This window comes from Rhodococcus sp. 008, assembly GCF_001682295.1.
GTDB classification, from domain to species: domain Bacteria; phylum Actinomycetota; class Actinomycetes; order Mycobacteriales; family Mycobacteriaceae; genus Rhodococcus_F; species Rhodococcus_F qingshengii.
This window is the reverse complement of the sequence record NZ_CP012749.1, coordinates 2972843-3088185: the sequence shown is the minus strand read 5'-3', so window position 1 is coordinate 3088185 and position 115343 is coordinate 2972843. Positions and strand designations below refer to the sequence as shown.

At 62.4% G+C, this 115343-nt stretch carries 111 protein-coding genes, 3 pseudogenes and 1 riboswitch (2 of these 115 running past the window's edge); of the genes and pseudogenes, 47 read left to right on the top strand and 67 right to left on the bottom strand.

What is annotated here, in order from left to right; all coding sequences use genetic code 11:
* Window positions 1-619, top strand: the 3' portion of a protein-coding gene (locus AOT96_RS14430) for a sterol desaturase family protein (protein WP_065351912.1). It extends 230 nt beyond the left edge of the window; 619 of the gene's 849 nt are visible here — the last part of the coding sequence; the start codon falls outside the window, past its left edge; the stop codon is at window positions 617-619.
* A gap of 18 nt (window positions 620-637) precedes the next feature.
* Here the strand turns inward: AOT96_RS14430 and AOT96_RS14425 are convergent, their stop codons facing one another.
* A complete protein-coding gene (locus tag AOT96_RS14425; RefSeq protein WP_020906135.1) occupies window positions 638-1945 on the bottom strand; it encodes an FtsX-like permease family protein in 1308 nt (435 codons plus the stop codon).
* The gene (locus AOT96_RS14420) at window positions 1942-2787 is read right to left on the bottom strand and encodes an ABC transporter ATP-binding protein (RefSeq protein ID WP_007734065.1); all 846 of its coding nucleotides are present in this window, start codon (window positions 2785-2787) and stop codon (window positions 1942-1944) included. The genes AOT96_RS14425 and AOT96_RS14420 overlap by 4 nt, the downstream gene beginning before the upstream one ends.
* On the opposite strand from AOT96_RS14420, the gene AOT96_RS14415 reads away from it, so the two are divergent.
* A complete protein-coding gene (locus AOT96_RS14415) occupies window positions 2762-3517 on the top strand; it encodes a helix-turn-helix transcriptional regulator (RefSeq protein WP_065351911.1) in 756 nt (251 codons plus the stop codon). The two genes, AOT96_RS14420 and AOT96_RS14415, sit on opposite strands and share 26 nt — an antisense overlap.
* A 9-nt stretch (window positions 3518-3526) precedes the next feature.
* On the opposite strand, the gene zapE is transcribed toward AOT96_RS14415, so the two are convergent.
* Window positions 3527-4474 (bottom strand): cell division protein ZapE, encoded by a 948-nt coding sequence (gene zapE, locus AOT96_RS14410; protein ID WP_042920508.1) that lies wholly within the window; start codon window positions 4472-4474, stop codon window positions 3527-3529.
* 127 nt (window positions 4475-4601) lie between these two features.
* Between zapE and AOT96_RS14405 the strand changes: the two genes are divergently transcribed.
* Entirely contained in the window at window positions 4602-5168 is a 567-nt protein-coding gene (locus tag AOT96_RS14405; RefSeq protein ID WP_047269626.1) for a TetR/AcrR family transcriptional regulator, read from the top strand.
* Window positions 5169-5178: 10 nt separating this feature from the next.
* Here AOT96_RS14405 and AOT96_RS14400 read toward each other — a convergent pair whose 3' ends face one another.
* On the bottom strand, window positions 5179-6189 hold the full coding sequence (locus tag AOT96_RS14400; RefSeq protein ID WP_065351910.1) for a lipase family protein: 1011 nt from the start codon (window positions 6187-6189) through the stop codon (window positions 5179-5181).
* A gap of 209 nt (window positions 6190-6398) precedes the next feature.
* On the opposite strand from AOT96_RS14400, the gene AOT96_RS14395 reads away from it, so the two are divergent.
* A complete protein-coding gene (locus AOT96_RS14395) occupies window positions 6399-7193 on the top strand; it encodes a putative protein N(5)-glutamine methyltransferase (RefSeq protein WP_065351909.1) in 795 nt (264 codons plus the stop codon).
* Here the strand turns inward: AOT96_RS14395 and AOT96_RS14390 are convergent.
* Genes AOT96_RS14390 through AOT96_RS14380 form a run of 3 tightly spaced genes read right to left on the bottom strand, consistent with a single transcriptional unit; the run spans window position 7184 to window position 9597 of the window.
* Window positions 7184-7813, bottom strand: a complete 630-nt coding sequence (locus AOT96_RS14390; protein WP_007734052.1) for a TetR/AcrR family transcriptional regulator — start codon at window positions 7811-7813, stop codon at window positions 7184-7186. The genes AOT96_RS14395 and AOT96_RS14390 overlap by 10 nt on opposite strands.
* A 30-nt stretch (window positions 7814-7843) precedes the next feature.
* Complete coding sequence (locus AOT96_RS14385; RefSeq protein WP_003945537.1) at window positions 7844-8644, bottom strand: ABC transporter permease; 801 nt, start codon at window positions 8642-8644, stop codon at window positions 7844-7846.
* Window positions 8641-9597: a daunorubicin resistance protein DrrA family ABC transporter ATP-binding protein gene (locus tag AOT96_RS14380; protein ID WP_003945489.1), complete on the bottom strand. Its 957-nt coding sequence runs from the start codon at window positions 9595-9597 to the stop codon at window positions 8641-8643. Before AOT96_RS14380 ends, AOT96_RS14385 begins: the two co-directional genes overlap by 4 nt.
* Before the next feature lie 44 nt (window positions 9598-9641).
* On the opposite strand from AOT96_RS14380, the gene AOT96_RS14375 reads away from it, so the two are divergent.
* Window positions 9642-11600, top strand: coding sequence for a glycoside hydrolase family 71 protein (locus tag AOT96_RS14375; RefSeq protein ID WP_231917445.1), 1959 nt, complete (start codon window positions 9642-9644; stop codon window positions 11598-11600).
* A gap of 30 nt (window positions 11601-11630) precedes the next feature.
* On the opposite strand, the gene AOT96_RS14370 is transcribed toward AOT96_RS14375, so the two are convergent.
* From AOT96_RS14370 to AOT96_RS14345, 6 genes are all read right to left on the bottom strand, one after another.
* Window positions 11631-13091, bottom strand: coding sequence for an MFS transporter (locus AOT96_RS14370; protein ID WP_047269629.1), 1461 nt, complete (start codon window positions 13089-13091; stop codon window positions 11631-11633).
* The gene (locus AOT96_RS14365; protein ID WP_003945658.1) at window positions 13088-13936 is read right to left on the bottom strand and encodes a mycofactocin-coupled SDR family oxidoreductase; all 849 of its coding nucleotides are present in this window, start codon (window positions 13934-13936) and stop codon (window positions 13088-13090) included. The genes AOT96_RS14370 and AOT96_RS14365 overlap by 4 nt, the downstream gene beginning before the upstream one ends.
* A gap of 103 nt (window positions 13937-14039) precedes the next feature.
* Window positions 14040-15233, bottom strand: coding sequence for a serine hydrolase domain-containing protein (locus AOT96_RS14360; RefSeq protein WP_042920519.1), 1194 nt, complete (start codon window positions 15231-15233; stop codon window positions 14040-14042).
* 126 nt (window positions 15234-15359) lie between these two features.
* Window positions 15360-15770 carry a VOC family protein gene (locus tag AOT96_RS14355; protein WP_042920520.1) on the bottom strand — a complete coding sequence of 137 codons (411 nt, stop codon included), beginning with the start codon at window positions 15768-15770 and terminating at the stop codon, window positions 15360-15362.
* Between the two features lie 134 nt (window positions 15771-15904).
* Window positions 15905-16906, bottom strand: a complete 1002-nt coding sequence (locus tag AOT96_RS14350) for an AraC family transcriptional regulator (protein ID WP_007734026.1) — start codon at window positions 16904-16906, stop codon at window positions 15905-15907.
* Window positions 16907-16937: 31 nt separating this feature from the next.
* Window positions 16938-17504 carry a GNAT family N-acetyltransferase gene (locus tag AOT96_RS14345; protein ID WP_047269633.1) on the bottom strand — a complete coding sequence of 189 codons (567 nt, stop codon included), beginning with the start codon at window positions 17502-17504 and terminating at the stop codon, window positions 16938-16940.
* Between the two features lie 85 nt (window positions 17505-17589).
* Between AOT96_RS14345 and AOT96_RS14340 the strand changes: the two are divergent.
* Window positions 17590-18905, top strand: a pseudogene (locus tag AOT96_RS14340) (DUF222 domain-containing protein).
* A gap of 111 nt (window positions 18906-19016) precedes the next feature.
* Here AOT96_RS14340 and AOT96_RS14335 read toward each other — a convergent pair.
* The 6 genes from AOT96_RS14335 to AOT96_RS14310 form a co-directional block, all read right to left on the bottom strand.
* Window positions 19017-20186 carry a lipid-transfer protein gene (locus AOT96_RS14335; protein ID WP_019746856.1) on the bottom strand — a complete coding sequence of 390 codons (1170 nt, stop codon included), beginning with the start codon at window positions 20184-20186 and terminating at the stop codon, window positions 19017-19019.
* The gene (locus AOT96_RS14330) at window positions 20183-20623 is read right to left on the bottom strand and encodes a MaoC family dehydratase (protein ID WP_020968404.1); all 441 of its coding nucleotides are present in this window, start codon (window positions 20621-20623) and stop codon (window positions 20183-20185) included. Before AOT96_RS14330 ends, AOT96_RS14335 begins: the two co-directional genes overlap by 4 nt.
* A 2-nt stretch (window positions 20624-20625) precedes the next feature.
* Window positions 20626-21618: a bifunctional MaoC family dehydratase N-terminal/OB-fold nucleic acid binding domain-containing protein gene (locus AOT96_RS14325; protein ID WP_054187923.1), complete on the bottom strand. Its 993-nt coding sequence runs from the start codon at window positions 21616-21618 to the stop codon at window positions 20626-20628.
* Window positions 21619-21625: 7 nt separating this feature from the next.
* Entirely contained in the window at window positions 21626-22777 is a 1152-nt protein-coding gene (locus tag AOT96_RS14320) for an acyl-CoA dehydrogenase family protein (protein ID WP_042451834.1), read from the bottom strand.
* Complete coding sequence (locus tag AOT96_RS14315; RefSeq protein WP_003945711.1) at window positions 22762-23802, bottom strand: acyl-CoA dehydrogenase family protein; 1041 nt, start codon at window positions 23800-23802, stop codon at window positions 22762-22764. Before AOT96_RS14315 ends, AOT96_RS14320 begins: the two co-directional genes overlap by 16 nt.
* A gap of 83 nt (window positions 23803-23885) precedes the next feature.
* On the bottom strand, window positions 23886-26048 hold the full coding sequence (locus AOT96_RS14310; RefSeq protein WP_065351906.1) for an acyl-CoA dehydrogenase: 2163 nt from the start codon (window positions 26046-26048) through the stop codon (window positions 23886-23888).
* Window positions 26049-26142: 94 nt separating this feature from the next.
* On the opposite strand from AOT96_RS14310, the gene kstR reads away from it, so the two are divergent.
* Complete coding sequence (kstR, locus tag AOT96_RS14305; RefSeq protein ID WP_003945752.1) at window positions 26143-26781, top strand: cholesterol catabolism transcriptional regulator KstR; 639 nt, start codon at window positions 26143-26145, stop codon at window positions 26779-26781.
* An 87-nt stretch (window positions 26782-26868) separates the two neighbouring features.
* On the top strand, window positions 26869-29409 hold the full coding sequence (gene otsB / locus AOT96_RS14300; protein WP_047269638.1) for a trehalose-phosphatase: 2541 nt from the start codon (window positions 26869-26871) through the stop codon (window positions 29407-29409).
* Between the two features lie 3 nt (window positions 29410-29412).
* On the opposite strand, the gene AOT96_RS14295 is transcribed toward otsB, so the two are convergent.
* A complete protein-coding gene (locus tag AOT96_RS14295; protein ID WP_007733995.1) occupies window positions 29413-30501 on the bottom strand; it encodes a LacI family DNA-binding transcriptional regulator in 1089 nt (362 codons plus the stop codon).
* A gap of 139 nt (window positions 30502-30640) precedes the next feature.
* On the opposite strand from AOT96_RS14295, the gene AOT96_RS14290 reads away from it, so the two are divergent.
* The 7 genes from AOT96_RS14290 (at window position 30641) to AOT96_RS14260 (ending at window position 36557) form a co-directional block, all read left to right on the top strand.
* Window positions 30641-31591, top strand: coding sequence for a metal ABC transporter solute-binding protein, Zn/Mn family (locus AOT96_RS14290; protein WP_042920537.1), 951 nt, complete (start codon window positions 30641-30643; stop codon window positions 31589-31591).
* Between the two features lie 120 nt (window positions 31592-31711).
* Window positions 31712-32572, top strand: coding sequence for a metal ABC transporter ATP-binding protein (locus AOT96_RS14285; RefSeq protein ID WP_029254441.1), 861 nt, complete (start codon window positions 31712-31714; stop codon window positions 32570-32572).
* The gene (locus AOT96_RS14280; RefSeq protein ID WP_003945811.1) at window positions 32569-33450 is read left to right on the top strand and encodes a metal ABC transporter permease; all 882 of its coding nucleotides are present in this window, start codon (window positions 32569-32571) and stop codon (window positions 33448-33450) included. The genes AOT96_RS14285 and AOT96_RS14280 overlap by 4 nt, the downstream gene beginning before the upstream one ends.
* Window positions 33451-33484: 34 nt before the next feature.
* A complete protein-coding gene (locus AOT96_RS14275; protein ID WP_054781063.1) occupies window positions 33485-34246 on the top strand; it encodes a LamB/YcsF family protein in 762 nt (253 codons plus the stop codon).
* Window positions 34243-34857, top strand: a complete 615-nt coding sequence (gene pxpB, locus AOT96_RS14270) for a 5-oxoprolinase subunit PxpB (RefSeq protein ID WP_083197630.1) — start codon at window positions 34243-34245, stop codon at window positions 34855-34857. Before AOT96_RS14275 ends, pxpB begins: the two co-directional genes overlap by 4 nt.
* A gap of 57 nt (window positions 34858-34914) precedes the next feature.
* Entirely contained in the window at window positions 34915-35787 is an 873-nt protein-coding gene (locus AOT96_RS14265) for a biotin-dependent carboxyltransferase family protein (protein WP_065351905.1), read from the top strand.
* A 77-nt stretch (window positions 35788-35864) separates the two neighbouring features.
* Window positions 35865-36557, top strand: coding sequence for an LpqN/LpqT family lipoprotein (locus AOT96_RS14260; RefSeq protein WP_065352850.1), 693 nt, complete (start codon window positions 35865-35867; stop codon window positions 36555-36557).
* A gap of 88 nt (window positions 36558-36645) precedes the next feature.
* Here AOT96_RS14260 and AOT96_RS14255 read toward each other — a convergent pair whose 3' ends face one another.
* On the bottom strand, window positions 36646-37287 hold the full coding sequence (locus AOT96_RS14255; protein WP_065351904.1) for a hypothetical protein: 642 nt from the start codon (window positions 37285-37287) through the stop codon (window positions 36646-36648).
* Between the two features lie 365 nt (window positions 37288-37652).
* On the opposite strand from AOT96_RS14255, the gene AOT96_RS14250 reads away from it, so the two are divergent.
* Together AOT96_RS14250 and AOT96_RS14245 are read left to right on the top strand one after the other, a co-directional pair.
* Window positions 37653-38384, top strand: a complete 732-nt coding sequence (locus AOT96_RS14250; RefSeq protein WP_231917444.1) for a hypothetical protein — start codon at window positions 37653-37655, stop codon at window positions 38382-38384.
* A 180-nt stretch (window positions 38385-38564) separates the two neighbouring features.
* Window positions 38565-39362, top strand: a complete 798-nt coding sequence (locus tag AOT96_RS14245; protein ID WP_031332820.1) for a helix-turn-helix domain-containing protein — start codon at window positions 38565-38567, stop codon at window positions 39360-39362.
* A gap of 21 nt (window positions 39363-39383) precedes the next feature.
* Here AOT96_RS14245 and AOT96_RS14240 read toward each other — a convergent pair whose 3' ends face one another.
* Window positions 39384-40373 (bottom strand): iron-siderophore ABC transporter substrate-binding protein, encoded by a 990-nt coding sequence (locus tag AOT96_RS14240; RefSeq protein ID WP_065351902.1) that lies wholly within the window; start codon window positions 40371-40373, stop codon window positions 39384-39386.
* A 233-nt stretch (window positions 40374-40606) separates the two neighbouring features.
* Here AOT96_RS14240 and AOT96_RS36040 point away from each other — a divergent pair.
* Window positions 40607-41404, top strand: a pseudogene (locus AOT96_RS36040) (ABC transporter transmembrane domain-containing protein); the annotation flags it as partial.
* A gap of 19 nt (window positions 41405-41423) precedes the next feature.
* Here AOT96_RS36040 and AOT96_RS36420 read toward each other — a convergent pair.
* A complete protein-coding gene (locus AOT96_RS36420) occupies window positions 41424-41975 on the bottom strand; it encodes an ATP-binding cassette domain-containing protein (protein WP_269465954.1) in 552 nt (183 codons plus the stop codon).
* A gap of 220 nt (window positions 41976-42195) precedes the next feature.
* On the opposite strand from AOT96_RS36420, the gene AOT96_RS14230 reads away from it, so the two are divergent.
* Complete coding sequence (locus tag AOT96_RS14230) at window positions 42196-43977, top strand: ABC transporter ATP-binding protein (RefSeq protein WP_064443087.1); 1782 nt, start codon at window positions 42196-42198, stop codon at window positions 43975-43977.
* A 34-nt stretch (window positions 43978-44011) separates the two neighbouring features.
* Here AOT96_RS14230 and rlmB read toward each other — a convergent pair whose 3' ends face one another.
* The 5 genes from rlmB to carD are packed head-to-tail and all read right to left on the bottom strand — an operon-like array spanning window position 44012 to window position 48078.
* On the bottom strand, window positions 44012-44983 hold the full coding sequence (gene rlmB, locus AOT96_RS14225) for a 23S rRNA (guanosine(2251)-2'-O)-methyltransferase RlmB (protein WP_003945749.1): 972 nt from the start codon (window positions 44981-44983) through the stop codon (window positions 44012-44014).
* 2 nt (window positions 44984-44985) lie between these two features.
* Window positions 44986-46380, bottom strand: a complete 1395-nt coding sequence (gene cysS, locus AOT96_RS14220) for a cysteine--tRNA ligase (protein ID WP_003945830.1) — start codon at window positions 46378-46380, stop codon at window positions 44986-44988.
* An 11-nt stretch (window positions 46381-46391) separates the two neighbouring features.
* On the bottom strand, window positions 46392-46868 hold the full coding sequence (gene ispF / locus AOT96_RS14215; protein ID WP_047269647.1) for a 2-C-methyl-D-erythritol 2,4-cyclodiphosphate synthase: 477 nt from the start codon (window positions 46866-46868) through the stop codon (window positions 46392-46394).
* The gene (ispD, locus tag AOT96_RS14210; RefSeq protein ID WP_003945606.1) at window positions 46869-47567 is read right to left on the bottom strand and encodes a 2-C-methyl-D-erythritol 4-phosphate cytidylyltransferase; all 699 of its coding nucleotides are present in this window, start codon (window positions 47565-47567) and stop codon (window positions 46869-46871) included. It abuts the gene before it with no gap.
* A 22-nt stretch (window positions 47568-47589) separates the two neighbouring features.
* The gene (gene carD / locus AOT96_RS14205) at window positions 47590-48078 is read right to left on the bottom strand and encodes an RNA polymerase-binding transcription factor CarD (protein ID WP_003945666.1); all 489 of its coding nucleotides are present in this window, start codon (window positions 48076-48078) and stop codon (window positions 47590-47592) included.
* A 265-nt stretch (window positions 48079-48343) separates the two neighbouring features.
* Between carD and AOT96_RS14200 the strand changes: the two genes are divergently transcribed.
* Entirely contained in the window at window positions 48344-48979 is a 636-nt protein-coding gene (locus tag AOT96_RS14200; RefSeq protein WP_007726888.1) for a lipoprotein, read from the top strand.
* 98 nt (window positions 48980-49077) lie between these two features.
* Entirely contained in the window at window positions 49078-50511 is a 1434-nt protein-coding gene (radA, locus tag AOT96_RS14195) for a DNA repair protein RadA (protein WP_003945739.1), read from the top strand.
* 23 nt (window positions 50512-50534) lie between these two features.
* Here the strand turns inward: radA and AOT96_RS14190 are convergent, their stop codons facing one another.
* On the bottom strand, window positions 50535-51095 hold the full coding sequence (locus AOT96_RS14190) for a PaaI family thioesterase (RefSeq protein WP_065351901.1): 561 nt from the start codon (window positions 51093-51095) through the stop codon (window positions 50535-50537).
* Between the two features lie 96 nt (window positions 51096-51191).
* On the opposite strand from AOT96_RS14190, the gene disA reads away from it, so the two are divergent.
* Window positions 51192-52277, top strand: a complete 1086-nt coding sequence (disA, locus tag AOT96_RS14185; protein WP_024487741.1) for a DNA integrity scanning diadenylate cyclase DisA — start codon at window positions 51192-51194, stop codon at window positions 52275-52277.
* Between the two features lie 25 nt (window positions 52278-52302).
* Here disA and AOT96_RS14180 read toward each other — a convergent pair whose 3' ends face one another.
* Both AOT96_RS14180 and AOT96_RS14175 read right to left on the bottom strand, forming a co-directional pair.
* Window positions 52303-53046, bottom strand: coding sequence for a DUF4232 domain-containing protein (locus AOT96_RS14180; protein WP_007726893.1), 744 nt, complete (start codon window positions 53044-53046; stop codon window positions 52303-52305).
* Between the two features lie 97 nt (window positions 53047-53143).
* A complete protein-coding gene (locus AOT96_RS14175; protein WP_007726896.1) occupies window positions 53144-53782 on the bottom strand; it encodes a carbonic anhydrase in 639 nt (212 codons plus the stop codon).
* A gap of 228 nt (window positions 53783-54010) precedes the next feature.
* On the opposite strand from AOT96_RS14175, the gene AOT96_RS14165 reads away from it, so the two are divergent.
* The 10 genes from AOT96_RS14165 to AOT96_RS14120 all read left to right on the top strand — a co-directional run bounded on the left by AOT96_RS14165 (window position 54011) and on the right by AOT96_RS14120 (window position 63791).
* Window positions 54011-54865, top strand: coding sequence for an MlaE family ABC transporter permease (locus AOT96_RS14165; RefSeq protein WP_003945667.1), 855 nt, complete (start codon window positions 54011-54013; stop codon window positions 54863-54865).
* Window positions 54865-55710, top strand: a complete 846-nt coding sequence (locus AOT96_RS14160; RefSeq protein WP_003945610.1) for an MlaE family ABC transporter permease — start codon at window positions 54865-54867, stop codon at window positions 55708-55710. The genes AOT96_RS14165 and AOT96_RS14160 overlap by 1 nt, the downstream gene beginning before the upstream one ends.
* Window positions 55707-56891 carry an MCE family protein gene (locus AOT96_RS14155; protein ID WP_065351899.1) on the top strand — a complete coding sequence of 395 codons (1185 nt, stop codon included), beginning with the start codon at window positions 55707-55709 and terminating at the stop codon, window positions 56889-56891. Before AOT96_RS14160 ends, AOT96_RS14155 begins: the two co-directional genes overlap by 4 nt.
* On the top strand, window positions 56888-57898 hold the full coding sequence (locus tag AOT96_RS14150) for an MCE family protein (protein ID WP_042923608.1): 1011 nt from the start codon (window positions 56888-56890) through the stop codon (window positions 57896-57898). The genes AOT96_RS14155 and AOT96_RS14150 overlap by 4 nt, the downstream gene beginning before the upstream one ends.
* Complete coding sequence (locus AOT96_RS14145; RefSeq protein WP_042923760.1) at window positions 57895-58887, top strand: MCE family protein; 993 nt, start codon at window positions 57895-57897, stop codon at window positions 58885-58887. Before AOT96_RS14150 ends, AOT96_RS14145 begins: the two co-directional genes overlap by 4 nt.
* On the top strand, window positions 58884-59963 hold the full coding sequence (locus AOT96_RS14140; protein WP_007726908.1) for an MCE family protein: 1080 nt from the start codon (window positions 58884-58886) through the stop codon (window positions 59961-59963). Before AOT96_RS14145 ends, AOT96_RS14140 begins: the two co-directional genes overlap by 4 nt.
* Window positions 59963-61036 carry an MCE family protein gene (locus AOT96_RS14135; RefSeq protein ID WP_042451872.1) on the top strand — a complete coding sequence of 358 codons (1074 nt, stop codon included), beginning with the start codon at window positions 59963-59965 and terminating at the stop codon, window positions 61034-61036. Before AOT96_RS14140 ends, AOT96_RS14135 begins: the two co-directional genes overlap by 1 nt.
* Window positions 61033-62271, top strand: a complete 1239-nt coding sequence (locus tag AOT96_RS14130) for an MlaD family protein (RefSeq protein ID WP_065351898.1) — start codon at window positions 61033-61035, stop codon at window positions 62269-62271. Before AOT96_RS14135 ends, AOT96_RS14130 begins: the two co-directional genes overlap by 4 nt.
* Window positions 62268-62792, top strand: coding sequence for a hypothetical protein (locus AOT96_RS14125; RefSeq protein WP_042451875.1), 525 nt, complete (start codon window positions 62268-62270; stop codon window positions 62790-62792). The genes AOT96_RS14130 and AOT96_RS14125 overlap by 4 nt, the downstream gene beginning before the upstream one ends.
* Before the next feature lie 117 nt (window positions 62793-62909).
* The gene (locus AOT96_RS14120; RefSeq protein ID WP_007726916.1) at window positions 62910-63791 is read left to right on the top strand and encodes an A/G-specific adenine glycosylase; all 882 of its coding nucleotides are present in this window, start codon (window positions 62910-62912) and stop codon (window positions 63789-63791) included.
* Here the strand turns inward: AOT96_RS14120 and AOT96_RS14115 are convergent.
* Both AOT96_RS14115 and AOT96_RS14110 read right to left on the bottom strand, forming a co-directional pair.
* A complete protein-coding gene (locus AOT96_RS14115) occupies window positions 63788-64813 on the bottom strand; it encodes a hypothetical protein (protein ID WP_231917443.1) in 1026 nt (341 codons plus the stop codon). The genes AOT96_RS14120 and AOT96_RS14115 overlap by 4 nt on opposite strands.
* A gap of 59 nt (window positions 64814-64872) precedes the next feature.
* Entirely contained in the window at window positions 64873-65784 is a 912-nt protein-coding gene (locus AOT96_RS14110; RefSeq protein ID WP_063315057.1) for a hypothetical protein, read from the bottom strand.
* Between the two features lie 224 nt (window positions 65785-66008).
* Between AOT96_RS14110 and AOT96_RS14105 the strand changes: the two genes are divergently transcribed.
* The gene (locus AOT96_RS14105) at window positions 66009-68696 is read left to right on the top strand and encodes a helix-turn-helix transcriptional regulator (protein ID WP_083197628.1); all 2688 of its coding nucleotides are present in this window, start codon (window positions 66009-66011) and stop codon (window positions 68694-68696) included.
* Window positions 68697-68735: 39 nt separating this feature from the next.
* Window positions 68736-69161: an HIT family protein gene (locus tag AOT96_RS14100; protein WP_003945905.1), complete on the top strand. Its 426-nt coding sequence runs from the start codon at window positions 68736-68738 to the stop codon at window positions 69159-69161.
* Here the strand turns inward: AOT96_RS14100 and AOT96_RS14095 are convergent.
* Window positions 69146-69883, bottom strand: a complete 738-nt coding sequence (locus tag AOT96_RS14095) for an alpha/beta fold hydrolase (RefSeq protein ID WP_065352849.1) — start codon at window positions 69881-69883, stop codon at window positions 69146-69148. The genes AOT96_RS14100 and AOT96_RS14095 overlap by 16 nt on opposite strands.
* A gap of 45 nt (window positions 69884-69928) precedes the next feature.
* Here AOT96_RS14095 and mhuD point away from each other — a divergent pair, with 45 nt between their 5' ends.
* From mhuD to AOT96_RS14080, 3 genes are all read left to right on the top strand, one after another.
* On the top strand, window positions 69929-70237 hold the full coding sequence (mhuD, locus tag AOT96_RS14090) for a mycobilin-forming heme oxygenase MhuD (protein WP_007726927.1): 309 nt from the start codon (window positions 69929-69931) through the stop codon (window positions 70235-70237).
* An 88-nt stretch (window positions 70238-70325) separates the two neighbouring features.
* A riboswitch (cobalamin riboswitch) is annotated at window positions 70326-70464 on the top strand.
* 25 nt (window positions 70465-70489) lie between these two features.
* The gene (locus AOT96_RS14085; RefSeq protein WP_003945915.1) at window positions 70490-70684 is read left to right on the top strand and encodes a CbtB domain-containing protein; all 195 of its coding nucleotides are present in this window, start codon (window positions 70490-70492) and stop codon (window positions 70682-70684) included.
* Window positions 70675-71451: a CbtA family protein gene (locus AOT96_RS14080; protein ID WP_054826790.1), complete on the top strand. Its 777-nt coding sequence runs from the start codon at window positions 70675-70677 to the stop codon at window positions 71449-71451. Before AOT96_RS14085 ends, AOT96_RS14080 begins: the two co-directional genes overlap by 10 nt.
* Window positions 71452-71510: 59 nt before the next feature.
* On the opposite strand, the gene AOT96_RS14075 is transcribed toward AOT96_RS14080, so the two are convergent.
* Complete coding sequence (locus AOT96_RS14075; RefSeq protein ID WP_007726929.1) at window positions 71511-73346, bottom strand: flavin-containing monooxygenase; 1836 nt, start codon at window positions 73344-73346, stop codon at window positions 71511-71513.
* Between the two features lie 140 nt (window positions 73347-73486).
* Window positions 73487-74632 carry a hypothetical protein gene (locus tag AOT96_RS14070; protein ID WP_065351896.1) on the bottom strand — a complete coding sequence of 382 codons (1146 nt, stop codon included), beginning with the start codon at window positions 74630-74632 and terminating at the stop codon, window positions 73487-73489.
* Window positions 74633-74852: 220 nt separating this feature from the next.
* Between AOT96_RS14070 and AOT96_RS14065 the strand changes: the two genes are divergently transcribed.
* On the top strand, window positions 74853-75632 hold the full coding sequence (locus AOT96_RS14065; RefSeq protein WP_054826788.1) for an acetoin reductase: 780 nt from the start codon (window positions 74853-74855) through the stop codon (window positions 75630-75632).
* 77 nt (window positions 75633-75709) lie between these two features.
* Window positions 75710-76978, top strand: a complete 1269-nt coding sequence (locus tag AOT96_RS14060) for a GAF domain-containing protein (protein ID WP_065352848.1) — start codon at window positions 75710-75712, stop codon at window positions 76976-76978.
* Here the strand turns inward: AOT96_RS14060 and AOT96_RS14055 are convergent.
* From AOT96_RS14055 to AOT96_RS14045, 3 genes are all read right to left on the bottom strand, one after another.
* Entirely contained in the window at window positions 76957-77586 is a 630-nt protein-coding gene (locus AOT96_RS14055; RefSeq protein ID WP_228232432.1) for a DsbA family oxidoreductase, read from the bottom strand. The genes AOT96_RS14060 and AOT96_RS14055 overlap by 22 nt on opposite strands.
* 91 nt (window positions 77587-77677) lie before the next feature.
* A complete protein-coding gene (locus tag AOT96_RS14050; RefSeq protein WP_042451934.1) occupies window positions 77678-78331 on the bottom strand; it encodes a response regulator in 654 nt (217 codons plus the stop codon).
* 48 nt (window positions 78332-78379) lie between these two features.
* Window positions 78380-79735: a sensor histidine kinase gene (locus tag AOT96_RS14045; RefSeq protein WP_054781748.1), complete on the bottom strand. Its 1356-nt coding sequence runs from the start codon at window positions 79733-79735 to the stop codon at window positions 78380-78382.
* 24 nt (window positions 79736-79759) lie between these two features.
* Here AOT96_RS14045 and AOT96_RS14040 point away from each other — a divergent pair, with 24 nt between their 5' ends.
* Window positions 79760-80275: a DUF4352 domain-containing protein gene (locus tag AOT96_RS14040; protein ID WP_003945701.1), complete on the top strand. Its 516-nt coding sequence runs from the start codon at window positions 79760-79762 to the stop codon at window positions 80273-80275.
* On the top strand, window positions 80272-80754 hold the full coding sequence (locus AOT96_RS14035) for a hypothetical protein (RefSeq protein ID WP_064111334.1): 483 nt from the start codon (window positions 80272-80274) through the stop codon (window positions 80752-80754). The genes AOT96_RS14040 and AOT96_RS14035 overlap by 4 nt, the downstream gene beginning before the upstream one ends.
* Here AOT96_RS14035 and AOT96_RS14030 read toward each other — a convergent pair.
* Window positions 80729-81163 carry an OsmC family protein gene (locus tag AOT96_RS14030; protein ID WP_007726950.1) on the bottom strand — a complete coding sequence of 145 codons (435 nt, stop codon included), beginning with the start codon at window positions 81161-81163 and terminating at the stop codon, window positions 80729-80731. The genes AOT96_RS14035 and AOT96_RS14030 overlap by 26 nt on opposite strands.
* Before the next feature lie 98 nt (window positions 81164-81261).
* On the bottom strand, window positions 81262-82485 hold the full coding sequence (locus tag AOT96_RS14025) for a TetR/AcrR family transcriptional regulator (RefSeq protein ID WP_042923747.1): 1224 nt from the start codon (window positions 82483-82485) through the stop codon (window positions 81262-81264).
* Between the two features lie 339 nt (window positions 82486-82824).
* On the opposite strand from AOT96_RS14025, the gene AOT96_RS14020 reads away from it, so the two are divergent.
* The 3 genes from AOT96_RS14020 to fadD5 all read left to right on the top strand — a co-directional run bounded on the left by AOT96_RS14020 (window position 82825) and on the right by fadD5 (window position 86275).
* A complete protein-coding gene (locus AOT96_RS14020) occupies window positions 82825-83814 on the top strand; it encodes an NAD(P)H-dependent flavin oxidoreductase (protein ID WP_064075123.1) in 990 nt (329 codons plus the stop codon).
* Window positions 83811-84590 carry an enoyl-CoA hydratase gene (locus AOT96_RS14015; RefSeq protein ID WP_065351895.1) on the top strand — a complete coding sequence of 260 codons (780 nt, stop codon included), beginning with the start codon at window positions 83811-83813 and terminating at the stop codon, window positions 84588-84590. The genes AOT96_RS14020 and AOT96_RS14015 overlap by 4 nt, the downstream gene beginning before the upstream one ends.
* A 95-nt stretch (window positions 84591-84685) precedes the next feature.
* The gene (fadD5, locus tag AOT96_RS14010) at window positions 84686-86275 is read left to right on the top strand and encodes a fatty-acid--CoA ligase FadD5 (protein ID WP_054781987.1); all 1590 of its coding nucleotides are present in this window, start codon (window positions 84686-84688) and stop codon (window positions 86273-86275) included.
* A 57-nt stretch (window positions 86276-86332) separates the two neighbouring features.
* Here the strand turns inward: fadD5 and AOT96_RS14005 are convergent, their stop codons facing one another.
* From AOT96_RS14005 to AOT96_RS36570, 9 genes are all read right to left on the bottom strand, one after another.
* Window positions 86333-86812 (bottom strand): nucleoside deaminase, encoded by a 480-nt coding sequence (locus AOT96_RS14005; protein ID WP_042923578.1) that lies wholly within the window; start codon window positions 86810-86812, stop codon window positions 86333-86335.
* 77 nt (window positions 86813-86889) lie between these two features.
* Window positions 86890-89433, bottom strand: coding sequence for an ATP-dependent Clp protease ATP-binding subunit (locus tag AOT96_RS14000; protein ID WP_003945604.1), 2544 nt, complete (start codon window positions 89431-89433; stop codon window positions 86890-86892).
* A gap of 297 nt (window positions 89434-89730) precedes the next feature.
* Window positions 89731-90615 (bottom strand): esterase/lipase family protein, encoded by an 885-nt coding sequence (locus AOT96_RS13995; protein WP_442978612.1) that lies wholly within the window; start codon window positions 90613-90615, stop codon window positions 89731-89733.
* Between the two features lie 5 nt (window positions 90616-90620).
* Window positions 90621-91562: an esterase/lipase family protein gene (locus AOT96_RS13990; protein WP_007726972.1), complete on the bottom strand. Its 942-nt coding sequence runs from the start codon at window positions 91560-91562 to the stop codon at window positions 90621-90623.
* A 105-nt stretch (window positions 91563-91667) separates the two neighbouring features.
* Window positions 91668-92006: a histone-like nucleoid-structuring protein Lsr2 gene (locus tag AOT96_RS13985; RefSeq protein WP_003945673.1), complete on the bottom strand. Its 339-nt coding sequence runs from the start codon at window positions 92004-92006 to the stop codon at window positions 91668-91670.
* Window positions 92007-92648: 642 nt separating this feature from the next.
* Window positions 92649-94160 carry a lysine--tRNA ligase gene (lysS, locus tag AOT96_RS13980; RefSeq protein WP_003945834.1) on the bottom strand — a complete coding sequence of 504 codons (1512 nt, stop codon included), beginning with the start codon at window positions 94158-94160 and terminating at the stop codon, window positions 92649-92651.
* Window positions 94161-94171: 11 nt separating this feature from the next.
* Window positions 94172-94675 carry an anthrone oxygenase family protein gene (locus AOT96_RS13975; RefSeq protein WP_047269656.1) on the bottom strand — a complete coding sequence of 168 codons (504 nt, stop codon included), beginning with the start codon at window positions 94673-94675 and terminating at the stop codon, window positions 94172-94174.
* Window positions 94672-95049: a hypothetical protein gene (locus AOT96_RS36575; protein WP_442978611.1), complete on the bottom strand. Its 378-nt coding sequence runs from the start codon at window positions 95047-95049 to the stop codon at window positions 94672-94674. The genes AOT96_RS13975 and AOT96_RS36575 overlap by 4 nt, the downstream gene beginning before the upstream one ends.
* A complete protein-coding gene (locus AOT96_RS36570; protein WP_442978610.1) occupies window positions 94992-95504 on the bottom strand; it encodes an SDR family oxidoreductase in 513 nt (170 codons plus the stop codon). The genes AOT96_RS36575 and AOT96_RS36570 overlap by 58 nt, the downstream gene beginning before the upstream one ends.
* An 80-nt stretch (window positions 95505-95584) precedes the next feature.
* Here AOT96_RS36570 and AOT96_RS13965 point away from each other — a divergent pair, with 80 nt between their 5' ends.
* Window positions 95585-96544, top strand: a complete 960-nt coding sequence (locus AOT96_RS13965) for an AraC family transcriptional regulator (RefSeq protein WP_050656736.1) — start codon at window positions 95585-95587, stop codon at window positions 96542-96544.
* A gap of 21 nt (window positions 96545-96565) precedes the next feature.
* On the opposite strand, the gene AOT96_RS13960 is transcribed toward AOT96_RS13965, so the two are convergent.
* The 14 genes from AOT96_RS13960 to AOT96_RS13895 all read right to left on the bottom strand — a co-directional run bounded on the left by AOT96_RS13960 (window position 96566) and on the right by AOT96_RS13895 (window position 108617).
* Window positions 96566-96988: a rhodanese-like domain-containing protein gene (locus tag AOT96_RS13960; RefSeq protein WP_003945445.1), complete on the bottom strand. Its 423-nt coding sequence runs from the start codon at window positions 96986-96988 to the stop codon at window positions 96566-96568.
* Window positions 96985-97503, bottom strand: a complete 519-nt coding sequence (locus tag AOT96_RS13955; protein ID WP_058039264.1) for a cysteine dioxygenase — start codon at window positions 97501-97503, stop codon at window positions 96985-96987. The genes AOT96_RS13960 and AOT96_RS13955 overlap by 4 nt, the downstream gene beginning before the upstream one ends.
* A 261-nt stretch (window positions 97504-97764) precedes the next feature.
* Window positions 97765-98580, bottom strand: a complete 816-nt coding sequence (locus tag AOT96_RS13950) for a type III pantothenate kinase (RefSeq protein WP_007726991.1) — start codon at window positions 98578-98580, stop codon at window positions 97765-97767.
* Window positions 98581-98583: 3 nt separating this feature from the next.
* Entirely contained in the window at window positions 98584-99030 is a 447-nt protein-coding gene (panD, locus tag AOT96_RS13945) for an aspartate 1-decarboxylase (RefSeq protein WP_003945761.1), read from the bottom strand.
* Between the two features lie 27 nt (window positions 99031-99057).
* Window positions 99058-99990: a pantoate--beta-alanine ligase gene (gene panC, locus AOT96_RS13940; RefSeq protein ID WP_003945953.1), complete on the bottom strand. Its 933-nt coding sequence runs from the start codon at window positions 99988-99990 to the stop codon at window positions 99058-99060.
* Window positions 99983-100924 (bottom strand): Rossmann-like and DUF2520 domain-containing protein, encoded by a 942-nt coding sequence (locus tag AOT96_RS13935; protein ID WP_003945822.1) that lies wholly within the window; start codon window positions 100922-100924, stop codon window positions 99983-99985. The genes panC and AOT96_RS13935 overlap by 8 nt, the downstream gene beginning before the upstream one ends.
* Before the next feature lie 110 nt (window positions 100925-101034).
* Complete coding sequence (locus tag AOT96_RS13930) at window positions 101035-102156, bottom strand: DUF6779 domain-containing protein (protein WP_197523638.1); 1122 nt, start codon at window positions 102154-102156, stop codon at window positions 101035-101037.
* 68 nt (window positions 102157-102224) lie between these two features.
* Window positions 102225-102692: a DUF3180 domain-containing protein gene (locus AOT96_RS13925; protein ID WP_153213529.1), complete on the bottom strand. Its 468-nt coding sequence runs from the start codon at window positions 102690-102692 to the stop codon at window positions 102225-102227.
* A gap of 17 nt (window positions 102693-102709) precedes the next feature.
* Entirely contained in the window at window positions 102710-103213 is a 504-nt protein-coding gene (gene folK / locus AOT96_RS13920; RefSeq protein ID WP_042923562.1) for a 2-amino-4-hydroxy-6-hydroxymethyldihydropteridine diphosphokinase, read from the bottom strand.
* Complete coding sequence (folB, locus tag AOT96_RS13915) at window positions 103210-103575, bottom strand: dihydroneopterin aldolase (protein ID WP_003945780.1); 366 nt, start codon at window positions 103573-103575, stop codon at window positions 103210-103212. The genes folK and folB overlap by 4 nt, the downstream gene beginning before the upstream one ends.
* Before the next feature lies 1 nt (window position 103576).
* Entirely contained in the window at window positions 103577-104437 is an 861-nt protein-coding gene (gene folP, locus AOT96_RS13910) for a dihydropteroate synthase (protein ID WP_065352847.1), read from the bottom strand.
* Between the two features lie 5 nt (window positions 104438-104442).
* Window positions 104443-105060, bottom strand: coding sequence for a GTP cyclohydrolase I FolE (folE, locus tag AOT96_RS13905; protein ID WP_019746783.1), 618 nt, complete (start codon window positions 105058-105060; stop codon window positions 104443-104445).
* Window positions 105061-105119: 59 nt separating this feature from the next.
* Entirely contained in the window at window positions 105120-107702 is a 2583-nt protein-coding gene (gene ftsH / locus AOT96_RS13900) for an ATP-dependent zinc metalloprotease FtsH (RefSeq protein ID WP_058227239.1), read from the bottom strand.
* A 267-nt stretch (window positions 107703-107969) separates the two neighbouring features.
* Complete coding sequence (locus tag AOT96_RS13895; RefSeq protein ID WP_007727006.1) at window positions 107970-108617, bottom strand: FadR/GntR family transcriptional regulator; 648 nt, start codon at window positions 108615-108617, stop codon at window positions 107970-107972.
* Between the two features lie 99 nt (window positions 108618-108716).
* On the opposite strand from AOT96_RS13895, the gene AOT96_RS13890 reads away from it, so the two are divergent.
* Together AOT96_RS13890 and AOT96_RS13885 are read left to right on the top strand one after the other, a co-directional pair.
* On the top strand, window positions 108717-110057 hold the full coding sequence (locus tag AOT96_RS13890) for an SLC13 family permease (RefSeq protein WP_064111369.1): 1341 nt from the start codon (window positions 108717-108719) through the stop codon (window positions 110055-110057).
* Between the two features lie 28 nt (window positions 110058-110085).
* Complete coding sequence (locus AOT96_RS13885; RefSeq protein ID WP_065351892.1) at window positions 110086-111495, top strand: acyl-CoA synthetase; 1410 nt, start codon at window positions 110086-110088, stop codon at window positions 111493-111495.
* Window positions 111496-111568: 73 nt separating this feature from the next.
* Here AOT96_RS13885 and AOT96_RS13880 read toward each other — a convergent pair.
* The 3 genes and pseudogenes from AOT96_RS13880 to AOT96_RS13870 all read right to left on the bottom strand — a co-directional run.
* Window positions 111569-112870, bottom strand: a pseudogene (locus tag AOT96_RS13880) (hypothetical protein).
* 91 nt (window positions 112871-112961) lie between these two features.
* The gene (locus AOT96_RS13875; RefSeq protein WP_231917442.1) at window positions 112962-113318 is read right to left on the bottom strand and encodes a hypothetical protein; all 357 of its coding nucleotides are present in this window, start codon (window positions 113316-113318) and stop codon (window positions 112962-112964) included.
* Window positions 113315-115343 carry the 3' portion of an AAA family ATPase gene (locus tag AOT96_RS13870; RefSeq protein ID WP_065351891.1) on the bottom strand. 422 nt of this gene lie beyond the right edge of the window, so 2029 of the gene's 2451 nt are visible here — the last part of the coding sequence; its start codon lies off the right edge, out of view — the gene reads right to left on this strand; its stop codon occupies window positions 113315-113317. The genes AOT96_RS13875 and AOT96_RS13870 overlap by 4 nt, the downstream gene beginning before the upstream one ends.

Sequence of the window (115343 nt, the reverse complement as noted above, 5' to 3'; positions counted from 1 at the left end):
ATCCCTCATCTTGGTCAGCGTCGCGGTAATCCCGTTGATGGCCGCGGTGATTCCGTTCGACGGGCTGTGGCCGAGCGGTCTTCCGTTTGTCCTTCAGGTCGTCTTCGCAGTGTTGGTTGCCGATTTCGGCATCACCGTGGTGCATTTGATCAGCCACAAGGTTGGATGGTTGTGGCGTTTCCACGCGGTTCATCACAGCCTCGAACGGTTCTACGGTATGAACGGACTGATGAAGCACCCCGTGCATCAGACTTTCGAAACCGCCGGTGGCGTCCTGCCACTGATCCTCCTCGGGATGCCCGTTCCAGTTGCCTCGGCGCTCGCGGTTTGTGTCGCTGTCCAACTCCTGCTTCAGCATTCGAATGCCGACTACCGCATCGGCCCCCTGCGTCCGATACTCGCCCTCAACGCCGGCCACCGATTCCATCACCTGAAGTGGGCGGGAATCGGTGACGTCAATTTCGGTTTGTTCACTCTGATCTGGGATCACCTGTTCCGCACTTATTCTTTCGATCCGGAAAAGCGCTTCAGCAGTGACGATCTCGGAATGGCGGCCAAGCCCGACTACCCGGACGACTACCTCGGCCAGTTGGCCGAACCGTTCCGGAGACAGAACTGACGGACGAGGGGCGGAGATTCAGCCCGCGAGTACCCGTCGCATGACGGGCTTGGCTGCAAACGCACTGGCCAACACCAACGCGATCCCCACAGCCAGGGTGACGCCCAACTGAACCAGCGCCATCGGAGTGGTCAATACGGCTGCCCCTGCCAGTGGGAAGAGGAACAGCAGTGCAGCGCCGGCACCGGCCAGTGCCATCACCACCACGGGAGTGCGAACGTGCCGCATGCGGGCGCTGTCCATCACCTCGACAGGTGTACCGGCCAGAGTCAGACTCCGATACAGCTCACGGTTGTCGAGGATCCCGGATACCTGGGTGAGCGCAGACGAGATTGCCGCCAACGTGAATGTTGCTCCGAGAGTGAACAACACCCCGGTTCTCATGTCCGCGAACAGGAACTCCTGCCCTGGCTGCAAATCCTGCCCTTCCCCGTTGCCGATCGCGGCGAGGAGAGATGTGCCTGCGGCAACAAAGCTGGCCATCGTCACACCGCTGACCGTGCGCCACACAGCCTTCGGATTATCCAAGACCCGACGCGCCGCAATCAGCGAAGCACCGTCTTTGGCGCATTTGAGCATGATCCGTCCAAGCAGCGAAATGACGAACGGACCGACCAACGCAACAACGCCGAAGCAGAGACCAAGGCCCACCAGGATTGCCGCGATGCTTGCCGCGGAGCCCCCGAATGCACTCCACCCCACAAGAACCCCCACCCCAGCCACCGCGAAGATCATCTTCGGTGCGGCGCTGGGATTGCCCGCCGTGACGCCCAACGGGCTCACGAACACCTGGCGCATCCCGAGCATCGACGTCAAAGCAGCCAGGATGGTCATTCCGAATACGATGCCCACCAGCGGAAGTGCGCCTACCCAAAGCTCACTCCACTCGAATGTCCGACCTTGAAATCTCAAGAGAGCTACGAGCGGCAACGCGAGGAGGTATCCCACCACACCGATCAACGCACCGGCCAAGCCCTGGATACCCGATTCCGCAGCGCACAGCGCAACGATCTGGCGAGGGGTGGATCCGATGAGTCGCAGCGAGGCAAGTCGTTCGTCGCGACGGCGCGCGCCCAAGCGGGCCGCCGCCAGGCCGAGAGTGACGGCTGGAACGATCATCAACACCGAAGCAACCCCTGCGAGCGCTAGGTACGCCTCGGCTTCGGGTTCGCTCGATCTGCCCGCAAATGCACCGTAGCCGCCGAGCACCGTCAGCAACAACGTCGTCGAGGCGGCAAATGCGGACACTGGGAGCGCGAAGGTACTCAAGGCCTTTCGGCCTTCACCTCGCACCGTCATCAATGCAACGCGCGCTGTGGCCTTCATGCCGCCACCTGTGTCCCGACGAGCGAACCGGCCTGCATCATCATCGTGCGATCACACCACCGAGCGACTTCGGCATCGTGAGTGACGACGACCAACGCAGAACCGATCTGTTGAGCCGAATCACGCAACACCCTCATCACTTCCCAACTCGTCTGCGCGTCGAGGGCACCGGTCGGCTCGTCTGCGAAGAGAACGGCGGGTTTGGTCACCAACGCTCGCGCAATCGCCACACGTTGCGACTGCCCACCCGACATCTGACCCGGGCGACGGTCCTGCAGACCGTCCAGTCCCAATGGCGCGAAGAAGCCGTGCGCCGTCCGCTTGGCTTCGGCGATGGACAACCCGTTGAGCACCAAGGGCAAAGCGACGTTCTCGATCGCCGGAAGCTCCGGTAACAGTTGGCCCGATTGAAAAACGAATCCGTACGACTCGCGTCGGAGGCGGCTGCGGTCGTTCTCACCGAGGTTCTCGATATGCCTGCCGCTCAGCAGGATTGCTCCCGAGTCGGGCTTGACGATTCCTGACATGCAATGCAGCAGAGTCGACTTGCCCGACCCTGAAGGACCCATGATGGCCGTAGCAGTACCGGCGCGCACTTCCAGCGATACACCTCGGAGCACTGGAACGTCGCCGTACGACTTGCCCAGCGCGTGGACCGACAGGACTGCGGGTGCTTGTGCGTTGTTCATGATTCCACCTTCTCGTGAACCCCTCGCCAGCACATCGGCCCAGCGCACGATCTTCGAACCGAGTGCGGTCCTACCGGAGGATGACCGGACCCCGAGCTCTGTCAGGGTCGTCACTATGATTTCCGACATGACCTGGTCCGGCGCCGTCCACATGGAGCCCGGAATTCTCATGTTCACCGGCGCAGTGGGATCCGCGCACATGCATTCGCACGCCGCTGTTCAGATCATGATCATCGACGACGGGGACGTCACGGTCACGGACGGGGACGGGGACGGCCACAGTGAAGTCGTGCGGTCCGTGGTCATTCCATCCGGGGCGGTCCACGCGTTGTCCGCCTCCGAGGGTGCGCGGGGACGGGCGATTTACATTGACTCCACCACCGGGATGGGTCTGCGCATCAGGCCAGCGGAGCCGGGCCGCGGTGGTGTGGCCGACTGGTCGGACCGTGGGCAGACCGCAGTAGCGATGACGGACCGCGGCGCTGATTCGGATCTGGAATACGCAGCGAGGCTGATCGATTCACTGTCCGAAAGTAGACAGCCGTCGAGCGTACGCGCTCTTCACCCGGCGCTCGAGCATGCCCTGACGCTACTTCACGAGCGACTTTCAGGGCCGATAACGCTGACGGACACCGCCGCGCTGGTCTCCATCTCACCTGGCCGATTGGGAAGAATCTTCAACGATCAACTGCAGATGAGCTTTTCGACCTACATTCGTTGGTTGCGGCTACGACGTGCCATGGAAGTGATGAGCAGTGGCGCAACCCTGACAACCAGTGCACACGAGGCCGGTTTCACCGACAGCGCCCATCTCAACCGGATCTGCCACAGTATGTTCGGGCTCACGCCCAGCGCCGCGACCGGCGGCCTCACCTGGAATTGACGCTACTCCTCAACTGATGCTGCCCGCCGCCGACCTCGCCAGTAGCGACAGACGACTGTAGAGGCGCGCCAACCCCGGCACGTCCCGGAGGCTGCCTGCCACTTCTTCGACGTAGGCGTCGGCGTAGATCGTCAGCCGCGCATCGACGTCATAGAGAACATCGACGACATTCGCGAAACGGCGAAGGGCAAATTCCGACGCCTGGGCGAGCACCGGCACTCCGAAGATCACCCAGTCGTCGAAGCGTGCGGCGAGCGCGAGATAATCGGCAGCCGCGGTCGAACCAGCGCACAGCACCTCGAAATCGAACCAGACGACACCGTCTCGAATCGCCGAGCACTCCAATGTGCGTGTGCCTATCGTCAATTCGACACTTTCGCCCGAAGGCCGCGTAATTCCCGAGCCGAGGAGGAATTCCCCTGTCGCAAATCGGTAGTCCCCGGCACCTGGCTGTCCTGCCGTCCGATAGTCGACGGAGCCACCCAACTCGATCACCTCGAGAGTCCGCTCCATCAACTCGATCGACGGAACGAACTGCTCGTGAAAAAGCGGATTGGGAAGAAGATCGGTCGGCGGAACATTGGACGTGACGACAACAGTCACGCCTTTCGCGACGATTGTGTCGAGAACCCTTGCCATGAACATGGCGTCGGCGACGTCGTCGAGGTGGAACTCGTCGAAACAGAGCACACGGATTCCATCGACGACGTGATCCAGTGCCACGCCCATCGAGCCGAGTTCATGCGCCCGAGAGTGCAGATCTGCAAAGAACCGATGAAAGTGAATGCGCCGCTTGCCGACCGGGAGCCCGTCGTAGAACTCGTCCATGAGCATCGTCTTCCCGCGGCCGACGCTACCCCAGAGATAGATCCCACCCCCGACCTCACCGCCCGAGATCCGGGCCTGCAGTGCGTCGAGGGCTTCGCGTGCCGCCAACTGCTCTTCGTCCAGTAGCATAAGACTCCTCTACGTCTGTAGAGTCGAGGCTAGTGATCGAAGGCAAATCGAGTCAATGTGACCCTCACGACGCACCATCAGCAACATTCAACTCCGGCAGCATGCAACATCGACAGCAAGGAACGGCATGAAGCCCGATCGCAGAGCCCTCATCGCGGCATCCGCCGTCACGATCATCGCCGAGCAGGGCCCGCGTGCACTCACCCATCGGGCGGTTGATCAGTCCCTGGAACTTCCTGCCGGTTCGACGTCGTACTATTTCCGCACTCGCGAGGCACTACTCGAAGCAACCGCATTGCACATCGTGCACCGGTCACGTTCGATATTCGACGAACTCCGCGAGAGGCCCAGCGATCCTGCTGCCCTGACGGCCGAGTATCTCGATGATCTTCTCTCGCACCGCAGACACGAATTGATCGCGAGATATGCACTGCTCTTGGAAACTCCCCGAGATTCGGCATTGCACCAACTCCTCGAAGACAGCCTGTTTTCACGGGAGAAGGCAAGGCCTGTCTTCGACATCGTTGGCGTTGACGATCCTGACGTCGCCGCCGCAAATTTTCTGAGCCTTCTGGAGGGCTTGATCTTCGACTACTGCCTCGGAGCGCGTAGCCGAGATCCCCGCTCCTCCGAAACCGTTCGGCAACTTCGGATCCCGATCGACATCTATCTGCGCGGAGTTGGTGCCGCCTGAAAGATGTTGGTCAGCAGAGGCTTCCGGTGCAGGGCCGTTGACCAGAGAACAGTGCCGCGACAAACGGGGTACTGTCTGGAACCGAAGCCGGAACGGTTCCCAGATGATCAGTGGGATAGGTATGGAATGCAAAGTCGACACCGTTGGCAGTAAGGTCGGCCGCGAACTTCAGTGTCAGCGGTGCCGGAACATCGATGTCCGACAACCCCTGACCGATGAAGAACGGGCGGTCGTATCCTGCGGTCGGCACAGTGAGCAGGTCACGCGCAGCCTCCATGAATACTGGATTGTCCAGCGACTTCGTCAGCACCTGCCCGAGCGTGACGGTGCCGTACTTCGTGCGCGCCTCGGTGTAGCACATGTTGTTCTCGACGTCGTCGAGGATGGTCTTGCCGAGCGGGGTCAGATACGAGTCGATGTCGATATCCGGCCGCGAAGCACGCAGTCCATCAAGAACGTTCGCGATGTAGACCGTCGAACCCTTGAGCGGAAGCGCCGGGAAAGCCGGACCACCGAGCGGTAGAAGATTCTCGATGTTCGAGGGGACACCAGTGGCGACAGCGCCGCGGTAGTCCAACTCCGGCGCGTAAGCAGTGGCAAGCGAAGCGGTGAACATAGTCGCCTGCCCGCCCTGCGACTGCCCCATCGCAACCCATGCGCTCGACAGGTCGTCGTCGACCGCACGAGCGGCACGCACCATGTCCACAACGCTGTGTGCAGCGGAACGACCGTCGAGATACGGGTGAACACCGGGTGTTCCGAGCCCCACGTAGTCGGTGGTCACGACCGCGTATCCCTGCTCCAGCCAGTGACCCAGATGCGTCGCGGTCCGTTCGAGTGGAACACTGCTGCTCGGCGCACACTGATCCGCGACACCCACCGTCCCGTGCGCGTAGGAGATGACCGGCCAACCACCCTCGGGCGGAGCTCCCTCTGGGCGATACACCATCGCCGCAACTGTCAACGCCACCAACGCACTCGCGCTCAGTCCGACGAGCGTCCTACACAGTCGCTTACTCACGTACTTCTCCTACCGATTGCGGTGACGGTGCATATGTGGTGATCGGCCCCACATCAGCTGATCGAGTTCAGACCATAGAACAGCCTTACCATTTGGTCAACCTAAATTTCCGCTGCGCATCGACCGTCGTGACACGCCTGCTCGGGTAGGGTGGCGGTGTTCGATACGTGCAGGTCCCCCGCGAGATCAGGAGGCCGAAAGGCTCTCTCATGTCAGCACCTGATCTCCCGACCTTCCCTGCTTCGCAGCAGAAGTCGGTGGCCGCGATCCTCCGAGCAGCAGGTTGCGTCTTCGCCGAAGACGAGGCTCGCCTACTTCTTCACACCGCACGCTCTCGCGATGAACTCGACGCGATGGTCGACCGACGAGTTGCCGGCGAACCACTCGAGCCCGTCCTCGGATGGGCCGAGTTCTGCGGCTTGCGCATTCACATCGACTCCGGAGTCTTCGTCCCACGCCGGCGCACCGAGTTCCTCGCCCGGCAGGCCTGCTCACTTGTCACCCCAGGAAGCGTCGTCGTCGACATGTGTTGCGGCTCAGGAGCTGTCGGTGTTGTCCTGCAGTCGACGCTCGACGCCGTCGATTTGTACGCGGTAGACGTGGAACCGGCCGCAGTGCGGTGCGCTCGCCGAAACATCACACCGCCCGAGCGTGTACTCGAGGGCGATTTATTCGGACCACTGCCGACGAAATTACTCGGTCGCGTGGATGTCGTCGTCGCCAATGCACCTTACGTCCCCACCGAATCGATCAGGCTGATGCCGCCCGAAGCCCGTCTTCACGAACCGCTGGTCTCGTTGGACGGCGGTACCGACGGACTGGACCTGCAGCGTCGCATCATCGCGGACGCCGCGCCGTGGCTACGACCGGGTGGCTGTCTTCTCGTCGAGACGAGTACGGAGCAGGTCGAAATGACTGTTGAAACATTCACTCGGGGAGGGTTTCTCACTCGGGTAGCAACCTACAGCGAGACCGCGTCGACCGTGGTGATCGGTCAGCGTTGAAGGCGATCGGATCCTGGCGTGGACCACTCCCGAGCGCGGGCGGCAAAGCCGTCGACAAAAAGCCCGAACGCGCGATCGACGCGGGCCCGGTCCCCGGTGGCCAGAAGATCCATCGACAGACCCCGCATTTGCGAGAGCAACAGAGTAGCGACAGAGGCAACATCGTCCTCGGGGCAACCCGCTTGTCGTAGACCGGCTTCCAGTGCCTCGATCCAATCGCCCACAAAACGGTCCAGGAACCGTCCGTAGCGGTCGCGGTCGCCGAGCGCGAGGGCGTAGATCTCGACCATCACCCGGAACCGCGGCAGGACCTCCGGCGTCGTACGTTCGGTCCACCACGCAGTCAGCACTGTCGCCGGATCGACCCCCGGTTTCATCGGCACCGCAATCGGAATGGACTCACCACGCATGTTCTCGATGACCTCGGAGAGCAGATTCTCCTTGCTCTCGAAATGGTTGAGCAACGACGCATGCGACACACCCACGGCCTTGGCGAGCTGCCTCACCGTCAACTCCCCGACACCGTTGTCGATGACGTAGCGGGTCAGCGCGTCGAGCAACTCCTCACGTCGCCCGGCGTATCTCAGGCTGCGTTTGTCGATGCGTTCGGGCTCCGGCACATATCCACCCTACCGGCCGGAATCACCAGGTCAGCGGCTGACTGCCTTCTGATACCGACGAATAGCGAACGGCACGAAGACGATCAGCAAACCGAAAGTCCACAACAACGACGCGATGACCGGATTCTGCAATGGCCACGCATCCGGAACCGTCATCGCAGGATTGGTATTGCCGAACAATTCACGCACCGCCTGAGTAACCGCCGACACCGGATTCCATTCGGCGATCACTTTGAGCGGGCCGGGAAGATTGGTGGTCTCGACAAAAGTGTTCGCGATGAACGACAGCGGAAAGATGACGATGAAGCTCGCGTTGTTGAATACCTCCGGTGTCCGGATCCAAAGCCCGACAACAGCCATGACCCACGACAACGCGTACGCGAAGAACAGAAGCAGCGCATAACCCGCCACCGCTTCGAGGAAACTGGAGTGAATCCGCCACCCGACCAGAAGACCGGTCAACGACATGACCACCAAACTGATGACGTTGATCAACACGTCACTCGATGTTCGGCCTGTCAGCACGGCAGACGGAGCCATGGGCAGCGATCGAAATCTGTCGATGATTCCTTTCTGAATGTCTTCGACCATCCCCAAACCAGTCCAGGTGGCACCGAATATGACCGTCTGCGTGAAGATTCCGGCGATCAGGAATTCTCGATACGACGTGCCCGGGACGGAGATCGCACTGCCGAACACATACGCGAACAAGAGCACGAACATGATCGGCGACAAAGTGGTGAACACCAGCAGATCCGGAACGCGCTTGATCTTGATCAAGTTTCGCCTGGCGATGGTCAAACCGTCTTCGAGCGCCATCTGCACGGTCATTTCTGATCCTCCAGTTCAGCCTGGTGCCCGGTCAGTGTGAGGAAGACATCGTCGAGAGTGGGTCTGCGCAGGCCGACGTCGAATACGCGGATGCCTCGTGCCGACAGAAGATTCAGCGCCGCGACCAACGCGTCGGTGCCGTCGTCGACAGGAACGGTGACGCGACGGACATTCTCTTGAACCTGAATGTCCCCCACGGCAAGCGAGCGCAATTCCTCGCGGACGATGTCGAGATGCTCGACCTCGTGCACACTCAGTTCAATGCGCTCACCCCCGACCCGCGCCTTCAACTGATCTGCAGTACCGCGCGCAATGACCGAGCCGCGGTCGATGACGGCGATCTGGTCGGCCAACCTCTCGGCTTCCTCCATGTATTGCGTCGTGAGCAACAGCGTGGTCCCCTGAGCCACCAACCCTTCGATGACGTCCCAGAGACCGAGTCGCGCCCGAGGATCGAGGCCGGTGGTCGGCTCGTCGAGAAACAACACCTGCGGCCGAGCAACCAATGCGCCGGCGAGATCGAGACGTCGCCGCATTCCGCCGGAATAGCCCTTGACCGGCCGATCTCCAGCCTCGACGAGATCGAACTGCTCGAGCAATTCACGCGCTCGGGCCTTACTGCTTCGGGCGCCGAGGTGATACAGCCTCCCGACCATGTCCAAGTTCTCATAGCCCGTCAGGTACTCGTCGACCGCGGCGTACTGACCCGAAGCACCGATCTTGGATCGCAACGCCCGCGCATCCTCGACCACGTCCAGCCCGGCAACCTTGGCGCGTCCACCGTCGGGAATGAGCAGCGTCGTGAATATCCTTACCGCAGTGGTTTTTCCGGCGCCGTTGGGGCCCAACAGAGCCATCACCGAACCCTCGCGCACTTCCAGGTCGATGCCGTCCAATGCCGTGACGTCGCCGTACTTCTTGACCAGCCCCTCGGCCACAATCGCTTCGGTCATGAGCCCTCCCGCATCGGTAATCCGTCGGTAGTCCGTTCCCCAGTGTGACCCAGGAGGCCGACACATTCCAGGAAATTTCGTCAGTTGCCCGGCTGCAATCACCTCCCTGGTTTCGCCGGTGCCTTTCGGCCACGAGGTACGGAACAGACCACACGTCCCAGTCCTGTCCAATACAGCCGATAAATTTCACCGACCTTTCGACGGATATATACCGGAAAGAAAAACCCGAAATTCTTGAACAAAGACCGCTTTCAGGTATTCATGATGAACGCGGCAGCGTTACACTCGTACAGCAAGTGACACTCGGGCCGGTGACGGTTGACTTATGGTGTCGAATCTCGAATTACAAATCAGACAGAGGCCGAAAAGAATTGAATCACCGATTCAGTGCACGCGGGGAAGACTCACACTTCGGGGGATCGAGAAAGGCTGACTGTGCCATGAGTATCAGAACTCGATACATCCGAACTCCGTGGATCCGAAAAACGGCGAAATATTCCTTCGAGACCATCTGCTTTACCCTGGCCGTGCTTGTCGCGGCCGCACTGATCGCCGCGTACAACACACAACCGCGCTCCGCGCCGACGTACACGCCGGCCTCGTTCTCGGCGAATCCTGAATCTGCAGCGCTGCCCTTCGACATTCCACCCAAGTCGGCACTGAACGGAAAGTTGGTTTTCGCTCACTACTTCCCGCCCTATCCGGTTTCGATCGACAATGCGAATCCGTCTGGCGATTACTATGCGACACAATATCTTACGGTCAACGGCGAGAACAACAAACACGTTCGCTACGGAGGATTCCTCCGCGATCGGCCGACACCGCGGCAACCCATCGCCGATACGCAGTGGCGCCAACGCGACCTCGAAAACGAAGTTCGTTCGGCAATCGCCGCGGGCATCGACGGATTCTCCGTCGACATCATCGCCAAGGCAACCGACACCAGTTGGTGGGGTTCCACCGTGCCCACCGCCCTGATCAAAGCGGCCGCAGCAGTCGATCCGAATTTCAAGATCATGCTCATGCCTGATATGAACGGCGCGTTCAAAAACATGACCGCAGCTCAAATGGCAGCAGAGATGAAACCGTATTCGACCATGGCATCATCGTTCAAATTGAACGACGGACGGCTCGTGATATCTCCATTCCTTGCCGAAAACAAGACTGCGGGCTGGTGGTCGGAGTTCATCACTCTGATGAAGAATTCTTACGGCATAAATGTGGCATTTGTTCCGGTTTTCCTCGACGCTGCAGCCAACCGGAATTCTTTTGCATCGATCAGCTACGGGATGTCGAATTGGGGTAATCGAAATCCGGCAGGAAATCCGCTCTCGGGATCGAACCCGAACTCTCCGATGGGACTTGCCGCTGCCGCTCACTCCTTGGGAAAGATATGGATGCAACCAGTCGCCTTCCAAGATGTTCGTCCAAGTCAGTCGATCTACGACGAGGCACAGAATTCACAGAATCTGCAGAACATGTGGCAGATTGCGATTGCGTCCAACAGTGAATGGGTACAGCTCGTCACCTGGAACGACTACAGCGAGGGAACGTCGTTCGCACCCAGCGCCGGTCATGGGCGCGCGTTACTCGACATGAGTTCCTACGGGCTGTACAGCTTCCGCTCCGGCGCCTCACCCGCGATTGTTCGCGACACCGCGTATCTCGTCTATCGCAATCAGTCGGTCTCCGCGGTCCCCGTCAATCGCTCTGCTGCCCCTATGACACTGCGCCAATGGTCATCCCCCGCTCGCGATACCGTCGAGGTTCTCACCTTCTTGACCGCTCCCGCAGTCGTCAAAGTGACGGTGGGAACCACGATTACCACCTGCAATGCCCCGGCCGGGATGAGCAGCTGCATCGCCCCGTTGAAAGTAGGTTCCATCAAGGCCTCTGTCGTTCGCGGCACTACCGAGGTGTCTCGGGTGAGTTCGCACGCGGCGGTGACGGCCACACCGTACAACCAGAATCTCGAGTACCTGGTCGATTCCAGTCGGAGATAACGGTGACGAAGATCGGGTGAGTCCGTCGACTCACCCGATCTTCGTTGCGCCATCGGTTTCGGCTGCAATTGGTAACTCGGGCCGCGATACCGCCCCCGTCCGCTCCACCCTCACTGCCAAGGTCACCGCGGCCGCCAGTGCCGATACGCCCGCTCCGATCCAGTACAAAACCGCGAACGAATGCAGGGTCGGCACAGTGCTCGCACCGATCACCACCGTCGAACCGGCCAATACCGCTGCCGCAACGGCGCTTCCGGTGGAGGTACCGACCGAACGGAGCAGGCTGTTGAATCCGTTGGCCGAGGCAGTCTGATGGATCGGCGCAGATTCGGTGATCAGAGTCGGCATGGCTGCCAGGGAAAATGCCACACCGGCCGATACCACGGCAGCGCCGATCACGATATTGACCAGCGTCGGCGTCAACAACACACGCAAGACGTATCCGATTGCGATGACGATCGCTCCTGAGGCCAACGTGGCCTTCGCTCCCCATCGCCTCGTCACCTTCGACGACACCGGCGCCAATCCGATCATCAGGACTCCGCCCGGCATCATCGCCAGTCCGGCTTCGGCAGCCGAGAGTCCGAGACCGTCCGCCGATGCCAGGGGCAACTGAAGTTCCTGCGTTGCCGCCAACGCGCTGATGAACATGGCAAAACCGAGTAATACTGCGCAGACGTTCGAAACCAGAATCGGAGCGCGAAGGGAAGTCCGCAGATCGACCAGCGGTGCCGGCGTGTGCAGTTCCCACGGAATCCATCCACAGAGCAAGACCACGCCGGACGCGATCAGAACCAGAACCTCGGGGCTTGCCCAGCCCCATTCGGTTCCTTTCGAAACGGCCAGCAGCAGTGCAGTCATAGCGAGCGTGAGGACTGTGGCTCCCAGAAAGTCGAAGCGTCCGCGACTCTTCACAGCCGATTCCGGCACCACCAGCGGCAAGACGACTATCAGTACGACCCCGAATCCACCGGTGACCCAGAAAAGCGCGGGTAGTCCCCAGTGCGCCGAGATCACCCCAGCCATCGGCATACCGAACATGCCACCGATCCCCAACGTCGCACTCATGAGAGCTACTGCACCACTGAGCTTTTCCGGAGGAAGGACATCGCGCATGATGCTGATTCCGACGGGCAGAAGTGCCGTCGCGAACCCCTGCAACGAGCGCCCGAGGATCAGTAACCAGAAACTCTGGCTGAGCGCCGCAACCATGCAGCCGACGATCATCACGGCAAGACAGACGAGCATCATCGCGCGCTTACCGAACATGTCGGCGAGTCTGCCGATGAGAGGGGTTGCGACGGCACCGGTCAGCAACGTCGAGGTCACCAGCCAGGAAGCGGTGGAGGACGATACTCCCGATGCCGTCGCGAACGCAGGCAGGACCGGCACCACCAAGGTCTGTTGCAGCGCGACCACCACACCGCTCAGACTCAGGACGCCGACGACCCACCCGGTCCGCGCTTTCGCGCGAACAGTCTTGTCCGTCAAGCGTTCGAGCGAGCGGCTACTCCGGCGTCGACAGGAACCACGATGCCACTCATGTGGGCACTCGCGTCGGCGGCGAGGAACAGGACTACTCGCGTGATCTCGAAGGGATCCAGCCAACCGACCGGCTGCGCATGCAGAGTCGCGTACACGGGTTCGACGTCGTCTGCCGTCGGCGATTCGAGGTCAGGCCGCATCATCGCGTACATCATGTCGTTGTGAATCATCGGCGTCGAGATGTTCCCCGGTGCAATAGCATTCACGGTCACACCCGAGTTTGCCAGTTCGAGCGACACACTCTTCGTCAAACCGATGACGCCCCATTTGGAGGCGCCGTACGCCGCCATCTGGGTGCCACCGGATCGACCCATCATCGAGGAAATCGTGATGATGCGACCGTAACCACGTTCCGCCATTCCACCTGACACGGCCGCAACGGTGTTGAACACACCGGTCAGGTTCGACGAGATGACTTCGTTCCACTGTGCCGACGTCATCGACGTGATCGGAGCGGGCACGGACACACCGGCATTCGCGACGGCGATGTCGACACGGCCGAACTCGGCTTCAGCGCGGGCAACGAGCGCGTCCATTGCGTCGCGATCAGCAGTGTCTGCCTTGACGGCAATGCACCGACGACCGGTGGCTTCCACCAAACGAACGGTTTCCTTCAGATCCTCCTCGTTTGCGAGGGGGTAGGCGACGACATCACTGTTCTCGCACCGGTCGCAGATCACGATGTCCGCGCCACGCTCCGCGAATGCGACAGCGTGGGCGCGCCCCTGACCGCGTGCGGCGCCGGTGATCAGTGCAACTTTTCCTTCGAAGCTGCCTTCGAGGCTGTTCATGCCGTCTCCTAGTTCGTCGTATGCAAGCGTGCGCTGTACTGCATGCGTACTCCGAACCCGCCCGAAAGAAACAGTCGATCCCGGACAGCGGGAATCCAGCCGATCACTGGTAAACGGCGGTCTCGAATTCCAGGTATCCGTTGATGGATCCAGCGTCCGCGAACGGCAGAATCTGCGTTGCCCAGAACCCGCCGACGCCGGTCTGCCGGTCGATCCAGTAATAGAGGTTGGCAAGACCCGCCCAAGCCAGCGATCCGGCCGGCCTACCGGTGGGGGCCACCTCTTCATTTGTCATGAAGGAGTACGCCCATCCCTTGGCGACGCCGGGGAAGAACTCCGCATCGTTGGACAGTGTCGGGAGAACTCCGGGCAACAACCCCACGTGCTGGCCTTCGAGACCGTTCCGTACGGCTGCAGCTACCGTCTCCGGCGACAACACGCGACCCGAAGTGCCCGCGCCGTCGTTCAGCCACATACGAATGAACTTCGTGTAGTCGCCGACAGTGCCGTGCAAACCGTGACCACCCATGTGCACCTCGGGTTCGGCCGGAAGCTCGAATCCGATGAGCGGAGTGAGGCTTCCGTCGCTCTCGCGCTGATGGATCGGTGCAAGTCGATCCTTCATCGACGGGCTCATCGTGAATGCCGTATCCGTCATCTCGAGAGGTTCGAAGATGCGCTCGCGCATGACATCGCCGAGTCGCTGACCTCGAATCGACTCGACGACCTGTCCGGCCCAGTCGATGTTGGTGCCGTACTCCCACTTCTCACCCGGGTCGAAGAGCAGCGGTGTCGTGAGCGCCGCTTTGCTACACGTGATCACGCTGGGCTGCCCATGTTCCTGCGAGAGCCGGTTGTACGACTCGTTGAAGAAGTCGTAGCCGAACCCTGCAGTGTGAAGGAGCAGCATGCGAGTGGTGATGTCACGCTTGGGTTCCCGAAGAACGGGGTTTCCGCCGGCGTCGAAACCGTCCAGGACCTTCAGCTCACCGATGTCGGGAACATAGGTCGCTGCAGGTGCATCGAGATCGAGCAACCCCTCCTCCACACATTGCAGGACAGCGGTACCGGTAATCGCCTTGGTGGTGGAGAAGAGCGCAAAGGTTGTATCGAGGGTCATCGGTTCGCCGTGACCGAGAGCCCGCTCACCGGCTGCACCCTCGTAGATGTTGCCTTCTCGATCCGTGATCATCGCGACGACACCCGGGACTCGGTCAGCCCGCTGAGTTGCTCGCGCCAGCACGTCGTCGAGGTGCTGCTTCGAAAGGGGCTTCCGCGCAATATCTTCGATCGTCACTGCATTTCTCCATCCGACTTGCATCTTGTCTTGTCGAACAGAATGTAACGGCGATCACATACCCGGTTCTGCCTCGAAACGGCAGTAAAACTGTCTCGTTTCGGCAGAACCGGGCAGAGCTTGGAGTCAGCTCTGGGGCGCTCCGATATTCACCAGCCAGGAAATGCCGAATTTGTCTGTACAGGCGCCGAATTCGTCGCCCCACATCTGCTTCTCGAGTGGAACGCTCACCGTTCCCGTTCCCGACAACTGCTCCCAGTACCCGCGCAGCACATCGCCGTCGTCGCCGCTGAGGCTGACCGTGATGTTGTCGCCGGGGTTGTACGGCATGCCGGGCGGAGTGTCGGCACCCATCAGGGTGTATCCCTGATCGGTTTCGAGCATTCCGTGCATGATCTTGTCGCCGCCTTCATCGGGATTGCCGAACTCACCGAACGTGCTCAGCGCCAGCGTGCCACCAAAGATTTCTTTGTAGAACTCCAACGCCTCACGGGCATTGCCGTTGAAGCTGATGTACGGATTGAGTCGAGTTGCCATGACGTACTCCTAGCTCGTGGGATTGCTGTCACGTTCGATTTCAATCCTTGCAGAACGCTCCGACACGAAACAACGGATCACGGCAGTTCATCGAGTGCGTAAAACGATCGTCATGACCGTTCAAACAACTGTCCTCAGAGTCGATTCCGGGTCTCGGAAGGCAACTCTCCGAACCGTTTCCGGTATGTGGCCGCAAACATACCCAGATTGACGTAGCCCCAGGCGTTGGCGATTTCGGAGACGGTTCTCCCGTCGGAACGCAACAGTTCGCCGCGTACACCCTCCAACCGACGCGCGCGCAATCGTTGCCCCGGCGTGGTGTCTCGGTACCGTCGAAATCCCGCAGTGAGCGCCCGGACACTGACACCCACCGCAGCCGCGATCTCCGATGCCGTCGGCACCGAGCGAGCAAACGTATCGATGTACTCCTCTGCCGATCGCACGTAGGCAGGTTCGGCGGAGGCGACGTCGACGCCGAGTTGCAGCCCGGCCTGCGTCGCCCACTCGTCGAGAAGCTGAGCCGCGATGAGTTCTTGAACCCTGGCACCCAGCCTTTCGCTCGACATCGCCTCAGGCGACTCTGCAATTGCGCGAACGACGTAGTCCATCAATGCCAGCCAACTCGAGCCCCGCCCGCCGATGGTGCACTTGTGCCGCCACAGACGGTCGTCGGGAACCGACCCGAACCATTGCATGGCGTGATCGGCGACAAGCTGATGCGGCACAGTGAGATTCAGCTGCAGATGATCTTCGTCGAATTCGACGAAGTAGTCGGTCCGGCTACAGTCGGCGACAAAGGTCTCCCCCACGGCAGTATTCACCGCAGTTCCTCCGCCGAGGGCATGTCGACCGTTGCCTCTGATAGTCGTCAGAACCAGAATGTTTCCGGCCTCAGGCGAACATTCACCGACGGAGACCGGAATCCCGTAACAGAATCTGGTGACGTCGATCTTGCCGACTGCCGCGGAGTACATGTCCGAAGCCGGCTTCAACCGACTTCCGATCGGCGTGACCGTATACGGCATGTAGATGTTGTCGGACCACTCCTTGATGCGGTCCCAGTCCCGAGAAAAGGCCTGGTGATGCTGCATAGTGGGCCGGCCGGCCGCGTCGATGAGCAAGGCATCCTCGAACATGGTTCGAGTATCGCACCAGGGCCCGGGAAGGTCACGCGAAGTGAGCTGACGTGATCTCTGGCTGTACGGCGGCGGGTCGTGTTGCAGCAAAAAGCAGCGAATCCACCGCGGTCCCCCGGATCACCATGTGTGCCCTCATTCGCCCCTCCTCCTCCATTCCGATTTTGGTGAGCACCGACGCCGACGCCGAGTTCTCGGGACGACACGTTGCTTGCACTCGCTGCGCTCCGAAGCGAGCAAAGGCGAATTCCAGAACCGCGCGCCCCGCCTCCGACGCATAGCCTCGCCCTTGGAACTTCGGGTTCACGACAAAACCGAGTTCCGCCCGCCGGTGCGCGGCGGATACTTCCCACACAGCTACCGAACCGATGACCGCTCCATCGGCCTTCGACGTGATGGCCAGGGTGAACGTGCGGCGTTCGACGAGCGCAGCTTCGAGTGCCGCGTCCGCCAGGAATGCCCTGGTCACCGCGGGGGTGTTCGGCCCCCAATCAACATATCTACAGACGGCAGGGTCGGACGCGTACTGATGGACGGCACCTTCATCCGCGGCAGTGAAATCTCGAAGAACAAGGCGTTCCGTAGTCAACGTGAACATCCAGCGATCCTAGAGCGCGCCCAAAAGCACCTCTTGACTCGAACGCATGTTCGAGTATGATTTGGGGAGGGGATCGGGGGATTCAATGAGCGTCTTGTTGTCGGACGTGGTGTCTGGTTCTGCGGTGGGGTTACGCGGACGCCTGTGGCAGTTGTCTGCTTCTGAGTTGCGTACCGCTGCTATCGAGGCGAGTGCGGAGATTCTGCGTCTCGAGGCTGTGCGGGTGGCGGTGGTCGACGAGATGTCGATGCGCCCGGATGATCAGGTGATCGCCAGCCGCGGAGTGGGGTCCTGGTTGGCGGGCAACACGATGCTGCAGGTTCGGGACGGGAAGAAGATCGCCGCGTTAGGTGCAGCTTTGCGGCCGTTTCCGGCGGTGGCTGCTCGGTTCGATGGCGGGGATTGCTCGTTCGAGCATGCTGTGTTGATCGTGGCGTTCTGTGAATCACCACCTAAAGGCATGCCGGAGGAGGCGCTACCGAAGTGCATCGATTTGTTGCTCGCTGCCGCGTCGGGGGTGGAGGCGACAACGACGAAGGTGCGGAACGTGATCGCGACCTTGGAGCGGTTGTTCGAATCGGATGAGATCCCGCCCGCCGAAGATGTCGATCTCAACGAGTTGCGGATCGCGTCGACGCTCAATGGTCGGGTGGTGGTGCGTGGGGATTTCGATGCCCTCACCGGGGAAATGCTGCTCTCCGCGTTGTCGAATCTGACGATGCCGACCCCGGCACCGGACGGAACCCCGGATTCTCGGTCGGCGGCGAAACGGACCGCGGATGGGTTCACCGAACTGATCCGCCGGTACCTCGACTGCGCCAAAACCGGCACCGACGGTGGTCAGCGCCCGCATGTGAACGTGCACATCAATGCTCGGGATCTGGCGGAGCATCGGGATTGCGCCGCGTCGCCTTCTGATGTGGACGACGAAGGCTCACCCGATCTGGACTTGTCGGATCTTGATGTCGGGCACATGCCCTGGCTCGGACCGCTGTCGGTGTCGCAGACCAGGCTTCTCGGGTGTGATTGTTTCCTGTCCACTGTTCTGCTCGACGATCACGGCGCGCCCTTGGATGCGAACCAGGAAAGAGGTTGGTCACCGCCGAACAACGGACTGCGTTGATCGCCCGGGACAGAGGCTGCGCGTTCCCCGGCTGCACATGTGTGCCTGCCTGGACGGATGCGCACCATATCCGGCACTGGGCCAATGGTGGCCCGACGGTGATGAACAACCTGGTCCTGCTGTGCCGTTCACATCATCGGTTGATGCACCGGAAATCAGGGTTCGTCGGGAAATGGGCGATTCGGATCGGTGTCGACAACAAACCGTGGTTCATCCCGCCACCCTCGATCGACCCGCAGCAGCACCCGAGGCCGGCGAACACCACCTTCAAAACCTGAGAGGTCAAACCTCTTTGGCGACAACAGAACACGGACCGAGCACCGCATCGAAGGAGACCTCGATGCGGTGCCAACCGGCCGTGACGCTTGATGAAGCTGTGCCCACGATAATCAGCGAGTCAGCACAAGCCCCGATGTCGGAACGCCCGTTCCCGCAGTCACCAGTACATTCTCGACGGAGTCGACCTGGTTGACCGAAGTACCGCGGATCTGCCGAACACCCTCGGCGATACCGTTCATCCCGTGAATGTATGCCTCGCCGAGCTGTCCACCATGGGTGTTGATCGGAAGCTTGCCGCCGAGTTCGATTGCGCCACCGGCGATGAAGTCCTTTGCCTCTCCCCTGCCACAGAAACCGAGTTCCTCGAGCTGCATCAGAACATAGGGCGTGAAGTGGTCGTAGAAGATCGCCGTCTGCATGTCCGACGGGCGCAGCCCACTTTGTGACCAGAGCTGATCGCCGACAAGGCCCATCTCCGGTAGGCCGGTCAAACCGTCGCGGTAATAGCTGGTCATGATGTATTGATCTGCCCCGCTGCCCTGTGCGGCGGCAGCGATAACGGCGGGGGTGTTCTTCAGATCTTTGGCTCGTTCTGGCGAGGTGACGACGATCGCGATGCCGCCGTCGGATTCCTGGCAGCAATCGAGGAGATGCAAAGGTTCAGCGATGAATCGCGAGTTCTGATGGTCCTCGAGGGTAATCGGTTTTCCGTAGAAGAACGCCTTCGGATTGGTGGCTGCATGCTTACGGTCGGCGACGGCGATTCGACCGAAGTCCTCGCTGGACGCTCCGTATACGTGCATGTATCGCTGCGCGACCATCGCGACAAAGGATGCGGGAGTACCCAATCCGTGAGGATAGGAAAAGGCGTTGTCCGTTCCCGACGAATTGACCTGCGCCACAAGGCCGGAGTTCACCTGCCCGAAACGCGCACCCGATCGCTCGTTGAACGCGCGGTAAGCGACGACGACGTCTGCGACGCCGGTGGCAACAGCCATGGCGGCCTGCTGAATCGTCGCCGCAGCGGCACCACCACCGTAGTGAATACGACTGAAGAACTTGAGGTTCGGGATACCCACCGAACGAGCCACTGCCACTTCGGTGTTGGTGTCCATGGTGAACGAGGTAAGACCGTCGACGTCGGCGGGTGTCAGACCGGCGTCGTCCAACGCGGCTTGAACAGCCTCGGCGGCAAGTCGCAGTTCACTGCGACCGGAGTCCTTCGAGAAATCCGTGGCTCCGATTCCGACGATCGCTGCCTTGCCGGACAATGCGCTCATTCAATGTCTCCGTTTTCAATGTCTCCATTCGAGCCCGACGCCGGAAATGCCAGTGTGACCTGTGCGGTGATGTGATCTCCCAGGCTGTTCTTGCCGACCACCGCGAGCGACACGAGATCCTCGTCGTAGGAGGTCACCGTTCCGGAGAGCGTCAAGGTGTCGTAGGCGTACCAGGGGACTCCGAGGCGGAGTTTGATCGACGTGAGTACAGCTCGCGGTCCGGCCCAATCGGTCACGAATCGCTGCACCAAGCCGGTGTCGGTGAGGATGTTGACGAAGATGTCCTTCGAGCCGCGTTTCTGTGCGAGATCGCGGTCGTGGTGAACATCTTGAAAATCGCGGGTAGCGAGCGCCGCCGAGACCACAAACGTCGGGTCGCCGTAAATCGAGAGCTGCGGAAGAACCTCTCCCACAGTGATATCCGTCGTCAAAGTCATCGTCACTCCTTCACCGCAGAAACCGCAGACACAGAAACCGGCTGCCAGGCGTACAGAGTCCAGGGAGTTCCCCCGGTCTCGTCGTCTCCGGGGAAGTCGAGGTAGATCGCCTCCACCTCCATCCCGATCGACACACTCGACGGATCGATACCGCGCAATTCGCCGAGCATCCGCACACCCTCGGGCAGTTCGACCAGGGCCACGACGAACGGCAACGACCGACCAGGAACCTTGGGGGCGTGGTGAACGACAAAGCTGAAGACCGTTCCCCGACCTGACGCGACCACGTAGTCGGTCTGCTCCGACTTGTCTTTCCAGATCGCGGGCACCGGCGGGTGCTGTACCGAACCATCCGCACGCAGTTGAATACGCAACTCGTGTGCGGCGACACCGTCCCAGAAGAACTGCGTGTCGAGGGATGCTGTCGGGCGCAGCATCCGAGATGCGTCCAGGTCCGCAGGCACGTCAGTGGAGGAACTTTCGCTGACTGGCGGCGCGAACTTCAAGATCCGGAACATCATCTCCGAGACCAGTTCTTCGCCGACCCGCCAGAAGCTGCGAGTAGTGAAGAACCACCCTTCACCAAGACCTGTCTTCTTGGGTCCCACTACGTCTTCCAACACCGAGGAGATGGTGACTTCTTCACCCGGCTTCAAGTAGCGGTGGTAGATCTGATCGCAGTTGGTCGCGACGACGGAGGTGAATCCGGCCTCGTCGAGGATGTCCGTCATCCGGCCCAACGGATCGTCGGCTTCTCGAATTGCCCCCAGACCGCGCATCGTCCATACCTGCGCCATCGCCGGCGGCGCGACTATTCCGTCGTGTCCGGCGGCGCGGGCGGCCGATTCGTCGACGTAGATCGGGTTCTCGTCACCGATCGCCTCGACCCAGTTGCGGATCATCGGCAGGTTCACGGGGTCCCGGCCGGCGCGAGGAGCGCTTGGCCCGTCCTCTCGAACCCGCTCGGCAGCAGTGAGAATGGGATCTGACACGATTTGTTTCCTATCTCGGAACGCGAGGAAGCTTCAGGCCGGCGGTCGCAATCAGTTCGCGCATCACCTCGTTGACTCCACCGCCGAAGGTGATCACCAGGTTGCGCTTGATCTGCATGTCCAACCACTCCATGAGATCAGCAGTTTCGGGATCGATCGGATTTCCGTACCGCCCGACGATCTCTTCCGCGAGTCGACCGACCCGCTGGATACGCTCGGTCGCAAACACTTTGGTTGCCGAAGCGTCGGCGATATCCACCGAATCCGAATCACTCGACGCCACTTGCCAGTTGAGCAGTTCGTTGAGGCGGTACGTCGCATGTATTTCGCCGAGCGCGCGCCGTACGTCAATGTGATCAAGCAGGTTTTCACGCTTGGCCCAATCGAAGACGTGGTCGTAAATCCCTGCGACACGACCTGCCGGACCGAGCATGACGCGCTCGTGGTTGAGCTGCGTCGTGATCAAGCGCCAGCCCTGATTCTCCTCACCCACAAGCATGTTCGCCGGAACGCGAACGTCCTCGTAGTAGGTGGCGTTGACGTGATGCGCACCGTCGCAGGTGATGATCGGGGTCCAGGTGTAGCCGGGATCTTTGGTGTCCATGATCAGGATGGAGATGCCGCGGTGCCTTGAATCGGCAGACCCTGTCCGCACGGCGAGCCACACGTAATCGGCGTCATGCCCGCCGGTGGTGAAAATCTTCTGGCCGTTGACGACGTACTCGTCACCATTTCGTGCCGCCGAAGTGCGCAGTGCTGCAAGGTCGGTGCCGGCTTCCGGTTCGGTGTAGCCGATCGCGAAGTGCACTTCACCGGCGAGGATCGCGGGCAGGAATTTCTGCTTCTGCTCCTCGCTGCCGTACTTCTGCAGGGTCGGACCGACGGTCTGCAAAGTCACCGAAGGCAGTGGGACATCCGCCCGCACAGCCTCGTTGACAAAAATCTGCTGCTCGACTTCACCGAACCCACGTCCGCCGAACTCCACCGGCCAGCCGACGCCGAGCCAGCCGTCCTTGCCCATACGACGGATGACCTCGCGATAGGTAGGGCCATGCCGCTCCACGCGCATGATCTTGGCCTCTTCGGGCGAGATCAGCGTCGAGAAGTAGCGTCGAAGTTCAGCTTGCAATGCGCGCTGACTGTCGGTCAGATCGATGAACACCGGGCCCCCACGAGGTCGAGTCGCTGCGAAGCGCCGCCGAGCAGGCGCGCCAAGTCTTTTGCAGTCGAGTAGTAACGATGAAGCGGATACGTGACGTCGACGCCCAGACCGCCGTGCAGGTGGTGAAGCACCTGCATCGTGGCGGGTACTTCCTGGGCGATCCAGTACGCCATGACGTCGAGGTCCGACTGAGCATCCAGGCCCTCCGACACGCGCCAGGACGCCGACAACGCCGCGACGTGAAGAGTCCGCGAGGTGACATAGGCGTCGGCGATCTGCTGTGAGACCGCCTGGAACGTTGCGAGCGGCTTGCCGAATTGCTCGCGTGAGCCGACATGTGCCGCAGTGAGATCGACGGCACCGGACACCAAACCGTCTGCAACGGCTCCGATACTCGCCGTAGCGATCCGGTACAGCGTCTGGACGGCTTCCTCGCCGGCACCGAGAAGTTCACCGACTGCCTCGTCCATCGTGACTGCGAACTCCGGACTGCCGGACGCACTGGGTGTCGGCGTCAATGCGACGCCGGCGGCGGTCGGATCGACGAGCACGACTCCGGCGTCGGTGGGCACAAGAATTCTGTGTGCGCTCGCCGCGAAGGGAACGGCGAGCACCGTCCCGCTGACGCGATACCAGTCGCCCGACTGCTGCGCGGTGGTCGACGGCTGCGCCGGGAACTGCTGACCCGGCTCACCGAGCGCCGCGGTGAACACCCGTCCGGCGCCGACTCCGGTGAGCAATTCGTCCTGTTGAGCGTCGGTCCCCAGAGCGACTATGGGGAGTACACCGAAGCCGAGGGTTGCGAGAGCCGGAATTGGAGCGGCGGCCCGGCCGACCTCGACGAGGAGGGAACCGACGTCGGCGACGGAGAGTCCCTCGCCGCCCAGACGCTCGGGCAGGGCCAGCGTGAGCAGGTCGGCATCGGCGAATGCCGCCCAGAGCGCGTCCGGCTCCAGTTCGCGGGCAAGGAGCGCGGTAGCCACCTCGGCTACCGCTTCCTGGGTTTCATCGGGAGTGAAGTCCACGCTGGCAATCCTGTCTCTGATGTAGAACGTGTTCTAGTTGTATCACCAACGTGGACATTTCTAAAGGCCTCTACTCACGCCGTCTAATCACGGGGCAGGCCCAGAATTCTCTCCGCGGCGACGGTCAACAGAATCTGCGTGGTTCCGCCGGCAATCGACAGGCATCGCGTGTTGAGGAACTCACGCGAAAGCGGGCCCTCCACCCACCCGGCAGTACCACCCAATTCCATGGCGAACTCCGCGACATTCTGACGCTGGCGCACGCCCACCAGCTTGCGGACGCTCGACGCCGGACCCGGATCCTGACCGTCCAATTGCCGCAGTGTCGTGCGCAATTCCAGCAGTGAGCCCACCATGGCGGTTCCGATCAGCCCACCGAGCTTGTCTGCCACCACAGGATCGGGGTCGCCGGCCAGCTCGAGCAATTCCTCCATCGCACCGCCGAGCGAAGAGCCACCGCTCATTGCGACCCGCTCGTTGGCGAGGGTCGTTCGGGCCAGTTTCCAGCCTCCACCGAGCTGGCCGACGACGCACTCGTCCGGGACGAAGACGTCGTCGAGGAAGACTTCGTTGAACAGGGCATCTCCGGTGATCTCGCGCAGCGGCGAGATTCGAATCCCAGCCGTCTTCATGTCGAGAAGGAAGTACGTGATGCCCTTGTGTTTGGGAACCTCGCGATCGGTCCTGGCGAGGCAGATGGCCCAGTCAGCTTCACGCGCAAGCGAAGTCCAGACTTTCTGGCCGTTCAGCTTCCAACCGCCGTCGACCTTTTCCGCGGTCGTGCGCAGCGCGGCAAGATCGGAACCTGCACCAGGTTCGCTGAAGAGCTGACACCAGGTGATCTCACCCTTGAGCGTCGGAGTCGCAAATCTTTCGATCTGCTCCGCGCTGCCGTGCTCGAGGATGGTCGGCACTGCCCACCAGCCGATCACCAGATCGGGTCGGCCGACACCGACGGCCGCCAACTCTTCTTCGATCAGAATCTGTTGTGCGGCCTTGGCGCCCCGGCCGTACGGCTTGGGCCAGTGCGGTGCAAGGTAGCCCGATTCGGCCAACGCGTTGCGCTGCTCGGATTCGGGCAGCGCCACCAATTGCGCTACCTCTTCGCGAATTTCGGACCGGTCGGATTCGAGCTCACTCAAGTCGATCTGAAGGTGACGCCGTGCGCCGCCGATCGTCAATTCCGCGACGCGTGCGCGCCAATGAGACGATCCGCCCAGAATCTGCCGGAGCGACAGTGCTCGACGAAGGTAGAAGTGCGCCTCGTGCTCCCAGGTGAATCCGATGCCGCCGAGCACTTGAATGCAGTCCTTTGCCGTGTCGACAGCGGCATCCAGCGACACCGCGGCCGCCACTGCTGCGGCGATCGGAAGTTCGTCGCCCGACTCGGCAGCGACCGCACCATCCCAGGCGACGGCTCCGGCATTCTCTACGCGACACAGCATTTCGGCGCAGATGTGTTTGATCGCCTGGAACGAACCGATGGGCTTTCCGAATTGTTCGCGAATCTTCGCGTACTCCACCGCAGTACGCAGGCTCCACGCCGCGATTCCGGCAGCTTCGGCTGCCCCCAGTACCGCCGCGAGATCGGAAACCGATCCTGGCGCAATGTCATCGAGGATTCGGTCGGCGTCGACTGTCACTCGGTCGAACGAGACTCGTGCCAGTGGTCGCGACTTGTCGATGGTGTCGACCGCTTCGTAGGTCACGCCTTCGCTGTCTCCGTCGACGAGAGCCCAGACGACACGCGAGCCTTCGTCTTCGGACACGACGCCCGCCGACACGAGTACCGATACGCCTGAATCGCCGCCCCAGGCGTAACCTCCTTCGCCATGAAGCTCGATGCCGCCGGACGCATTCGCCGTTGCCGCAACTGGACTTTCGTCCAATACGACGGCACACGGCAGCGCACCGTCGGCGAGCGTTTCGGACCATCGCTTGGCAGCGGGCGACGAACTACGCCCCACCACCAGAGCTGCGAGTGCAGTCGTGAGAACAGGACCCGGCACGAGTTCGATTGCCGCCTGCTCGAGCATTGCTGCGAGATCGACGATTTCGGCCCCGGCTCCGCCTACCGCTTCGGGAACGGCGACCGAAAATATCCCGAGAGACGCGAACTCGGACCATTTCTCCCGCCACGAAACTGCTGGTCCACGGCGTACCATGTCCATCGGCGTGGCCGAGCGAGCCCAGGCCTCTATCGATTCCTGGACCGCCCGCTGTTCATCGGTCGTGGCGATTGTCACAACTGGTTCCCGCCTCTCGATAAGTGACACAATTGTTTAGAACGTGTTCTAATATGACACCTGGCCAAGAGTCAAGGCGCGAAGGAATTTGTCGATGACCACAACATCCCGATCCCGCTCCAACGCGGTTGCTTCTGCAACGCTCGGGGACGACGATCTCAGCTCCAACGCGCAACGTGAACGCCGCAAGCGGATTCTCGACGCAACACTCGCCTTGGCGTCCAAGGGGGGCTACGAGGCTGTTCAGATGCGCGCCGTGGCCGAGCGTGCCGACGTCGCAGTCGGAACGCTCTATCGCTACTTCCCGTCCAAGGTTCACCTACTGGTGTCCGCCCTGGCACGCGAATTCGAGAAGATCGATTCCAAGGGCAAGATCCCGCCTGGAACCAGTCCGCTCGAGCGGATGCAGCTGATCCTCAGCCTCATCACCCGCGCGATGCAGCGCGATCCGCTCCTCACCGAAGCGATGACTCGCGCGTTCATGTTCGCCGACGCCTCCGCAGCGGCCGAGGTCGATCAGGTGGGCCAGTTGATGGACCGCCTCTTCGCACGAGCGATGACCGAAGAGGAGCCAACCGAAGAGCAGTTGGCGATCGCGCGCGTGATCTCCGATGTGTGGCTGTCCAATTTGGTGGCATGGCTCACGCGACGCTCTTCGGCTACCGATGTCGCCAATCGACTGGAATTGACGGTTGAACTGCTGCTCGGTGACGGAACTCGGAAACCCGAATAGACATCCTTTGTCGCATCTGTCATTTTTGCACTGATCGGCCGGAAACGTATCGAGCCAGGAGTCGCTGCATCACCTAGATTTGAAGAGGTGAGCGCACAAGATCTGTCCATCGAACTCCGCCGAGCGCTGTCAGGCGTGGCACGCACGCCGCGTCTGCTCGTAGCCTCCGACTACGACGGGACGATGGCACCCATCGTCGCCAACCCGGACAAGGCGTATCCCCGGGCGGAAACGGTGCGTGCGCTTCGCTCTCTCGCCAGCCTCGCGTCGACGACGGCTGCCGTGATCTCGGGCCGCGCCCTCAAGGATCTGGCTGCGCTGTCCCGACTTCCCGCCGAAGTGCAATTGGTCGGCAGCCACGGCTCCGAGTTCGACATCGGATTCGTTCACGCGATCGACGCCGACGCCAGGAAACTGCTCGACGAGATCGTCACCGAGTTGGGCCGAATCGCCGCCGACACCCCTGGGGCAACGGTGGAGAAGAAGCCCGCCAGCGTTGCACTGCACGTACGCAACACCAGTGCCGACGACGCCGAGAAGGCGCTCATCGCCGTCCGCACCGAATCGGCACTCTGGCCAGGCGTTCAGGTCACCGAGGGCAAATCGGTGGTCGAGTTGGCTGTCATCGCCACCGACAAGGGGCACGCACTCGACTTGATTCGCCATCAGGACGGCGCAACCGCTGCCGTCTTCATCGGCGACGACGTGACCGACGAAAAGGCGTTCAGCAGGCTTCAGGGGCCGGACATCGGAATCAAGGTCGGCAGCGGGGACACCGTCGCCGACTATCGCGTCGACAGCACCGAGGACGTCGCTGCCGCTCTGGCGTTCCTGCTCGACGAGCGTCGTACGTGGCTTTCCGGCGCCGACGCTCCGCCCATCGAGCGACTCTCGATGCTCGCCAGTCCGCGCACCGTCGCTTTGGTGACCCCGGATGCGACGCTGACCTGGTTGTGTCACCCGGAACCGGATTCAGCGGCCGTCTTCGCACACCTTCTCGGCGGAACCGGGGCCGGCCACTTCTCGGTCGGGCCTCGACGCACAGCCTTGCCGCTGAGCCAGAAGTACATCGACAGCACGATGACAGTTCAGACCCGCTGGGCGAGCCTGTCCGTCACCGACTACCTCCCCCACGACGTCCCACAGGGACGAACCGACCTGACCCGCATCATTTCCGGTCAGGCCGACGCGATCGTCTCGTTTGCACCCCGTCCCGAGTTCGGCCAGGGTCAGGTCACGCTCGAGGTCGTCGACGAGGGCATTCGGGTCCTCGGCACCAACGAGCCGTACGTACTCCGCTCCCCCGGCGTGCTGTGGAACATCGCCACCGACGGAAACCAGCAGACCGCCCACGCCATCGTCGAGCCGTCCAAGGGTGACGTCGTCCTCGAATTGCGCTGCGGAACAGAAGAAATCGGCCCGTCCGACGTTCCGGAGCTCGAGCGTCGAGCGACCTCGGAGGCCTACTGGTCCGATTGGGCCAAGACGCTCGAACTCCCGAAGCTGAAGCCGGACTTGATGAAACGCTCTGCACTGACCTTGCGCGGGCTGGTCCACGCCGATTCCGGTTCCATCATGGCTGCCGCGACGACGTCCCTGCCGGAAGAGATCGGCGGAGTCCGCAACTGGGACTACCGCTATTGCTGGTTGCGCGACGCCGCCCTCACCGCAACAGCTCTCGTGAGCGTCGGATCCACCGACGAGGCCGAGAACTACCTGGACTGGGTACACCGCGTGCTCGAAACACTGCCGGGACCCGAGCGCCTGCACCCCCTCTACACGCTCTACGGGACTTCGCTACCGCCAGAGGCCGTCATCGATTCACTCCCCGGATACGCCGGCTCCCGGCCGGTCCGCGTCGGAAACGCCGCGAATCAGCAGGTTCAACTGGACGTGTTCGGCCCGATCGTCGAGCTCATCGTCGAACTGGCGAATGCACGCGAAAAGGCCGGTGATCCCGATCCTTTGAGCGACCGCGACTGGGAACTGGTGTGCGCCATGGTCGAAGCAGTGCAGCGGCGCTGGTTCGAACCCGATCACGGCATCTGGGAAATTCGCGACAACCCGCGCCACCACGTCTATTCCAAGGTTATGGGCTGGGTCACCGTCGACCGCGCCGTCGATCTTGCGACCCGCTTTTCTCGCGAGGCCCTGCCCGAGTGGGTGGAACTGCGTGACCAGATCGCCGACGAAGTACGACACAAGGGCTGGAAGGACGACGTCCAGTCGTACACCGCAGCCTACGACGGTACCGATCTCGACGCGGCGACTCTGCACATCGGGCTGTCGGGGCTGATCGATCCGACGGATCCGCGCTTTGCAGCGACCGTCGTAGCCACCGAGGCCGAACTACGCAGCGGCTCAACGGTATACCGCTACCATCACGACGACGGCCTGCCCGGCATCGAAGGTGGATTCCATCTCTGTGCCGCCTGGCTCGTCGAGGCATACCTACTGATCGGGCAACGCCTGCAAGCAGAGGCACTGTTCGACCAGTTGGTCGCGGCAGCGGGTCCCACCGGACTGCTCGCGGAGGAGTACGACCCCATCGCGGAACGCTCACTGGGCAACCACCCCCAGGCGTACAGCCATCTGGGCTTGTTGCGCTGCGCCCAACTCCTGGCGTGAGCGCTACCCCTTGATCCGACCTGATGTTCGCCCGGCCAGTAGTTCGGTGTCGAGCATCTCGACTATCGGAACGCCGGATCCGGACGGCGACATCAGGAGCGCACCGGCACGCCGGCCCTTCTCTTCCTGGGGCTGGCGCACCGTTGTCAGTGATTCGCGCAGCGCCTCGTCGACGCCGTCGAATCCGGTGATCGACAGTTGGCCAGGTACATCTATGCCCTGCCAGCGCGCCCAGTCCAAGGCGCCGAGAGCCAGCACGTCGGTGGTGCAGACCAGTGCGGTGATCTCGGGGTTGGTCGCGAGAGCTTCCGCCGCCGCCGAGTGCCCGGACTGCGATGTGTGGACGTACCGCTCGATCACGGTGAGTGAGAGTGGGTCCATGTCGGACGCCACCATCGCGTCGCGCACTCCTTCGATCCGCTCACGCTGGACGTGGAAGTGTGGGGACTTGAGTCGTTCCTGGCTGACGACGCCGTCCATCCGGTCGCGCCCCAGCCTCATGCAGAGCACGCCGATGTCACGGTGTCCGAGACCGATGAGGTAGTCGGCGACCTTGCGCATGGCAGCGCGGTCGTCGATGCCCACGAGGGATGCACCGGGAATCTCGCGGGGCTGGTCGCAGACGACGATCGGAATGTGACGCTCGAGCACGGCGGCAAGATACGGGTCGTCGTCGGCCACGGAGTAGACGACAAAGCCGTCGACGCCCGCCTGCTGGACCACGGCCGCAGCATCCACCTCGTCGCGCCCGGGCCCGGCCGGGATGAGCAGCAAGCCCTGGCCGGCGTCCTCACATGATTCCGAGAGACCGGCCAGGAAGCTCATGGCAGCCGGGTCACGGAACGAATAACTGAGTGCTTCGGTGAGCAGGAGACCGACGGCGCCGGCTTTGCGAGTTCGCAAGGAGCGGGCGACCGGATCAGGTCCGGGGTATCCGCGTCGCTTGGCCGCTTGGAGCACTCGATCCCGCAGCTCGACGGAGAGCTGATCGGGTCGGTTGTACGCGTTCGAGACTGTAGTTCTCGACACATTGAGCTCGGCGGCAAGCGACGCCAAAGTGGCTTGACGGCGTGGCTGACGGGACCGGGGCATAAACGGACGTTAGCCGTAGTGCCCGCAGACGGCGCGTTGGGGCTGAACCGAAGGTGAACTACCAGCGACTATGCGCTAATGTGTAACGGTAACGGTTTCCAATAGCATTTAGCCCAGCCTTTGTTCAGGAGAAAAGCACGTGCGTTCGTCGTCGAAATTCCGCACCGCCACCGCCCTCGCGGCCGTCTCGGTCGCCGCAGCATTCGCGCTCACCGCGTGCAGCTCAACCTCCTCGAAGGACGACGGCATCACCGTCGTCGCATCGACGAACGTGTGGGGCGACGTCGCGCAGGCCGTCGCCGGCGACAAGCTGACCGTGACGTCGATCATCAACGAGCCGTCCGCGGACCCGCACTCGTTCGAAGCGACTCCCGCCGATGCCGCCAAGATCACCGACGCATCGCTCGTCGTCTACAACGGCGGCGGCTACGACCAGTTCATCACCGACGTCCTCGACGCGGGCAAGGGTGAGCAGAAGACGGTCAACGCCTACAACCTGCTCGACGGCGGCATCCACGCCGGCGAAACCGCGGGCGAATCGCATGACGGTCACACCCACGGCGCAGTCAACGAACACGTCTGGTTCGACATCCCGACCGTCGACGCCGTCGCACATTCGGTGGCCGATCAGCTGAGCGCTCTCGATCCGGACAACGCGGCGACCTACGAGGACAACGCGAAGGCATACAGCCAGAAGCTCGCCGGCGTCACAGCGATCACCGATTCCATCGCCGCTGCCCACGCAGGCGCACCGGTGGCGCAGACCGAGCCGATCGCGCACTACCTCCTGGTCGCAGCTGAACTGAAGGACGCAACTCCCGAAGAGTTCACCAGTGCCATCGAAGACGGCAACGATCCTTCACCGGCCGCAATCGCCGCAACGCGCCAGCTCCTCTCGGAGAAGCAGGCCCGCGCACTGGTCTACAACATCCAGACGCAGGACAAAGTGACCCAGGACATGCGCACCACAGCCGAAACCGCCGGAGTGCCCGTCGTCGAGGTTACGGAGACTCTCCCCGAGGGCCTGGACTACATTCAGTGGCAGACGCAGACCGCGGAGTCGCTCGCAAACGCCCTCTCTGCCCAGTAATTATTTGCCCCACCATTTCCGAGAAGAACCGATCGGCTTGTGACAGAAACTTCCGCGAATACTCCTGTGCCCCCTGGTAACACCGTGCCTTCTGGTAACACCGTGCCTTCTGGTAACACCGTGCCTTCAAAGGCCTCCGTGCCCGCTGTCACGCTGAAGGACGCTCGATTGTCCTTCGGCGCCCGCACATTGTGGGACGGGCTCGATCTCGAGGTACAGCCAGGTGAGTTCATCGCCGTACTCGGGCCGAACGGGTCGGGCAAGACCTCGCTCCTGAAGATTCTGCTGGGCCAACTACAACTCAGCGGCGGTAGTGCACAGATCGTCGGCACGCCGGCACGGGCCGGGAACTCACACGTCGGGTACATCCCGCAGCAGAAATCCATCGACGACGGCCTCCCGCTCCGAGGCCGCGACCTGGTCGGCCTCGGCGTCGACGGTCACCAGTGGGGTACTGGCCTACTGCGTCGGGGTCGTCGCCGCAAGATCGTCGACGACGCCATCGCACAGGTCAGCGCCCAGTCGTTCGCCGACGCTCCCATCGGTTCCATGTCCGGCGGTGAGCAGCAGCGACTGCGAATCGCACAGGCTTTGGTCGGCGACCCGCGGATCCTGCTGTGCGATGAGCCGCTGCTCAGCCTCGACCTCGCCAACCAGCACCTGGTCTCGACGCTGATCGACAAGCGTCGGCGCAGCCATGACACCGCGGTGCTGTTCGTGACGCACGAGATCAATCCGATCCTGCCGTTGGTGGATCGAGTGCTCTATCTGGTGGACGGCAAATTCCGGATCGGGACGCCGGCCGAAGTGATGACGTCCGAAGTTCTCTCGGATCTGTACAACACCGACGTCGAAGTGTTGCAGGTTCGTGGCCGCCTCGTCGTGATCGGCACCGGCGACGCCATCGACGCGCTCGGCAGCGCAGGCGGACTACGCCCGGGAGAAGGCGTTCACCATTCTGATGAGGATCACCACCAGTGAGTAACAAGTTCACCGACGCGATGTCGCGGATGTTCGACGTGTCCGCCACCGTCGACCTACTGCAGTACGACTTCGTCCAACAGGCGTTGATTGCCGGTGCCATCCTCGGATTGTTGGCAGGCATCATCGGGCCGCTGATCGTGAGCCGTCAGATGTCGTTCTCGGTGCACGGAACGAGTGAGCTGTCACTGACGGGCGCATCCGCCGCACTTCTCGTCGGTGTGGGCGTCGGCTTCGGTGCCATCGTCGGATCCGTGGTCGCGGCAGTGCTGTTCGGACTGCTCGGAGCCAAAGCGCGCGACCGAGATTCGGTGATCGGCGTGATCATGGCTTTCGGCCTCGGCCTGTCGGTGTTGTTCCTCTGGGCGTACGACGGTCGCACGGGAACCAGCTTCTCGTTGTTGGTCGGACAGATCGTGGCGCCGGGAAACAGCGGTCTCGAACTTCTGCTGCTGTGCGCGGTCATCGTGATCGGCACACTCGGATTCATCTACCGCCCTTTGCTGTTCGCAAGCACCGACCCCGAAGTTGCTGCAGCTCGCGGTGTTCCGGTCCGGGCACTGTCGATCGTGTTCGCAGTGTTGGTCGGCATCACCGCAGCACTCGGCGTACAGATCGTCGGTGCTCTGCTGGTGATGTCGCTGCTGATCACCCCCGCAGCGGCCGCCGCGTACGTCACGGCAAGCCCACTCAAGGCCACGATCCTCTCCGTCGTGTTCGCCGAACTGGCAGCCGTCGGCGGCATCCTTCTCTCGCTGGCCCCCGGCGTTCCCGTCTCGAGTTTCGTCACCTCGGTCTCGTTCGTGATCTACCTGATATGCCGACTCTTCGGATCCGCACGTCGCAAGAATGCCGGACGGATTCCGGCGCACGCCTGAACACCGAGAGCCCATACCTACCTAGAATCGAGGTATGGGTTACAGCGTTGATCTGAACAGCGACCTCGGCGAGGGCTTCGGAGCCTGGACCCTGGGCGACGACGACGCCATGCTCGAACTTGTCACCAGCGCGAACATCGCCTGCGGATTCCATGCCGGCGACCCGACGACGCTGTTGGCGACTTGCGAATCCGCCGCCACCCGCGGCGTCCGGATCGGCGCGCAGGTGGGGTACCGAGACCTCGCCGGTTTCGGCAGACGCTTCATCGACGTCTCCCCGAAGGACCTCACCGCCGACGTCATTTATCAAATAGGGGCACTCGACGGTTTGGCTCGTGTCGCCGGATCGCGGGTCACGTACGTCAAACCCCACGGCGCGCTCTACAACGCAATAGTCCATCACCGACGGCAGGCGCGGGCCGTGGTCGCCGCCGTCGTTGCCTACGACAGTTCGCTACCTGTTCTCGGACTACCGGGTTCGGTGTTTCTGGAAGAGGCGCGCGAGGCCGGCCTCGAGATCGTCGCCGAGGCTTTTGCCGATCGTGCGTACACGGCGGAAGGCACCCTGGTCCCCCGCACCGAGTCGGGCGCCGTTCTGCACGACCCGACGCTTGTTGCAGAACGGGTTCGGCGAATGGTCGTCGACGGCGAGTTGGACGCCGTCGACGGGAGCACGTTGAAAGTCGCTGCCGCATCGGTGTGCGTGCACGGTGACAGTCCGGCAGCCGTCGACATGGCCGTGGCAATCCGTGCTCTCCTCGAATCTTCCGACGTCGAGATCACGCCGTTCACATGATCACGATCCTGCCCGCCGGTGAATCCGCAGTCCTCGTCGAGTACGACGAACTGCCGAGCGTGCTGGGCAACTTCAGGGCTCTCGACGCCAGTCGGATCCCCGGCGTGATCGACCTGATTCCCGCGGCGCGAACCATCTTGATCGAGTACGACAACACGATCACCGCGCACCAACTGGTGGAGAAATGGGTACGTGGGGCCGTACCGATCGAACTCACAGCAGACGAGAGCGGGTCTGCTGTCGAGATTCCGGTCCGCTACGACGGCCCCGATCTCGTAGAGGTGGGCAAGCTGACCGGACTCGGGGTCGACGGTGTGATCGATGCTCACACGTCTGCGTCGTGGACCGTCGCGTTCATCGGTTTCGCCCCCGGCTTCGCGTATCTGACCAGCAACGAGAGAAAGCTCGAAGTTCCACGTCGATCGGACCCGCGCAGGCAGGTCCCCGCCGGTGCAGTCGGGTTGGCCGGACCGTTCTCGGGCGTCTACCCGCGTAGTTCCCCAGGCGGGTGGCAGTTGATCGGAACGACTGAACTGTCGGTGTGGGATGCCGAGCGCCGCCCGCCGGCGCTGCTTCTACCCGGCACCACAGTCACCTTTGTCCGTGCATGATTTTGGTGCAAGCATGATTTTGGTGTCTTCACCGCGCTGTTGCGGGACAATGGATTCATGGCCTGGCTCGAGGTTGCGCGTACCGGCCCGCTCGCCACAGTTCAGGACCGCGGGCGGAGAGGCTACGGCGCCCTCGGGGTCGGAAGATCCGGCGCCGTCGACATGATCTCGCACGACAGCGCCAACAGACTCGTAGGCAACACTTTTCGAGCAGCAACCATCGAAGTCACCGCTGGCGGTTTCGCTATGCGGGCCGTCGGTTCGATGACGGTGGCAGCGACAGGCGCGCGGGTGCCGCTGGCCGTCGACGGACGGCCGGCACCTGACTACGCGAGCATCCATCTGGGTGGTGGCAGCATTCTCGAATTGGGTTACAGCACAACCGGGTTGAGAACGTATATCTCTGCACGCGGTGGCGTCGACGTCCCGCAGGTACTCGGAAGCAGATCCACCGACACGCTCTCCGGACTCGGACCGCCGCCGCTCGCCGCCGGCGATCTAGTCCTCCTCGGGGCCGAGGAAGGGACGTGGCCCACCGAAGAGTTGATTCCACCGCCGGCATCTGCACTCGGCGCAGTTCCGATCGAGATCACGCTCGGCCCCCGAAATTCCTGGTTCACCGCCGCATCCGTTCACGCGCTCCTTCACACCACGTGGAAAGTCACCGAACACACCAACCGAGTCGGGGTCCGGTTACAGGGCCAAGGGCCTTTGCATCGCTCACGCACCGAGGAATTGCCGAGCGAAGGCGTCGTGACGGGATCCATCCAGGTGCCACCAGGCGGCCAGCCCGTCGTGTTCCTCGCCGACCATCCCGTGACCGGCGGATACCCGGTCATCGCCGTCGTTTCCGACGCCGGGATTGCGTCGCTGGCACAGCTGCGGCCCGGCAGCACCATTACCTTCAAGGCCACTACTCGGCCGTCGTAGCGCTGATAGTCTCAGCCGCGCCAGCAATGCTGCCGGCGGCGCTCGGCCGTCGCCAGAACCTGAAGGACTGTCACACTATGAGCCCTAAGAGCAGCACACTTGCTCTCGGAATAGCGTCACTGATCACTGCTGCACTCGTCTTGTCCGGATGCAGCAGTTCGGAAAGCGGCGACGCCGTCTCCAGTGATACCAACACCAGTGAGACCACCGCTTCCGAAAGCTCTGCATCCTCACCGTCTGCCGCTGCCGCGAAGCCGACTTTACGGGACGGAACACCGTTCATCGGTGAGCGGACGACGATCGAAACCGGCGACGACCCCGAAGCGCCGAGCATCAGCGTCAGCCTCCCGCCGAGCTGGACTCACGGCGAGAACATCCCTGCCGGCGTTACGGACGCGTTGTCCAGCAACAGCCAGGAACCCAGCGGTTTCATGCCGAACACCACGGTGACGGTCGAAAACCAGGGCACCGCAACAAAAGACGAGGTTCTTGCCGCTGCGCGTGAAACGATCGCCACTCTCGACGGGTGGACCGAGGTGAAGTACACCGAGATCGACGTCGACGGACAGCAGGGTTTCCGCCTCTCCGGAACCTGGACCGCCCCAAACCTGGACGTTCCGCTCTACGCCGTCATGACGGTCGTCGCTTACCAAGCCGACGACAACTCGCCGGTCTACCTGGTCAGCTTTGCAAACCAGTTCACCGACACGACGAACATGCAGACCTCCAACCAGGTGGAAGAAATCAACACCTCGATCGAATTCGGCTGAGCACCTGATGGTTTGAATACCCGATCACCGAACAACCGCGGCGGGCCGAGACCACGACAGTCTCGGCCCGCCGTTTCACAACTCTCGCCTAGCTCGAACCGAACAGGCCGCCGAGGGAACCGAGGCCACCACTCAACGAGCCGAGCGATCCGATTCCGCCACCGGTTCCGGGGCCAGTGGGATCAACCGGATCAACGGGATCAACCGGGTCAACCGGATCGACCACATCCGCGGCGCGGACAGTGATGGACGGGCCCAAGTTGGCGAAATTCGCACTCGACTGGAATCCGTTGCCCATCACCGTGGCACCTACCGCCAATCCACTTCCGTACACGGTTCCCGGCGCACACGAAGCAGTAACCGTGTAGCTGGTCTTCATGGTCACCGGTTTGCTGCCGTTGTTGATCCAGCCGGCACTGGTCACCTCGAGCGTCGTGGCTGTCAGTTCCGGCGTTTCAGTGGTTTCGGTCATCGTCCCGCCAACGTGAAACTTCGTGACCTTCGCCGAGCCCGGGACAAAGGTCAAGCATGCGGCATGCGTCTCGGTGAACCTGCTGATATACCCGTCGATTCCACTCTTCTTCGACACTGTCGTGTAGGTGATCGTGTCACCGATCTTCGGCGACGCATTGTCCACGGTGCGAGTAAATGTGTAGGCACCGGAAGTTGCTGTCTCGGCAGTCGCGACTCCCGCACCCAGCGCGCTTGCGCCCACAGCAAGAGCAATCACCCCCAAACCAGCTCCAACGGTGGACAGACTACGATTCCTGGATCCAAACTTTGCCACGAACAATCTCCACTCTGTGTGGTTCCAGGACAACCGAATTCATTGATTACTGGAACTTGTTGCAACCCGACTCTCGAAGTACGATACAGTCGACCTGGACATTCGCCCAGCTTTTCGTCGAAATAGTCGACAATCAGTTAACGGCAGGCAATCGACACCGAAAAAGTCCTCTCAATTCGGACTTTTCCGTAAATTCTGCCGAACTGATACATAGGCAAGCGTCCGATAGGTTTCAATGGTTACCGCGGCGCAACCTTTGAAGAGTCATCCCATCGCCGTCAGCGTGAACCCCTCGAACGGAGAATTTCATGTCACGTTTTTCAATGCGCAAAACACTCACCGGAATCGCAATCGCTGCACTTGCCACCAGCGGACTCGTGATGACCGCAGGCACCGCGAGCGCCGATGCCACCCACCCGTCCGCGGCAACGGTCAACTCCTCCAACGTCCGAATCACCAAGAGCATCGTGGGCGACGGCGAAGTTGCACCCGGCGGCAAAGTCACCGTGCGCACGGTCATCTCCACAACAGGCCACCCCGAGCGTTACGTCGACCAGTTCGTCGACCAGTTCGTCGACCGCTACCCCGCCACGTTCAAGTACATCCAGGGCACGGCAACGGTCAACGCGTGGCACTTGATCGGCGGTCAGAAGACCGAATCCGTCACGCCTTCGGTTGACACTGCCGCCCGAACCGTGAATGTGCCCAGCACCGGCTGGCTGATCTCACCCACCGGAAGCAAGACCGTGACGATCGAGGCGCAGTACCTCGTCGCCGACGATGCACCGATCGGCTCGTACCAGGAAATGTCGAGCTCGATCGGTATCTCGACGTTCAATACCGAACAGAACATCAGCGGCGTCTACGCCAAGATCCGCGCCAAGAACCCCGGCGAGGCGGCCGCATCGGGCTCGACAGATCTGGGCTTCGGCTCTTCTGACGGCGAGGGCGGAACCGGTTCGGCCGGATCCTCCATCCTCGACAACCCGGCCGGCTTCATCTCCGACATCATCAGCGGTGTCCTGGCCAACGGCAGCTGATTCACTCGCTCCGCCTGCTCCACCTGTAAACACTCCGTCGGGGAATGTGTTCGAGGGTGGCATCGAGTCTTCGGACTCGGTGCCACCCTCGATCTTTTGTGGCGATCACACTCCGTCGCGCCTGCATCAAAGAACCAAATAGGAAAGCATTACCTAAGTCATTCGCGGTATGATCCACCGATGAGTTCCACAGGATTTCCGTACTGGGCTGTGCCGGCAGGCCGGTACGTTCCGCTCCCCTTCTCGATGACGACGTCCACCATCGGGCGTGATCAGAAGCGCGCGTGGCGTGAGATCCGCCATCCCGAACACGAACTCCTCTGGGGCGCTTCCGGCGAGATGAGCGCGTACATCGACGACGTTCGTTGGCAGATCCCACCGACGGTCGGCATGTGGATTCCGGCTGGAACTCCACGGCGCATCACGCTCGGCGCATCCACCGAGGCTCGCTTCACCTATTTCCGGCCCGAGTCGTTCCCCCACCCGTGGACAAAGCCCGCGATCATCGGCATCGACGACGTCGTCAAGACGATGCTCATCCATCTGCACCAGCGAAACATGCCTACCGAGGCTCGCTTGCGGGCGGAATCCGTAGTCTTCGACACGCTCGCGCCCATCGAGGCGGCTGATGTCGCAGTGCCGATGCCCGCCGATCCCCGGGCCCTCGCCGTTGCACGCCGCTTGATCGCCGACCCCGCCGATCAACGCGGGCTTGCCGATTGGGCCTATGTGGTCGGCGGAAGCCCCCGCACCCTGAGCCGTGTGTTCTCTCAAGGCACGGGGATGTCCTTCACCGAGTGGCGAATTCAAGTTCGCGTCCGCGCTGCGATGTCCTATCTCGCTGCGGGCGTTCCTGTTTCGACGGTAAGCCGTCGCGTCGGATACGAAACCCCCAGCGCCTTCACCAGCGTGTTCCGCAAGGTCACCGGACGCACACCGAAGAACTACTACTCGGACGCGTGCGAGTTGTCGGCCTAGCTGGTCAGTTTCATCAGCGGGTCAGAACCCGTTCATCTTCGAGACCAGTTCCGCGAAAGCATATTTGACGCTCAGCGACGTGGGTGAAGCCAAGGCCATCACTCGTGCCAGACCGAGCTGCTGAATCAGCCTGCCGTCCTTGACTGCCGGCAGGTCGGCAAACAACTTGTCCCCCATCAATCCGGGGAGCCCCTGCCCACTCGCGTCGTTGAGCACGATCACGTCCGCGTCCAGTTCGTTGTACTGTTCGCGCGATGCAGTCACCGACCCCTGGGTGTCGCCGCACAGCTCTGCGCTTCCGGCCGACTGCTTCAGTCCGAGCTGGGACATCAGGATGACTCGGCCGTCGTCAGCGCAGTAATTGGTGAGGCCGTCGATGTTTCCCGAGAGGAAGGTCAAGGTTTTCCCGTTCAGATTCGGGGATCCGGCAGCCAGGTCGGCTATGGAATCGTCAGTTTCCTCGATCGGCTCGGCAGCCCGCTTCGGTTGGCCGAGTACTGATCCGATGGTCGACAACTGTTCCTGCCACGTGGTCGCCCATGCGGTCTCCTTGAACGGAATGGTGGGTGCGATCTGGGAAAGACGTGCATAGTCGTCTTCGGTGATTCCCGAGACCACTGCGATGATCACGTCCGGCTCCAACGCCAGGATCTGCTCGAACGGCACACCGGACGTGCTGTCGAGCAACGTGGGTTCGACATCGCCCAACAATTCTTCGTCCCACGGCAGGATGCCGTTCTCCAAGCCTGCCCCACTGAACGACTCCATGGCGACGGGTGTCTTGCCCAGTGCGAGGACCGAATCCTGGCTGTTCCAGCCGATCGTCACGATCCGCTGAGGTTCGGTCTCGATGGTGGTCGACCCGTACGCGTGATCAACGGTGACCGGCAGCGCGCCGGCCTCGGCCAACTGCGTCGTGCCCTCCGACGCTGTTGACTCGGTGCTGCTCTGGCAGCCTGCGAGCAGGGCAATCGCGGCCAACGCAGCCACTATTCGGGTAGTGCTCTTCATCTTCTGTCAGCTCTCTTCGCAAACGTACTTTGTTTCGACCAGCCAGGTATATCGAGACCCGATCCCGGTAATGGGGTGTCGATACTCCATCTGTCCGCTGCCGCGTAGCCCTTGGCATCTGCGAGCACTTTCCGCACTCGCACCGGCTTTACCGTAGAACTGCACAACGAGTGTTCAGATCTGGGCGAGGAGTTTCACGAGTGTCAGCGCTGCCCGAAACTCGTTCCGGTCCGATGGAGATGATCCGAGTCGGATCATTCTCCGCCGGACGCGGCCCGCGACTGGTTGCAGCCGTCACCGGGCAGGCGTCGTATCAGGTAGCTCAAGCCCTCATCCCGGTGCTGATCGGCACCGTCGTCGACCGGGCAATCGGAAAGTCCGACAGCACAGCACTTCTCGTGTGGCTTGCGGTGCTGTGTGCTCTGTTCGTGGGACTCGCTCTGTCGTGGCGCATCGCAGTTCGCCTGAACACGCAGGTCTTCGTCTACGGCGAACACGACCTACGACTGAATGCTGCCAGACGAATACTCGATGCCAGGGGGATGAAAGCTCAGCGTTCGACCGGTGAGGTTCTCACCATCTCTACCTCGGATGCCTCACACGTCTCGGGCTTCTCCTGGGTTGTCGCCGAACAGGGCTCGGCATTTGCGGGGCTCGCCGCGGCAGTGATTTCGCTTGCCTTCGTCTCGTGGCCGCTCGCACTGATCGTCGTACTCATCACCGCTGCGCAGCTCATATTCATCCACAAGATCAGCGGTCCGTTGGACGAGCGCGTGTATGCAGAGCAGAAGAAGGCAGCCGAGGCAGGCATGCTTGCAACGGATTTCACGCTGGGACTGCGGGTACTGAAGGGTTTCGGGGCTGAACCCACCGCCCTGTCGCGATACGTCAACGCGAGCCGGGAGTCGATGAAGGCAGCGATCCGGACGGTCAGAGCAATGTCCAGCCTGACCGCGCTCAATTCCGGGGTCTCCGCGTTGGTGCTGGCTTCGGTTGCGCTTGGAGCCGCGTGGATGGCGCATCAAGGCACGATCACCGTGGGCAACTTCGTCACCGTTGTCGGCTTGAGCAGAGTGATTGCCGGTCCGATGGAAACGCTGGGGTTCTTCGGTGCCGAACTCGCTGCCAAGCGAGGTTCCGCGCGCAGACTTTCCGAACTGTTGGCCGAGCCACACCTGATCGAATCGCTGGCCGCCACGGCCACGACCGAACCTGCCAGAAGTGGAGACGCCCTATTGATTTCGGCGGACAACGGAACTGTCGTCTCAGCTCGACGCGGAGAAGTGGTGGGCGTGCGCGCTGACGATTCCGCCGACCGACTGGCACGACAACTCGCCTATCAGACCCCGCTCGCCCCCGACTCTTACTTCGTATTCGGCACCGATGCAACCGACCTCGGCCCGGACGGAGTTCGTGATCAGGTGTTCGTCTCCGCCCATGAAGGACGTGGAGGACCAGGATCGGCTGGGGTTGATGGAGAGCGCGGGCGAGGAGAAGGCGTTGGCGTTGACCTCCGGAGAGTTTCTTTCCTTGCTCGCCTACCTCGGAGAGGTGGCCGTCGGGCAGATGCGTCAACACGTCGTCGAGCGCAGATGACGTCATTGCCGACGAGTCGACGTTCGGTGCAGCCAGATTGTCGAAGACGGTGCCGGTGAACACGGTCCACCACTTCCGTGGACTCTGTCACCGAGCATCGAATTGCACACTCGCTGAGAAACTTCCCCGACAAGGCCATTCTGGTGATCACCTCGAGCCCGACCCTGCTCCATTCGTGTGACCGTGTCGTCACGATCGACCACGGCGTTCGGGAGGGAGAGTCGCTGTGACCGATACCCTTCCGGATGCATCTGCTGTTCCGGTTGTATCTGCCCTGCCGATCGCGTCGACCAAGCAGACCGTCCGCGCATTGATCGCACTGCTTCGGCCACGCAAGCGAGCGCTCGCACTCACGACCGTCGTGCTTCTCTCTGCTACGGCCTGCGGCCTGTCCACCCCGGCACTGCTCGGACTCATGGTCGATGCGGTCACGGAGGGCAAACCGTTTGCCTCACTCCTGCGTATCACCGCGTTCATGCTCGGCGCAGCGGCAGCAGGGGTTGCGCTGACCTGGTGGAGCACACAGCTTCTGGCGAACGTCGCGCAGAACGTGCTGGCCGACCTTCGTGAGGACGTGTTCGCCGCCACCCTCGCGCAGCCGTCGTCACTGGTCGAGGATGCCGGAACCGGTGATCTGATTTCCCGGGTCTCGGGCGACGTCGAAGCGGTAAACACCGTCATCGCGCGAGTACTACCCGCCACCGTGTCTGCCCTGTTCATGATTTCACTGACGCTTGTCGGTGTGGGAGTGATCGATTGGCGCTTCACCGTGGCAATCGTTGCCGTTGCGCCGATTCACTATTTCGCTCTTCGTCATTTCCTCCGACGCTCCGGACCCGTCTACCGACGCTCTCGCGCTGCGCAGGCCAGGCGGGGACAACAGCTCATCGAAACTCTCGGAGGCGCAGGCACTGTCACTGCCCTGCGGCGAACAGACGAGCACATCGACCGAATCGCCGAGACCTCCGAGCATGCCATCAGCTTCGACATGCAGGCAGTTCGCCTGCGCACCAACTTCTTCGCCCAACTCAACGGCGCCGAACTGCTCGGACTGGCCGCCGTCCTGAGCGTCGGCTACTGGCTCGTGACCACAGACTCGGTGTCCATCGGGGCCGCTACCGCCGCCGCCCTCTACTTCCACAGTCTGTTCAGCCCCATCGCGGTATTTCTCTCGAACATCGACGAATTGCAGGATGCGGGTGCCAGCCTGGCTCGCCTGATCGGAGTCACCGCGATGCCCAGGCGGCCCACGAGCATTCCTGCCTCGGCTCGGTCCGAACCCATCGGCGTCGAGGTGGACCGGGTTTCCTACTCGTACGACAACTCCACCCCGGTGATCGATTCGATCTCGATCTCGATCGCACCGGGGGAACGAATCGCCGTCGTCGGAAGCAGCGGCGCCGGAAAGACCACGCTCGCCAAACTGATTGCCGGCATCATTCCCGTCGGGGACGGGCGAATCACCGTCGACGGCACACTGATTGACGACCTGAGTGATGCCGAACTTCGGCACGAAGTCGTCCTCGTCAGCCAGGAAGTTCACGTGTTCGTCGGGACGATCGCCGACGATCTCCGGTTGTGTGCACCAGATTCGGACGATGCGAAGATCGCCGAAGCCGTCGACACGATGAAAGCTCAATGGATTCATGAACTTCCGGACGGACTCGAGACCAGGGTCGGGGCCGGTGGGTACCAGTTGACGGCAGCGCAGGCACAGCACATAGCCCTCGTCCGACTGGCTCTGCTCGATCCTCCCGTCGTCATCCTCGACGAGGCGACTGCCGAAGCCGGAACCACCGCAGCCGGTCTACTCGATCAGGCAGCCGAACTAGCAGTCACCGGCCGGACCGCCGTGGTGATCGCACACCGGCTGAGCCAAGCAGTCCGCGCCGATCGCATACTCGTCATGAGCGGTGGCCGCGTAGTCGAGAGCGGGACACATGACGAACTGATCGGCGCGGACGGTTCCTACGCTGCACTGTGGGAAGCCTGGTCGGTACGGAGCTAGAACCCCGCCAGACTCACCCGAAAGCCGTTAGAACTCAGCTGCTACGACGCCTGCGGGCGATGTCCGCCAGGACGACTCCGGCGGCAACCGAGGCGTTGAGCGACTCGACCGGACCGGCCATCGGAATCGACAAGATCGCGTCGCAGTTCTCGCGGACGAGGCGCGAAAGGCCCTTGCCCTCGGAACCGACCACGATCACAACGGGACCGCTGCCGTCGAAATCGTCGAGAGTGGTGTCGCCCTCGGCGTCGAGACCGACGACCTGAACACCCTTCGATGCCCAGTCCTTGAGCGTGCGGGTGAGGTTGGTTGCCCGAGCAATCGGCAAACGAGCGGCAGCGCCGGCGCTGGTACGCCAAGCGACAGCACTCACGCTCGCGCTACGACGCTCCGGAATCACGACGCCGTGTCCACCGAAAGCTGCGACCGAGCGCACGACGGCACCCAGGTTGCGGGGATCGGTGATGTTGTCCAGCGCGACGAGCAGCGGCGGCTCGGCATGCTTGCGTGCCTCCGAGAGAAGATCGTCCGGGTGCGCGTAGCGGTACGGCGGAACCTGCAGGGCGATGCCCTGGTGAAGACCGTTGGCGCTGAGGCGATCCAGATCGGTGCGGGGGACCTCGAGGATCGAGATGCCGGCATCCGCAGCGAGCTGAACGGATTCCTTCAGTCGATCGTCGCTCTCGGTGCCGACGGCGACCCACAGTGCAGTCGCGGGAACGCCGGCGCGTAGGCACTCGACCACCGGGTTGCGTCCGAGCACTGTCTCGGGACCGTCGAGAACCTTGCGGCCCGGACCCGGACGGCCACCGCGGCCCTGCTTCTCGTCGGCACGTGCGGCGCGCGCTGCACGCTTTGCCGCGGGATGCTTGGTGCGTGCCTCGGCGGGCGGCGTAGCGCCACGCCCTTCGAGACCGCGACGGTGCTTACCGCCGGAACCGGCAACCTGGCCCTTCTTGGTGCCGCCCTTACGGACTGCGCCGCGCCTGCTCGAGTTTCCAGCCATTGTTACTGCCCTGCCTTAAGGGACCATTCGGGTCCGTCGGGAGTATCGGTTACTTCGATACCCGCCTTGATGAGGCGATCGCGGACCTCGTCCGCCACCGCCCAGTTCTTTTCCGTACGTGCCTGCTGCCGACGATCGAGATCGGCCCGCACCAACACGTCCAAAGCTTCCATTGCCGTCTCGGTGTCGCCACCGGACTGCGTCCAATGCTCGTCGAGTGGGTCGACGCCCAGGATCGCGAGCATGGCCCGCACCTGGCCGGCAGCCACCCGAGCCGCGTCGAGATCACCGGCAGCGAGCGCGGAATTACCCTCGCTCGCCTTGCCGTGAATCTCGGCCAACGCGATCGGCACCGACAAGTCGTTGTCGAGAGCCGCCGCGAAACCTTCGGTCCACGTACCGAGTTCGACGCCACCCGCACGCTTGTGTGTGCGCAGGACGAACGACTCGAGCCCCTGGTAGGACTTCGCACTTTCGTCCAACGCCTCGTCCGAGTACTCGAGATTGGAACGGTAGTGCGCACTACCGAGGTAGTACCGAAGTTCTTGCGGACGAACCTTCTTGAGCACGTTCGGCACCGAGAGAACGTTGCCCAACGACTTGGACATCTTCTCGCCACTCATCGTGACCCAGCCGTTGTGCAACCAGTACTGAGCGAAATCGTCGCCGGCGCACTTGGCCTGCGCAATTTCGTTCTCGTGGTGCGGGAAGACGAGATCGCGTCCACCACAATGGATGTCGAATGCCGCCCCGAGGTAGAACTCCGCCATGGCCGAGCACTCGAGGTGCCAGCCCGGACGGCCGGGTCCCCACGGCGTCGGCCACGAGGGCTCACCGGGCTTGACGGCCTTCCAGAGGGTGAAGTCGCGAGGATCACGCTTGCCCTCGGCCGCACTCTCGCCCTGATGAACGTCGTCGAGTTTGTGGCCGGACAGTGCGCCGTACTCGGGGTAGCTCTGCACGTCGAAGTAGACGTCACCGCCCGCCGCGTACGCGTGGCCGTTCTCGATCAGACGTTCCATCATCTCGACCATCTGCGTCACGTGACCGGTGGCCCGCGGCTCGATGGACGGCGGCAGCACACCCAGTTGGTCGTAGGCCCACGTGAACGACCGCTCGAACGTCGCCGCCCACTCCCACCAAGGTCGACCGGCGCCGGCGGCCTTGTTGAGAATCTTGTCGTCGATGTCCGTCACGTTGCGCACGAAGGCAACGTCGTTGCCGTGCGCCAACAGCCAGCGTCGCAGCACGTCGAAAGCGACGCCGCTACGAACGTGTCCGATGTGAGGATCACCCTGAACTGTCGCCCCACACAGGTACACCGATGCATGTCCGGGGGCCAACGGAACAAAATCCCGAAGGGCCCGCGTACCGGTGTCGTATAGGCGCAGGGTCACGACCAGCGATCTTACCTGTCGTGTTCGGTTGTCATGACCAACGCGGTGGCCATGGCGGCGATCCCCTCGCCGCGACCGGTCAAGCCGAGGCCGTCCGTGGTGGTCGCGGACACCGAAACAGGCGCGCCGAGAATGTCCGAGAGCACCTTCTGTGCCTCGTCGCGACGTGGCCCGATCTTCGGACGGTTGCCGATGACCTGCACCGCGGCGTTGCCGACGGCGAACTGGTTCTCTTCGAGCAGTCGGCGAACCTCGGCAAGCATTCGAGCGCCGCTCACGCCGTCCCATTCGGGCCTGCCGGTGCCGAAAACCGAACCGAGGTCACCGAGGCCCGCCGCAGAGAGCAACGCGTCACACAGCGCGTGGACGGCGACGTCGCCGTCCGAATGGCCCGAGCACCCGTCTGCTTCCTCGAACAGCAACCCGGCCATCCAGCAAGGACGACCGACCTCGATGGGATGAACATCCGTGCCGAGACCGACGCGCATCTAATTTCCGTCCTGTGAATCCGCACTCAACGCTGTCTCCGAGCTCAGGAGCGCCCGTGCAAGGACCAGGTCGAGCGGAGTGGTGATCTTGAAGGCGAGGGCGTCGCCGGGAATCGTCTGCACCGAAACACCGAGACGCTCGACCAGAGCGGCGTCGTCGGTCGCGGCGACGTCACCGGCGTCGTACGCACTGCGCAGGACGTCGGTGGAGAATCCTTGGGGAGTTTGAACCGCACGCAACTCCGAACGCAGAGGCGTACCGGTGACTGCGCCGAGTACGTCGACCGACTTGATCGTGTCGGTAACCGGAAGTACCGGGATGACAGCGGAGCTGCCGGCTCGGAGAGTGTCGACGACGCGCGCGATCAACGCCGGCGGTGTCAATGCCCGTGCGGCATCGTGCACGAGTACAAAATCTGCGTCGCCGGCAGCACTGAGGCCGGCTCGAACCGAATCGGTTCTTTCGGCACCACCGCCGACGACGTCGACGTCCGCTGCACGACCGAGGTCGGCTACGACGGATTCGACCAGTTCAGGCGGCACAATGACAACAACGCGGTCGATCGCTCCGGATTTCCGGAGTCCATCGACCGCGCGTGCAAGCATGGTGCACCCACCGAGTTCGACAAATGCCTTGGGCAATTTCTCGCCCAATCGCACTCCCCGACCTGCGGCAGGTACCAGGGCTACTACTGCCACTGTCAGCTTTGTTGTGTTGCAGTCAGGACGCGGCCGCGAGGACCTCGTCGAGAATGGTCTCTGCCTTCTCGGTGTCAGTGCCCTCGGCGAGCGCGAGCTCTCCGACGAGAATCTGACGAGCCTTGGCGAGCATGCGCTTCTCACCAGCGGAAAGTCCGCGGTCCTGCTCACGACGCCACAGGTCACGAACAACTTCTGCAACCTTGTTCACGTCACCTGAGGCAAGCTTCTCGAGATTTGCCTTGTATCGACGAGACCAGTTGGTGGGCTCTTCGGTGTGCGGTGCTCGCAGAACCTGGAAAACCTTGTCGAGGCCTTCTTGGCCGACCACGTCACGAACTCCGACGTACTCTGCGTTGTCTGCAGGAACCCGTACTGTGAGATCGCCTTGAGCGACCTTCAGAACCAGGTACTCCTTCTGCTCACCCTTGATGGTGCGGGTTTCGATAGCTTCGATCAGCGCCGCACCGTGATGGGGGTATACGACGGTGTCTCCGACCTTGAAAATCATGTGTCCCGTGCCCCTTTCGATTCCACTAGTTTAACACGTGAAAGAACCGACCACTCATCAACTGTGCAGGTCAGGGGCATCCTTGCTCGAGCGTAGGGGTTGACAGGGCTTGTTGTACGTGCATTCAACTGGTCTGGAGCACCCCTGCGTAACGGACTGAAAGCCCACGCAGACAACCGTTGTGGCGACCCGACGGCCAGCCCGCGGGACCTTATCTACTACTCTGCCTAGTGGAGTGCGAACCTGACGCCGTGGAGGACAAATCGTGACTGCTATCCGTAAGCCGACTCGTCGAGTCGCTACCGCCATTGCACTGGCTGCAGGCGCAGCCATCGCGCTGTCCGCTTGCGGTTCCGGACAGGTGAGCCAGACCGCCGTCCAGCAGGCCGCCGTGAACGGCAACAGCGCCGACCTCGGTGAGATCGCACTGCGCAACGTGCACATCGCTTACCCCTCGTCCGAGGAGTACAGCATCGAGCCGGGCGGCAACGCCGTGCTCGCGTTCACCGTCGTGAACGACAGCGCCGAGACCACGGACAAGCTCGTCAGCATCACCACCGATTACGCAGCACGCGTCATCGCAGGTGAAGAGGTAGGTGGCTTGACGATCAAGCCGCAGACGTCGCTGCAGGCCGGTCAGTTGCCCGCAGGCGAAGGCGCCGCGACCGAGGCCGAGACCCAGATCAAGAACAACGAAGAGAACGACGACGCACCCGCTGCGCTCTCTCTCGTCGTTCTGCAGGACATCAAGGCAGGCGTTCGCCCCGGCTTGACCGTCCCGATCACCTTCAAGTTCGAGAAGGCCGGATCGGTCACCGTCGACGTACCTGTCGACGCAGGCCCGCAGCTCGAGCGCAACGAGTCGGACAAGTCGCCCGACGTTGCAGAAGCTGGGCACTGAGCCTCGAATTATCAAGGCGCACAATGCGCCTCGCAGAACAACTTCAAAATCACACTAGAGGCGGGGTCCATGTCGGACCCCGCCTCTAGTCTGTCCCGGTGGCCAAAGTGAAATCGAACTACCGCTGCTCCGAATGCCAGTCGGTAGTGCCCAAGTGGGTCGGTAGATGTCCGGACTGCGATTCGTGGGGCTCGATGACCGAGGTCGCCGTAGTGGCACCCGTCGCCAGTCGCGCCGGCGCCTCACTCGCCAAAGCAGGATCAAGCGCCGTGCTGCCTACGACGCCGGCCACGCCGCTGACACAGATCGACAGCACCTCGACGCAGGCCAAACCCACGGGGATCGGTGAGTTGGACCGCGTCCTCGGCGGTGGCGTCGTACCGGGTTCGGTGGTGCTGCTCGCGGGCGAGCCCGGCGTCGGAAAATCGACGCTACTTCTCGAGGTCGTCTACCGCTGGGCGATGCGCAGCGCGGATGATCGAGCGTTGTACGTCACGGGCGAGGAGTCCGCCGGTCAGGTTCGACTTCGGGCAGATCGCACCAACTCTGTCCACGAACGGATGTATCTGGCGGCCGAATCCGATCTCGCGACCATCCTCGGCCACATCGAGCAGGTCAAACCGACACTGGTCATCGTCGACTCGGTGCAGACCATGCTTGCTGCCGACGTCGACGGGGTCGTTGGCGGCGTGACTCAGGTCAAGGCCGTCACCAGCGCCCTGACCTCCCTGGCCAAGGCCAGTGGAATTCCGGTGCTTCTGATCGGCCACGTCACCAAGGACGGCGCCGTCGCCGGTCCGCGCTCGCTCGAGCATCTCGTGGACGTGGTTCTGCACTTCGAAGGTGACAAGCACTCCACCCTGCGCATGGTCCGCGGCGTGAAGAACAGATTCGGTGCGGCCGACGAGGTCGGATGCTTCGAGCTGAGCGAGCAGGGCATCAACGAGATCAGCGATCCGTCCGGCCTGTTCTTGCATCACCGTGAAGAAGCTGTGGAAGGCACTGCCGTCACCGTGATGATGGACGGTAAGCGACCTCTACTCGGTGAAGTTCAGGCGCTCGTCGCCGCCACGCCGCTACCGACACCCCGCCGAGCCGTCAGCGGGCTCGACACCGCCCGTGTGGCCATGGTTCTCGCCGTGTTGGAACGCCGCGTCGGAGTGTCGATCTCGAAGGCCGACGTCTACGCCGCGACCGTCGGCGGTATGCGGATGACCGAGCCGGGTGCCGATCTGGCTCTCGCCATTGCGGTCGCTTCCGCCGTGAAAGCCAAACCCGTCCCCAAGGGGCTCGTCATCCTCGGCGAGGTCGGACTCGCCGGGGAGGTTCGACGGGTTGCCGGGGTGAACCGACGGCTGATCGAAGCTGCCCGACTGGGATTCACCAGCGCCATCGTGCCGGTCGATTCCGGCCCGAACATTCCCGGCATGCGCGTCAACGAAGTGGCGAATCTGGCCGAGGCACTGGCCTACGCCGGATTGATGGGCGGCAAACAAGCCCCGTCTCGCCCCAAGCTCACGCCGGTGAAGTGATCGTCGTTCGGCCGACTACCTCGTCAGACCGACGAGGTGCCGAACGGGGACGTCGGTTCGCCGTCCACGAACTCCTTGGTCTTGGCGAAGTGTTCCGAGGTGATGGTCAGAAACAGTCCGCGGGAGGTTCCCACCACCGTGTCCGGATCCGCTGTCGGACCTTCGACGATCACCGCTTCTGCACTGGTGTAGACCTTGCGGCGTACAACGCCGTCGATGCGAGCCCGGAATTCGAGCACCGATCCCAACGGGATCGGCCGGGCGAAGTCGATCTCGAGGTGCCCGGTCACCACCGGCGAGCCGAGAGCCATACATGCCATACCTTGAGCCTCGTCGAATGCCGTCGACAGAATGCCGCCGTGAATGACACCTGGACCGCCCTGATACTTCTTGGCGACCTCCAGACGACCGGTCACTTCCAGTCCTTTACCAGCCCTGAAACTCATCGCCATTCCCGCAGGCTGGTCGTCGCCGCAGCCGAAGCATTTCGACCAGTGCTGAGGCAGCTTCTCGCCGGCGGCCGGAAAGAATTCGACCGGCTCCGGGACAGTCAGGTCATCAGGCAGGGTCCAGGTACTACTCATGGATAGGTAATCTAAACGGGGATCCGTCCGGCGCAGGCATCGGACCCGACCGAAGTGACATCGACCTCAGCAGGGAGTTTCTCAATGATCAGTGCGATGGCGGACACACAGTCGTCGTCGGCATTGCGAGAGACCATCGCCAGGTTGGCGCCGGGTACCGCTTTGCGAGACGGGCTCGAACGAATTCTGCGCGGCCGTACCGGCGCGCTGATCGTCCTCGGATACGACGAGGAAATGGAAGCGCTGTGTGACGGCGGATTCAACCTCGACGTGGAGTTCGCACCGACCCGATTGCGTGAGCTGTCGAAGATGGACGGCGCGGTTGTCCTCTCGACGGACGGCACACGCATCGTGCGTGCCAACGTCCAGCTGGTTCCCGATCACAAGATTCCCACCGTCGAATCCGGCACGAGGCACCGTGCCGCCGAGCGCACGGCAATTCAAACCGGCTATCCCGTGGTCTCGGTCAGTCAGTCGATGTCGATCGTCAGTGTGTACGTCGGCGGCATCCGGCACGTCATCGACGGCTCGGCCACCATACTTTCGCGCGCCAACCAGGCCGTCGCGACGCTCGAACGATACAAAGCGCGACTCGACGAAGTGACACGGCAACTGTCGGTCGTCGAGATCGAGGATTTCGTGACTCTGCGCGACGCGTTGACCGTCGTACAGCGCCTCGAAATGGTTCGCCGCGTGTCGATCGAAATCGAACAGGATGTCCTCGAGCTCGGCACCGACGGTCGCCAGTTGGCACTGCAGCTCGAAGAACTGGTCGGCGACAACGACATTGCACGTCAACTCATCGTTCGGGACTATCTTGCCGGTCCCGAACCCATCGGCACCGCGGCGATGGACAACGTCCTCGTCGCACTCGATCGGGTCACCGACGCCGATCTACTCGATCTCACGACTCTTGCGCGTGTTCTCGGTTATCCGGGCACGATCGAAGCCCTCGACACTCCGATGACTCCTCGCGGATATCGCGTGCTGATGCGTGTACCTCGATTGCAGTTCCATCAGATCCACCGGTTGGTCGGATCCTTCGGCACTCTCCAGTCGCTGCTGGCCGCTACGGCTGCCGATCTGCAGTCGGTCGAGGGCATCGGCGGGCTGTGGGCTCGTCACATCCGTGAGGGACTTTCCCGGCTCGCGGAAACGTCGATCACCGGATCCTTCAACTAGCGGGCCTGTTCAGGCTTGCCCGCGCTCATGCGATGTTGAACGGCTCCGGGGAGCTTCGCAGTGCACCGAGCTGCCCGACAACCGTGTAAGCGCCTGCGCCCACCGGATTGCGCTCGGGGTTCTGCGCGGTCGCGCACTCGGGGGTCGACGTCGTGGCCGACCAGGCGACCTTGAACGCAGCTTGCTCGCCGGGCGCGAGATTGCGTACGTCGGCTGCGGGCTGTGGGTAGCAGTCGACGTTGGACCACAACCGGGTCTTGCCGTCGATGCTGTAGACGAGCACCTGCTGAAGGCCGCCGGCCAGATCTCGATCACAGGGTGCCGAACCGATGTTGGTGATGACGATCGTGAACGACGGCTCTTCGCCGGGAGCGAAGGTCGCCTTGTCTGCGGTGGCCTTGACTGCCAGCGACGAGTCGGCGCACTGACCGGCCGGGACCGGAGCCCCGGTGGTCGACGAAGAGGAAGAAGACGAAGACGATCCCGAAGCCTGCGTGCCCGAGCCACCTGATCCACCGGCAGCGCCGCCACCCGAGCCACCGCCACCGTCCGGCGCGTTGGAGCCGGAAGGGTTGGGGGTGAAGGAGACGTCCGTCGTCAGCGAGGAACTCGCAGCGGCCGAATCGGCCTCCGGGGTATCACTTCCACCGCCGAAGAGGGCGGACGCCGCCCAGATGATCAACGCCAGTGCAATGACGGCGGCACCAATGGCCAGCGCCCGGCGACGCCAGTAGATCTCGGGGGGCAGTGGTCCATTAGGTTCCAACACGGACTCAACGGTAGTTGGCGCAGGGTCCACTAACCGTCAGCTGAGGCGGCGTGTCGGTACCCATTGTCTGCTGCCAGGTACCACTGCCCCGGAAGATCTAACCCTCGACGGTCTCGACGCTCTCGCCGATGTCGCCGACCGCGCCCTGAACTCGCATGTGACCGTCGGACAATGTGTACGTGACGCCGACGATCGCGCACGCACCCTTGTCCACCTTGTCGGCGATGATCCGGGACCTCTGCATGATCAGCGAGCCGGTCTCCACGACGTGACGGCCTTCGAGTTCGTCCACGGTGGACAAGCCCTCGTTGCGGCCCATCAGGATGGACGGAGCAACACGCTCGACCACACTGCGGATGAATCCGTCGGGAACTGCGCCCTTGTCCAGGGCGTCGAGCGTTGCCTTCACGGCACCGCAACCGTCGTGCCCGAGGACGACGATGAGCGGCACGTTGAGCACGTGAACCGCGTACTCGATGGAACCGAGCACCGAATCGTCGAGCACGTGACCTGCAGTGCGCACGACGAACATGTCGCCGAGACCCTGGTCGAAGATGATCTCGGCGGCTACGCGCGAATCACCGCAACCGAACAGCACCGCTGTGGGGTGCTGCCCATCGACGAGTTTCGCGCGGTCCGCGATTCCCTGGCTGGGGTGAATGGACGCGTCGTTGACAAATCGCTCGTTGCCTTCGCGAAGGGACTTCCAAGCGGAAATGGGGCTTGATCGTGGCATTCACTCATTGTGCACCCGCCGCATTTCGGGCTCTCGCCGGGAAGGTTGCGTGGACGCAAACGAAAGTTCCGCGTCGACATTCGCGCCCGGTGATGAAGTGGCCGAAATGGAACTTACTTCAGAGTCAGTTTCCTGATACCGTCTCCGAACGTGACCTGGAGCACTTCGAGCTCCCGAGTGTGATCGAAGAAACCCGACCAGAACGATTGGGCCGGAGAGGGGGATGGCGTGAGCACCGAAGCTACGACGACCGGGAATGGAACAACCGGGGAAACAACTGCTGTCTCCCCCGCCAAGACGAACATGTTCTCGAACCTGCTCTCCGAGATCGGACTGCTCTTCACCTTCACCGTTCGCGTGTGCGTTGCGGCGTTCACATCTCTTCGACACAAGCGCCTCGCCTGGCGTGAGGCGCTCGACCAGATGTGGTTTCTCGCCCACGTCACCTCGGTCGCGTCCGCTCTGGTGATGATTCCCCTCGGTGTCGGGGTAGCACTGCAGATCGGTGCGCTCGCAGATCAAATCGGCGCGGGTGCGTACAGCGGTGCCGTCGTCGCGTTCCTCATCATCGGACAGGCCGGCCCCCTGGTGTGCGCCCTGATCATCGCCGGTGTCGGCGGTTCCGCAATCTGCGCAGATTTGGGAGCGCGAACGATACGCGAGGAAATCGATGCACTCGAAGTGCTCGGTCTACCCGTGCTCGAACGCCTGGTCGTACCCCGGATGATCGCCATTGCCGTCGTCTGCCTCCTACTGAACTCGATAGTTCTCGTAATCGGTTTGGGCGCAAGCCTCTTCGTTCACGTCCTGATACTCGACGGCAACGCACAGAGTTTCCTGCGCAATCTCGTTCAATTCAGTCAACCCAGCGACTTCGTCGTCTCCGGCATCAAAGCCGTTGCCTTTGCTCTCATCTCGGGAATCGTGGCCTGCTACAAGGGCCTGACCGTCAAGCGCGGAGCTCAAGGCGTCGGCGACGCAGTCAACGAGACCGTCGTGCTCTCGTTTGTCCTCGTGTTTGTCGCCAACCTCGCAATTACTCAGTTCTACCCACTGTTCGTCTCGGTGAAAGGTGCCTATTGATGCACCTGCCCATCGCAATTCGTGCCAAGCGGGTCAGTTCGCGGACCGTCGACGGCCTGAGTCGACTCGGCGATCAGTTCACGTTCCACGCGCGTGTCATCACCTCGATTCCCGCAACCCTCAAGCGCTATTGGCGTGAAGTCGCCCGTCTCGTCGCCCAGGTGGCATTCGGTTCGGGCACCCTGCTCGCCGGAGGCGGCAGCGTCGTCGTGATCTTCGCGATCTCGTTCTTCGCCGGTTCCCAGATCGGACTCGAGGGCTACCGCGGACTCAACCTCGTCGGCCTCGCACCGCTGTCCGGCGTGATGTCCGCCATCGCGAATACTCGCGAGGTGGCACCACTCGTTGCCGCAATCACCCTGGCAGCCAAGGTCGGAACCGGATTCACCGCGCAGCTCGGAGCGATGCGGATCTCCGAGGAAATCGACGCGCTCGAAGTCATGGCGATTCCCTCGCTGCGGTACTTGGTCACCACCCGAATGATCGCGGCGCTCATCGCGGTGGTCCCGCTGTACCTGGTCGGCCTGTTTGCTTCGTACATGGCAACGGCGCTTGCGGTGATCCGGGTCAAAGGCCAGTCGGAGGGAACGTACGGCTACTACTTCAGTCTTTTCCTCTCTCCCAACGACATCTGGTTGTCCTTGATAAAAGTCATGGTGTTCGCGGTCGTCGTGACCCTCGTGCACTGCTACTACGGTTACACCGCGACGGGTGGACCCGAAGGCGTCGGACGAGCCGCCGGACGAGCGTTGCGCACCAGCATCGTCTTCCTTGCATTCACCGACGTCGCGATGACCATTGCGCTGTGGGGACTCAAACCTCACGTACCCGGGCTGACCGGATGATCGTCACGAATTCCAGCCGAATCACCCTGGCACTGCGGGGTTTACTCGCCGTGGTCATCCTGATCCTCGCCTACGTCTTCTTGTTCAGCAGAGGTACGGACTCCACCGGTTCCACACCGCAGGTCAGTGCTGTCGTCCCCGCCAGTGCCGGTGCGCTGCGAGTCGGATCCTCGGTACAGTACCGCGGCGTCGTCGTCGGCGCTGTGGCCGAGATCGAGCCGGGCACCACCGCTTCGACTGTCTCACTCGCGATCGACGAGGGAGCGTTCGAGGACATACCGTCGACAAGTCAGGTGCGACTGATGCCCCGCAACATCTTCGGTGACTTCTTCGTAGACTTGATTCAACCTGACGGACTCTCGCGTGGTCCTGCTCTCGTGCCGGGTACCGAATTGGTATCCGATCAGTCCGAAGTCGCGGTCCAGCTCTACCAATCGATCTCACGGATCTACTCGCTCGTTTCTTCCCTCGACCCAGCCGACATCAACGTCGCACTCACGGCAGTCTCGGACGCGTTGAGCGGCAAGGGAAACCAGATCGGCGAATCGCTCGATTCAGTCCACCAAGCGTTGGTCGGTGCGCAGCCCGTCATCGACGGACTCGGTGACGACCTCGACGACATAGCCACCCTCGCCGACAGTCTCTCGACGAGTGCGCCGGACATGCTCGCCGCATTCGAGAACTCCATCACCACATCCAAGACCGTCGTCGAGAAATCCGACGGGTTGGCGGGGCTTCTGCGTGCCGGCACCAGCACGGGAGCTGCTGCCACGAGTCTGATCGGTGACAATCGCGACCGCATGATCACCTTGGTCGACGACGCCGATTCCCTGACCGGCGCAATCACTTCGCGGCCGGACCACATCACCACCTTCTACAACGGCCTGCGCAAGCTCACGATCAAGCTCCCGCCCGCGTTGGCGCATGGTCCGTGGCTCAGCACCGATCTACGGCTGTCCGTCACAGATCTGTATCCGTACGGAAAGACCGACTGCCCACAGTACGACGGAACCCGCGGACCCAACTGTCCTGCCGCCGCGACCGCGTTCGGCGGAACCGTCGGCCCGGTCGGCAGCCCTGCCGAACAGTCCCTGATCTCGGCTCTCATCCAGGGCGGTACAGCTTTGGACACTCTCGTGGCGGGGCCGGTATTTCGCGGCACGACGGTGGTGGGCGGATGAGCGTGAAGAAATCTCTGATCAGGTTCGGACTGTTTGCTGCACTGTCGATTCTCGCCACCGTGGTTGTGGTGAGCACCCTGATCAACCCAGTCTCCGGGTCGAGTTCGCAGTACCGGGCCGTCTTCGTCAATGCCTCCGGCCTGGTCACCGGCAGCGATGTTCAGATCGCCGGGGTGCGAGTAGGGCGCGTCGACAGCGTCGAGTTGGTGAACAACCAAGCCGTCGTCGGCTTCGAACTCGAATCTGCACAACGTATTCCGTCCGACGGTCGCGCTGTGGTGAGGTACGCAGACCTGTTGGGAGCGCGAACAATTTCGATCGAACCCGGACAGACCGAACGCGCAACAGGCAACTATCTCTCCCCCGGGGCCACAATTCCCGTGGAACAGACTCAGCCGGCGATCGACCTCACCGACATCCTCGGCGGATTCCGTCCCCTGTTCGACGCACTTGACCCCGCAGAAGTCAACGAGCTTGCCGCACAGGTCGTCCAGGTATTCCAAGGACAAGGTTCCACCATCGAAAGCCTGCTGGAGCGCACTGTTGCCGTCACCGAGAACTTGACGTCCCGGGACGCGATCTTGGACCAACTACTGAACAACCTCGACCGGGTCCTTACCGTGACCACGACGAATCGACCCAACTTCGTCGAGATGATCAACACGCTCGACGCACTGGTCGGCGGTTTGGCACAGGACCGCCAACAGATCTCGGCCGCAGTGGATTCCGCAGGCGCCCTGACTTCTTCACTTCAGGACTTGGTGACGGGCGTGGAACCGGACTTGGCTGGCGCGCTGACTTCGATCGATCAGTCGGCTCGCGTCGTCGTCGACAATCGTGAGTCGCTGGCGACCGGTATCACCGCTTTCGATCAACTGTTCACCCAGTTGGGGATCGCGATGAGCTACGGAAGCTGGGCGAACATCTACATCTGCAACTTCCGGCTCAGCGCGCTGGACCAATCGGTGACCCTCGGCGGCCCCGAGCGTTCGGCGGTGTGCCGATGAACTGGCTCACCGTCAAGAACCCGGTCCGCAACGGAATCATCTGCATCCTCGTCGGAGTCGGTGTGGTTCTGGCCGCACTCGTTGTCCCTCAACTGATCTTGAAGGTCAAGACCAACGAGTACCACGCCGTCTTTACCAACGCCACCGGGTTGACGCAGGACGATCCGGTCAACGTCGCGGGAGTCCCGAGCGGGGTGGTCACCTCGTTGGCGGTCAGCGGCAACTCGGTTGAAGTCACCTTCCGACTCGACGACGGCGTCACTCTCGGCGAAGACTCCCGTGCGGACATCAAGATCTCGACTCTGCTCGGCCGACGTTCGCTCGACGTCACTCCGAACGGATCGCGCTCGTTACCCGCAGGTTCGACCATCCCCATCGAGAACACGAGCGTTCCGTTCACTCTCGACGATCTCGGTCGAGGAGCACAATCCACGTCGGAAAATCTTGATCTGCAACAACTGCGAAACATGCTGACCGTGGTGTCCGACAACTCACCGGACGATCCCGAACTCATTCGCCGCTCACTCGAGGGAATCGACGCACTCTCCGGAGTAGTCAACGACAACGACGTTGCGCTCCGTTCCCTTCTCACCGGAGCGCAGCAGACGACCGCAACACTGATCGAGCAGAAGGACACTCTGGAAACCCTTCTGGGGAATGCGGATCTGGTGATGTCCACGATCGCCGACCGGCGAGATGTGCTGAATGCGCTTGTACAAGACCTGAATCAGTTGAGCACCACACTTGCCCAGTTCCTGGGCGACAACCAGGCTTTGGTCGACTCGGTCATGGGAGACATCCACGTGGTGACGGGAGTTCTGTCCGAGAACGAACAATCACTGACCACACTGCTCGACAACTTCGCCCCCAGCGTCCGCTACGTCACCAACGCGACCGGTAACGGCAACTGGCTCGACCTCAACTCGCCCTCCACCCTCATCCCGGACAATTGGTTGTGCGTCGTCGGGCTCGTTCAGGGGTGTCGATGACCACGACCGTCAAGAAACTCGCCGTGCTGGCAGCGATTGTGATCTGCGCGATCGGTGCCGTCCTGTTCGTCACGCGTGACGAACACAGACTCACTCTCACCGCCGAATTCACCTCGACCGACGCTATCTTCACCGGGAACACAGTGACGATTCTGGGAGTTCCCAGCGGGAGGGTCGAGAGCGTCACGCCGGAAGGGTCCCGGGTACGAGTGGCGCTGAGCCTGCCATCCGGAACACGTATACCCGCCGACGCGCAGGCCTGGGTCCTGTCTCCCTCGGTCATCAGTGACCGCACGATCGAACTCGGCCCCGGCTACGAGGACGGTGAGTTCCTCATCGACGGCGCGGTGATCCCTCTCGAACGCACTCACTCCCCGCTGACGTGGGACCAACTCACCGCATCGGTGAACGAATTGACGGTGGCGCTCGGCCCTGGCGCCGACGGCGGCGGGATCGGTGACCTCATCGGAGAAGGCGCCCACGCGTTGGACGGCAACGGGCAAGCATTCAACGATGCCGTTCGGTCCATCTCACAGGCCAGTTCGGTACTGGCGGGTGCAAGTCCCGACATCTCCGAACTGGTGAAGAACCTGAACACCCTCGTGCAGTTGATCGCGGACAACCAGACCAAGGTCGACTCCCTGTCGAACTCGGTGACAGTCACCGCCCGCACGTTCAGCGCCCAGCGAGAAGACATCAGCGGGGCGCTCGATTCCCTGACCACGTTGCTCGGACAGGTCTCAGCGCTACTCGCCGAACACGGCGAGGCGGTCACCGCCGATCTGGGTACGCTCGCACAGTTGGCCGGTGCAGTCGCGACCAAACAGGATCAACTGCGCGAGATCATCGAAACGGCACCAACGGGATTCGAGAACGTCGCCAACCTCGTCACCGAAGAAGGCCGAGCCAGAGCACGATTGAACGTCGCCACCGATCTCTCACAGTTCGACACGACGCGAGAACTGTGCGAGAAGATGCCGATACCGCTGTGCACCGGGCCGGGCATCGTCAATCCCATCGAATTTCCTTCGGCAGGCAGCTCCGACCTGGCACGCATCCTCGGTGGGGGCAACTGATGGCGTCGAACAAGTCCGTGGTGAGCGTTGTCGTGGCACTTGTCATCGCGGCGCCATTGACCGGCTGCAGTCTCAACTTCCAGCACCTACCCCTCGGACGCGGTCTGCCAGGAGAGTCGTACCCGCTGAACATGGAATTCGTCGACGCGTCGTTACTTCCCGTCGGCGGCGAGGTGCGGATCGGCCAGGCAGTGGTCGGCAGAGTCACGTCGATGAGCGCGCAAACCTTTGCAGCCGTGGTACATACCGAAATCGCGTCGGACATCGAACTACCTGTCGGCACCCGCGCTCGGATCGAGCTGTCGACCCCGATCGGCGATGCGTTCGTCAACCTCGAAGTTCCGGTCGATCCAGCGGGCCCCATTCTCGAACCAGGTTCCACCATCGAGCGATCGGAGACCGTGCGCGGACCCGATGTCGCACAACTGCTCGGCGCCGTCGGAACTCTGTTGAACGGCAGTGGGTTGGCGCAGGTCAAGAACATCGTCAGTGAGGCTGATCAGATTCTCGACGGCAGGGAGGAGACGATCCGCGATCTGCTTGCACGCCTTGACACTTTTCTCGGAACACTTGACGACCGAAAGGAATCGATCAATTCGGCACTGGATTCACTGAACCGGCTCAGCGCTCTGATCGGAGACGAGAGCGCCACCATCGACGAAGGCTTGCGCACACTCACACCCGCATTGGGCGTGATCGCCGACCAACGACAACCGCTCCTCGATCTACTCGACGAAACCGATCGGCTCAGTACCGCAACCAATTCCGTACTCGACCAGTCGGCCGACCAGATTTCCGAGATCACCGGACGACTGTCACCCATCCTCGACCAGTTCTCGGCAATGGGGCCGACACTGGGTGAGACGATGGCCAACCTGGACAACGCAAGAGTGCTCCTCGAGCGTGCCAGCCCAGGCGATTACGTGAACATCGACCTCGACGTCGATGTCGAGGGCACCGTGACCGGAGTGCTCAACGAGATAATCCCGGGCGCCGCACCGCCACTGCCACCTCTGCCCGCCTCCGATCGGGAACTGCCGATCACGACACCCCTGCAAGGAGGAACGCGATGAAGAACCGAACCGTCTATTTCGAGATCGCCGCCTTTCTCCTCATCGCGGTGGTCAGCACGACGTACGTACTCCGGCAAGTCGGTGCCGGAAATCCGTTCACCGGAACCTTCTCGGTCATCGTCGAATTGGAGAACGCGGCCGGAATCGCTCCCGGTTCGGAAGTGGCCTATCGCGGAGTCACCGTCGGCGACGTCGAGTCGGTGGAGGTGGACTCTGCCCAGGACCTCGTCGTGATGACGTTGAGCATCGCCGCCGACAAACAGATCCCCAACGATTCGCATGTGGCCATCAGCCAGGACACTGCCGTTCCGGTATTGAAAGTTCAGTTGTCCTCGCAGACCGACGGCGGCCCGTATCTGGTTGAAGGTTCCGTCGTTCCGACTGAGCGCACTTCGATCCCGGTCGCGTTGGGAACCGTGATTGCGAATTTCAACGCTGCTGCCGACACCGTCGATCCGGCAGACCTGCGAACCCTCTCGCACGAACTCGGCGAGGGATTGAACGGATTGGGTCCGGATCTGCAGGCGCTCGTCGACAACTTCGACGTGCTCGCGCGCACTGTCCAATCCGATCAACCGCGTGTCAACACACTCGTCGAGAACTCGCGCTCACTGTTCACTGCGAACGAGGAAAATGTTGACGCTCTTCCCGAAGTTGCACTCACACTTCGCCAATTGACAGATCAGGTACGAAACTCCGATCCGCAACTGCGCACACTCCTCGATCGAAGCCCGAGTGTTCTCGACAATCAGATACTGCCTCTCATCGAACAGAGTCGTGAGCCGTTCAGTCTGCTGTTGGCCAATTCTCTCGTCTCCACTCAGATCGTCACTGCACGGATGCCCGCCGTCGATGCCTTGTTGGTGGTGGTGCCCAAAGGATTCGAGAAGTTCGGAAGTATCGTCAAAGACGGACGGGCACAGCTTGATCTGATCACAGCACTCGGACCGGTCTGTATCTACGACACGCCCCGGCGATCGGTACAGGACACCTCACCGACCACGCTCGACAAGAACCAACACTGCGCGGACCAGTCGGGCCGGATCCAGAATCGCGGATCGCAGAACGTCCCCACCGGAACTGGAACGATCGACGGGGTTGCTGAATACGATCCTGCCCTCGGAACGGTCGCAGCCGGTGACGGAACGTCGATTCGTCTGGGCCTCAACGGTGGTCAGAACACCGTTCTCGGTGACAACTCGTTTGCCGCACTACTAGTACAAGGAACGCAATGACCGAGACAACCGAACCCCAGACGCCCACAATCGTCGACAAGCCCAAGCGGCTTCGCAAGCAGACCGTAGCGATCGTTGCCGGCGCCCTGGTCGTGGTCGCGGCGCTCGGATGGGGCGCATTCGCGACCTGGCAGAAATCGGTCGACGAAAACGCGCGTATCAGCGCCCTGGACAGCGGACGGCAATTCGCCACTGATCTTGCGACGTACAACTTCCAGAACCTCGATCAGAATCTCTCCGTGGTCCGTGACAATTCTGTCGGCGAATTCGCCGGTCAGTACGCCCAGGTGGCAGCCAACTTGCAGAACATGATCGTGCAGTATCAGGCGACCTCGTCCGCTCAGATCATTTCAGCCGGGTTGGCGAGCAGTGATCGCGACAACGCCGAGGTGCTCGTGTTCCTCGATCAGACGATCACGAACACCAACTCCCCCGATCCGAGAATCGACCGCAACCGGATGCAACTTTCGCTGGTCCGCGAGGACGGCGAGTGGAAACTGAGTAACGTGCAGTTGTTGTGACCCGGCGGTCGGGCGTCAAAGACAGCCGTGTCTGCGACTGCCGATAAAGTGGCCCCCACAAGTCGACGTCTCCTTCGTCGACCGGGAGCGCAAGGTTCGAGGAGTGTGTCGGTAGCAGTGGCAGTGGAATCTTCGGTGCTGCTGAAGTGGTACTCCGAGACGGCTCGCGACCTGCCGTGGCGACGCGAGGGCGTCAGTGCCTGGCAGATCCTGATGAGCGAGATCATGCTCCAGCAGACGCCGGTGGTGCGCGTTGCGCCAATCTGGGAAGAGTGGGTCGAGCGCTGGCCGGTGCCGTCGGCGATGGCAGCGTCGAGCCAGGCAGAGGTGCTTCGCGCGTGGGGCAAACTCGGTTATCCACGACGCGCGCTGCGGTTACACGAATGCGCGGGCGTCCTGGCTGCCGAGCACGGTGACGTGGTCCCGGAAGACGTCGATACCTTGCTCTCGCTACCGGGAATCGGTTCGTACACCGCCCGCGCCGTCGCGTGTTTCGCCTACGGACAGCGAGTGCCTGTGGTGGACACCAACGTACGACGCGTAGTTGCGCGAGCCGTCCACGGCAATGCGGAACCCGGGAACCCGTCCAACACGCGAGACCTCGCCGACGTCGCGGCGCTGCTGCCGAGGACGCGTGCGCGCGCCGCCACCTACAGCGCTGCTCTCATGGAACTCGGTGCACTGATCTGCACGGCGCGGAACCCGAACTGCGAGAACTGCCCTTTGCCGAACTGCGCGTGGGTCGCCTCGGGCAAACCGGCACACACCGGACCACCCAAGAAGGTGCAGAAGTTCGCGGGCACAGATCGCCAGGTTCGTGGAAAATTGATGGCCGTTCTTCGCGAGAGTCACCGTCCGGTCGAGCGCGCGCAACTCGACATCGTCTGGCCGGCCGATCCGGGTCAGCGTGACCGTGCGTTGCATTCACTGCTGGTCGACGGACTGGTCGAGCAGACCGACGACGGCCTGTTTGCGCTGGCTGGAGAGGGTACGGCTTAGCCGACTCGCAGCGGGGTGCATTCTTCGGCTGTGGGTTCGTCGGTCTGGAGCGGTGCGACTTCCGGATCAGAACGCCGAAGTACTGCAGGAACGGCAGGCACCACTGGATCGCAAGGCGCAAGTGTCGGAATCTGTAGGGCAGCGCCGGGCGGGGGCCCGCTGGTGGAGGTCGCCGACTCGGCGCCGATGTTCGGGCTATCCGTGGACACCGCGCGCGACCCGTCTGGGGACAGCGCGATCAGCAACCCCGTCAACATGAGTAGAAGCGGCAGTACTATTGCCGCCGCCCACCGGACCCTGTTGACGGGCCGGACAGCCATGCCGCCATCGGACCGAACTTCGCTTCCGCGATCGGCCGCTACCAGCGCAGCCCCTATCGCCAGTTGGGTCCGCTCGCCGAGAAACAGGAAGCCGAGACCTGCCAGTTCAGCGGCTTCCGCAGACGGCTGCCGAGAGTCTTCCTTCACGAGCATCGCGACGAGCATCTTGGGCACAGGGTCTCGTTCGGCGACGAGGAGGTCCAATGTCGCAGCAAATGTCGAGCTGTCCGCAAGCAACTCGGCCGTGTCGTAACGATGCGCCGAGTCCACGACGCCTGCTCTCGGGTCGACGGCCGCGATCACGGTCTCACTGCCGTCCGGCCAGAACGCGAGAATCGGCGAAACACTAATGAGAGCGTCGACCGTCCGCAGGTAGGCAAGCCGTGCGTCGAGACCGTTGACCAACTCGATGTTCTCGAAAGGACTGGAGGACAACGAATCCGAGACAAGTTCGCGCACGTCCGCACGCTCGCACATCACTCCGACGACGGTGGGGCACAGATTCGAGCGCAGGGCTCGACCGGTGGCGACCTCGGCCGCGGAGGCGAGTGCGCGCGCCGACGCTTGCGGAGAGGGAACAGTCCCGTCTGCACCCCAGGGGTGACGGAACTCGTCGATCGAGCCAAGAAGGGGTGTGTCCGCATCTACGAGAGCTGTTGAAATTGACTGATTTTCGAATACAACGCCCAGGCTTTCACGCACTGGATCCTCCATTGACTGCTACTGACTGTTACGAGTGTTGCCATTCCTGCGAAGCAGTATCAGAACGTCAGGCCACCGACCGCCATTGCACCTGGTTCCAGCACCACATCCACCGGCGCTCGGCCGTCGACCGTGACGCGATACGTCCCCGGTAGCAGTCCGACAAACGAGAAGTGACCCTCGAACGGTTTCACCGTCCGCGCTGTCGCGTGCCCGCATTGATCGACGCCGTCGATCACCACCGCCTCCGAGATGCCCGATGTCACCAGACCTGAGATTCGTCCATCTGCCGAGACAGCAGCCCACTGGCTTCTCTGACCACCAACAGAAATCCCGTACGGATCACACACTCCCGGGGTGGTCGCCACCCGCACCGTGACATCGCCCGACCGCACGCGAACCGCCCCCCGATCTGCGGTGACCAGTGCAGCGATCGGTAGACCGTCGGCGTCTTCCCGCTTTCCCGCAGTCATCGTCGCCGTTCGGGTGAAGTACCGGTCCGCTTCCAGATTGCCTATCAGGCAATGTAATCCGACCTCGTCGACACCCGAGCCGTCTCCGCAGTAATCAGGCACGGACGGCAGAACGAAACCTCGAGGCACCGGAAGTTGCACGACCACGTCGGAGAGCGGGTTGCCCCGGACACCGATGTCGATGACATACGTCACCGGATCACCCTCTCGGACAATGCCGTTGGACGGTCCCGAATCGAGCCCTGGACCGTCAGCGGGATCGAAGGGCGGTGCACCGTCAATCACCGTCAGCTCGACGGCGAAGGGAGGCACGAACTCTCCCTCGGCCGCCAATCGAACATCCGACTGCATCGGCAGCAAGCCGAGCGCAGCAGCGCCGACCACCAGAGCTCCGGTCACGACAACTATGCCGATACCTCGCACTCCTCGGCGCCACGCTCTCGGCCGGAGTCCGACGACAACGGCCTTCGACCGCACCTCTGACAGACGAGTTCTCACGACGCTCCTTCGATGTCTGACTCTCGGGCCTCCGACAGGCGCTCGCGGCCACATTTGGCGAATCCCGAGCTACGTTCAATAGAAGTCGCTCGAGGGACTCGAAAGCCAATGGTGACGGCGTGATTGTGTGGGTGAACTTCTCTCAGCCGGGGTGAATTCCCGGGTGAATTGCCCGGGATGGCACGCTCTGGATTCGCACCAGCTACGCTCCTCCCTGTAGATAGATGGATCGAGACAATCCGCCCAAACTCTTCAATCATTGCGGGGCGCGAAAGCAGAAAGGGTCCGCGTTGATGTTCGGGATGGACGGCCACGACTGGGCAGCTATTCCCGAAAGGCGCACCCTCGCGACGTCGATTCCCCGGCAAGCGCTCTTCGACAAACTTGACCGACGTGCCGCGCTGACCATCGTCCGTGCACCGAACGGCCACGGGAAATCGTCGTTGATCGCATCGTGGCTGCGCGCCCATTTGGCATCCGAACGAATACTCGTCTGGGTCTCGGCCCCACGGCCCTCGTCGACACTCGAAGATTTCTGGGCCGTTGTCCTCGATCGAATCCACGCTGCCGGAATCGCACTGCCCGACGTCGACGATCTCGCCGATCCTTTCACCGCTGTCGCCAAATCCCTGAACGCCCTCAGCCGCCCCGTGCTGCTCGTGCTGATCAGGCCGGATCTGATATCGGAACCAGAGTTGGACGATCAGTTGATCGAACTCCTCGCCCTCTGCCACAACCTGGACCTCGTGGTCACGCTCTCGGGCTTCGGCATGTTCTCCGAGCCGTACCTGCTCGACACGGACCACGAGGTGATAAGCGCGAGTGAGCTGTTGTTCACGAGAGCCGATACCGCCCATTTGCTCGCACAAGCTGACGTACACACGACTGACGGTGATGCCGAACAAATCACATCCCTGACAGGTGGGCTGCCAGCGCTGGTTCGTGTCGCCGTTCCCGCCGTCCAGACATCGGGTAGCCGCAACCGCGAGCAGATGATCAGGAAGAACATCGCGCAGGCGATCGACGACTACGTGAACAAATCCGTTCTCATGACCGCTGATCATGTGGAACAACTCGAGTTCCTGCTCGCGACGGCCTTTGCGCGATCGATCACCGTCGACATCGCCGCCATGCTGTTCGAGTCCCAACACCCTGAGGATGGCGAGACCGTTCATCAGATTCGCGTGCGCCTGGCGATACTGGAGACAGCCGGGTTGTTGTCACGGGTCGAGACCGAAGCCGAAGAAACCTGGGAGCTGCCTCCCGCCATTCGTCGATCGATACTCGCGCACCAAAAGCGCGCTGGAGTCGATCCGGCGCAACGTCTTTCGTTCCTCGCACACAACCGACTCGACCACGGTCATCACGCGTCGGCGCTGGACTACGCGGTCGAGGCACAGAACTGGACCCTGGCAGTAGACATCGTCGAGCAACACTGGGTGACGATGATCGTCCACAATCTGGACTCGGTTCGCTCTGCTCTCCAACGGATTCCGGCGGAAGCAGCGGACAAACACTCTGCCGTGGAGGCAGGGCGCGCATTGTTCACGATGCATCCGAGCGAGCGCTCGACGGTAGTCGACTTGCTACCCGAATCGCCGGCAGAACTGTGGGCTCTCGGCGCTGAAGCCGGCGCGAAGGACGCCTTGAGCATTGCCTGCGTTCAATCGATCATGCTCAGGATGGCAGGCGAGTACGGGCTCGCAGCAGAAACCACCAGGCGCCTGTCTCATCTCAGTCGCAGTGCGCTGGAGAACAACCCGGAAGCGGTCAGCGCACAGCTCCCTCTCATGCGACTTCAATGGGCGATCAATTTTCAATTGAGCGGCAGGTTCACAGAATCCACGATCAAGGCTCGAATGGCGTACCACGGCGCCCTGTCTCATGGAGTCGACTTCATCGCTCGTAACTCTGCGGGAAGTGCCGCCCTGAATTGGGCGCTGGCTGGTGAGCCGCGGCAGGCCACACACTGGTCCGAACTCGAACAGAAGCATCCGGACCCCGGCGGTTGGCTCGAACCTGTGGTCAAGATCGCCGGCCTGACAGCACGGGCGCTCACTGCTCTCGACACACTCGACTTCGACGACGCACGTCTCGCATTGACCGAACTCGGTCTTCCGTCCGACACCGAGGAACTGTGGGCATTCGTCGTCTATGCGCATTGCCAATTCGCCTTGACCTCCGGCGACCACACTGCGGCACTACTGTTGCTCCACAATGCGATCGAAGCACATTCCAAGCAGTACACGGCTACATCTTTCGCGCTTCCTCTGTTGCAATCCGCAGAGATCGATCTCTTGCTCGCTCTCGGACAGGGGAACAATGCCGTAGCACTGGCCAAGGAGATCATCGATCCTGCCGCCAATCCGTGGACGCTCACGTCGGTGGCGCGTTTACGTCAGCGGATCGGCCAGAACGAGGCCGCGGTGGCGCTGTGTCACCAGTTCGACTGGTCTGGCGTATCCTATCCGCGGGCACAGATGGAATCGCTTCTGGTGCAAGCGGTTGCACACTCCGAGCTGGGTGAGCCACGCCTCGCCTCTCAGGAGTGGTCCAGAGCGTGCAGCATCGCGGATCAGACCGGACTTCTACGTTCGTTCGCGACCATCGCATCGGCGGACGTCGAGAAACTCGAATCGATGGCCGAAACGAAATCGCGTGCACTCGCCGAGTTCTCGAAAAGGTCGCCTGCGGAATCATTTCCGGAATTCGTACATATCGTGGAGTTGACCGAACGCGAGCAGAAAGTCCTCTCACTCCTGGCGCTCGGCATGGGGTCGGCTGCGATGGCCGACAAACTGTACGTGTCCGTCAACACCGTCAAGACTCAACTGCGCACTCTCTACAAGAAGCTCGACGTACACAATCGAAACGAAGCGATCACGAGGGCACGCCAACTGCGCTTGCTGTAGTCCGGGGTCGGATCTGATTTCGGACTACATTCTGTAGGCATGAGCACCGATTCCTGCGTCTTCTGCAAGATCGTCGCGCTGACCGAGCCGGCGATTCTCGTTCACGAGAGCGAGACAACTCTCGCATTCCTCGATGCACGGCCGGTGAGTCGCGGACACACCCTGGTGGTCCCCAAGCGTCATGCAGAGAACCTCGATGCTCTCGAAAGTCACGAAGGCGCAGAGATGTTCCGCGTCGGCACGCTCATCGCCGGAGCTCTACGCCGCTGCGACATCGCCGCTGACGGAGTCAACTTTCTCGTCAACGACGGGCGTGCCGCGGGCCAAACCGTGTTCCACTCGCACCTGCACGTCGTCCCCCGCCATCGCGGCGACAAGGCGAAGTTCGCTGCTGGACTCCTCGCCAGGCGAGCCGTCGAGCTGGAGCAGGTGGGCGCGTCGATCCGAAGTCAGCTCACGGTCTGAAGGAATTCCGTCACCACTTCGCGATAGCGCTGCGGTTGATCGTCGTGGACCAGGTGGCCTGCATCGGCAATACGTACGTACCGAGTTCCCGGCCTCTCGGCCATCTCTCGCATCTGTCCCTCGGGGGTGATGGTGAACTCTCCCTCGATCAGCAAGGTCGGCACCTCGATCGCCTTCCACTGATCCCAGAAATGCCTCGTGCCCCACTCCTCCGAGATGTCGCGGAAGGTCGACACGTCGCCGTGCAGGTACCACCCGTCGTCGCGGCGGTCGAAAGAGTCGAGAAAGTACTGGCCGGCGACGGGGCCGAAGAATTCCTTCATCGCCTCCTCGGAAGCAAACGGCTGCGGCCACGCCGAGATCATCTGCGCCCAGTCCGCAGCGGTGCGTCCACGAAAGTCCGGGGCCATGTCTTCGAGGACCAGCGCACAAACCTTTTCGGGATGCGCGGCGGCGAAGCACCACGCATGCAGAGCCCCCATCGAATGACCGATCACGATCATCGGCTCCTCGATGGACGCAACCGCCGATGTCAGGTCCTCGACGAATGCCTCGGTAGTCAGTGCCGCTGGCGCCGGCCTGCCGTGACCGGCAGCGTCGAAGGTGTAGACGTGGCCGAACTCGCGGATCCACGGCACATGGCGTCGCCACGTTCGGGAGCTGCCCATGAGGCCGTGCAACAACAGAATCGGTTGTCCCGTTCCACCTTCGTCATGCAACACGAGTGTCACGGTACGCGGTGAAGGTGCGCGGGTAATGTCGCTTGCATGGCAGTCGTGAAGATCAATGCAATCGAGGTCCCCGAGGGCGCCGGCCCCGAACTGGAGAAGCGCTTCGCAGCACGCGCTCACGCAGTCGAGAACTCCCCGGGCTTTCTCGGATTCCAACTCCTCCGCCCCACCGCCGGTGAGAGCCGCTACTTCGTGGTGACTCAGTGGGAGTCCGAGCAGGCGTTCGCCGATTGGCGTGACGGCCCCGCCCGTGAAGCCCATTCCGGCGAGCGCGCGAAGCCCGTCGCTTCGGGTGCGTCGTTGCTCGAATTCGAAGTTGTCCTGGACGTCGCCGCAAAGAGCTGATCTCGAGCGATTGTGCCTGCCTTGGCGGGCACAATCGACGGTCATCTCGGCTTCACGCGTTGACACGGTGCGGGCTGTAGTGCAAAAGTTCGCATGTAAACGCGATGGTCCGACAGGAATCCGGTGAAAGCCCGGAGCGGTCGCGCCACTGTAATTCGAGGTGAAGTGCCTTTTTCGGCACGACAATTTCGACAGCCAGACACTTCGGCCATCGCATGGACCTAGGGGACGCGAAAATCCCAGGAGGCTTCGATGGCTCTCGCCTATTCTCCCGATACGTCGATCGATTCGACTCGTCTTGCTTTCCTCGCCGCTGCAGTAGTTCTGTTCGCGATGCTGGCTCTCTACCTGGTCGGATTCGACCAGGGCGCTATCTCTCGCACCGGCATGTACATGCATGAATTGATGCACGACGGTCGACACTTGATGGGCCTGCCGTGCCACTAGCCGACAATTTCACGAAGCTTCTCATTCGTGGTTTGTTGGCTGGTCTGATCGCAGGCATCCTTGCCGGCGGAGTTGCATTCGTGCTGGGTGAACCGCACGTCAACGCTGCCATTGCGATCGAAGAAGCCAACAGCGCCACCGGTGAGGTTTCCGGCGAAGCCGCTGGGCATTCGCACGGTGACGAAGAAGAACCACTGGTGAGCCGCGACGGGCAGCGCGCCGGGCTGTTCCTGGCCACAGCGCTTGCCGGACTGGCACTCGGGGCGATCTTCTCGGTCGTTGCCAATTACGCTCGACGACTCACCGGAATGTCCGGGCCGTTGTTGGCGATCGCCATCGCCGTCGGTGGTTGGCTGGCTATCGAGGCCGTCCCCTTTTTCAAGTACCCGGCCAATCCGCCGGCCGTCGGAGATCCCGACACCATCAACCAGCGCACACTGCTGTGGCTGGCCGCCGTGATTCTCGGGCTGCTGTCCGTCACCGCGGCAGCAGCGGCGGCAAAGGCAGTTTCCGGGCACGAGTTCCTCAGCGTGCGCATCGCTGCTCCGGTGGCTGCGTTCCTGGTGATCGTCGCGATCGGTTACGTCTCGCTTCCCGGCATCAACGAGGTGGGCGAGGACTTCCCGGCAACTCTGCTGTGGGAGTTCCGACTTTCCTCGCTCGCTACGCAGGCGACGCTCTGGCTCGTACTCGGGTTGGCCTTCGCCTTCCTTACCGAGCGCGCAACCAAGAACACCGAAGTAGCAAAGAAGTACGCCCTTCGCTGAACCTGCTGTGCGCCTTTATTAACCTCCCGCGGTTAATAAAGGCGCACAGCAGTTCTTTTTCAGCTCAGATGATGCACTTCCTGCAGTCCGTACACCGGCGTCGGGATGCCCTCGTAGCGCGCCTTCAACTGCAACGCCAAGTACAGCGAGTAGTGGCGCGACTGATGCAGATTGCCTCCGTGGAACCACAGCGCTTCCTGCTGCGTCGGCTTCCACATGTTGCGCTGCTCGCCTTCCCACGGTCCCGGATCCTTGGTGGTGTTCGACCCCAGGCCCCACACCTTGCCGACCTTGTCGGCGGTGTCCTGACCGATCAGATCCGCCACCCAGCCGTTCATCGAGCCGTAACCGGTCGCGTAGACCACCACGTCGGCAGGCAATTCCGTACCGTCTTCGAGAATCACGCTGTTCTCGGTCAGCTCACGAACATTGCCGTGCGCGAGCTTGATGTCTCCATTGGCAACCAGTTCGGCAGCGCCGACATCGATGTAGTAGCCCGAGCCACGGCGTAGGTACTTCATGAACAGGCCCGAACCGTCGTCGCCCCAGTCGTGCTCGAAGCCCGCCTTCTCGAGGCGATCGTAGAAATCCTTGTCGCGCTCACGGATTGCGTCGTACACTGGGATCTGGAACTCGTGCATGATCCGGTACGGCAGCGAACCGAACGTGAGGTCCGCCTTGTGTGTCGTCATGCCGGCGGCCAGTGCTCGCTCCGAGTACAGATCGCCCAAGCCCAAATCCATCAGCGAATCCGACTTCACGATGTGCGTCGAGCTGCGCTGCACCATCGTGACGTCGATACCGTTCTCCCACAGTGCGCCGCAGATGTCGTGCGAGGAGTTGTTGGCCCCGATCACGACGACCTTCTTGCCCACGTACTGATCCGGGCCGGGGTGCTTGCTCGAGTGGTGCTGATCGCCGAGGAACTTGTCCTGCCCGGGGAACGTCGGAACGTTGGCCTTGCCGGACATACCCGTCGCCATCACCAACTGCTTGGGACGCAACGTCAGCTTCTCGCCGTTGCGGTTGACCTCGACGGTCCATTCCTGGGTCTTCTCGTCGAACGACGCCGAGGTGCAGGTCGTGGAACTCCAGTACGGAACCTCCATGACCTTGGTGTACATCTCGAGCCAGTCGCCGATCTTGTCCTTGGGCGCGAACACCGGCCAGTTGTCGGGGAACGGCATGTAGGGCAGGTGGTCGTACCAAACCGGATCGTGCAGGCACAGGGACTTGTAGCGTCCGCGCCACTGATCGCCGGGTCGCTCGTGGCTGTCGATCACGATGGCCGGTACTCCGAGCTGACGCATCCGGGCGCCGAGCGCGATGCCGCCCTGGCCGCCGCCGACGATCACGACGTAAGGCTGTGTGGTGTAACCGAGTTCGCGGTCTTCGATCTCCTTCTGCTCGGCCCACGTGATGCGGTTCGGGTCTGCCCCATGCTTGGCGCCGCGCGGACGACGAGTGCCCTTGCCTTCTTCGTGTCCCTTCAACTCCTGCAGCGACGTCAGCAGGGTCCAACCTTCATCTCCCTTCAAACGAAGGTGCCCGTGCGCGCGACCGGTTGCAGTCTCGAACTCGATCCAGGCTGACGTGACGCCGTCGGCCTCGTCGGGTGTCTCGGTCGTCCGAAATCCCGAAGGATCGGTGTCGTCGAGTCGCGCGGAGAGCATGTCGGCGATCTGCTCGCGACCCTCGACGGTCTTGATGTTCCAGGTGAACGACACCAGGTCTCGCCAGAAGCTGTCGAGTGCGAATTTGCCTGCCACACGCTCGATGTCACGAGCCGCGAGGGCCGACTCGAAATCCGCCAGCCAGGCGTCGACGCGCTCCTGAGGTGTCACCGCCGTCAACTTCACCTCGGGGGTGACTGCGGAATCGATGGTTTGCGTCATCACTTCTCCTTGTTTGTGAATGTGACACACAGCACATCCCATAAGTGGCCCCGGTCACAAGCGTTGCAGTCTGTTGCAATCAGTGGACGCGGTGCCGGCGTCCGATACCGGTTACCCGCACCGAGGTGCGGGCAACCGACTCACCCCTCCGCAGGCTTGAATCTGCCGAGTCCCAGCGACTGAAATCCCACGACGTAGAACAGCGTCCACAACACGGCCCAGTCCACGAAACCCAGTGCATTGCCGTGCAATCCGTCGACAACTGCCGGCTCGTGAAGAATGTGCTCTGCTGCAAAGCGGTAATAGAACAAGAATGTGACCACCGCGAGCACAAACGTGAGCAGCGCGCGGATCGCCAGGTTGACCCCGTCCGCAAAGCCCGTGGGTTTGTTACCGAAGGCGTTGGCCCAGAAGATCATCCAGAAAGCCCAGCACACCCCGAGCTGCGCCGGGAATTGATGGATCACACCGCCCAACTCGGCAACGGCATCGCTTCCCACCAACGTCTTCACGACCGGAAGTGCCACGAAGTACAAGCCGGTTCCGACGGCGAAGTTACCGATCGTGGCTGCGAGCGCCGTCTTACCCCCGCCGCCGAACAGTCGCCACGGCCAGTTGTCGAGCGTCTGGCCAGTCAGGATCACAACCACCACGACGCAGTAGAACCACCCGAGCACGGTGTCGACGGTCATCAACGGATCCGTGGCGGACAGCGACACGGACGGCAGACCGAACACGAAGTACAGCGCCAGCGTCGGGACGGCGACAAACGCGATCTCACACAAACCCACCAACGGCTGCTTCATCCCCAGGGAAGTCCACGGCCAATGCTGCCAGTTCAGGACCACCATCACCCAGGTCCCGAAGCCGAAGAGCACGAACAGCGCACCCGCGAAATATCCGAGGCCGCCCTCACGATCGGCCGCGAAATCCGGGTACAAACTCCCCAAGCCGTTTGCCAGGAGCCACGTCACGACGACGGCGAAGACCGCGGTCGCGACCATGATCGCCAGGCCTTTCGCCGGCTGCGGGAGTCGGTCGAAGCCGGCGAACTCGCAGTTGAAGCCGATGAACACAACAAAAAGGATTGCCCAGAAAAGCGCCGCGTTGAACGGCAGAGGATAGAAACTCCAGGGACTGGTGGTCGGATCGGCCAGAAGGTACCAACTCGCCACGGCCAGCACGAGAACGATCACGAGGTTCGCGATCCCGAACCCGATCCAGCGGCGTGACGGTTGTCGGCTCGGCGTGGCCGGTTCCGTGGGTGTGTCGACTGTAGCGGTCATGTGCCCTCTCCCAGATTGTCTCGCAAGATGATTCGCGAAGTGGTGGCGCAACTATGGAGCCGTCGCGCGGGGTACCGGGAGGGTTGCCGAGGGTTGCAACCGCTGCCCCATTCTGCGGAATTGCAACACGGTGCAACCCTTCCGCATTGTGGTCGCCGTCACATACAAATCACTCACCGGTTCCCAGGCAACCGGTTCACTGCTTACGAGGAGAAACTGCATGAGCATCACGGGCAAGGTAGTACTGGTCACCGGCGCCGGCCAAGGCATCGGACGCGGAATCGCTCTCCGCCTCGCCCACGACGGCGCCGACATCGCGTTGGTCGACCTCGACCAAACCAAGCTGGATGCGGTTGCCGACGAGATCAGACAGATCGGCCGTCGTGCAACGACGTTTGTCGCCGACGTCAGCGATCGCGCGCGGGTTCACGCAGCCGTCGAACATGCACACCAGGAATTGGGCGGATTCGACGTCATCGTCAACAACGCGGGAATCGCTCTCGTCGGCCCGATCTCCGACGCGACGCCGGAAGAGGTCTCCAAGATCTGGAGCGTCAACGTCGACGGCGTCCTGTGGGGAATTCAAGCTGCAGCAGCAAAGTTCCAAGCTCTGGGTCAGCGCGGAAAGATCATCAACGCGTCATCCATCGCCGGTCACGACGGGTTCGCCATGTTAGGTGTTTACAGCGCAACAAAATTCGCGGTCAGGGCCCTCACTCAGGCTGCGGCCAAGGAATACGCGTCCGACGGAATCACCGTCAACGCGTACTGCCCCGGCGTCGTGGGCACCGACATGTGGGTGACGATCGACAAGAGGTTCGCCGAGTTGACCGGTGCGCCAGAGGGCGCCACCTACGAGAAGTTCGTCGGCGGAATTGCGCTGGGTCGAGCTGAAACCCCCGACGATGTCGCCGGTTTCGTCTCGTACCTTGCCGGGCCCGATTCCGACTACATGACCGGTCAGGCCGGTCTCATCGACGGCGGCCTCGTCTACCGCTGACCGCGGTGTCTTCACTGAAAGCGGTGTCTTCGCTGAAAACGGTATCTTCGCTGAAAAAGCGGTTGCCCGAGCCTGCGATGCCGCCCGGCGAGGATCCTCGCGACTACGCGAGGACCCTCGCCGCGGTGTACGACGCGACGATGGCCGGAGACCGCGCACCGGCCCGCCCAAGGGACGTGGTCCGCCAATCGTGGCAACGCCTGCGCGAGTTAGGTATCGACCCCGAACGCAACCGGGTCGAACCGTCCATGGACGTCGCCGAACTCGATCTCCGTCGTCGTGAGTCCGGACTGTACGACGTCCTCGACGACGTGACACGCGGACTCGAATCGGTCACCGCGAGCGGTGAGAACATCATGGTCGTCGCAGATCTTCGCGGAACTGTTCTGTGGCGCAGCGGGTCCCATCGAGTACTGGACCAAGCTGCGCGTCTGGGATTTGTCGAGGGTGCGAACTGGGCCGAGGACAGCGTCGGCACCAACGCCATCGGAACGGCATTAGTGTCACGACAGGCGGTTCAGATCTTCTCGGCGGAACACTATGCGCGCAGCCATCATCCGTGGACCTGCGCGGGGGCACCCATCCGCGATCCGCGGGACGACCGTGTCATCGGCGTCGTCGACATCAGTGGTCCCGCCAAGACCGTCCACCCCACCACACTCGCTCTGGTCGACGCCGTCGCACGCCTCGCTCAATCACACCTGCGCGACAAGCATCGGGACAATCTCGATCAATTACGTTCTGTTGCAGGGCCGATGCTTGCACGTAGCGGATCACCGGCATTGGTGATCGATACTCATGGCTGGGTAGCGGCGGTCGATGCGCTACCTCATCGCTCGCGCGTGCTGCTCCCCGCGGCTTTGGCTCCCGGCAGGACGTGGTTCCCCGCTTTGGGTCTGTGCGAACTGGATCCACTTCCCGGCGGGTGGGTGGTCCGGCCGATCGCCACCGGCGAGAAAATCAGTGCACCCACGGTGCATATCGATCTGCGCGATTCCGAGAACATGTCGGTGACCGTCACATCGGGGTTGGGCGAATGGGCCTACTGCCCGACCCAGAGGCATGCGGAGATTCTGTTTCTCCTCGGATCCGAGAGGCGTGGACTGACCGCATCGCGGTTGGCGCAGGATCTTTTCGGTGACCCGGCCCGCACGGTGACCGCGCGGGCCGAGATGTCGCGTCTGCGCAAGAACCTTGCCGGAGTTGTTGCAGCGCAGCCGTACCGGTTCGTCGATGCAGCGCACGTCACGCTTTCCTGCCCCGACGACGGTGCACATCTGTTGCCGTTCTCGAACGCCCCGGCAGTTCGTGCCGCTCGCCTTACTCAGGCCGGTTCGGAGGCCTGAGTAAGCAACTGCAGAAACACCTCTTCGGGTTGAGCGCCGGATACTGCGACCGCACGGTTGGCGACGAAGAACGGAACGCCGCTGACCTGCAGTTGGCGGGCCATGGACAGATCTTCGCGAACAGCCTCGGCTGCGGCATCGGAGCCCAGTTGCTCGCGCACGACGTCGGCGTCGAGGCCGACGCTCACGGCCAGCTCGACCAGCACCTCACGGTCGTCGATCACCTTGCCGTCGCTGAAGTGCGCTTTGAACAGCGCTTCGAGGAGTTCGTTCTGCCGCTCACCCGCGAGATGCAGCAACCTGTGCGCATCAAAGGTGTTGGCGGCGATCACGGTGTCGAAGTCCAAGGTCAAGCCGACCTCGGCTGCCGTCGCGCTGACGTGGGCGAACATCTGACGTACCTGTTCAGGCGCCATCCCCTTCATCTCGACCAAGGCGTCGAGTTCGGTTCGTCCCTCTCCCACCGGGGTCTCCGGAGCGAGCTGGTACGAGCGCCAGATGACGTTGACGCGGTCCTTGTTCTCGAAACGATCCAGAGCCGAAAGGAACCTGGTCTTTCCGATGTAGCACCACGGACAAGCGACGTCAGACCACACTTCGATGGTCACGTCTTGGTCAATCACGATTTGATCAGTCACCGAAGGTGCAACAACGAACAGGGCCGGGATTAGTCCCGGCTCGCGTCACGAGGTCACAGAATCACGTGACCAGACCACACCGGAACGCGATCAACGACGCACTCACCCGGTTGGGCACACCGAGTTTGGCGAACAACGAGGAGATATGCGTCTTGACGGTGGTCTCACCGAGGTACAGCCGCTCCGCGATGACGCTGTTGGCCGCGCCTGTCGCCAGGATTGTCAGCACTTCGCGCTCACGCTCGGTGAGCGAAGCGAGGGGAGTCAGGTCGGGTGCTTGCCGACGCGGCGCCGAGGCCACGATGGCACGTAGAGAATCGGAGCTGAACAACGAGTGGTCCGACGCCACCACCCGTACTGCCTGCTGGAACGCCTGTGGGGCCGCGTCCTTGCTCAGAAAACTGTGCGCGCCCGCCTCGACCGCCTGCACGACCATGTCGTCGACGTCGAAGGCGGTCATCGCGATGACCTTCGGCGGATTGCTCATGGTCATCAACTCTCGGGTGGCCTCCAAGCCACCGACCCGTGCCATCTTCAGATCCATCAGCACCACGTGCGGACGAAACCGAGTGACTTTGGCTGCGACCTGATCGCCGTCCTCGGCCTCGGCAACCACCACGATGTCCGGCGCTGCTTCCAGGATGTCCTTCATTCCGCGCCGAACCCAGGCGTCGTTGTCGACGATCAAAACTGTGATGCGCGAGTCAGCGTCCATAGTGCGCTCAGATTACCCAGAGCCCCCGACAGTCGGAGGGTGGGAGGGTTACGACGACCAGGGCACCCAGCAACTGACGAGGAAATCGTCCCCCAGCGCGCCTGCCTCCACCTTGCCGCCGATTTCTCTTGCCTGTTCGGCCAACCCGCGTAAGCCGGACCGCGAACCGATCGACGTCATGGGTGCAAGCTCGCTCAGCTTGTTGCGTGCGAGGATACGAATTCCGTCGTGCGGCGACCCGGTCACCGAAATGACGAGCATCTGGTCGCTCGCGTACTTCTGGACGTTGGTCAACGATTCCTGAACGACGCGATAACAGACGTGCCCCGCCAACATTCCGACATCACCCGGGAGCAGCTCCGATTCGAGACGGCAGTGAATGCCCGCGGCGCGTGCACCGTTGACCAGATCGCCGATCGCGTCGATCCCCTGGTGCCCGCCGTGTTCGCGGCGATCACCGCTTCCCCTGAGCACTCCGACGATTCCCTTCAATTCGTCCAAAGCCTCGTGCGCGGTGGTTCTGATCATCGCAGCGGTGTTGACGACCTTCTCGGGATTGTCTGCCGCGCTAACCTGTAACCCACCGGCGAACAACGAAATCCGGCTCAGACTGGCCGCGATCGTGTCGTGCATGTCGCGCGCGATCCGCGTTCGTTCCTCGGTGCGAATCATCTCGTCGCGCATCACGTCTGTTTTCTCGGTGGCAAGATCCCGTACGTGTTCGGCCTCGACGAGTTCGGTTCTGGTCCGAATCAGGAGCGAGAGCGCCACGACGATGCCGACCATGACGGCTGCGACGAGCCACGGGATCCAGATGGCGACGTCGTATTGAACAACCGCCGAACCGTCCTTGGGTTTCATCGTTCCCATCGTGAGAACGGAGTACTCACGATTGCGAAAAGCGTCGTAGGTCAACGAAATTCCGCACGCGACGAAGACAGCTGCCGCAGCGGCAGCAAGCCGAGGCCCACGCGCGATCCGAGCAACGGCGAACAATGCGATGAGCGCCGCCGTCGCATCGGTGGGGAAGAACAACGGGCCGACCAGCGTGATCGCCAGAACCACCCAGGGATACTGATGGCGCCACACAAGCGATATCCCACCGGCCACGCCCAGGACGAACCCGATACCGACCAATACCGGTGGCATATTTCCCGACGCGCCTGCGATGCCCACCGTCATGAAGGAACAGAAAAGGCTGAACGCGACAGCGGCGGTAGTCCATACGCGTCGTCGCACAACGGTTCCTTTGGTGGTGATCACCGAGCAAGCGTATCCACCGCCACCGACGCCTCGAATCAGCCGAACGGGTGGACGAACCGCCAGGCTCCGACCGAAAGGATGAGGCGGACCGATCTTTCGACCGAAGCGGTGAGCAGTCCTCACATCGTTGACTTGTGCCATACCAACTCTCGAAAGGCGCACATCATGCGATCACTCCGCACTCCCCTCGCCCTCCTCGCCGTCGGCGCAGCCCTGTTCGCAACCATCGCCTCGGGCGAGACCGACGAAGCGAAGAAGGTCGACGACAACGGTTCTTCCGCCGCACCTGCGGCCGCCTTCGGAATCGGTGACGTCGTCGAACTGGGCGACTGGCGCGTCCAGGTACACGGCGTCGTAGATCCCTACGTCTCGACCAATCAGTTCATCACCGCTGATCCCGGAAACCGCTACGTCGTGGTCGACACCGAGGTCACCAACAACAGTGACAAGCCGTCGACGGTCTCGTCGATGATGTGCTTCGAACTGCAGGACTCGGCAAACAAGTCGTACAACATCACGTTCACCGACAGCAGCACGTCGAGTGTCGACGGAGAGCTCGCGCCGGGCGCTGCCAAACGAGGCGAATTGGCGTACGAGGTCCCCGAAGCCGCCACCGGTCTGCGCCTTCAGTTCAAGTGCGATCTGTTCTCGTCCGGCTCGGCAACCATCAACCTGTCGTGAACCGTCCGGGCGATCTGCTGCTGAATCCGTGGGCACTGGTCTCGGTGGCCGTCATCTTGATCAACGACCACGTACTCAAAGGGGCATTCGGGAACACGATGACGGGCAAGCTGTCCGACGTCGCCGGTGTGTTCCTGCTTCCCCTGCTTCTGCTCTCGGTTCTCGAGGTGCTCAGGCGAAGTCTGGTGGGGCGAGCAGCGATCGCCTGGTCCATCGCAGTCACGGGGATCGGCTTCGCCGCCGTGAAGGTGATACCGCCGATCGGCGACGCATACGAGTGGGTGATCGGGTTTCTCCGCCTGACCGCAGGAGGATTCCGCGGAGATCTCTTGCCGATCCTGGTCTATCGCGATCCCTCGGACCTGTGGGTGCTCCCGATCCTGTTCGCGAGCTACCTGGTCGTCACACACAACCGCACTCGGGCGCCGGAGGGGGCGCCCGAGCGCGAGATGATCAGTCCAGGGCCGCATCCAACGTGATGTCGACGCCGGTCAGCGCCTTGCTGACCGGGCAGGTTTCCTTGGCCGCCTGGGCAACCTTGGCAAAACCGTCGGCGTCGAGGCCGTCGACCTCGGCGCGAACGGTGAGCTTGATTCCGGTGAGCTTGAATCCGACCGTGTCGGGGCCGAGTGACACGTCCGCGGTGATGTCGAGGCTCTGGGGGGTCCCGCCGGCCTCGGCGATCAGGGCCGACAACTGCATCGCATAGCAGGACGAATGCGCCGCGGCGATGAGTTCCTCGGGGCTGGTGGTTCCGCCGGCCTCCTCAGCTGCGCGCTTGGGGAACGACACGTCGAAGGTGGCGACGCCCGAGCTGGTGAGTTCCACCTGTCCCGATCCGGCCTCGAGGGTGCCGTTCCAGGCGGTGCGTGCGGTACGAGTTGGCATTGCTGTCCCTACTTCCGTCTTCACATGATTCGGTGAACGCCTTGCGATCACGAACCTACCCGCGATACGTGAAGTCACACCTACTGTTTCGGGCGGGACTACCCGAGGAGCGTCGCGGACAGCAGTTTCTCGACGCGGGCCTGCGCGGAGTTCTCCGAGGAAAAGTGCACGATTCGGCCGATGTCGAAGACCAGTCCGAGCGCCGCGTGGACGAGAAACCGCGCTTGGACGATCGACAACTCCGGACGCGCCTCGACACACAAGTGCGCCCACTCCTCGACGTTCAAACGCTGAATGTTGCGCAACTCGGTCCGTGATCGATCCGGCAAACTGCCGATCTCGGCAAAGTACACGGCCAACAGTTCGCTGGTTCCGAACGAAACCTCGACGTACATCTTCGCCAACGTCTCGACGGCCGCGAGAGGAGTCTCCGACTCAGCCAACGCCGAGCCCAACGTCATAGTCAGACGATCGGACGCACGGTGGAAGGCCGCAGCAAGAAGGTCGGCCTTGCTCGCGAAGTGCCGATACACACTCGACGCGTTGATACCCGCCGCGGCACCGATCTCCTCGATGCTCACGTCGTGGTAGCCGCGCTGATAGAACAGCAACACTGCTTCCTGAAGCAGCACTTCGCGTTTCGACGTCCGTACGAGGCCTGTTTTGCGTTCGGACGCCCCTGCCCTCGCGCCGTCCTCCTCGGCAGCGGGCAATTCGACGCCGATGACGGACCAGCATGCCGCAAGAATCAGCGCTTCGATCTGCTTGGCGGACAACGCGGATCGATGACCGGTGATACTGGCGATCACACTGAGCACGGCGGGCGCGATGAGTTCTACATCCGCCGGGTCGAGTTCCGGACGAACCGCTGCCAGCGGCTCGGCGATCCGAAGATTGAGCGTGCGCATTCCCACCCGCAATTGCTCACGATCCTCGTCGACCAGGTACCTGCCCTCCCATCGGTAGAGCCCTCCCCGGCGCCGATTCTCGATCGTCGCGCGGATGACACCCACCATCGTGGAGTTCAACTGCTCGCGTGGATTTTCGTTTCCGTGCACAGCTGGATCGCTGGCATCCAACAACGCCTGCGTCAGGTTGTTCACGGTGTAGACGAACAGGGCGTATTTCGTGGGGAAATGACGATAGAGGGCCGGACCGGAAATTCCGACCTTCGCTGCGATCTCGTCGATGCCCACCGCGTGGTAGCCACGTTCGCTGAATGCTTCCGCAGCAGCGGCCGCGATTTGCGCCTTCCGATTCTTCGGACGCGTCCGTGGTGCAGGGTCGCCGCCACGCACGGAGACGCGTGTCTGTCCGGGCACCTGACCCTCCACTTCCGTTGCTTTCTCTTGCACTGCCTTCGTCCGCTGCACCGCACTTCCACGGGCGCGAGTCCGAACGGATCATGTTAACCGTCGCGAAGGTCGCAATTCGCGCCCGGTACTGCTTCACCCGAAACCCTACAACGCAGTTGTAGCGGCGGACGGATTCCGGAAAAAGAGTCTTGACACCCGCTCTCTCAGCGGTGTTATGTTAGTGACGATTCGCACAACCTCGCACGTAGTCCGCTGGCGGGCTCGTTCCCTGCGGCGTGAAGTTTTCTTCGCCCGCAAGAGGGTTCGATGCCGAATGACCGACCGTAAGAAAGTAGTTGTGAGCAGATGATTCGCACTCGCTTCACCGAAATGTTCGGCGTTGACCATCCCATCGTGCAAGGGGGCATGATGTGGGTGGGACGGGCAGAACTTGTTGCGGCCACGGCAAATTCCGGCGCCCTCGGGTTCTTGACGGGCCTCACTCAACCCACACCGGAAGACCTCGTCAAGGAAATTGCTCGAACCCGCGATCTCACCGACAAGCCTTTCGGCGTCAATCTCACTATTCTGCCGTCGATCACGCCGCCGCCGTACGCCGAATACCGCCAGGCGATCATCGAATCCGGGATCAAGATCGTCGAAACCGCCGGTTCCAATCCGATCGATCATCTTCCGCATTTCAAGGACGCGGGCGTGAAGGTTATCCACAAGTGCACTGCAGTTCGACATGCGGTCAAAGCCGAGAGACTGGGCGTCGACGCCGTCAGCATCGACGGCTTCGAATGCGCCGGGCACCCAGGCGAGGACGACATACCAGGGCTCATTCTGATTCCGGCGGCCACGCAGCAACTCACGATTCCGGTGATCGCTTCAGGCGGAATCGCAGATTCACGTGGACTCGTCGCGGCGCTTGCGCTCGGAGCAGACGGCGTCAACATGGGAACTCGCTTCATGTGTACCGCGGAATCCCCTGTCGCACAATCGGTTAAAGAGCAGATTGTCGCAAACACCGAACGCGACACCAAGCTGATCTTCCGGACGCTTCACAACACCGCGCGCGTAGCCGCGAATGCGATCAGTGCCGAGGTCGTCGACATCGAAGCACGTGGCGACGCGCAGTTCAGCGACATTCAGCATCTGGTAGCCGGAGCCCGCGGACGCAAGGTCTTCGAGGACGGCGACCTCGATGCAGGCATCTGGTCCGCCGGACAGAGCCAAGGATTGATCAACGACATCCCGACCGTCGCAGACATGATCGACCGCATGGTCTCGGAGGCCGAACACCTCATCACCTCACGGCTTTCCGGATTCGTCACGGCTGTGAGCGCGGCATGACCGCCACCGCCGAGACGGGCTTTCGCTCCGAAATCACCGACGGTGTACTGCGATTGACCTTCGACCGCCCGAAGCGGATGAACGCGATCGATCTGCCCACGATGACTGCTTTCGCAGCTGCCGTCCACGACGGCGGCGCAGACCCGGCCGTTCGCACCATCGTCATCACCGGATCCGGTCGAGCGTTCTGCACCGGAGCCGACCTCGCCGCAGCGGCCGTCAACCCCGCAGACCCGAAAGTCGTCATGGATTCGGCGACTTCGCTGATTCGCGCCATCACCAGCGCCCCGGTCCCGGTGATCGCCGCGGTCAACGGCCCGGCCGCCGGCGTCGGAGTGTCCATCGCTCTAGCCGCGGACCTGACGTACGCCGCATCGAGCGCCTATTTCCTCCTCTCCTTCGTCAACATCGGTCTGATGCCCGACGGCGGCGCCAGTGCGTTGGTACCGGCAGCGATCGGACGCGCCCGAGCGGCCGAGATGGCATTGCTGGGCGAGCGAGTTTCCGCCGAGGACGCAGAGCGGTTCGGGCTCGTGTCCCGCACCGTCGCCGACGACGCGTTCGACGCACTCGTCGACTCCGTCGTCGATCGCACGTCGAAGGCTCCCCGACGCGCCCTCGAACTCACCAAGCGCGCGCTCAATGCGGTGACACTGGACCGCCTCGATGCTGCGCTGGAGCTCGAAAATACCGGTCAGGCAGAACTTCTCACTGGCGAGGACTTCAAAGAAGGCGCGATGGCGATGCTGCAGAAACGCGCGCCCCACTTCAAGTAATCACTGCGAATTTTCGTTAACAAAACCACTGTACGAATCGACGGCTCACTGTAGCCTGAGTCACACAATCACCCACGCATGAGAGGAACCCATCGATGGCCTCCACCGATGCAGTCTCCGAGGCGCAGCGTTCACGCCGCACCAACTGGAACAATCAGATCGCCAGGCATGCGCAGATGATTCCCGATCGCACCGCACTGCGATTCCTGGGCGATTCCATCACCTGGGGCACCCTCGACGCACGCGTCGAGAAGCTGGCGGACGCTCTTGCCCGACGCGGCGTCAGCTTCGGCGACCGCGTGCTCATCCTGATGCTCAACCGCCCCGAATACCTCGAGGTCGTGCTCGCGACCAACGCACTGGGCGCCATCGCTGTTCCGGTGAACTTCCGTCTGACACCACCCGAGGTCGCTTATCTGGTAAACGACTCCGGCTCCAAAGTCATTGTCGCCGAAGGACCGTTGGCTCCGTTGGCCGGAGCTGCACGAGCCGCGTCCGAGGGTATCGACATCTCCATCACCGTAGGCTCCCCCGCCGAGGGTGACAGCCTGAATTACGAGGACTTGATCAGCGAAGAGGGCGAGTCGCACGCGTTCGTCGACATCCCGGACGACACTCCTGCACTCATCATGTACACCTCGGGAACCACCGGTCGCCCCAAGGGCTCGGTGCTCTCCCACTCCAACCTGTCTTCGCAAGCATTGACCTGTATCAGGGCCTTCCACCTGTTCAATGCCGATTCCATCGGCTTCTGCGCGTCGCCCATGTTCCACATCGCAGCCCTCGGTTCCATAGCGCCGAGCCTGCAACTCGGCACGACCACGGTGATCCATCCGGTCGGCGCATTCGACCCGGGTCAACTACTCGACATTCTGGAAGCCGAGAAGGTCACCAGCTTGTTCCTCGTGCCCGTGCAATGGCAGGCCGTGTGCGCCGTACAGAAGGCGCAACCGCGAGCACTGTCGCTGAAGAACATCTCGTGGGGCGCCGCACCGTCGTCCGACACGATCCTGCGGGCAATGGCCGAAACCTTCCCGGACGCATTCAATGTCGCGGTCTTCGGTCAGACCGAGATGTCGCCCATCACTTGCGTTCTCGACGGCGAGGATGCGATTCGTAAGCTCGGATCCGTCGGTCGGGTCATCCCGACCATCTCGGCCAGGGTCGTCGACGAGAACATGGACGACGTGGCGCCCGGTGAAATCGGTGAAATCGTCTACCGCGGGCCCACGATGATGAGCGAATACTGGAACAACCCCACCGCCACCGCTGACGCCTTCCACGGTGGATGGTTCCACTCCGGCGATCTCGTTCGAGTCGACGACGAAGGCTTCGTCTACGTCGTGGATCGCAAGAAGGACATGATCATCTCCGGCGGAGAGAACATCTACTGCGCGGAGGTGGAAAACGTCCTCTACGAACACGAATTGATCGTCGAAGCGGCCGTCGTCGGCCGCCCCGACGCCAAGTGGGGCGAGGTGCCCGTAGCGATCGTCGCGATGGCGCCAGGTTCAGCCGTGGACCTGACCATCGAGGAGCTGAGCAGCTTCCTCAACGATCGTCTCGCGCGCTACAAGCACCCGAAGGACATCGTCGTCGTGGAAGCACTGCCGCGCAATGCAAGCGGCAAGGTCGTCAAGGGTGAACTGCGAGAGAAGGTTCGAGCGGTCGACGCAGTCTCCTGACTTCACACGCAAACGGGCGGCACCTCCAGCGAGGTGCCGCCCGTTTGTGTGTGCCCGTCAAGCGCTCTGCGAATGCAACTTCCGATGCAGTTCTCGCACCAGCGGAACCAACTCCGGCACCGGGCCTTCGACCGGGACGTTCGGCGCAACCTCGTTGACGGACAGAGACTTCACCGGCGACGGAGCCACACCCCACTCCGCGAGCCAGTCGCCGAGTTGGGCCGAAGAGCAGATGTAGACGATCCGTCCGAGGCCCACCCACGCGTGCGCGGCCGAACACATCGCGCAGTGCTCTCCCGAGGTGAACACCGTTGCCGTCGAACGCTCGTCCGGCGTCAGATACTGGGCCGCCCACCGAGCCAGCTCGAACTCGGGGTGGCGAGTGTTGTCGCCGCCCGCGATCCGGTTTCGATCTTCCGCCAGAAATGTTCCGTCGGCCGCTGCCAGGACGGAACCGAAAGGTTCGTCGCCCGCATCCAATGCTTCCGTTGCCAATTCGACGCAACGACGCAGGTGACCCAGTTCGATGTCGTTCATGTGTACGCCCTCTCCCGTGATACACGAAACGGGCGGCACCGGTGAGGTGCCGCCCGTTCGTTACCTACTCTGCTGTACTACTCTGCTGCGCTTTCGCTTTCGCCGGCCTTGGTCAGCTCGATCGGCGGTGCGTCCGGCACGTCGATCGGCTTCTTGGTAGGCGTGAACGTGAACTTCGCGTCCTCGCCCGAGCCTTCGCCGTCCCAGTTCTCGACGTCGACGAGCACGATGTGGCCGGGTCCGATCTCTCCGAAGAGGATCTTCTCGGACATCTGGTCCTCGATCTCGCGCTGGATGGTGCGACGCAGCGGTCGTGCACCCAGTACCGGATCGAATCCGCGCTTGGCCAGAAGCGACTTGGCCTTGTCGGTGACCTCCATGGCCATGTCCTTGTTCTTGAGTGCCGCCTCGACGCGAGCGAGCATCAGGTCGACCATCTGAACGATCTGCTCGTTCGTGAGCTGATGGAAGACGACGATGTCGTCGATACGGTTCAAGAACTCGGGACGGAAGTGCTTCTTCAGCTCGTCGTGAACCTTGAGCTTCATGCGCTCGTAGTTCGACTCCGTGCCCGTTCCCGAGCTGAAGCCCAGGCCGACTGCCTTGGAGATGTCCGACGTACCGAGGTTGGACGTGAAGATCAGCACCGTGTTCTTGAAGTCGACGGTACGTCCCTGACCGTCGGTGAGACGGCCGTCCTCGAGCACCTGCAGGAGGGTGTTGTAGATCTCCTGGTGTGCCTTCTCGATCTCGTCGAACAGCACGACGCTGAACGGCTTGCGGCGCACCTTCTCGGTGAGCTGGCCACCCTCTTCGTACCCGACGTACCCGGGAGGGGCACCGAACAGACGCGAAGCGGTGAAGCGGTCGTGGAACTCGCCCATGTCGATCTGGATCAGAGCGTCGTCGTCGCCGAACAGGAAGTTGGCGAGCGACTTCGCGAGCTCCGTCTTACCGACACCGGACGGGCCGGCGAAGATGAACGAGCCCGAGGGACGCTTGGGATCCTTCAGACCTGCACGCGTACGACGGATCGCCTTCGAGACGGACTTGACCGCCTCCTCCTGGCCGATGATCCGCTTGTGCAGTTCCTCTTCCATGCGGAGCAGACGAGTGGTCTCCTCCTCGGTGAGCTTGAAGACGGGGATACCGGTCCAGTTGCCCAGAACCTCGGCGATCTGCTCGTCGTCGACCTCGGCAATGACGTCCAGGTCGCCCGCACGCCACTGCTTCTCACGCTCAGCGCGCTGAGCAACGAGGGTCTTCTCCTTGTCACGCAGGTTCGCAGCCTTCTCGAAGTCCTGCGCGTCGATCGCGGACTCCTTCTCGCGACGCGCGTCGGCGATGCGATCGTCGAATTCGCGCAGGTCCGGCGGTGCAGTCATCCGACGGATGCGCATTCGCGCGCCCGCCTCGTCGATGAGGTCGATCGCCTTGTCCGGCAAGAAGCGGTCGTTGATGTAGCGGTCGGCCAGCGTCGCCGCTGCCACGAGAGCACCGTCCGTGATGGAGACACGGTGGTGAGCCTCGTAGCGGTCACGAAGACCCTTGAGGATCTCGATGGTGTGCTCGACGGTCGGCTCGCCCACCTGAACGGGCTGGAAACGACGCTCGAGGGCAGCATCCTTCTCGATGTACTTGCGGTACTCGTCGAGCGTGGTGGCACCGATGGTCTGCAGCTCACCGCGAGCAAGCTTGGGCTTGAGGATGGAGGCCGCGTCGATAGCGCCCTCGGCCGCGCCCGCACCCACGAGGGTGTGCAGCTCGTCGATGAACAGGATGATGTCGCCGCGGGTGTTGATCTCCTTGAGAACCTTCTTCAGGCGCTCTTCGAAGTCACCGCGGTAACGGCTGCCGGCCACGAGCGACCCGAGGTCGAGCGTGTACAGCTGCTTGTCCTTGAGGGTCTCGGGGACCTCACCGTTGACGATTGCCTGAGCCAGGCCCTCGACCACAGCGGTCTTACCGACACCGGGTTCACCGATGAGAACCGGGTTGTTCTTGGTACGACGCGAGAGAACCTGCATGACACGCTCGATTTCCTTCGAGCGGCCGATGACCGGGTCCAGCTTGCCTTCGAGGGCAGCTTGCGTCAGGTTGCGACCGAACTGGTCGAGCACGAGCGAGGTGGACGGCGTGCCGGCCTCTCCGCGGGTGCCACCGGTTTCGGTGGGCTCTTTGCCCTGGTAGCCCGACAGCAGCTGGATGACCTGCTGGCGGACGCGGTTGAGATCGGCACCGAGCTTGACCAGAACCTGGGCTGCTACGCCCTCACCCTCACGGATGAGACCGAGCAGGATGTGCTCCGTACCGATGTAGTTGTGTCCGAGCTGCAGCGCTTCGCGCAGACTCAGCTCGAGGACTTTCTTGGCGCGCGGTGTGAAGGGGATGTGACCGGACGGAGCCTGCTGGCCCTGGCCGATGATCTCCTCGACCTGGCTGCGGACTCCCTCGAGGGAGATACCCAACGACTCCAACGACTTGGCTGCGACACCTTCGCCCTCGTGAATGAGGCCGAGAAGGATGTGCTCCGTGCCGATGTAGTTGTGGTTGAGCATCCTGGCTTCTTCTTGAGCCAGGACAACAACGCGCCGCGCGCGATCGGTGAACCTCTCGAACATCGCTCTCCCTCACACTCTCCGGCGGGCAGGTTCGAGACCGGATGTCTCGTCCCTGGTCGCCGCGTTTCGCTCCGGCACTACAGACTGATCGCCTCGCCGGTCAGCGGACTGACGTCCACGAATCGACAAAGGTTGCACGACCCCACTTATTACTCTAGAGGGCGCGAAGTCCACCTGCTGCTCCTCCACCCGATTGGCGGCGGAAGCCGGACTGCTTACCGTTCACAACGTCGCAGCTGAGGGAATCGTTTCCCGGTTCCTGTACGCCTGAAGCGAACAGCGATTTTCGACGCCTGATCAGCCGAATATCGGGAGTACCCGAGCGCACGGCACCTCACGCGGATTCGACGGATCCAGCGCGTTGAGCGTCAGAGTCGCCGTTCGCTGCGACGCCACCAGCGCGATGTGATCCGACAGGTCCTGCTCGCAACCGTCCTGAACAACTATGTTCGACGCGTTCGACGCGGCCAGTATTCCGCTGCTGTACGGAACGACCACTTGATCGAATCGAGTCACGATGTTGGTGTACTCGACGTCATCGGAGTAGACGCCCGCGTCGCGCAGTTCGGTGACGAAGCTGGCGTTGTCGAAATCCGGTCCCCCGACGCCTTCCGGCGGGCCGACCTCCGAGCCGTCCCACAACGGAGCGATGGAGACGATCTTGGAAACGTGCGTGTCACCGCCGAGGAACTTGGCGTAGTAGGCACTGACCGTCGTCCCCTGGGAGTGCCCGATCAGGTCGACCTTCGAGGCACCCGTCGCAGAGAGAACGTCGTCGACGAAGTCCGACAGCTGCCCTGCGCTGTCTCCGAGTGGTGCGAGACCGCCGGCTGCGGAAATCGGCCACGGCTGGTCCGTTCGATTCCCGAAGGTGAGCGCAAAAACGCAGTATCCCTCGTTGGCCAGTACGGGTGCGAGTACGCCCCAATTGGTCTGACGGTTGGCCGCCGTCCCGTGCACCAGGACGACTGGATCAGGATGAGCAGCGGAAGGCGTGCACGAGAAGTCGTTGGTGCCAGGGGCCGATCCGCCCGGGTTGGTCGCTTCGAGGGCGATTCCACTGAGGAAACCGGACGGAACGGGAAGAGGTTCGTTCGCTGACGCAAGAGACGGCGCGGACGCGGCTCCCGCCACAGCGAGAGCGCCCACGCATGTTCGAATCCCCACCGAAGGCCTCCGCATAGTGATCAACCCACGACGGGCAATACCGAGTTGCACGGTACCGGCCGCTGATGCGCGGGGTCGAGTGCATTGAGAGCAAAAGTCGCGGCGCGCAGCGATGCCGCGATTGCCAGGTGATCGGAGATGTCTTGCTCACAACCGTCCTGGACGACGATGTTGGTGGCGTTCGGCCCAGGCTCCAGCCCATTTGTATACGGCAGCACCAGTTCGTCGTAGCGGGTCGTGATGTTCGTGTAGTGAACACCCGGCGCATAAACGCCTCCCGCACGGAGATTTTCGATGAACTCCGAGCCTGCCCCCATGTTCAGACATGCCTTGCAGATCGGGAATCCGGCCTGCGCTGCCTCGGATACCCCGAGTTCGCGAAGGCTGCGGCCGACACTTGCCTGCTCGTTTCCGAGCGTTCCCTTCCACAGCGACGCCACCGAGACGATGTTGTCCACTTTGTCGGCACCACCGAGGAACTTCGCGTAGTACCCGTTGATGATGGTGCCCTGGGAATGTCCGATCAGATCTACCGATGTAGCACCCGTGGCATCAAGTACTTGATCGACAAAATTCGACAATTGCGCTGCGCTGGAGGGAATTTCCTGCATTCCACCGATGGCCGACAACGGCCACGGCTGCTCGGGGAAGTTGCCGTATGTCAGCGCGAAGACGCAGTAGCCCTCGTTGGCGAGCAACGGCGCATAGGTGGCCCAGTTGGTCTGCCTGTTTCCACCCGTTCCGTGAACGAGCACAACCGGATTGGGATGTTCGGCAGTCGGTTTACACGAAAAGTCATTGGATCCAGGAGCTGAACCGCCAGGATTTCCCAACTCCTGAGGAACACCGGCAAGGAAGGCATTGGGCACGGGCAACGGGGCCTGAGCCGAAGCCACGGAGGTGAACCCGACGAGCATCAGAGCGGCAAGAACCACGCCCCCGAACAACCTGTTTCTGTGCACGACCGACTCCTCTACGAGAGATGCGAACCGTGCAGACGCTAACAAACTAGAACGCGTTATCAATCCGTTTCGGCAAAATGCGCCCGAATCCATTCGCGATCCATTTCAGACGGCCTTTTCGTAGGCTCGGCGCACCTCGGTGGAAATACGACCGCGGGCCGAAATCTCGAAGCCTGCACCCTTGGCCCATTCGCGGATGGCGGCACTCTGATCGCGGTCCGCAACGGGACGGGATTTGGTCACCGCTCCGTTGACTGATTTGGCGGAATTCGACTTTCTCGCATGAGGAATCCACTTTTTCAGTGCATCGCGCAGTTCCGCGGCGTGGGCGGCGGTGAGATCGATTTCGTAAGCAACTCCGTCGACGGAAAACTCCACAGTTTCGTCGGCGGGCGATTTTTTGTCCAGATCGTCAACCATCGTGACAACAACCTTTTTCACCACGACCATTCCTCCCCAGATCCTTCGATAAGCAGCGACAATAGCACCTGGACAAACGTCCTGTCTCGGCTCGTCAGGATGATTGGGACTGATCTCCGCCGGGTATGCCAGTCGACTTGTCTTGCGACAAAGACAGTGCCGATACATTCTTTGCGGCGCATCGGGGGATGCATCCAGACGGGGGAATCATGACAGACGACGGCTCGAGAAAAGACCTCTACCGAGCGCAATCTTCGCCTCCAAGAACGGCACTCTCGCCAGTATCGCTTACGGCGGACCCACGAATTTCACCATCTCCGGACGCCCTGCGATCCGGTACACCCCAACCGTCACAAATATCCCGGCGGACAACGAATGCGATCCGCCCTCAGCACAATTCGATGTCGTCACCACACCCGGATACTCCACAGCCGAGGTCATGGTCTTCCTTGTCCAGTCGGATCGGGGACTACCTGACGCACTCAACCAGGGCACGATCGACCAAATCATCGCAACAATTCGAGAGTCCGAAACTCGGGCGACCGCGCATGGATGAATCCTTTGCCGCAGGCGAATGTCGTTGGGAACTATCGAATACCTTGGGAGCGCCTCAACTGAAAAAGGTTCGGCCGCAACATGTGCGGCCGAACCTTGATCGAAGTAAAGCTAGCGAGCGGACGGACGAACGATCGGGAAGAGGATCGTCTCGCGAATACCGAGACCAGTCAAAGCCATCAGCAGTCGATCGATTCCCATGCCGGTGCCGGTGGTCGGCGGCATGCCCTGTTCCATCGCGGCGAGGAACTCCTCGTCCAGCACCATCGCTTCGTCGTCGCCTGCCGACGCGAGGCGCGCCTGGTCGACAAAGCGCTCACGCTGGATGACCGGGTCGACAAGTTCGGAGTAGCCTGTCGCCAACTCGAATCCGCGGATGTACAGGTCCCACTTCTCGGTGACACCCTTCTTGCTGCGGTGATCACGGGTCAGGGGCGACGTCTCGACCGGGAAGTCACGGACGAACGTCGGCACGTACAGCTGATCGCCGCACTGGTGTTCCCACAGCTCCTCGACGAGCTTGCCGTGGCCGTAGCCCTTGTCCTTGGGAACCTCGAGGCCGACCTTCTCCGCCAGAGCGAGAAGCTCGTCGACCGTTGTATCCGGCGTGACCTCGGTGCCGATGGCAGCCGACAGCGACGGGTACATCTCGAGAACCTGCCACTCGCCACTGACGTCGTACTCGGAACCGTCGGCGAGGGTGAGGACCTGCGTGCCGAATGCTTCCTGCGCAACTTCCTGGACGAGTTCACGAATCATCTTCGCGGAATCGTCGTACGTGCCGTAGGCCTCGTACGTCTCGAGCATCGCGAACTCGGGCGAGTGAGTGGAGTCGACGCCCTCGTTGCGGAAGTTGCGGTTGATCTCGAAGACCTTCTCGATACCGCCGACGACGCAACGCTTGAGGAACAGTTCCGGCGCGATACGCAGGTACAGGTCGATATCGAGGGCGTTCGAGTGCGTGACGAACGGGCGAGCTGCCGCGCCGCCGTGCAGCGTCTGCAGCATCGGCGTCTCGACCTCGAGGAAGCCGCGGCTCTCGAGTGCATTGCGCAGCGCACGGACAACAGCGACGCGCTTGCGGGCGTTGTCGCGAGCCTCGGGGCGAACGATCAGATCCGCGTAGCGCTGACGCACCCGGGACTCTTCGCTCATCTCCTTGTGAGCGACCGGCAGGGGGCGCAGCGACTTGGATGCGATCTGCCAGGCATCGGCCATCACGCTGAGCTCGCCGCGACGGGAGCTGATGACCTCACCGTGGATGAAGACGAAGTCGCCGAGGTCGACGTCGGACTTCCAGGCAGCCAGTGCCTCTTCGCCGACGCCGGCGAGGCTGATCATGGCCTGCAGCTGGGTACCGTCGCCTTCCTGCAGAGTCGCGAAGCACAGCTTGCCGGTGTTGCGCATGAAGATGACGCGGCCGACGACGCCGACCAGCACGCCAGTCGCCGTGTCCGGCTCGAGTTCCGGGTACTCCGCGCGGATCTGCGCGAGCGTGTGGGTGCGATCGACCGAAACCGGGTACGCCTCCTGCCCCTGCGCGAGGATCCGTTCACGCTTCTCGCGCCGGATACGGAGCTGCTCGGGGGTGTCGTCGACTGGCTGGGCTTCTACATCACTCACGGGGTACAAGACTACTGGGCCGTGTCCACCGCGTTTGTTGCTGGTAGCACCGCGGCCACCGCGAGCACGATTCCCGACAGCAGGTACAGCCCGACCCGAACGTGATTCCACATAGTCCAACCCGCCTCGTACGACGCCCATGCGGCCGCGTCGATAGTGCTGACCGAGGCAAACGCGTCGTTGCGAGGGACGTGGTAGATCGCGGTCACCGCGAAGGACGCGAGCACCCCGACGCAACCGACGACAGCAAGGACCCAGCCGTCCGGTCTGGAGATCGCTGCCCAGATTCCAGCGGCGATCGCGGTGAGCGCCGATCCGACCAGCGGCAGCATCAACGCACTACGCGGCGCTTCGACGTTGATCGCCTGCATCGACGTGATCGCGGTATGTGCATCGACCGACCGCAGAGCGGGCATCACGAAGGACGAGAAGGCAAACAACGCACCACCGGCGACGAGCGCGCCGAGGGCAGTCACCCCGAGCAGCAGCTCCAAGAAAATCTCGGATTTCTTCACGACCAGACCCCCGTTCGAGCAGCCTCGGCGGCAAAAGTGGTGAAATCTCGAGCGGGTCGTTCCAGGACCTCTTCGACGACGCCGGTCACACTTTGATTTCGTCCGTCGAGAACCTCGGCAAACAGGTACCTGAGTAACTCCACGACGTCACTCGGGACGCCGACCTCCGCCATGCCGTCGGAAAACTGTTTGAGTCCAATTCTTTCGAATGTCACGAGACGACCCGACGCCGTCGAAATCGCATCCACCGCCGCCGCGAAAGTGAGCAACTCCGGACCTGTCACCTCGAGAACTCGGCCGAGGAGGTCGGTTCGAGTCAATGCGGCCACCGCCACGTCGGCGAGATCGTCGACGTCGATGAACGGCTCCCCCACCTCACCGACCGGAAGTGCCAGGTGGCCTTCCCGAATCGGATCGAGTAGGTACCCCTCACTGAAGTTCTGGGCAAACCAACTGGCCCGCACCACAGCCATTCCAGACCGCTGTCGGCGAGAACCTGCTCGGCTTTCTGCGCCGCCGGTTCACCGCGCCCGGACAGGAGCACCATGCGACGAACCCCTTCGCGGTACGCAAGCTCCGCGAACTCCTCGATGTGGGTGCTCGATTCCGGAACAGCCAGATCTGGCGCATACGTCACATATGCCACGTCGACGCCGGACACTGCTGGCTGCCACGTCGTCTGATCGTTCCAGTCGAAACGCGCCCCGGATGTTCTCGATGCGATTCGGGTACGGATTCCCACCGCCGTCAGCCTCTGCGCAACGCGCGCACCGGTCTTGCCGGTACCACCGATCACTACTGCCGATTGAATGTCGCTTGTTGTCGTCATGCACTCATTCGACCGCGGAGCGTCAATACGATCCATAGCCGAAGGTCACAAAAACATACGCCAGCGTCTACGGTCGAAGCATGGATGCATTGTCGATGATGCTGGCCGGATCGCGGGCGGAGGGCGCTTTTCTACTGCGCTCGCTGCTCGATCCACCGTGGTCATTACGTATCGAGGACCACGCACCGATCACCGTGCTGGTTCTGGTTCGAGGCAGCGCGGTCGTCGTCTCCGACACCGGACAGACAGAAGATCTCGAGGCCGGCGACGTTGCACTGTTGCGCGGCCCCGATCCGTATACGGTCGCCGATCACCCGGACACACCAGTCCACGTACTGATCGACGAAGCACAGAATTGCGCTGCGGTCGACGGCACACCACTCGAGGACATGTCGGTTCTCGGCGTTCGCACCTGGGGCAACTCGACCAGTGGTCAGACCGTCATGCTCACGGGCACATACCGTTTGGACTCCTATGTCAGCCGTCAGATCCTCGACAGCCTGACACCCGTCGCGGTAGTGCGACGCAGCATCGAAACCGCGCCGATGACAAACCTTCTGGAACAACAGATCGCCGCCGACGGGCCCGGACAGGAAGTGTTGTTGGACAGGCTCCTGGACCTGGTCCTGATCTCAGCGGCCCGGACCTGGTTCGCCGAGAACCCGAATCGATCACCGCGATGGATCAAGGCCTACGAGGATCCCGTCATCGGGCATGCCTTGCGGCTCATACACAATCGGCCGGAACACCCCTGGACGGTCGCGAGCCTGGCCCAGGAGTCCGGCAGCTCGCGAGCGGCCTTCGCGCGCCGGTTCACCAGCCTCATGGGGCTCGGACCTGTCGGCTATCTGACCGAGTGGCGACTGTCCGTGGCGGCAGATCTGCTCGCAGACCCGGCACGAACGGTGTCGTCGATCGCGCGAGAAGTGGGTTACTCGAGCCCCTTCGCCCTCACAACCGCGTTCACCCGTCATCACGGAATGAGCCCGAAGATGTACCGCCAGACCCGCTGTGCGCCTTTATTAACCGCCCGCGGTTAATAAAGGCGCACAGCAAATACCTCAATGAGCCGAAACCGCCGCCAACTCGCGGGAGCAATGACGAACTCCGCTCAGCGCACCGAGCAGGCCGGCGGCCTTGATCGCCTGGTACCCGCCCACGAGATCGGTGGCCTTGTGCAGACCCAACTGCTGCAACGACGCTGCGGCCAGGCTCGAGGTGTAGCCCTCGGAGCAGACGATCACCCACTCGACGTCGTGGTCGGTGGCCAACGCGAGGTGTGCGCTGCTGGTGGGGTCGAGGCGCCATTCGAGCACGTTCCGCTCGATCGCGAGTGCACCGGGAAGAGTTCCCTCGATGGCGCGCTGCGCCTGCGGGCGAATGTCGACGAAGATCGCGCCGCGGTGGAAGGCTTCGGTGAGCTGGAAGACGTACATACGATCGATCTGTGCGCGAGCGTCGTCGAGCATTTGGTCGATGGTCATTTGGTGCCCCCCTCGGGCAGGTCGGTCAGCTCGGTACGGGTGCGGCGAAGTGTCCGGTGATCCGTCACTTCGTAGAAGGACATTGCCGTCAGCGGCGGCGAGTAGGCGTGAACACTCAGAGTCGGTGCATCAGAGCTGATTTCGATCGGAGCACCGGGAGCATCCGTCGAACGCACGACATCGTGAACCCATCCGAGCGGGAACGAAGCCTGATCGCCGGCGTCGAGCTGGCGTTCCACCAGGGAGTCACCGGCCCAACGGAATTCGGTGAGCGAACCACTGAGGACGGTCAAGGCGCCGAACGAGCCTGCGTGGTCGTGCAATTCGGTGTTGCGTTCGGGCACCCAACTGATGAGCCACACATCGACGTCGTCGTCCGCGTGCAAGCGGGTGGACCAACGGTCGAGCGTCGGGAAGGTGTCGGGGATGAGGTGATCGAAACGGCCGTCGAGCACGCCGTTTGCTCCCTCGTCGGTCAGACGCAGCAGATCGGCCGGGCGAAGGCGGGTAGGCAACGACGCACCACTCGGGCGACGTCCGGACGCCCCACGGTTAGCGCTACGACCTGCGGAAACAGCACGGTCAGCAGTAAGAGTCGGGGCCAAAACAGAGAGATCTGCAGAATATGTGGATAGCACGAGCTAGCTCCAAGGAATGTGAATTGGTCAAGGCAGCGGTCAGCCTCGACAACACTCCTGAGCACCCATGCAGCGATTCACGAGCACCATTGTGGCATAACTTTTGCAATCGCGAAACCGCTGGAACGAAACCATCGATCAGGCGACGGGTCGTCGACCGGATCCACGACGCGCCTGATTGCGCTCGAAGACCAACCTCAGCCCCTCGAGGGTGAGGTCCCGTTCGAGGTGATCGATGGTGTCGGACTCGGGAATGATCAGCGGTGCGCTGTCCCCGGTCGCGATCACGGAGACGTCGTCACCACCGAACTCCGGTAGTTCGTCGCGGACGCGGTTGACCAATCCGTCGACGAGGCCCGCAAAGCCGAATACCGCACCGGACTGCATGCATTCGACGGTATTCTTGCCGACCACCGAACGCGGGCGCACCAATTCGACCTTGCGCAGCGCAGCGGACTGCGACGCCAAGGCATCGGTCGAGATCTCGAGTCCGGGCGCGATGCAGCCGCCCAGAAACTCACCCTTGGCGGAAACGACGTCGACACAGGTCGACGTACCGAAGTCCACGACAATGCATGGCCCCTCGTAAAGATGATGAGCGGCAAGGCTGTTGACGATCCGGTCGGCTCCCACCTCTTTGGGGTTGTCCACCAGCAGTGGCACACCGGTGCGAATACCCGGTTCGACCACCACATGGGGAACGTGACCCCAGTACCGCTCGAGCATCACACGGATTTCACGCAAGACGGACGGCACTGTCGACAGCGCCGCAACGCCGGTGATCTGATCGACATGAGAACCCAACAGCCCACGGAAGGTCAACGCCAACTCGTCGGCAGTCATCCGAGGATCGGTTCGCATTCGCCAGTCCTGCAACAGCTTCGAATACTCACCAGTCCCGGAGAACAGACCGAGAACGATGTTGGTGTTCCGGACGTCGACCGTGAGCAGCATGGATTACACCAGGCTGGATTCGCGCGAGGCCTCGAGCGTCGACAGCATGCGTGGGGTGATCAGACCCGAACCCTCCGGCGCGTGAGCCGGGTCGGAACCGAGTTCGATCTGCTTGTTGTCGGCATCGACGAAGACTACGCGCGGGGAGTACTCCTTGACTTCCTGCTCGTTCATCACGCCGTAGGCGATGAGGATGACCAGGTCGCCTGGCTTGACCAGATGCGCTGCCGCACCATTGATTCCGATGACACCGGTTCCGCGCTCGCCGGCAATGACATACGTCTCGAGACGCGCACCGTTGTCGATGTCGACGATGCACACCTGTTCGCCTTCGAGGAGGTCTGCGGCGTCCATCAGATCCTGGTCGACGGTGACGGAGCCGACGTAATGCAGGTCGGCGTGAGTCACGGTGGCGCGGTGGATCTTCGACTTCATCATCGTGCGAAACATATCCAGGTCCTTACTCGTGAAAAGTGCTCAGTGAGACAGCAGGTCGTCGATGGCGTCGGCGGATGGGTCGGTGTCACGCTCGAGGAAGCCGGTTCCCACCGCGACACCGACGTTGTCGATCAAACGGGTGGTTCCGAGCTTGGCGGCCACCAACAGTCGACCGTCACCTCGCTCGGGCGCGGGGCCCAGATCGACGCCCCGAACCTCGAGGTAGTCGACCTCGATTTCCGGAACAGCTGCCAGAACAGCGCGTGCGGTTTCCAGGATTGCTTCCGCTCCCCCAGCCGCCGCGTGTGCACCGGCGATCAGAGCGGCGGACAGCGCGACCGCTGCCGCGCGCTGGTTCTCGTCGAGGTAGCGATTGCGAGAGGACAACGCGAGGCCGTCGAACTCGCGAACCGTCGGAACTCCGATGATCTGTACATCGAAGTTGAGATCCCACACCATCTGACGGATGAGCGTCAGCTGCTGGTAGTCCTTCTCACCGAAGTACGCGTGATTGGGTGCCGCGATCTGCAGCAGCTTCGCCACTACCGTCAGCATTCCCGCGAAGTGAGTGGGGCGCGCTCCGCCTTCGAGTTCGCTACCCAACGGGCCCGGCACGATGGTGGTGCGCTGACCACGCGGGTACATCGTCTTGGCGCTCGGCGCGAACACCAATTCGACGCCCTCGGCGCGCAACAGGTCGAGATCCGCATCGAGAGTGCGCGGGTACGCGTCCAGATCTTCGCCGGCACCGAACTGGAGCGGGTTCACGAAGATGGAAACGATCACGACGGCGCCGGTGACCTTGGCCTGACGAACCAGTTCGATGTGGCCGGCATGCAGCGCACCCATCGTCGGAACGAGCGCCACCTGACGCCCGACACCTCGCAGTGCCCGCGAGACGCGCCGAAGCTTGTCCGGATCGTGGTGCACCGTCAGTTCGCCGCGCTTGTATCCGCCCTGCAGATCACTCACGACGGTCACCTCCCGTTTCAGTCAAGATGTCGAACAATTCGGTGGGGGCGCCCACCCGCTGGGCCGATCGCAAGGACATCGCCCGATAGCCGGCAGCGAGCTCCGGATCCAGGTCTGTCAGTACGCGCAAATGTGTGTCGACAGCAGCAGCGTCGCCGCGTGCCACCGGGCCGGTCAACGCCGAGGGACCGCGTCGTAGCGCGTTGTCCAAGGCCGCCGACAGCAGCGGCTGCAGGACTCGCTCGGCCACTCCACCCGGATCGCCGTCGACCAACTGCTGACCGAGCAGCTCGTCACCTTGCAACGACGCTCGCAGGGCCTCGACGGCGTCGACCACGAGCGTGACCAGGTGATTACTGCCGTGAGCCAGTGCGGCGTGGTAGAGCGCGCGGTTCTCCTCGCGCACTCGGACGGGCTCGCCGCCGATCTCGAGGACCAGTGACTGCGCGATCGCGTAACCGATGTCGTCGGCAGCGGTGATTCCGAAGCATGCCGACGACAGCCGTGCGGTGTCCTCGTCGTGACCGGTGAACGTCATCGCCGGATGGATAGCCAGGGGTAGTGCGCCCAGTTCGGTGAGTGGAGTCAGGATCGCGATCCCGTTGGCACCGGACGTATGGGCGACGAGCGTGCCCGGCTTGACGGCATGGGTGGCCGCCAGACCTCGAACAAGATCCGCAAGCTGATCGTCAGGAACGGCGAGAATCAGCAACTCGGAACGAGCTGCGACGTCGGCAGCCGGAAGAATTTCGGTATCGGGAAGCCGCTTCACAGCGCGGGCAACCGAGGCGCTGGAGACGGCGGAGCAAGCGCTGACAACATGACCGGCTCGCTCCAATGCGGCACCGACAGCTGTTCCGACCCGGCCTGCTGAGACAATTCCTACCGTCAATCGCGCAGGTGCAGGTCCATTAGTGATCCCGAAGGAAGTCACCGGATTCCTCTCGTTCGTTCCAGTCCCGCTCGGCGGGTACCAGACGTTCTGCGTCCGAGGATATCCTTCGCCCGAACCGTCATGCCATGGCCGGGCGAGTGATCTGCGACTCAGTCCTCTCGGCGACGGCGTCGACCGGAGCCTTCGGACGGGTTGTTCGAACTCAGGTTTGCCATGATTTCGGCGACGGTCAATCCGTTGGAATGAGCACCACTGGCGGCATCTTCCGGGGCAGCACGGCGACGACGTCGCGGCTCCGCGTCAGACTCCGCAGCGGATTCGGGTTCAGCTTCCGCGACAGCTTCGGGAACAACCGCGGGAACAACCGCGGGCACCTCTTCGACGACAGCGTCTTCGATGACGGCATCTTCGATGTTCGGGGCCTGGGCGGGAGCCTTGACTTCAGGCTCGACCGGCGCGACCGGCTCCGAATCCTTCTTCACCGGAACGTCTTTCACCGTTCGTGTCGGCGAGGAACTCACCGGAGAACTCGGTGCTTGGTTCCCGCTCTGGGGCTTCTGCGTCTCTTGTGGCTTCTGCGTCTCTCGAGACTTCTGGGTCGGGATGACGCGCGGCGCCACGAAGCTGCTGTCACGCCACGACGTCTCCGCGAACACGACGGTTGTCTCAGCAGTCACCGGATCGTCGTTGGGCGAAGCCAAGCCGCCGACGTTCGGTGCCGGTTGGCTGGGCCCGCTCTGGCCGGCGCCGGGAACGTACAACCCCGACGGTGCCGGCTGGTACGCGCCGTACGAACTACCGCCAAGTTCCGGCACTCGCGTCGAATCGGTCTTGAGCGCGGTCTGTTCGGGCAGCAGCCCACCTTCGAACAGTGCTTCGAGGTTTCGGCGCAGCGCTACCAATTCGGCACGCAACCCGGCCAGCTCCTCCGCGTCCGCGGTCACCTCACGTCGCACGCGACCTTCGACGCTCAGTTCGTACTCGCGTCGAGCAGAAATTTCACGTTCGAGCTGCAGTTCGTACACGGTCTGCAGATCGGCGACCTTGGCTTTGTCCAGTGCCGACTCACGCCGATACTTGGTCATGGCGATAGCGCCGAGGGTGGCTGCCCACAGAGCGACGACCAGACCCACCCGAAGAAGCTGAACGCTGTTACTGAAAATCAGAAACAGCGAAGCAATGACAGCAAGTGCCAGAAGAGCAGCAATGATCATCTGGCTCGCGCTGCGCTTGCTTCGGCGCGCAGACTTCGATCGACCAGAATTTGTCATGGTTGCCAGGGTACTTGCCGAGACCGGGGTCGCCACGTACCTCGGTGGGTGATTTGCCGACCAGGCTGTCAGTGCGCAGGCTCGTCAGGTGTATCTTCCGGCGTCTTGCAACAATGTTCGAGCCACAGAGCTGCCGCTACCAGCGCAATTGCGGCGCCCAACCCCACCCACGCGCCCGGCGTGTCGGAGGCTGCAGCCTGCAGAACCGAGCGCTGTGGGATGAGATACACCAGCACTCCGACCCAGACACCGACGGTAGCTGAACCGACCAAAGCGGATGCTTTGGCCAATGCCAGCGCTCGGGCGGCGGTGATCGGATGAAGCTGTCTGAGCCCGTCGCCGACCTGCCGGTTCTTGACGCGTGAACGAATGACAAAAGCGAAGACGGCCTCGGCAACGGCCACGAAGTACAGCGACGCTCCCGCATAAACAGGGATGGGCGGCATCGAACCGTAGAACACGCGAATCAGAATCCAGGTGGCCACGGCCGCCACTGCGGCGAGTACCGCGAGTTCACTGATCCGGGTCGGCTTCAAACCCTTGTCGTTTTCGGTCACCGCGCAAGCACCACATCGGTAGTGCGGACACCTTCGCGCTCAGTGCTATCGAGGCCGTCGAGAATTTGTGCCACCGGCAACTTCTGGCCGTCGACGATCAGCGTCGCGTCAGGCTCGACGTCCAGCCAAGGAACGAGAACGAATGCCCGAAGATGCGCGCGCGGATGCGGAAGTGTGAGCACGGGATCGGAACTGACGACGCCTTCGCAGTCGACTACGTCCACGTCCAGGCTCCGTGGCCCCCACCGCTGTTCGCGCACCCGGTCTGCGGCTTCCTCGAGAGCTTGCGAGCGGCGAAGCCATTCAGCGGCATCGGCTTCGGGATCGTCGACCACCACCACCGCGTTGTAGAAATCCTGCTGCTCGACGCCACCCCACGGCGCGGTCGAGTAGACCGGTGAGACAGCAACGACGGCGCTGCCCAACCCGTCGACAACGGACTGCAGGTGAGCCACGCTGTCGCCGATGTTGGAACCGATCGACAGTACAGCGCGCGTCATGCCGATCGGGTCCGATGTGCGACGACGGCGACGTCCGCAAAAACCAGCGGAATCGGTGCCGACGGTTTGTGGACAACAACCTCGACGCTCTCGACTCGCGAATCTTTCATGACGTCGTCGGCGATCTCCGCGGCGACGGTCTCGATGAGATCGCGCGACGGGCCGGCGACTATCGCTGCGGCGGCTTCCGCCAACTCGCCGTAGTGCAGGGTCTGCGTCAGGTCGTCCGACGCCGCGGCGGGAGCCAAGTCCATCCACACGGTGATGTCGATGAAGAAGTCCTGACCGTCACGCTTCTCGTGGTCGAACACTCCGTGATTGCCGCGAACCTTCAGTCCGCGCAATTCGATTCGGTCCCCCATGTCAGGCCCTTTCTCGTCCACGGTTCCAGGCGTCGACCACGGCAATGGCGTCGAGCGAAGCTTGTGCGTCGTGCACCCGAACTCCCCAGGCGCCTTCGCGCGCTGCAAGGGCGGAGACCACGGCCGTCGCAGTCTCGCGGCCACCAGGTGGACGCGGATTGCCGTCGGGATCGCTGAGCAGAGACCCCAGGAACCGCTTGCGGGAAGCGCCGACCAGTACCGGGAATCCGGTCGCGTTGAACTCGGGTAGTGCTCGCAACAGGGCCCAGTTGTGGTCGGCGTTCTTCGCGAACCCGAGGCCGGGGTCGAGGATGATCGACGACGAATCGACCCCTGCTTTCAACGCCAGATCGACCTGCGACAGCAGTTCGTCACGGACGTCGCGGACCACGTCGTCGTAGTGATCGGCGCTGCCACGATGGACGTAGTCACCGGCCGAGCGCCAATGCATGAGGATCCAGGGCACTCCGGCGTCGGCCACAACGGAGGCCATGTCGGGGTCTGCGCGACCGCCCGATACGTCGTTGACGATGCCTGCGCCCGCTTCGATCGCGGCGGCGGCGATCGAAGCACGCATCGTGTCGACGCTGACGCGAATTCCGGCTGCCACGAGTTCTTCGATCACCGGGGCAATTCGGTCCGCCTCGAGTTTCGGATCGACGCGGGTGGCTCCGGGACGCGTCGACTCGCCGCCGACGTCGACGATGTCGACGCCGATGCGTTGCAGTTCGAGTCCGCGAGCGATCGCCGCGTCACGATCGAGAAATTGACCACCGTCGGAAAACGAATCGGCGGTGACGTTCAGAATCCCCATCACGACCATCCGGGCCGGATCGCTGCCTGCAACGGGAGCCGCGGACATCTTGCTCACTTACGCAGGATGAGGTCCAGCGCTTCGGACCGCGAGGCCGCGCTGGATTGCAGGAGCCCACGAACCGCAGACGTGGTCGTGCTGGCTCCGGGCTTGCGGATACCGCGCATCGCCATGCACAGATGCTCGGCTTCGATGACGACGATGGCTCCACGCGGGTCGAGCTTGCGCATCAAAGCATCCGCGATCTGACTGGTCAGGCGTTCTTGAACCTGCGGACGCTTGGCGTACAGGTCGACGACGCGCGCGAGCTTCGACAAACCGGTGACCTTGCCCGACTTTCCTGGGATGTAGCCAACGTGAGCAACACCGTGGAAGGACACCAGGTGGTGCTCGCACGTCGAGAACATCGGAATGTCTCGCACGAGCACCAACTCCTGGTGACCCTCGTCGAAAGTTGTGTTCAACGCGTCGTCGGGTTCGGAGTACAGACCCGCGAAGATCTCCTTGTACGAGCGCGCAACCCGGGCCGGCGTATCGAGCAGGCCTGGGCGCTCCGGATCTTCACCGACCGCGATCAACAATTCCCGTACGGCAGCCTCTGCCCGCGCCTGATCGAACGGGCGGCCCGTTCCGAGCGACACCAGTTCACTGGCCACATCATTCACCGACAACCGAACTCTCCTCGAGAATTGTTCACAGGTCCCCCGCCGCAGAGCCTAGTGGCGCAAGGTCAGCGAGATCCGTCCGGTCCGTCCCAGCGAACGGTGCTCGGTCCCTCGTCCTCAGCCGAATGATGCGGCGGAGGAGTTTGCGGCTGTTCCGGTGCGGGGCTCTGCCACTGGTTTTCACCCGACGGGTTTCCCCGGTTCGGATCGGCGAAGGGTCCACTGTCCGGGTACTGCACCGGGTAATCGGGCTGCGCGGGGTAACGGCGGCCGGGATGCGGCTGCTCCGGGTACGCCTGCTGCCCCGGGTGCGGCTGGCCGTACTGCCCCTGATCGGGCTGGGGCTGACCGTGTTGGGGCTGACCGTACTGGCCCTGCGACTGGTTCGGCGGGGTCGGATTCTGTCCACCGGTGTACCCACCCGACTGCTGTCCGGGGTACGTCGGCGACGGGTTCTCACGCGGAGGCCAACCCGGTGCCGACCATCCGGCGGGCGCTCCGTAGTCGGGTGTTCCCGGTTGCGGAGTCTGCTGCGGAGCACTCGGCTGCGGGTACGAAGGCTGTGCGTAGCCGTTCGAGGGTCCCTGGTTGCCGTTGTTGGGGAGACCACCGTTGTTGGGGAGACCACCGTTGTTGGGGAGACCACCGTTGGGGACACCGCTGTTGGGTGCACCTGCCTTGACGAGAACAGGTGCGGCAGCGGGCTCCGGCCAGGTTTCGCCGCGCTCGATCGCGAGTTCGCGAGGAGTCTTCACCGGCGGACGATCCGAAGGCGTACGCCCACCGAAATCGTTGAAAGCCGTGATGCGCGGACGCTTTTCGACGCCGGCAAGGATCTTCTCGAGGTCCTTGCGAGTCAACGTCTCACGCTCGAGCAGTTCGGTAGCGATGAGGTCGAGCGCATCGCGGTACTCGTTGAGGATTGCCCACGCTTCGGTGTGCGCTGCCTCGATGAGGTTGCGCACCTCTTCGTCGATTTCACGGGCGATCTCGTGTGAGTAGTCGGACTGAACGCCCATCGAACGGCCGAGGAACGGATCCCCGCCCTCCTGTCCGTAGCGAACCGCGCCGAGCTTGGCACTCATGCCGTATTCGGTGACCATCGCGCGGGCGATCTTGGTCGCCATGTCGATATCGGACGACGCTCCGGTGGTGGGCTCGTGGAACACCAACTCCTCGGCGGCGCGTCCACCCATTGCCATGACGAGACGAGCGATCATCTCCGAACGCGTCATCAAACCCTTGTCGTCCTCGGGCACGGTCATCGCGTGGCCGCCGGTGCGTCCGCGAGCGAGGATCGTGACCTTGTAGACCGGCTCGATGTCAGGCATTGCCCAAGCAGCCAGCGTGTGACCGCCCTCGTGGTACGCCGTGATCTTCTTCTCGTGCTCGCTGATGATGCGACTCTTACGCCGCGGTCCACCGACAACACGGTCCACCGATTCCTCGAGCGAGGCTTCGGTGATGACGGTCCCGTTTTCGCGTGCGGTGAGCAGCGCAGCCTCGTTGATGACGTTGGCGAGATCAGCACCCGACATTCCGACGGTCCGCTTGGCGAGACCTTCGAGGTCGGCGTTGGGATCGATCGGCTTGCCCTGCGAGTGCACGCGCAGGATCGCGCGGCGACCGGCGAGGTCGGGGGCGCCGACCGGAATCTGGCGATCGAAGCGTCCCGGACGCAGCAGTGCGGGGTCGAGGATGTCGGGGCGGTTGGTTGCGGCGATCAAGATGATGCCGGTGCGATCACCGAAGCCGTCCATCTCGACGAGCAACTGGTTGAGCGTCTGCTCGCGCTCGTCGTGTCCGCCGCCCAGGCCTGCGCCGCGCTGACGACCGACGGCGTCGATCTCGTCGACGAAGATGATGCAGGGGCTGTTCTGCTTGGCCTGCTCGAACATGTCGCGAACACGCGAAGCACCGACACCGACGAACATCTCGACGAAGTCCGAGCCGGAGATGGTGAAGAACGGGACGCCGGCTTCGCCTGCGACAGCGCGAGCGAGCAGCGTCTTACCGGTTCCGGGAGGGCCGTACAGCAGCACACCGCGCGGAATCTTGGCGCCGAGCGCCTGGTAGCGAGCCGGGTTCTGCAGGAAGTCCTTGATCTCGTACAGCTCTTCGACAGCCTCGTCCGCACCGGCGACGTCGGCGAACGTGGTTTTCGGCATGTCCTTGGTGAGCTGCTTGGCCTTCGACTTACCGAATCCCATGACTCCGCCGCGACCACCGCCGCCCTGCATCCGGTTCATGACGAAGAAGAAGATGCCGAACAGAATGATCATCGGCAGCACGAATAGAAGGATCGACGTCAGCCAGCTCTCCTGAGTGACCGTCGTGTTGAACTTGTCCGCACCGGCGCCTTCGACCTTGTCGAAGATCTGCTCCGACGCACTCGCGGGGTACTTCGCCAGGATCTGCGTCTTACCGTCGGTGGCGTCGTTGCCGTTCTTGAGCCACAGACGAACCTGCTGCTCACGGTCGTCGATCTGCGCCGACTCAACGTTCTTGGCGTCGAGTTGGGAGATCGCGACCGAGGTGTCGACGGTCTTGAAGTCGCGGGTGTCGTTGCTGAAGTAGCTGAAGGCATAGATCACCAACAGCACGACGGCTACGAGTAGCACGTTACGGAACACAGTCTTACGGTTCATACAGGTCGGCCGATGTGGCCGGTCCTTTCGAGAGTGCGGGTCTGCCAGGTCGCCTTCCGGCTGCCAACCGGACACCTGCAGGTTACCGCGATCGGCCCCATCGATGCCCGCCAGCGGCCGTGCCGCTTGGTTGGAACGGTCGTCACTGTGTTCAACGTGCGCATTGCCGATCAGGTTCCCGGGCTACGTCGCAGCACAGTTTCCTGTGAGCGAACATGCTCATAGTGGTTATCGTGCGCTTTTCCGACGCTCGTCCGTCGTTATTCGTCAGGCCGTTTCGGAGAGGATTCCCGCAACAGCGTCAGCGGCGCCCGATTGGTCACCGTCGATGATCCGGTGGGCGAGCTGATCGAGTCGCGCAGACAGTCGCGCCGAGGACTCGGGCACGTCTGCCTGCTTGGCGATGGTGTCGTCGAGATCAGCCAATAGGCCGCCACCGGCCAGGTGCCTGACGCAGCGCCATGTCTCGGCGAAGTTTCTCGCGGTCCCGTCGTCGGTCAACATCGCGACCCGAAGCGCAGCGTTGGGATTCGACGCCGCCGCCCGAGCCAGGCCGGCCATGATCGCCTCCCTGGCAGCAGTCAGTTCATCGACGGTTCGGTCTTGCAACCGCACTCCCGAGTCTGCAGACCTACCCGCGTCGGGCGTCGGAGCTTCGCGAATCACCGCACCGTTACCGTGCTGGATTTCGACTCTGCCCCGAATCTCGAGGGCCACGAGCGCTTGAGCCAGCGACGCTCGACTGACGCCGAGTTCGGCAGCCAGGCTGCGTTCGGGAGGAAGCCGATCGCCGGGCGAAAGGCCTTGAGCCTCGATGAAATTCGAAATGTGCTCGGCCAACTGCTCATACAGACGCGGACGCTTCAATCGTCCGGGCAGGCCCGAGCGCGAGCCGGGCGATGACGTCGAATTCATGCCTCGGAGTGTACTTGACAAATGGAGCAGTGGCAGAGAGGCTAGGCCAATTCCAAGTGATGCAGACCACAAGCTGGTCGCGAACGGATTGAGAGTTCGATGGCAAATGTCATAGCCCTGTCAGTACTTGTCCTGGTGTTCGTCATATCCACCGTGAGGTCGGTGAACATGGGTGCGCTCGCCCTGGTGGCTGCCTTCGTCGTCGGAACACTGGTCTTCACCGTCGATACCAGCGAGATCCTCGACGGCTTCCCGGCCAGCCTCTTCGTCATCCTGGTCGGCGTCACCTACCTGTTCGCGCTGGCCAGAAACAACGGCACGGTCGACTGGATCATTCACGCGGCAGTCCGCGCGGTCAGAGGACGAGTGGCCCTCGTGCCGTGGGCGATGTTCGCGGTGTGCGCGGCCGTCACCGCCATGGGCGCGGTCAGTCCCGCTGCCGTCGCCATCATCGCGCCTGTGGCAATGGGCTTCGCCACCCGCTACCGGATCCACCCCATGCTGATGGGCTTCATGGTCGTCCAGGGCGCAACGGCGGGCAGCTTCTCCCCTATCGGAATCTTCGGTGTGATCACCAACGACGTCATGCGTCAGAACGGCCTCCCGTCGAGCCCGGCCTTGCTGTTCGTCTCGACCTTCGCGGCCGCGGCCGTTGTTGCTGCCATCGCGTACGTCTCGTTCGGCGGACGCGCACTGATTGCGCGCGGCGCCTCCGAACGCGTGCTCGTCAACGCAGTCGGCAATGCGTCTGGCGGTGGCGACACCATCACCGGTTCGGGTTCCAGCGACAGCTCGAAGGGTGGCGGCAAGTCCTCGGGTGGGGCCGCTCCGCACGAGGGAGCGCTCAATCTCGAGCGGCGACTCACCCTGCTCGGACTGGCGTCGCTTGCACTCGGCGCCTTGGTGTTCGACCTCGACGTCGGATTCACCGCACTGACCGTCGCGGTACTTCTCACCCTGATCTTCCCGGCCTCCGCCCGCGGCGCCGTCGACAAGATCAGCTGGGGCACCGTGCTCCTCATCGGCGGAATCGTCACGTACGTCGCTCTTCTGCAGAACCAGAACACCGTCCAGTGGCTCGGGGATTCTGTTGCACACGTGGGGATTCCACTTCTCGCGGCGTTCTTGATCTGTCTGATCGGCGCGATCGTGTCGGCGTTTGCATCCACCACGGGAATCCTCGGCGCACTCATCCCTTTGGCAATTCCATTCCTCATGACCGGTCAGGTCAATGCAACCGGTCTGGTCATCGCGCTGGCAATCTCCTCGTCTCTGGTCGATTGCAGTCCGTTCTCGACCAACGGCGCGCTGGTGGTCGCGAACGCCGCTCCGGAAGAACGCGACGTGGTGTTCGGGCTGACGATGCGGTGGGGCATGACCATCATGGTGGTGACGCCGATTCTCGCCTGGCTGATGTTCGTTGTTCCCTGGTCCGTCTGAATCTTCGCTCAAAGAAAGGGAACTCGCGATGAACAGCGAATCCACACTTCTGCGCTCCCTCGACCCCCGCATCTTCGACGACCACGGAGCGGCGGTCAGTTTCGGCGAAGGCGCAACCCTCTCTCGCGCCGACTTGTTTGCCGCCGCCACCGCGGTCGCCGATCGAATCCACGGTGCACAGCGAGTGGCAGTACAAGCCGCCGCCCGCCTCGAGACAGTGGTCGCCGTCGCCGGCGCGCTGATCGCCGGTGTTGCCGTGGTCCCGATCCCACCGGACTCCGGCCCGCTCGAACGTCAGCACATCATCGCCGATTCCCAGGCCGAACTGATACTCGGAGAAGGACCGTCGGATTCGAGTATCCCGTTGATTCCCATCGATATTCACGCGCGATCTGCGACGTCCTATCCCGAACCGAGCGCGGCAGCTACCGCACTGATCATGTACACCTCGGGAACCACCGGAGCTCCGAAAGGCGTTGTCCTCTCGCGAGCATCGATCGCTGCGGATCTCGACGCGCTCGCTCATGTGTGGAATTGGACGCCAGAGGACACACTCGTCCACGGACTGCCCCTCTTCCACGTCCACGGGTTGATTCTCGGCGTGTTGGGCGCCTTGCGCGTGGGTTCGCCGCTGATTCATACCTTCAGACCAACTCCGGATTCGTATGCCGCAGCGGGTGGCTCGTTGTACTTCGGTGTTCCGACCGTCTGGTCACGCGTGTGCGGTGAGCCCTCGGCGGCAGCAGCATTGCGATCCGCGCGCTTGCTCGTGTCCGGAAGTGCACCACTTCCGGTTCCATTGTTCGAGCGGATGAAATCGCTGACCGGGTTGGCTCCCGTCGAGCGCTACGGAATGAGTGAAACCCTCATCACCGTCAGCACGACGCACGACGGCGAACGTCGCCCGGGTTGGGTCGGGCACGCCGTTCCGGGAGTCAGGACGAGGTTGCGCGGCGAGAACGGCCAACTGTCGGCGCACGACGGAGAGCAGCTTGGGCAACTGGAAGTTGCGGGCGCCGTTCTCTTCGACGAGTACCTCGGGAACCCCTCGAAGACAGCGGAATCCATGACCGAAGACGGCTGGTTCCGCACCGGCGACATCGCGGTGATCGACGACAGCGGATTCCACCGCATCGTAGGTCGCGAGTCGGTCGACATGATCAAGTCCGGTGGATACCGCATCGGTGCAGGCGAGGTGGAACAGGCACTTCTGGCATACCCCGGCGTTCGCGAGGCCGCCGTCGTCGGTGTGCCGGACGACGATCTCGGACAGCGCATAGTCGCCTTCATCGTCGGCGACGTAGCCGACTGCGCTGTGGTTTCGGACTTCGTCGCCGAATCACTGTCGATCCACAAGCGCCCACGCCAGGTTTGTCTGGTCGACAGCTTGCCCCGCAACGCTATGGGCAAAGTCCAGAAGAAGCTGCTGACGCTCTGAGGCTGGACCTGTAGCAGCCACCGACGAACCCAGTGGCTGCTACGTGCTCATTTGCGGTGCGAGTCAGCTCGGACTAGGCGGCCAGGGCGGGAAAGACGACAACCGATCCATCACGCCGTCTTGCGATCTCGATCGCCACGTCGGATTCGTTGTCCGACATTGCGACCCCATCTCCCAACTCCCGCAACAGGTATGCGGTCCGCAGCATCTTGTCGACTTCACTCGACTTGAACACAAAATCACGAACACCGTGGGATCGGTCAAGCCTCAGCTCGGAAAGTCCCATGAGCAGTGACGCGATGCCCGACTCCAACTTCGCGACACGCTGCTGATCGCTCTTCAACGCGCGAGTGAAGCTCTCGAAAGGGTTGGCTTCGTCCATCTGAGCGTGCTCCACAGCTTGAAGGACGATCACACGCTTCTTGAGCGCGATAGCGAGTGCGGCAAGCTCGAGGTGGGCGCGGAACTCGCCACCGTCCTCGTCGATTCCGGTGAACGCTTTTCACAGAGTATCGAGCTCGACGCGACCGGTCTTCAATGCGTCGAGTCCCTGCTGCCATTTCTTCAGTCGCCCTTCGGCATCCGCCATACCGACACTGATCGCGTGTACGGCGGAGTCAAGTCCAACTGACGCGCCGATGCGTCCCTGATCGAGCAGAATCGCAGTCGCAGTGTCGATCGCGCCCCGACATCCGTTCAGGGAGTTACGTTCCTTTTGCAACGCGTCATCGTGGAGCTTCTCGAGTAACTTGGTGATGTTCTCGATTGCGAGTTCACGCTTGTGGTCGGCGTGGGCGCTGACACCAACCGCGACTGCCATCAACACCAGGGGAGCCGCGACTGTCAGTGCACCCGCACTGGCTGCTGCAAGACCTGCCGTCGCGGCGGACCCGCCAGCGGCACCAACCGCGGCTGCCTGTCCTGCAACAGGCACGAACGAGGCCTGCGCAGCAATCCCCGAAGATCCGATAAGCGCACTGTGCACGCCACCCGCCGCCGCCTTGGACGTCATCGGTTTCACCAGCCCACTGCCAACTTGCGCGGCGACTTTTGCCGGGACAACCATGCGGTACAACGTCTCGCCACTCGCGACCGCTGAACTCGACGAAGCTTTGGATGTCTGGCTGATCAGCTGCGACAGATGGGTAGCCAGTGGACTCGCACTATCCAGGGAGATCCCTCGATCGAGGTCGATCGACTTCGGAAGCGGATGCGCCTCGAGTGTTGCGATCGGGGTCTCGGCCAACACCGCCAGGACTGTCCGCAACTCCGCCAGTCGGTCGGGCGTCATGGTTCCCTCGTCCGGAATAGCGGGCACCTCCGCCTGCTTTGTAGCAAGCGTCCACACCGGAATTACATTGTCATTGTCGACCACATCGAGCCTTCCTCGGTTACGTCGCGCTCACGCTATCCGAGCACGCACAAATATGTTTGCCCCTGTCTCGGTTCCCGTCATCAGCTTCGAGTCAGCCGCTCTCCAACAGGACGGCAACAACTCCACACAAATGCCGCACCTCGGCGACGGTCGGCGCAAGTTCATACGCATGGTGATGACAGACATTGCTCAATCTGTTCCACGCCACTGCTGCGGCGTCGGCACGTGCCGGTGTGTCGAGGGAACGCAGCATCACCAATCGCGAGCGCATGCTTGCTTGCGGCGCTTCGGCATTCAGCGCGATACACCGTTCGGCTACCAGTTCCTCCAATGCCTGCCTGGCCAGAAAAGCAGCCAACCGTGCCGAACTTCCAGCAGCACCGACACTTCCATCGAGTAGTAGCTCCGCATTTCGCAGCACAACAGCCGGCGGCATCTGTGTTGTCATTCCGCGAGGATCCCGTCGACCGTCTTCCTGAGGTCATTCACTTCGCTCCTCGTGATCGACATGTCGGCCCCGATATGCGAGCCGGCGTTGGCAATGTTGAGCGTCGCTTTGCGCCCTTCTCGCAGAATTTGCCACTGCGACAAAGGCTTCTCGGCATCGCCGTACACCGCGAGCGCGATCTTGGCCCGCGTCTTTTTCACCGACGTCCACCGGTTCTCGGTATCGACCCGACTCTCGCCCGCCTTGTGCTGCTTCGCGTAATACACCTGCTGCGCCGCGGATTCCAAGGCCAACCGGAACAAACCTGGTGCCACTCGGCGCTTGACCTCGTCGGGAACGTTCTCGTCGAGCACCAGCGCGCGGACGTCGTCCACATAGCGGGTCGCCTGGTTCAGTGTCTCTGCGACACAGACCTGCGATCCGGTCTCACGTGCAACCTCGACCAGTCGCGCATTCACCGCAAGTTGCCGTATCGCAGTGGCCAATCGGTCGTCGTGGGAGAACACGATGACCTGCCGTGTCTCCGACAGCTTCGACAAAACTCGGATGAACCCGTCGATCTTGGCCGGGTCCATCGCCTGAATCGGATCATCGAGAACGATGAAGCGGAACGGACTGTTCGGTGTGGTCGCACGTGGAATGAACAGTGCAAGCGCCAGAGCGTGCAACTCCCCCTGACTCATCACCGCCAATGCTTCGGTCGGCACTCCGTCCACCGACCCTTTCAGCACCGCCCTGCGTCGAGTATTGCTGCCTTCCAGGCTGATCGACCCGATGTCGACGTTGCTTTCCTGCCTGAGCTCCGACCAAATCTCGCGCGCCTGCTCCGCGATCGGCTCGAGTCTCTGATTCCGCAGTTCTGCCGCATGGGCGGCTACCCACCTCTTCGCCGCATCCAGGGCTTTGACGGTGTCATCACTCAATCGTGCGTCACGCTCGAGGTTGACCCACGTCATCAAACGACCCGCGATCGGAGCCCATGTGTCTTCCTGCTCGGCGATTGCGACCGCCGCCTCTTCGCGCACGGCGTTCGCAGCGTCGATCACCGCAGGCAAGGTCTTCTCGATGTGCTCGGCGAGCTCGGTTACCCCGGTCGGCGCACCTTGGGCAGCGGCCACTGAGTCTCGGTACCGGATCAACGACTCCAATTCCGGACCCTCGACCGTTTCCAGACGCACCAGCTCGTTCAGCAATTCCTTTGCTGCCCGACATGCGTTGTCAAGATCGCGTCGAGACTTCCGATACTTCCCCAGCTTGCTGTTCTGTTCCGCGAGGCGCGTTCGGGATTGCGTAGCCCAGGCGTCGTCGAGCACCCCCGCCGCACATACCGGGCACTCGATTGTGCCTGTCTCACTGTGCAATTGAATGGCTCTATCGAGGATATCGCTGCGCTGTTCCACTACCGACAAAGCATCGCCAGCGTGCTCGACGGTGTCGGCGACCGCAACCCGAAGATCGGCGACAACCATGTCGATCGCCGGCTTCTGTGGGACCGCCAGATTCGCGCACCTGCGCAGACCAGACAGGGTGGACGCAACAGCCGAACCAGAGCCTGTGGCGAGCGCAAGCACCTCGTCGAGATCGTGAGTCCGCTTCTTCAACTGAGTGACGGCGGTTTGTGCACGCTCGTCTGCTGATTCGGCGACAATTTCCTTGAGTTGACGCAGCTCCTCATTCGCGCACTGACGCGCAGTCTTGGCAGACTTCAGCGCGGCGGTGAGCCGTTTCTCGGCGTCCGCGATCTCGTCCAGTCCCAATAGCTTTGCAAGTGCGTCGTACAGCGTGGACGGGCTGTCCTCGACCAGCCCTCCGATCTCGTCGTAAGACAAGATCGGCCGATGCAGCTCGACGGCGGACTTCCATCCGAGTTCATCGGTACCGACAGTGCGCTTCTGTTTGCCCGTCTGGGTCCACGCTTCGTTGTCGTGCAACGTGGCACCGATCGGCCAGTCGACGGCGACGACGGTCGGTTCGGAACCCTCGACGGTCAGCCCAACGCGCACCTCGCATGGATCCGGGCTGTGC

Excerpts from the sequence above, each read along its gene's own strand:
- AOT96_RS13895 (WP_007727006.1), bottom strand. The coding sequence starts at position 108,617 with ATGAATTCGACGTCATCGCCCGGCTCGCGCTCGGGCCTGCCCGGACGA.
- fadD5 (WP_054781987.1), top strand. The coding sequence starts at position 84,686 with ATGGCCTCCACCGATGCAGTCTCCGAGGCGCAGCGTTCACGCCGCACC.
- AOT96_RS13885 (WP_065351892.1), top strand. The coding sequence starts at position 110,086 with ATGAACAGCGAATCCACACTTCTGCGCTCCCTCGACCCCCGCATCTTC.
- folP (WP_065352847.1), bottom strand. The coding sequence starts at position 104,437 with ATGTCCGCGGCTCCCGTTGCAGGCAGCGATCCGGCCCGGATGGTCGTG.
- AOT96_RS14265 (WP_065351905.1), top strand. The coding sequence starts at position 34,915 with ATGGCCTGGCTCGAGGTTGCGCGTACCGGCCCGCTCGCCACAGTTCAG.
- AOT96_RS14415 (WP_065351911.1), top strand. The coding sequence starts at position 2,762 with ATGACCTGGTCCGGCGCCGTCCACATGGAGCCCGGAATTCTCATGTTC.
- AOT96_RS14030 (WP_007726950.1), bottom strand. The coding sequence starts at position 81,163 with ATGCCAACTCGTACCGCACGCACCGCCTGGAACGGCACCCTCGAGGCC.
- AOT96_RS14395 (WP_065351909.1), top strand. The coding sequence starts at position 6,399 with ATGTCAGCACCTGATCTCCCGACCTTCCCTGCTTCGCAGCAGAAGTCG.
- AOT96_RS13965 (WP_050656736.1), top strand. The coding sequence starts at position 95,585 with ATGGATGCATTGTCGATGATGCTGGCCGGATCGCGGGCGGAGGGCGCT.
- zapE (WP_042920508.1), bottom strand. The coding sequence starts at position 4,474 with ATGCTACTGGACGAAGAGCAGTTGGCGGCACGCGAAGCCCTCGACGCA.
- AOT96_RS14355 (WP_042920520.1), bottom strand. The coding sequence starts at position 15,770 with ATGGCAACTCGACTCAATCCGTACATCAGCTTCAACGGCAATGCCCGT.
- AOT96_RS14065 (WP_054826788.1), top strand. The coding sequence starts at position 74,853 with ATGAGCATCACGGGCAAGGTAGTACTGGTCACCGGCGCCGGCCAAGGC.
- AOT96_RS14050 (WP_042451934.1), bottom strand. The coding sequence starts at position 78,331 with ATGGACGCTGACTCGCGCATCACAGTTTTGATCGTCGACAACGACGCC.
- AOT96_RS14240 (WP_065351902.1), bottom strand. The coding sequence starts at position 40,373 with ATGAAGAGCACTACCCGAATAGTGGCTGCGTTGGCCGCGATTGCCCTG.
- AOT96_RS14075 (WP_007726929.1), bottom strand. The coding sequence starts at position 73,346 with ATGACGCAAACCATCGATTCCGCAGTCACCCCCGAGGTGAAGTTGACG.
- AOT96_RS14275 (WP_054781063.1), top strand. The coding sequence starts at position 33,485 with ATGGGTTACAGCGTTGATCTGAACAGCGACCTCGGCGAGGGCTTCGGA.
- AOT96_RS14330 (WP_020968404.1), bottom strand. The coding sequence starts at position 20,623 with ATGACTTTGACGACGGATATCACTGTGGGAGAGGTTCTTCCGCAGCTC.
- AOT96_RS14125 (WP_042451875.1), top strand. The coding sequence starts at position 62,268 with ATGACCGAGACAACCGAACCCCAGACGCCCACAATCGTCGACAAGCCC.
- AOT96_RS14045 (WP_054781748.1), bottom strand. The coding sequence starts at position 79,735 with ATGGCACAAGTCAACGATGTGAGGACTGCTCACCGCTTCGGTCGAAAG.
- AOT96_RS14155 (WP_065351899.1), top strand. The coding sequence starts at position 55,707 with ATGATCGTCACGAATTCCAGCCGAATCACCCTGGCACTGCGGGGTTTA.
- AOT96_RS14020 (WP_064075123.1), top strand. The coding sequence starts at position 82,825 with ATGATTCGCACTCGCTTCACCGAAATGTTCGGCGTTGACCATCCCATC.
- AOT96_RS14175 (WP_007726896.1), bottom strand. The coding sequence starts at position 53,782 with ATGCCACGATCAAGCCCCATTTCCGCTTGGAAGTCCCTTCGCGAAGGC.
- AOT96_RS14405 (WP_047269626.1), top strand. The coding sequence starts at position 4,602 with ATGAAGCCCGATCGCAGAGCCCTCATCGCGGCATCCGCCGTCACGATC.
- ispF (WP_047269647.1), bottom strand. The coding sequence starts at position 46,868 with ATGCGCGTCGGTCTCGGCACGGATGTTCATCCCATCGAGGTCGGTCGT.
- AOT96_RS14335 (WP_019746856.1), bottom strand. The coding sequence starts at position 20,186 with ATGAGCGCATTGTCCGGCAAGGCAGCGATCGTCGGAATCGGAGCCACG.
- AOT96_RS14060 (WP_065352848.1), top strand. The coding sequence starts at position 75,710 with ATGCCGCCCGGCGAGGATCCTCGCGACTACGCGAGGACCCTCGCCGCG.
- AOT96_RS14160 (WP_003945610.1), top strand. The coding sequence starts at position 54,865 with ATGCACCTGCCCATCGCAATTCGTGCCAAGCGGGTCAGTTCGCGGACC.
- AOT96_RS14345 (WP_047269633.1), bottom strand. The coding sequence starts at position 17,504 with ATGTTCACGTTGACTACGGAACGCCTTGTTCTTCGAGATTTCACTGCC.
- kstR (WP_003945752.1), top strand. The coding sequence starts at position 26,143 with ATGACCACAACATCCCGATCCCGCTCCAACGCGGTTGCTTCTGCAACG.
- AOT96_RS14150 (WP_042923608.1), top strand. The coding sequence starts at position 56,888 with ATGAGCGTGAAGAAATCTCTGATCAGGTTCGGACTGTTTGCTGCACTG.
- folK (WP_042923562.1), bottom strand. The coding sequence starts at position 103,213 with ATGACGCGCGCTGTACTGTCGATCGGTTCCAACATCGGCGACAGCGTG.
- AOT96_RS13930 (WP_197523638.1), bottom strand. The coding sequence starts at position 102,156 with ATGACAAATTCTGGTCGATCGAAGTCTGCGCGCCGAAGCAAGCGCAGC.
- AOT96_RS14260 (WP_065352850.1), top strand. The coding sequence starts at position 35,865 with ATGAGCCCTAAGAGCAGCACACTTGCTCTCGGAATAGCGTCACTGATC.
- AOT96_RS14015 (WP_065351895.1), top strand. The coding sequence starts at position 83,811 with ATGACCGCCACCGCCGAGACGGGCTTTCGCTCCGAAATCACCGACGGT.
- ftsH (WP_058227239.1), bottom strand. The coding sequence starts at position 107,702 with ATGAACCGTAAGACTGTGTTCCGTAACGTGCTACTCGTAGCCGTCGTG.
- panD (WP_003945761.1), bottom strand. The coding sequence starts at position 99,030 with ATGTTTCGCACGATGATGAAGTCGAAGATCCACCGCGCCACCGTGACT.
- AOT96_RS14130 (WP_065351898.1), top strand. The coding sequence starts at position 61,033 with ATGAAGAACCGAACCGTCTATTTCGAGATCGCCGCCTTTCTCCTCATC.
- AOT96_RS14085 (WP_003945915.1), top strand. The coding sequence starts at position 70,490 with ATGGCTCTCGCCTATTCTCCCGATACGTCGATCGATTCGACTCGTCTT.
- AOT96_RS13960 (WP_003945445.1), bottom strand. The coding sequence starts at position 96,988 with ATGACCATCGACCAAATGCTCGACGACGCTCGCGCACAGATCGATCGT.
- AOT96_RS13875 (WP_231917442.1), bottom strand. The coding sequence starts at position 113,318 with ATGACAACACAGATGCCGCCGGCTGTTGTGCTGCGAAATGCGGAGCTA.
- AOT96_RS14295 (WP_007733995.1), bottom strand. The coding sequence starts at position 30,501 with ATGCCCCGGTCCCGTCAGCCACGCCGTCAAGCCACTTTGGCGTCGCTT.
- AOT96_RS14040 (WP_003945701.1), top strand. The coding sequence starts at position 79,760 with ATGCGATCACTCCGCACTCCCCTCGCCCTCCTCGCCGTCGGCGCAGCC.
- mhuD (WP_007726927.1), top strand. The coding sequence starts at position 69,929 with ATGGCAGTCGTGAAGATCAATGCAATCGAGGTCCCCGAGGGCGCCGGC.
- pxpB (WP_083197630.1), top strand. The coding sequence starts at position 34,243 with ATGATCACGATCCTGCCCGCCGGTGAATCCGCAGTCCTCGTCGAGTAC.
- AOT96_RS14100 (WP_003945905.1), top strand. The coding sequence starts at position 68,736 with ATGAGCACCGATTCCTGCGTCTTCTGCAAGATCGTCGCGCTGACCGAG.
- AOT96_RS36570 (WP_442978610.1), bottom strand. The coding sequence starts at position 95,504 with ATGACGACAACAAGCGACATTCAATCGGCAGTAGTGATCGGTGGTACC.
- AOT96_RS14385 (WP_003945537.1), bottom strand. The coding sequence starts at position 8,644 with ATGACCGTGCAGATGGCGCTCGAAGACGGTTTGACCATCGCCAGGCGA.
- AOT96_RS14245 (WP_031332820.1), top strand. The coding sequence starts at position 38,565 with ATGAGTTCCACAGGATTTCCGTACTGGGCTGTGCCGGCAGGCCGGTAC.
- disA (WP_024487741.1), top strand. The coding sequence starts at position 51,192 with ATGGCGGACACACAGTCGTCGTCGGCATTGCGAGAGACCATCGCCAGG.
- AOT96_RS14005 (WP_042923578.1), bottom strand. The coding sequence starts at position 86,812 with ATGAACGACATCGAACTGGGTCACCTGCGTCGTTGCGTCGAATTGGCA.
- AOT96_RS13890 (WP_064111369.1), top strand. The coding sequence starts at position 108,717 with ATGGCAAATGTCATAGCCCTGTCAGTACTTGTCCTGGTGTTCGTCATA.
- AOT96_RS14350 (WP_007734026.1), bottom strand. The coding sequence starts at position 16,906 with ATGTTCGAGGATGCCTTGCTCATCGACGCGGCCGGCCGGCCCACTATG.
- AOT96_RS14000 (WP_003945604.1), bottom strand. The coding sequence starts at position 89,433 with ATGTTCGAGAGGTTCACCGATCGCGCGCGGCGCGTTGTTGTCCTGGCT.
- AOT96_RS14420 (WP_007734065.1), bottom strand. The coding sequence starts at position 2,787 with ATGTGGACGGCGCCGGACCAGGTCATGTCGGAAATCATAGTGACGACC.
- AOT96_RS14135 (WP_042451872.1), top strand. The coding sequence starts at position 59,963 with ATGGCGTCGAACAAGTCCGTGGTGAGCGTTGTCGTGGCACTTGTCATC.
- rlmB (WP_003945749.1), bottom strand. The coding sequence starts at position 44,983 with ATGGCTGGAAACTCGAGCAGGCGCGGCGCAGTCCGTAAGGGCGGCACC.
- folB (WP_003945780.1), bottom strand. The coding sequence starts at position 103,575 with ATGGGGGACCGAATCGAATTGCGCGGACTGAAGGTTCGCGGCAATCAC.
- AOT96_RS13995 (WP_442978612.1), bottom strand. The coding sequence starts at position 90,615 with ATGCGGAGGCCTTCGGTGGGGATTCGAACATGCGTGGGCGCTCTCGCT.
- AOT96_RS36420 (WP_269465954.1), bottom strand. The coding sequence starts at position 41,975 with ATGACGTCATCTGCGCTCGACGACGTGTTGACGCATCTGCCCGACGGC.
- AOT96_RS13950 (WP_007726991.1), bottom strand. The coding sequence starts at position 98,580 with ATGCTGCTCACGGTCGACGTCCGGAACACCAACATCGTTCTCGGTCTG.
- AOT96_RS14190 (WP_065351901.1), bottom strand. The coding sequence starts at position 51,095 with ATGAGTAGTACCTGGACCCTGCCTGATGACCTGACTGTCCCGGAGCCG.
- AOT96_RS14105 (WP_083197628.1), top strand. The coding sequence starts at position 66,009 with ATGGATCGAGACAATCCGCCCAAACTCTTCAATCATTGCGGGGCGCGA.
- AOT96_RS14145 (WP_042923760.1), top strand. The coding sequence starts at position 57,895 with ATGAACTGGCTCACCGTCAAGAACCCGGTCCGCAACGGAATCATCTGC.
- AOT96_RS14250 (WP_231917444.1), top strand. The coding sequence starts at position 37,653 with ATGTCACGTTTTTCAATGCGCAAAACACTCACCGGAATCGCAATCGCT.
- AOT96_RS14140 (WP_007726908.1), top strand. The coding sequence starts at position 58,884 with ATGACCACGACCGTCAAGAAACTCGCCGTGCTGGCAGCGATTGTGATC.
- AOT96_RS14380 (WP_003945489.1), bottom strand. The coding sequence starts at position 9,597 with ATGACCGAAGCGATTGTGGCCGAGGGGCTGGTCAAGAAGTACGGCGAC.
- AOT96_RS14425 (WP_020906135.1), bottom strand. The coding sequence starts at position 1,945 with ATGAAGGCCACAGCGCGCGTTGCATTGATGACGGTGCGAGGTGAAGGC.
- AOT96_RS14365 (WP_003945658.1), bottom strand. The coding sequence starts at position 13,936 with ATGAACAGCCTCGAAGGCAGCTTCGAAGGAAAAGTTGCACTGATCACC.
- carD (WP_003945666.1), bottom strand. The coding sequence starts at position 48,078 with ATGATTTTCAAGGTCGGAGACACCGTCGTATACCCCCATCACGGTGCG.
- AOT96_RS14070 (WP_065351896.1), bottom strand. The coding sequence starts at position 74,632 with ATGACCGCTACAGTCGACACACCCACGGAACCGGCCACGCCGAGCCGA.